Raw genomic sequence first — 115343 nt, 5'->3', positions numbered from 1 at the left:
ACCGGCGGACATGTATTCCCGGGACTGGCGGTTGCGCACCATTTAATGGATCAGGGCTGGCAGGTACGCTGGCTGGGAACCGCAGACCGCATGGAGGCCGACCTGGTACCGAAACACGGTATTGAGATCGACTTTATTCGTATTTCCGGCCTGCGCGGCAAAGGCCTCAAGGCAATGCTGCTGGCTCCGGTGCGCATTTTTAACGCCTGGCGTCAGGCGCGCACCATTATGAAGCGCTTTAAGCCCGATGTGGTGCTGGGCATGGGCGGCTATGTCTCGGGGCCGGGCGGGCTGGCAGCGTGGTCGTTAGGTATTCCCGTCGTGCTGCATGAGCAGAACGGTATTGCCGGTCTGACCAACAAATGGCTGGCGAAAATCGCCACCAAAGTTATGCAGGCGTTTCCCGGCGCGTTCCCGAAAGCGGACGTGGTAGGTAACCCGGTCCGTGTGGACGTGCTGGCGCTGCCGTTGCCGGACGCTCGCCTGGCGGGCCGTGAAGGGCCGGTTCGTGTGCTGGTCGTCGGTGGCTCTCAGGGGGCACGCATTTTAAACCAGACGATGCCGCAGGTTGCTGCAAAGCTGGGGGATGCCGTCACCATCTGGCACCAGAGCGGAAAAGGCGCTCAGCAGACCGTTGAGCAGGCTTACGCCGAGGCGGGGCAGCCGCAGCATAACGTGACGGAATTTATCGACGACATGGCGGCAGCGTATGCCTGGGCCGATGTCGTGGTCTGTCGTTCTGGCGCCTTAACGGTAAGCGAAATCGCTGCCGCGGGTCTGCCAGCCCTGTTTGTGCCTTTCCAGCACAAAGACAGACAGCAGTACTGGAATGCCCTGCCGCTTGAGAAAGCCGGTGCGGCGAAAATTTTTGAGCAGCCACAATTTACCGCCGACGCGGTCGCCACCACCCTGGCGGGCTGGAACAGAGACGTATTGCTTGAGATGGCTGAACGCGCGCGCGCGGCGGCTATCCCTGATGCGACGGAACGGGTGGCAAAAGAAGTGAGCCTGGCATCTCAGGCTTAACCCTCGCAGCGCGTGAAGCGCGGCACGAATTTTAAGTAGTCGATGGCGTTTAGAGAATGAATACACAACAACTGGCAAAACTGCGTTCAATCGTGCCCGAGATGCGTCGCGTCCGGCACATTCACTTTGTTGGCATCGGTGGTGCCGGCATGGGCGGTATTGCCGAAGTGTTAGCTAACGAAGGCTATCAGATCAGCGGGTCTGACCTGGCGCCAAACCCTGTAACGCAGCAGCTGGCGTCGCTTGGGGCGACTATCTATTTCAATCATCGCCCGGAAAACGTGCGCGATGCGAGCGTGGTAGTGGTATCGAGCGCTATCTCCTCTGACAACCCGGAAATCGTTGCCGCGCATGACGCGCGCATTCCGGTGATCCGCCGTGCAGAAATGCTGGCGGAACTGATGCGTTTTCGCCACGGCATCGCGATTGCCGGGACCCACGGTAAAACCACGACCACGGCGATGGTCTCCAGTATTTATGCAGAAGCGGGTCTCGACCCGACGTTCGTCAACGGCGGCCTGGTCAAAGCCGCGGGCGTACATGCGCGTCTGGGCCACAGTCGTTATCTGATTGCTGAAGCGGACGAGAGCGACGCGTCGTTCCTGCACCTGCAGCCGATGGTGGCGATTGTCACCAACATCGAAGCTGACCATATGGATACCTACCAGGGTGACTTCGAGAACTTAAAGCAGACCTTTATCAACTTCCTGCACAACCTGCCGTTCTACGGGCGCGCGGTGATGTGCGTGGACGATCCGGTGATCCGCGAGTTGCTGCCGCGCGTGGGTCGTCAAATCACCACCTACGGCTTCAGCGAAGACGCTGACGTCCGCGTGGAAGAGTACAAACAGATTGGCGCGCAGGGACACTTCACGCTGGCGCGTCAGGACAAAGAGCTGCTGCACGTGACGCTGAATGCGCCAGGGCGCCATAACGCGCTCAATGCCGCAGCGGCAGTGGCCGTCGCGACGGAAGAAGGCATTGATGATGATGCGATTCTGCGCGCACTGGAAAGCTTCCAGGGCACCGGGCGTCGTTTCGATTTCCTCGGTGAATTCCCGCTGGATGCCGTGAACGGTAAAGTCGGTACGGCGATGCTGGTGGACGACTATGGCCACCATCCGACCGAAGTGGACGCCACCATTAAAGCCGCTCGTGCAGGCTGGCCAGACAAAAATCTGGTGATGGTGTTCCAGCCGCACCGCTTCACGCGTACGCGCGATCTGTATGACGATTTCGCCAGCGTCCTGTCACAGGTAGACACCCTGTTAATGCTGGATGTGTACGCCGCAGGCGAGACGCCGATTCCTGGTGCAGACAGTCGTTCTCTGTGTCGCACCATTCGTGGACGCGGTAAAGTTGACCCTATTCTGGTTTCTGACTCTGCGCAGGTGGCGGAAATTCTGGCACCGGTCCTGACAGGTAACGATCTGATTCTGATTCAGGGCGCGGGAAATATCGGCAAAATCGCCCGTACCTTAGCTGAAATCAAACTGAAGCCGCAAAACCAGGAGGATGAGCATCATGGCTGATAAGATTGCTGTCCTGTCTGGCGGCACCTCCGCCGAGCGCGAGGTTTCCCTGAATTCAGGCGCCGCTGTACTGGCGGGCCTGCGTGAAGGTGGCGTCAATGCGCACCTGGTCGATCCAAAAGAGGTCGACGTGACGCAGTTAAAAGCCATGGGCTTCGATAAAGTCTTTATCGCTTTACACGGTCGTGGCGGCGAAGACGGCACCCTGCAGGGGCTTCTGGATCTGATCGGTCTGCCATACACCGGCAGCGGCGTGATGGCGTCTGCTATCTCTATGGATAAACTGCGCAGCAAGCTGCTGTGGCAGGGCGCAGGTTTACCTGTTGCGCCATGGGTGGCACTGACGCGTCGCGAATTTGAATTGGGCCTGCCGGATAGCGTTAATGCACGCATTGCTGAACTGGGCTTACCGGTTATTGTAAAGCCCAGCCGGGAAGGCTCCAGCGTGGGAATGTCCAAAGTCGACAAAGCTGACGATTTAGCGTCCGCTTTAGCGCTGGCATTTCAACATGATGATGAAGTTCTGATAGAAAAATGGCTTAGCGGGCCGGAATTTACCGTCGCGATGCTTGGCGAAGAAATTTTACCGTCAATCCGTATCCAACCCGCCGGAGTCTTCTATGATTATGAGGCGAAGTATCTCTCTGATGAGACGCAATATTTCTGCCCAAGTGGTCTTGAAGCTGAGCGTGAAGACGATTTACAGTCCCTGGTGCTTAAAGCCTGGCATGTTCTGGGTTGCCAGGGCTGGGGACGCATCGACGTGATGCAGGACCGGGATGGACAATTTTATCTGCTGGAAGCCAACACCTCTCCGGGTATGACGAGCCACAGCCTTGTGCCGATGGCTGCGCGTCAGGCGGGGATGAGCTTCTCGCAGTTAGTCGTACGCATTCTGGACCAGGCGGGCTGATATGTCTCAGGCTGCATTGAACACGCGCAACCGCGATGACGAGGAAGAATACACCTCTTCACGCCGCAGTAATGGAACGCGTCTTGCAGGCATCATTTTCCTGCTCGGGGTGCTGTGCACCGTGTTTATCAGCGGCTGGATGGTCCTGGGCTGGATGGAAGATGCGCAGCGGTTGCCGCTTTCTAAGCTGGTGGTCACCGGTGAGCGTCACTACACGCGTAACGACGATATTCGCCAGTCAATACTGGCGCTGGGCTCGCCTGGCACCTTTATGACGCAGGACGTCAATATTATCCAAAGCCAGATTGAACGTCTGCCATGGATAAAACAGGCGAGCGTAAGAAAGCAATGGCCTGATGAATTGAAGATTCATCTGGTTGAATATGTGCCCATTGCGCGTTGGAATGATCAGCACATGGTTGACGTCGACGGAAATTCCTTCAGCGTCCCGACCGATCGTGTCAACAAGCAGAATTTACCGATGTTGTATGGCCCTGAAGGCAGCGAAAACGAGGTGTTACAGGGTTTTCGTGAAATGGGCCAGGTGCTGGCGAAGGACAGGTTTACGTTAAAAGATGCTGCAATGACGGCGCGCCGCTCCTGGCAACTTACGTTAACGAACGGCATTAAGCTCAACCTGGGACGCGGGGACACCATGAAGCGTCTGGCGCGTTTTGTCGAACTTTACCCGGTTTTACAGCAGCAGGCACAGACTGACGGCAAACGGATAAGCTACGTTGATTTGCGCTATGACTCAGGCGCAGCAGTCGGTTGGGTACCGGCTCCGGTCGAGGAACCTAATCAGCAACAGAATCAGGCACAGGTACAGGCAGAACAACAATGATCAAGGCGACGGACAGAAAACTGGTAGTTGGACTGGAGATTGGCACCGCGAAGGTTGCCGCTTTAGTAGGGGAAGTTCTGCCCGACGGTATGGTCAATATCATTGGCGTGGGCAGTTGCCCGTCACGTGGTATGGATAAAGGTGGGGTAAACGATCTTGAATCGGTGGTGAAATGCGTCCAGCGCGCCATCGATCAGGCTGAATTGATGGCAGATTGCCAGATTTCTTCTGTCTATCTTGCCCTTTCTGGTAAGCACATTAGCTGCCAGAACGAAATCGGTATGGTGCCGATTTCCGAAGAGGAAGTGACGCAGGAAGACGTTGAAAACGTTGTGCATACGGCGAAGTCCGTGCGTGTTCGCGATGAGCATCGCGTATTGCACGTGATCCCGCAGGAATATGCGATTGACTACCAGGAAGGGATCAAAAACCCTGTTGGTCTGTCAGGCGTTCGTATGCAGGCAAAAGTGCACCTGATCACATGTCACAACGATATGGCGAAGAACATTGTAAAAGCCGTTGAACGTTGTGGCCTGAAAGTTGACCAACTTATTTTCGCCGGTCTGGCGGCAAGTTATTCCGTACTGACCGAAGATGAACGTGAACTGGGTGTCTGTGTGGTCGATATTGGTGGTGGTACAATGGACATGGCCGTGTATACCGGCGGTGCGCTGCGCCACACCAAAGTGATCCCGTACGCAGGGAACGTCGTGACCAGCGATATTGCTTACGCTTTTGGTACGCCACCGAGCGATGCAGAAGCGATTAAAGTGCGCCACGGCTGTGCGCTGGGTTCTATCGTTGGCAAAGATGAGAGCGTTGAAGTGCCAAGCGTCGGTGGTCGTCCACCGCGCAGCCTGCAGCGCCAAACGTTGGCAGAGGTGATCGAACCGCGCTATACCGAGCTGCTCAACCTGGTCAACGAAGAAATTTTACAGTTACAGGAACAGCTTCGTCAGCAGGGTGTTAAACATCATCTTGCGGCGGGGATTGTATTAACCGGCGGTGCAGCGCAAATTGAAGGTCTTGCGGCCTGTGCGCAGCGCGTCTTCCATACGCAGGTACGTATTGGGGCGCCGCTGAATATCACCGGTTTAACGGATTATGCTCAGGAGCCGTACTATTCAACGGCTGTGGGCCTGCTCCACTACGGGAAGGAATCTCATCTCAGTGGTGAAGCGGAAGTGGAAAAACGCGTCTCAGTGGGGTCGTGGGTCAAACGACTGAACAACTGGTTGCGAAAAGAGTTTTAATTTTTTTAAGAGACCGGAGAGAATTAGCGGTCTCGGGCGACAGGCACAACGGAGAGAGAAATTATGTTTGAACCTATGGAACTGACCAACGACGCGGTGATTAAAGTCATCGGCGTCGGTGGCGGCGGCGGTAACGCCGTAGAGCATATGGTGCGTGAACGCATTGAAGGTGTTGAATTCTTCGCGGTTAACACCGATGCGCAGGCACTGCGTAAGACGGCGGTAGGCCAGACTATCCAGATCGGCGGTGGTATCACCAAAGGGCTGGGAGCTGGGGCTAACCCGGAAGTGGGTCGCAATGCGGCTGAAGAAGATCGTGAAGCCCTGCGCGCTGCACTGGAAGGTGCGGACATGGTCTTCATCGCAGCAGGTATGGGGGGCGGTACCGGTACCGGCGCAGCACCTGTTGTCGCTGAAGTAGCTAAAGATTTAGGTATCCTGACCGTTGCTGTCGTGACCAAGCCTTTCAATTTTGAAGGCAAGAAGCGTATGGCCTTCGCGGAGCAGGGTATCACCGAGCTGTCCAAGCATGTGGACTCGCTGATCACCATCCCGAACGACAAACTGTTGAAAGTTCTGGGTCGTGGTATCTCCCTGCTTGACGCCTTCGGCGCAGCAAACGACGTGCTGAAAGGCGCGGTTCAGGGTATCGCTGAACTGATTACCCGTCCTGGCCTGATGAACGTTGACTTTGCAGACGTTCGCACCGTGATGTCTGAAATGGGCTACGCGATGATGGGCTCTGGCGTGGCGAGCGGCGAAGACCGTGCAGAAGAAGCGGCTGAAATGGCTATCTCTTCTCCACTGCTGGAAGATATCGACCTGTCTGGTGCGCGCGGCGTGCTGGTCAACATTACCGCTGGCTTTGACCTGCGTCTGGATGAGTTCGAAACCGTGGGTAACACCATCCGTGCGTTCGCCTCTGACAACGCTACCGTGGTAATCGGTACTTCACTTGACCCTGAAATGAACGACGAGCTGCGTGTTACCGTTGTGGCAACCGGTATCGGTATGGACAAGCGTCCTGAGATCACCTTAGTGACTAACAAGCAGACTCAGCAACCGGTAATGGATCGTTACCAGCAGCACGGTATGTCTCCGCTGACTCAGGAGCAGAAACCGGCCGCGAAAGTGGTGAACGACCCAACGCCGCAAACGGCGAAAGAGCCAGATTATCTGGATATCCCGGCGTTCCTGCGTAAGCAAGCTGATTAAGAATTGGCTGGAATTAGGGGATTTGCGCTCTTTGTGCTAAACTGGCCCACCGTTAGTGATATACACTCTCGGTTGGATAGTTAATTTGGCGAGATTATACGATGATCAAACAAAGGACACTTAAACGTATCGTTCAGGCGACGGGTGTCGGTTTACATACCGGCAAGAAAGTCACGCTGACGTTACGCCCTGCGCCGGCCAATACCGGGGTCATCTATCGTCGCACCGACTTGAATCCACCGGTAGATTTTCCGGCCGATGCCAAATCTGTGCGTGATACTATGCTCTGTACTTGTCTGGTGAACGAGCATGACGTGCGGATTTCTACCGTAGAGCACCTGAACGCCGCCCTGGCGGGTCTGGGTATCGACAACATTATTGTTGAAGTCGATGCGCCAGAAATCCCGATTATGGATGGCAGTGCTGCACCGTTCGTCTATCTGTTGCTGGATGCTGGCATCGAAGAACTGAACTGCGCGAAGAAATTTGTCCGCATCAAAGAGACCGTTCGCGTCGAAGATGGCGACAAGTGGGCTGAATTTAAACCGTACAATGGTTTCTCGCTGGACTTTACCATCGACTTTAACCATCCGGCGATTGATTCCAGCACCCAGCGCTATGCGATGAACTTCTCTGCCGATGCGTTTATGCGCCAGATCAGCCGAGCCCGTACGTTTGGCTTCATGCGTGATATCGAATATCTGCAGTCCCGCGGCTTGTGCCTGGGCGGCAGCTTCGATTGTGCCATCGTTGTTGACGATTATCGCGTACTGAACGAAGACGGCCTGCGTTTCGAAGATGAATTCGTTCGTCACAAAATGCTGGACGCTATCGGCGACCTGTTCATGTGTGGTCACAACATCATTGGTGCATTTACCGCGTTCAAATCCGGTCATGCGCTGAACAACAAACTGTTGCAGGCCGTCCTGGCAAAACAGGAAGCCTGGGAATATGTGACCTTCGAAGACGAAGCAGAACTGCCGTTGGCTTTCAAAGCGCCAAGCATGGTTCTGGCGTAACGGTTCACGCCGTTTCGTAAAAAATCGACTGGTTAACCTGGTACTCTCTCCGGCCAGGAAGACCAGTCGTTTTTATTTTTACCCTTCTTTGTTTGCCCCAGCGTTATTTCTAGTCTGTCTTGCGTAGAAAGTGTGTGCGTTAGCTGCATTCTTGACCGTTTTTCCCCGCGGCGGCACCTCATTCCTGCTGATGTGTATTGGCTTTAGTGGTAATATCTGGGCGCTTAAAAAAATAACTGAAGATAGCCTGTAACAGGCTGGCTTATGTGGTGGAGCAAGTGAGCGGAATACTGACGCGCTGGCGACAATTTGGCAGACGTTACTTCTGGCCGCATCTCTTATTAGGGATGGTCGCGGCGAGTTTCGGCTTGCCTGCGCTCAGCAACAGTGCCGAAGCGGCGACGCCGACGAAGACCTCTACCAGCAAACACGATCTCAATACGCGGGTTAACTTTACAAATCTCGCCTGGCTCGAAGCCAGTCGCCGCCCGAATTTCTCCGTTGATTACTGGCACCAGCACGCTATCCGCACGGTTATCCGTCATCTCTCCTTCGCGATGGCGCCGCAGGCAATGCCTGTTGCGGAAGAGGCGCTGCCGGTGCAGGCGCAGCATCTTGCCCTGCTGGACACGCTCAACGCGCTGCTCACGCAGGACAGCCAGCCGCCGGTCATGGTTCGCCAGACGGCGCATCGCGCGCTCGTTCCTCCTGTTTCATTCTCTGTTTCAACCTGGATTAGCCAGGTTCACGGCATTCGCGCCGGGCCTCAACGCCTCAGCTAAATTAACTTTTTCAATACCTTAATTTATCTGCCCATGATGGGGCGTTTGAGAATTTATTATGCTAATCAAATTATTAACTAAAGTTTTTGGTAGTCGTAACGATCGTACCCTGCGCCGTATGCGCAAAGCTGTTGCCGTCATCAACGGTATGGAACCGGCGATGGAGAAGCTCTCTGATGATGAGCTGAAAGCGAAAACGGCGGAATTCCGTGCGCGTCTGGAAAAAGGTGAAACCTTAGAAAGCCTGATCCCGGAAGCATTTGCTGTCGTGCGTGAAGCAAGTAAGCGCGTGTTCGGCATGCGTCACTTCGACGTTCAGCTGCTGGGCGGGATGGTGCTTAACGAACGCTGCATCGCGGAAATGCGTACCGGTGAAGGTAAAACCCTGACCGCAACGCTGCCGGCTTACCTGAATGCGTTGACCGGTAAAGGCGTTCACGTCGTTACCGTCAACGACTATCTGGCGCAGCGTGACGCCGAAAACAACCGTCCACTGTTCGAATTCCTCGGCATGACCGTCGGCATCAACATGTCTGGCCTGCCTGCACCAGCCAAGCGTGAAGCGTATAACGCGGACATTACCTACGGTACCAACAACGAATACGGCTTCGACTACCTGCGTGACAACATGGCGTTCAGCCCTGAAGAGCGCGTCCAGCGTAAGCTGCACTACGCGCTGGTGGATGAGGTGGACTCCATCCTGATCGATGAAGCGCGTACTCCGCTTATCATCTCCGGCCCGGCTGAAGACAGCTCCGAGATGTACCGTAAGGTCGACAAAATCATTCCACACCTGCTGCGCCAGGAGAAAGAAGACTCGGATACCTTCCAGGGTGAAGGTCACTTCTCCGTGGATGAAAAAGCGCGCCAGGTGAACCTGACCGAGCGTGGTCTGGTGAAAATCGAAGAGCTGCTGGTGGCTGAAGGCATTATGGAAGAGGGCGAGTCTCTGTACTCCCCAAGCAACATCATGCTGATGCACCATGTGACCGCCGCGCTGCGTGCCCACGCGCTGTTCACCCGCGACGTCGACTACATCGTAAAAGACGGCGAAGTGATCATTGTCGATGAGCACACCGGTCGTACCATGCAGGGACGTCGCTGGTCAGACGGTCTGCACCAGGCTGTAGAAGCCAAAGAAGGCGTGGATATTCAAAACGAAAACCAGACGCTGGCCTCTATCACCTTCCAGAACTACTTCCGTCTGTACGAGAAGCTGGCGGGCATGACCGGTACAGCCGATACCGAAGCGTTTGAATTCAGCTCTATCTACAAGCTGGATACCGTGGTCGTTCCAACCAACCGTCCGATGATCCGTAAGGATATGCCGGACCTGGTGTACATGACTGAAGCGGAAAAAATTCAGGCGATCATCGAAGATATTCGCGAACGTACCGCGAAAGGCCAGCCGGTACTGGTGGGGACCATCTCCATCGAGAAGTCCGAAGTGGTGTCTAACGAGCTGACTAAAGCAGGCATCAAGCACAACGTTCTGAACGCCAAGTTCCACGCTAAAGAAGCAGATATCGTTGCGCAGGCAGGTTATCCGGCTGCGGTAACCATCGCCACCAACATGGCGGGTCGTGGTACCGATATTATGCTGGGCGGTAGCTGGCAGGCCGAGGTGGCTGAGCTGGAAAACCCAACGCCTGAACAGATTGCGCAGATTAAGGCCGACTGGCAGGTGCGTCACGACGCGGTGCTGGCATCCGGCGGTCTGCACATTATCGGTACCGAGCGTCACGAATCGCGTCGTATTGATAACCAGCTGCGTGGTCGTGCAGGTCGTCAGGGTGATGCCGGTTCTTCCCGCTTCTACCTGTCGATGGAAGATGCGCTGATGCGTATTTTCGCCTCCGACCGCGTGTCCGGCATGATGCGTAAGCTGGGCATGAAGCCGGGTGAAGCCATTGAGCACCCGTGGGTTACCAAAGCGATCGCGAACGCACAGCGTAAAGTGGAAAGCCGCAACTTCGATATTCGTAAGCAGCTGCTGGAATACGATGACGTGGCTAACGATCAGCGCCGTGCGATCTACACCCAGCGTAACGAACTGCTGGACGTGTCCGACGTGAGCGAAACCATCAACAGCATTCGCGAAGATGTGTTTAAAGCCACGATTGATGCGCACATTCCGCCGCAGTCTCTGGAAGAGATGTGGGACATCGAAGGCCTGCAGGAACGCCTGAAAAACGACTTCGACCTCGACCTGCCAATCAAAGAGTGGCTGGATAAAGAGCCTGAGCTGCACGAAGAGACCCTGCGCGAGCGTATCTACGAAACCGCGCTGGACGTCTACAAGCGCAAGGAAGAGGTCGTTGGCGCTGAGATGATGCGTCACTTCGAAAAAGGCGTGATGCTGCAGACGCTGGACTCCCTGTGGAAAGAGCACCTGGCGGCGATGGACTACCTGCGTCAGGGTATCCACCTGCGTGGCTATGCGCAGAAAGATCCGAAGCAGGAATACAAGCGTGAGTCCTTCTCCATGTTTGCCTCTATGCTTGAGTCGCTGAAGTATGAAGTCATCAGCACCCTGAGCAAGGTTCAGGTGCGCATGCCGGAAGAGGTGGAAGCGATGGAACAGCAGCGTCGTGAAGAAGCCGAGCGTCTGGCACAAATGCAACAGCTGAGCCATCAGACCGACGACAGCGAAGCCGCAGCGGCGATCGCCGCGCAAACCGGCGATCGTAAAGTGGGTCGTAACGATCCATGCCCGTGCGGTTCTGGTAAAAAGTACAAGGCGTGCCACGGCCGTCTGAGCTAAGTTCATAAAAAAACAAAAAGGCGCAGATTTCTGCGCCTTTTTTATGGAAGTGACAATATGAAAATACTGCAAATTGCCGTCGGGATTATTCGCAACCCGCAAAATCAAATCTTCATCACCCAGCGCGCTGCCGACGCCCATATGGCGAACAAGTGGGAGTTTCCAGGCGGTAAAATCGAGTCAGGTGAAACGCCGGAAGCGGCGCTGGTTCGCGAGCTTCAGGAGGAGGTGGGGATCACCCCGCTTGGCGCAACGCTGTTTGATAAGCTTGAATACCAGTTTCCGGACAGACACATCACGCTGTGGTTCTGGCTGGTGGAAAACTGGGAAGGTGAACCCTGGGGGAAAGAGGGGCAGCCGGGTAACTGGGTGGAGCTTCAGGCAAGTGATGCCGAAAAATTCCCGCCAGCTAATGAGCCTGTGATCCTGCGGTTAGTCGAACAACCGAAGGCCTGCTAAGCGACGCGCCAGCAGGCTTTACAGATTACTACTGGCTTTCACTCCAGTCATCGCTGTCCGAAAGATCGCCTTTACTCGGAATGCGTTTTTCTTCCGCCGCCCATTCGCCCAGGTCAATAAGCTGGCAGCGTTTGCAGCAGAATGGGCGGAATGGACTCACTTCGCCCCAGACAACGGTTTTGCCACAGGTCGGGCAGTTTACGGTGGTGACATCAGACATCGGCACTCCTTAACAACAGGCCAGTTCAAAATCGAGGCGTTCCGGCACGGTGCCATTTTCGCTGTCCAGCGGCATAAAGCGAATCGCAAAGCGGCTCTTATGCCCGGAAATTTGCGGATAAAGCTGTTCGCCAAGCGATAAATTCAGGCGCAGAAGATCGGCATCATCACCGTTGTCCTGGTAGAAACCGTTCAGGCTGGTTTGCTTGCGGAACGGCGCTGAGTTACGGATCAGATCGAGGATCAGCGACAGCGTCTGGTGCATCGGCTCCAGGCTTGCCAGCCAGCTGTTCACCTGCGCGTCACGCTGGGCTTGTGGCATATGGAGCCACATATGCAGCGTCGGCAGGTCGAAGCTGCAGCAACCGCCAGGGATGCTCAGGCGCTGGCGCACCAGGCCAATCAGGCGGTCCTCACGCAAAAACTGCCCGACGCGCGGTGCGGCCATCAGGATGCTGCTGCTGGTTTTAAGCTGCTGACGAAGGGAATCGATACGGCTTACGTCCACCCCCGGAACCTCAGCCCATGCCTGCAATTTACGCTGCTGGCGCTCCAGCTCTTTAAGCAATTCTGTGCGGACATCGCCGCGTTCAATCACATCCAGCAGATCGCCTACATTGCGGAAGAAGTGCAACGCCGTAGCGTGATCGTTAACCGGCAGATGTTGTGAAAGCTGCTGAATGAGGAATTCGATGCGTAGCCAGGTACGCATTTTTTCGTTGAGCGGATGCTCAAAAAGGATGTGAGTCGACATTATGGTTTTTCCTGTGCAACGGCCTGCCCGGCTAACGTCAGATACTGCGCGTGCAGACGGGCAACATCCGATGCAATAGCATCTGGTGCGCCGTTATTATCAATAACATCATCCGCCACGGCAAGGCGCTGAGCGCGCGTGGCCTGAGCGGCGAGAATATGTTCAGCATGCTCGCGCGAGACATGGTCTCGCATCATGGTTCTCTGGATTTGCGTCTCGGGTGCGACATCAATCACCAGTACCCGATCGGCTTTCTGATGCAGCTGATTTTCCACCAGCAGCGGAACCACCCACAAGACATAGGGCGAGCGGGCTTCGGCTATCTGACGCTGTGTTTCCTGGTGGATAATGGGATGGAGCAGGGCATTAAGCCAGGCTTTTTCCGCTGAATCGGAAAAAATGCATTCGCGAAGCTGACGGCGATTTAGCGTGCCATCGGCATTGATGATTGCCTGGCCAAAATGTTCTGCGATGGCCTTAAGCGCGGGTGTATTGGGCTCTACCACCTGGCGGGCAATAATATCGGCATCGATAATCGTGATACCCAAACGAGAAAACGCGTCTGCAACGGTACTTTTGCCACTACCGATGCCACCGGTTAATGCAACGATATACCCCATTAAATCAAATCCTGGGAATTATTCATTATTAAAATCAGTTGATTAAAACTCTCAGGTGCGCCAGCAACTGTTTAGCCCTGTTTACCGGCTTTTTACCAGGTAAATTTATAGGATTGTAGCGTAAAAAAAGAGAATTTCGCAGTCTTGCGGAGCAGGTATTAGTGCGTATGATAGCGTCACTGGAGTTGTGCTTTTAACATATTTGCCTCTAACCCCAGGAATCCGCACATGCGTATCGAAGAAGATCTGAAGTTAGGTTTCAAAGACGTTCTTATCCGCCCTAAACGCTCTACACTGAAAAGTCGCTCAGACGTTGAACTCGAACGTCAATTCACCTTTAAGCATTCCGGTCAGACCTGGTCTGGCGTGCCGATCATCGCTGCCAACATGGATACTGTGGGAACCTTTGAGATGGCAACCGCGCTGGCACAGTTCGACATCCTCACCGCCGTACACAAACATTACAGCCCTGAAGAGTGGAATGCGTTTGTGGCGTCCGCCTCTGCTGATGTGGTGAAGCACGTGATGGTCTCCACCGGTACCTCCGATGCGGATTTCGAGAAGACCAAACAGATCCTGAAGGCTAACCCGGCGCTGAACTTCGTTTGTATTGATGTGGCGAACGGTTACTCCGAGCACTTCGTACAGTTCGTCAGCAAGGCGCGTGAGGCCTGGCCGACGAAAACCATCATCGCGGGCAACGTGGTGACCGGTGAAATGTGTGAAGAGTTGATCCTCTCCGGTGCCGATATCGTGAAAGTGGGCATCGGTCCGGGCTCCGTATGCACCACGCGCGTCAAAACCGGCGTCGGTTATCCGCAGCTCTCTGCCGTCATTGAATGTGCCGATGCGGCGCACGGGCTGGGCGGCCAGATCATCAGCGACGGTGGTTGCACCATGCCGGGTGATGTCGCAAAGGCCTTCGGTGGCGGCGCGGACTTCGTGATGCTCGGCGGTATGCTGGCAGGCCATGAAGAGAGCGGCGGTACCGTAGTAGAAGAGAACGGCGAGAAATTTATGCTGTTCTACGGTATGAGCTCTGAGTCTGCGATGACCCGTCACGTCGGCGGCGTGGCAAAATACCGTGCGGCAGAAGGTAAAACCGTCAAGCTGCCTCTGCGCGGTCCGGTTGAAAACACCGCACGCGATATCCTCGGCGGCCTGCGCTCTGCCTGCACCTACGTTGGCGCCTCCCGCCTGAAAGAGCTGACAAAGCGTACGACGTTTATTCGCGTTCAGGAACAAGAAAACCGCGTATTCAACAGCCTGTAATGGCTATCGCTGGCGCATGCCCGTGCGCCAGCCCTGTTGTACTATCCCGCGCTCATCGCATCTCCCAGGTGGAATATCGGCAGGTACATTGCCACCACCAGCGTACCGATAATGACCCCCGTCACTATCAGAAGCACTGGCTCCAGAAGCGCCGCCAGATTCTCTGCACGTTGAAAGGTCTGTTCCGTATGATGGCGGGCAAGGTTTGCCAGCATGATATCCAGCGCACCTGACATTTCACCGGTTCGTAAAAGCTGAACACACAGCGGGGTAAAGATTGCCGCTCTTTGAAAGGATGACCAGACGGGAAGGCCTTTTTCAATGTCCTCCCGCACGCCGCGCAGCATTCCCTGCCAGTACTGACTTTCAACGGTCTCCTCGGCACTCTCCAGGCCCTGTAAAAAGGGGATACCCGCCTGTTGCGTGAGTGACAGCACGGTAAAGACGTGTCCCAGCTTTTGACCTTTTGCCAGTGCGCCCATCACGGGCGTATGCAGCAGGATGCACTGCCAGCGAGGATTCTGCCGCAGAGCCCAGGCGACGGCTAAAGGGGCTAATAGCAGGACGAAAAACGCAAGGGCATATGACTGCATAAAGGCGGCCATCCCCATAACCATCTGTGTCAGCACGGGAAGCGGGGTACTAAACGTTTTGTAGATCGCGGCAAACTCGGGCAGGACCAGAGTGACCATCGCCAGCACGACGAGCACAGCCAGCGTCAGGACGATCGCCGGGTAGCGCAGCGCCTTTTTCACTTTTGCACTGAGCTGCTGCTGCGCTTTTTGTTGTTGCGCGAGCTGACGACAGCACACCTCCAGCTTCCCCGTCAGCTCTCCGGTTTTCACCATCGAGACATGCAGCGGGCTAAAAACGGCTGGCCACTTTTTTAGCGACTCAGAAAACGGGCATCCTTCACTGAGCTCATCGGCAATGCTTTGCAGCAGCGCCTGCCACGGTTTTAACGGATGTTGCTCTGCCAGCATTTGCAGGCTGTGGGACAGCGTCAGCCCAGCCTGCAGCAGCGAGGCGAGCTGATGAAACATCTCGCCGCAGTGGTGTGGACGCCAGCGGTGTCGCTGCGCGCATCGGGTCAGCGTCAGAGGATGGAGGTCGTTACGCATCAGCCGGGTGAAGGCCGCATTGCGGTCTGTGGCCCAGAGTGTCCCGCTTCGGGGTTCTCCATCTTTGGTGAGCGCACGCCAGCGCCAGAGCTGATTAGCCGCCATTGGGCATTCCCAGGACGCGCAGCAACTCTTCAATCGTGGTTAGCCCTTGTTCGACGGCCCTGCAGCCGTGTTCAAAAAGAGAAACCATCCCCGCCTGCCGGGCGCTCGCCTCTATGACGTCAGTTCCCGCCCCGCTGGCAATGGCCTGCCGGAGGGCATTGTCGATGGCGAGTACTTCAAAAATGGCCACGCGGCCATAAAAGCCGTGATAACAGCGATCGCAGCCGGTGGGCTGCCAGCGTGGAAGCGGCCTGGGCCATACTGAGCAAGGTAGTTGAGCCTGATCGCGGGTTTCCCGGCGACAATGTGGGCACAAACGCCGGACCAGTCGCTGGGCAATCACCATCGTCAGCGCGGAAGAAATCATCCAGCGCGCGACGCCCATCTGCTCCAGGCGAATGAGCGTTTCCGTCGTCGAGTTGGTGTGAAGGGTCGACAGCACCAGATGCCCGGTCTGGGCAGCATTAATGGCAATCCCGGCCGTTTCTCCGTCACGGATTTCGCCGACCATAATGATGTCGGGATCCTGACGTAGCAGTGCGCGCAGCACGTTCTGGAAGGTTAAACCCGCCCGGGGATTAACCTGCGTCTGGTTTAATCCGGCAAGGGGGATCTCAATAGGATCTTCCACGCTGCAGATGTTGACGTCAGGGGTGTTACGCGACTGCAAAGCGCTGTACAGCGTCACGGTTTTGCCGCTGCCGGTAGGGCCGGTGACCAGAATCAGCCCCTGCGGCTGGTGGAGAACCGCATTAAAACAGGCCAACTGTTCAGCATTCATGCCAAGCGCTTTCGGCTCAAGGGCCTGCGGAACCTGATGCAGGAGGCGTAGCACAATTTTTTCGCCGCCGCTGCAGGGAAGCGTCGCGATCCGAAACGAGACCGGCTCATTGGCCAGTTCAATCGTAAACTGGCCGTCCTGAGGCAGTCGGCGTTCTGCAATATCCAGGTTACCCAGCACTTTTAAACGTGCGCTTAACAGGTTAGCCAGTTCAGCGGCAAGCGGAGGCTGCGGACAAAGTACGCCGTCGATACGTAAACGAATCTGGCACGCGTGCTCCATCGGTTCGATATGAATATCAGAGGCGCGCTGGTTGATTGCCTGCTGCAGCGTGTGGTTAAGGACATCTACCGTAGAGTGTGTTTGCGAAACGCCGGGCAGATGCGATTGAGACGTTAGCTGCCGGTGTTTTTCCATGCGCTCCGCGCTCCAGCACTCAATATCAATCCGTTTCTGGGTCGCGAAACGCAGCGCCTCCATGAGTTCGGTCGCGGGCTTTCCCACGACGGCAATGTTGATCCTCTCACTGTCGCTGGATAGCAGCAGTGCGTGATGGCGAAGACAAAGCGCCACGAGTTGATCGGTATTCATTCTCCGCTCCTCAGTTATTGCTGAAGCGGAAAACGTCTTCGCAGGCCTGCTTCAGAGCGCTATCAGCACTGATGTTGCAGACGCGCGTCCAGCCCGTCATCCCGTTGCCGTTGTTCCACTGCGGCGTCATGACCACTTCCAGCCCGTTAAGACTTTCCTGTCCTGTTAAGGTCACGATCCCTTTCGCTACGCTCATTCCGGAAACGTAGCGTGTCGTGGTGGGGGAAGGGATGCCGTTGCTGTTGGCATCGCAGCTCTCCACACCACCGTGATCCAGCGCGCAAAGTTCAATGGCGGTGCGGTAGGGTACGAAGGTTTGCAGCATATCGGTCAGCGCCGCTTTGCGCAGGTAGTTCTGATAGGCAGGTATGCCGATGGCGCTCAGAATCGCAATAATGCCGATGACCACCATCAGCTCAATAAGAGTGAATCCGTGTTGTCTGTTCATGTCTGCTCCTTACGTTAAGTGGCGCTACTCTGTCAGCGCAAAAGGGCAGAAACGAGGGGCAAAAAAGGGAACGGGAAAGCGCGTTCAGAGAATTAATGCGGTGTTGCAGGAAAGAACAGCGGATTTGCGAGCGGGGCTGAAATTCCCCTCTCCAGGCGGAGAGGGGAGGAATCACTATTTAAAACGCATCGAGAGGTCGAGGGCGCGAACGTGCTTGGTCAGCGCGCCGACGGAGATGTAATCCACGCCGGTTTCGGCGAATTCACGGATCGTTTCGAAGGTGACGTTCCCGGAGACTTCGAGCTGGGCCCGGCCATTGGTCAGTTTTACCGCCTCACGCATCTGCTCGGTTTCGAAGTTATCGAGCATGATGATATCGGCCCCGGCCTTAATCGCCTGCTCCAGCTCGTCCAGGTTTTCCACTTCTACTTCAACCGGCACATCCGGATGCAGCCAGAAGGCCTTCTCCACCGCCTGACGTACGGAACCCGATGCAATAATGTGGTTCTCTTTAATCAGAAAAGCGTCGGACAGGCCCAGACGATGGTTTGCGCCGCCGCCGCAGAGCACCGCGTACTTCAGCGCCGTGCGCAGGCCCGGCAGCGTTTTGCGGGTATCCAGCAGCTGGGTTCGGGTGCCGGCCAGCAGGTCAACGTAACGACGCACTTCGCTGGCGACGCCAGAGAGCGTTTGTACAAAATTGAGCGCGGTACGTTCGCCGGTCAGCAAGACGCGGGAAGGGCCGTCCAGCTCGAACAGCGGCTGATTTGGCGTGACGCTATCGCCGTCCGCCACGTGCCATGTGACCTGCACATCATCGCCCGCCAGCTGGGTAAAGACCTCTTCAACCCAGCGCTTGCCGCAAAACACACCCTCTTCACGGGTGATAATGACCGCGTGGGAGCGCGTCTCTTTCGGCAACAATTGTGCGGTAATATCTTTATCGGCATTGACGTCACCGCCCAGATCTTCTTTCAAAGCATGGGCAACGCTTGCCGGAATATCCATATTAATACGTTCCAGAAGCGCTTCACGTCGGTGGTCGGGGTTGTAGCGGCGAGGCGGCATGATAAAACTCCAAATTGGTAACGAATCATAATATTGAAACATGCTACTCTGAACCGAGTAACAGCACCATACATAAGGAGTTCCAGCATGTTGTTAGAAAACGGATGGCTGGTGGATGCGCGGCATGTGCCCTCGCCGCACCACGACTGCCGCCCGGAGGATGAAAAGCCCACACTGCTGGTGGTTCATAATATTAGTCTCCCGCCGGGGGAATTTGGCGGCCCGTGGATCGATGCGTTATTCACGGGAACGATAGATCCCGATGCCCATCCTTTCTTTGCTGAGATTGCGCATCTGCGCGTGTCGGCTCATTGCCTGATTCGTCGCGATGGTGAAGTGGTTCAGTATGTTCCCTTTGATAAGCGCGCCTGGCATGCCGGGGTGTCGATGTATCACGGGCGCGAACGGTGCAACGATTTTTCTATCGGGATCGAACTGGAAGGCACGGATACCACGCCCTACACCGATTCACAGTATCAACAGCTAGCGGCTGTGACCCGCACGCTTATCGGACTTTACCCGGCCATCGCCGACAATATTACCGGGCACAGCGATATCGCTCCGGCGAGAAAAACCGATCCCGGCCCGGCATTTGACTGGCCGCGGTTCCGCGCCATGCTCACCGCGTCGTCAGAATAAGGAGATACCATGACGTTGTTTACCATGCTGCTGGTTATCATCGCTGAACGCCTGTTCAAGCTCGGTGAGCACTGGCATCTGGATCACCGGCTGGAGGTGTTATTCCGCCGTATTAAGCACTTTTCCATGCTGCGCACGCTGCTGATGATGGCGGGTGTGATGGTGATTACGTTCCTGCTGCTGCGCGCGCTGTATGGACTCTTTTTCAACGTGCCGCTGCTGGTGGTGTGGATCCTGCTCGGCGTGCTGTGCATTGGTGCGGGCAAGGTGCGTTTGCACTATCACGCGTACCTGAAAGCCGCCTCCCGTGACGATGCCCATGCGCGCAATGCCATGGCGAGCGAGCTGACGATGATCCACGGCGTGCCGCCGGACTGCGACGAGCGCGAGTTCCTGCGCGAACTGCAGAACGCGCTGCTGTGGATTAACTTCCGTTACTACCTGGCGCCGCTGTTCTGGTTTGTGGTGGGCGGCCCGTGGGGGCCGGTACTGCTGATGGGGTATGCGTTCCTGCGCGCCTGGCAGACCTGGCTTGCTCGCTATCTGACGCCGCACGAGCGTTTGCTGTCCGGCATTGATGCCATCCTGCACGTGGTTGACTGGCTTCCGGTGCGTCTGGTGGGCGTGGTGTACGCGTTAATTGGCCACGGTGAAAAAGCGCTGCCCGCGTGGTTCGCCTCGCTTGCCGACCGCCATACGTCGCAGTACCAGGTGTTAACGCGTCTGGCGCAGTTCTCGCTGGCGCGTGAGCCGCATACCGATAAGATTGAAACGCCGAAAGCCGCTGTCTCCATGGCGAAGAAAACGTCGTTTGTGGTTGTGGTTATCGTGGCGCTGCTGACGATCTACGGCACGCTGGTGTAAGCCAGCGCGCCGTAACGATTAAAGCGTGTCCGCAGGCGGGATGCCGAAATCAGGCATCCCGTTTTCGTCCCAGCGGACGCGCTTCAGGCGGGTATGGCGGTTTGGATCGTACAGCGGATCGCCCTCAATTTCGGTGTAGTTCCGCGCGTGATACACCAGCACATCTTCCCCTTCCGGCGTTTGCGTAAAGCTGTTGTGTCCCGGGCCGTACTGGCGATTTTCGTAGCTGGTGGCGAATACGGGGCGCGGGGATTTGTGCCAGTTCAATGGGTTTTGCGGATCGGCATTCAGGTCTATCCACAGCAGCCCCATGCAGTAGTTCTCGTCGGTGGCGCTGGCGGAATAGCTGATAAACAGTTTGTTGCCATGGAACAGCACCGCCGGGCCTTCGTTGACCCAAAACCCGCGACACTCCCAGTCATACTCCGGCTTGCTGAGCATCACAGGCTCGCCTTTCAGCGTCCACGGATTCGCCATTTCACACAGATAAAGGTTGGAGTTCCCGGAGATGTCCGGCGCTTTTTGCGCCCACAGATACCAGCGTTTTCCCTGATGCACAAAGGTGGTGGCGTCCAGGGCGAAGGTGTCGAACGGGGTTTCGATCTGGCCTTTTTCTACCCACCTGCCGGTGAGCGGATCGTCGTCGGTACATTCAATGGCAAACATGCGGTGCTGAAACATCCCGAGCGCGTCGAGCGCCTGGGTGTGCGTCGCGGCAAAATAGATGTACCACTTTCCGTCAATGTGGTGCAGTTCCGGTGCCCAAATCAGCTGGCTCATTGGGCCGGCGTCGGGTTTACGCCAGACCACCACCTCTGCGGCATGACGTAAGCCTTCCAGCGAGTCTGCACGGCGGATCGCCAGCCTGTCGTACTGCGGCACGGAGGCGATAAAGTAATATTGCCCATCGTGGCGCAGGATATACGGGTCGGCGCGTTGTTCAATAAACGGGTTTGGCCAGGTTTGCATTCGGCTTTCCTTATTTAGTCTCAGCGGCTTTCAGTTCCTGATAATCGTTCAGCTCGTGGTAGTTGTTGCGGCGTTTTTCCAGATCGAGCTGGATCTGCTTCATGGTTTCACGATCCACCTTCAGCAGGCGCACCACGCCCGCGGTAATCAAATAACCCACCCCCGGGATAACGGTAAACAGCAGCACAATCCCGTTCAGGGCGTCTGCGCTTTGCGCTTTCGCCCCCGCGTCGTAGCCGTACCAGGAGAGCAGAAAACCGACCATCGCCCCGGCAATCGCCAGCCCCAGCTTGAGGAAGAAGATGTTGCCCGAGAAGCTGATGCCGGTGATGCGTTTCCCGGTTTTCCACTCGCCGTAGTCATCCACGTCGGCCATCAGCGACCAGTGCAGCGGAGACGGGATCTGGTGCAGGATGTTCAGCAGGACGTAGAGCACCACGATGGTGACGGTCGCTTTCGGGTCGAAGAAATAAAAGGCGCAGGAGAAAATCGCCAGCACGATGTTGGTCCAGAAGAAGACCTTCAGCTTGCACCAGCGGTCGGTCAGCACTTTTGCCAGCACGCTGCCGAGCATCATGCCGACAACGCCCAGGCTGATAAACAGCGTGGCGAAGTGGGTGCTCTGGCCCATGACCCAGGTGACGTAATACATGGTGGCCGCCATGCGGATAAAGCCGGGGCAGACGTTGCAGAGCGTCAGGAGCAGAATGCGCACCCACTGGTCGTTCTTCCACACGTCTTTCAGATCGTTTTTCAGCTCATCGTTGGTCTGCACCGCCGGGCGCACGCGCTCGCGCACGGTGGCGAAGCAGAACAGGAACATACAGGTGCCAATCAGCGCCAGCACGGTCATGGCCATCTGGTAGCCTTTGGCTTTGTTGTCCCCGCCAAACCAGTCTGCCATCGGCAGCAGCGTTAATGAGAGCAGCAGCGTGGCGATGCCGACCAGCACGAAGCGATACGACTGGCAGGCCACACGTTCTTTTGGATCGTTAGTGATCACTCCGCCCAGCGAGCAGTAGGGGATGTTGATGGCGGTGTAGGTGAGCGACAGCAGGAAATAGGTGACAAAGGCATAGATAACTTTGCTGTTATAGCTCCACTCTGGCGTGGTGAACATCAGGATGCTGAACAGCGCGTACGGGAAAGCGATCCACAGCAGCCATGGACGAAAGCGGCCATATTTGCTGCGGGTGCGGTCGGCAATCGCGCCCATGATCGGGTCCGTTACGGCGTCAATCACGCGGACGGACAGCAGCAGCACGCCGACCAGCGCAGGGGCCAGACCAAAAATATCCGTATAAAAATAGTTAACAAACAGCATGATGGCGCCGAAGATGATGTTACATCCGGCGTCGCCCATCCCATAGCCGATCTTTTCTTTTACTGACAGCTTTGCGTTATCCATAGACTGCTCTCCGGGTTACGGTATGGAGAGAATTATTTGCTGGCGAAGGGATATATGCGTTGCAGTATCAGGGCGGTGATATGGATAAATGCGCTGTGGGCGTGAAAGTGTGAAGGAGGTAACAACGCGCGGCACCCGCAAAAGCAGGCACCGCGGTGGGAGGCTTAGTGCGCCTTCATGGCATTACGGCTTTTCTGACTGAAGAGATAGCCAACGCCGAGTACTGCAATCCAGACCGGGATCAGGTAGACGGAAATCGCCATACCTGGGGTGATCAGCATGATCACCAGCACGGCCGCCATGAACAGCAGGCAGATCCAGTTACCCAGCGGATAGAGCAGGGCAGGGAAGCGCGTGGTGACGCCCTGCTGCTGTTTCGCGCGGCGGAACTTCATGTGCGCAAGGCTGATCATCGCCCAGTTGATGACCAGCGCAGAGACCACCAGCGCCATCAGCAGGCCAAACGCCGATTCCGGTGCCATGTAGTTAATGAGCACGCACAGGGCGGTCACGATGGCGGAAACGATGATGGTATTCACCGGCACGCCGCGTTTATCAACGTTAAGCAGCATCTTCGGCGCGTTACCCTGCTGGGCGAGGCCGAACAGCATGCGGCTGTTGCAGTATACGCAGCTGTTGTAAACGGAGAGCGCAGCGGTCAGCACCACGATGTTCAGCGCGTTGGCGACAAAGGTATCGCCCAGCTCGTGGAAGATCAGCACAAACGGGCTGGTGTCAGCAGTCACGCGCGTCCACGGCAGCAGGGAGAGCAGCACCGCCAGTGAGCCCACATAGAAGATCAGGATGCGGTAGATAACCTGATTTGTGGCTTTCGGGATGCTCTGCTCCGGGTTGTCGGCTTCAGCAGCGGTGATGCCCACCAGTTCCAGGCCGCCGAAGGAGAACATAATGATCGCCATCATCATCACCAGGCCGGTCATGCCGTGAGGCAGGAAGCCACCCTGCTCCCAGAGGTTGCGCACCGTGGCCTGCGGGCCGCCGTTGCCGCTGAACAGCAGCCAGCCGCCGAAGATAATCATCGCCACCACCGCAATGACCTTGATGATGGCAAACCAGAACTCCATCTCCCCGAACACTTTAACGTTGGTTAGGTTAATGGCGTTGATAATGACGAAGAAGGCCGCAGCGGAAGCCCAGGTTGGGATTTCGGGATACCAGAACTGAATGTATTTCCCGACGGCGGTCAGTTCGGCCATGGCAACCAGAACGTACAGCACCCAGTAGTTCCAGCCCGAGGCGAAACCGGCAAAGCTGCCCCAGTACTTATAGGCAAAGTGGCTGAAGGAGCCTGCGACCGGCTCTTCCACGACCATTTCGCCCAGCTGGCGCATGATCAGAAAAGCAATGAAACCCGCAATCGCGTAACCCAAAATAATGCCCGGACCGGCAGACTGGATAACGGATGCGCTGCCCAGAAACAGGCCGGTACCAATCGCACCGCCCAGTGCGATGAGCTGAATATGGCGGTTTTTAAGCCCGCGCTTTAGCTGATCGCCGTGCTGTTGAGCTTCCATTTGAAACCTCGTGTGTGGTTGTTATGTTCACGCTGAGCGTGTGTAATTATGAAAATCCATATTCTGTATTTATTTCTTTACGGTTAACGAGACCGAAAAAAGCGGAGATGACTTCCGTAAGCGCCAGAATAGTGGTAAGTGCCTGCGAATGCACCTGCTTTATGAAGGGGTGATGACGACTTGAATAAAAAGAAAGCATTTGTAAATCGGCCCGCTCGTTGTTCCTCACCCAACCTATAGAATAGAAATGCGCCTTAAGTGGGCGAATTTTCATTATTTGCCTTGTTGAATCGCTTCAGATTGCAAAAACCCTCGTTTCATTATGGTTAAAACTCCCTCTTTGGGGGTAATCAACTCATTTGTGCAAAGTTACATTTCTGAAACGTTATTTCTGTAAGGTTGTTAAAATGTGCAGGGTTTACTGATTTCAATCAAAACCAATATGGACAGAAGGTGAATACTTTGTTACTTTAGCGATACGAAATAGAAATTGGTAAGACCAATTGACTCCGGGCAAAAAGGCGTAAGACAGGGAATATGGCCTACAGCAAAATTCGCCAACCAAAACTATCTGATGTGATTGAGCAGCAGCTGGAGTTTTTAATCCTCGAAGGGACTCTGCGCCCGGGTGAGAAACTTCCGCCAGAACGCGAACTGGCAAAACAGTTCGACGTTTCACGTCCCTCTCTGCGTGAGGCGATTCAACGTCTCGAAGCAAAGGGCTTGCTGCTTCGTCGCCAGGGCGGCGGAACCTTTGTGCAAAACAGCCTGTGGCAGAGCTTCAGCGATCCGCTGGTAGAACTTCTCTCTGACCACCCAGAATCCCAGTTTGACCTGCTTGAGACCCGTCACGCGCTGGAAGGTATTGCGGCCTATTACGCCGCCCTTCGCAGCACTGATGAAGATCGCGTGCGTATCCGCGAGCTGCATCAGGCCATTGAACGGGCACAGCAGTCCGGCGATTTAGACGCCGAGTCCAGCGCCGTCGTCCAGTATCAAATTGCCGTCACCGAAGCGGCCCACAACGTGGTGCTCCTCCATCTGCTACGCTGCATGGAGCCGATGCTGGCCCAGAACGTTCGTCAAAATTTTGAATTGTTGTATGCCCGTCGGGACATGCTCCCACTGGTAAGCAACCATCGCACCCGAGTATTCGAGGCGATAATGGCCGGGGAACCGGAGCAGGCGCGCGAAGCGTCGCACCGCCATCTGGCTTTCATTGAGGAAATCTTGCTGGACCGCAGCCGTGAACAATCGCGTCGCGAACGTTCATTACGCCGCATACAGCAACGAAAGGATTAAGCGCCAGGTACTTTTAGAGCGCGGCAACTAAACGCAGAACCTGTCTTATTGTGTTCTTGCCCAAGAGCACAATGGGACAGGTTCCAGACAAATCAACGTATTAGATAGATAAGGAATACCCCCATGTCAGAACGTCTCCAAAATGACGTGGATCCGATCGAAACTCGCGACTGGCTACAGGCGATCGAATCGGTCATCCGTGAAGAAGGTGTTGAGCGCGCTCAGTATCTGATTGATCAGCTGCTTTCTGAAGCCCGCAAAGGCGGCGTGAAGGTTGCTTCAGGTGCAGGGGCTAGCAACTACGTAAACACGATTGCCGTTGAAGACGAACCGGAATACCCGGGCAATCTGGATCTGGAACGTCGTATCCGTTCTGCAATCCGCTGGAACGCCATCATGACCGTTCTGCGCGCATCCAAGAAAGACCTGGAACTGGGTGGCCACATGGCGTCCTTCCAGTCTTCTGCGACCGTTTACGAAGTGTGCTTCAACCACTTCTTCCGTGCAGCGAACGAGAAAGACGGCGGCGATCTGGTGTACTTCCAGGGCCACATCTCTCCGGGCATCTATGCACGTGCATTCCTGGAAGGTCGTCTGACTGAAGAGCAGATGAACAACTTCCGTCAGGAAGTTCACGGTAAAGGTCTGTCTTCTTACCCGCATCCTAAACTGATGCCTGAATTCTGGCAGTTCCCGACCGTATCCATGGGTCTGGGCCCAATCGGTGCGATCTACCAGGCGAAATTCCTGAAGTATCTGGAACACCGTGGTCTGAAAGACACCTCTGAGCAGACCGTATACGCCTTCCTGGGCGACGGCGAAATGGATGAGCCAGAATCTAAAGGCGCGATCACCATCGCGACCCGTGAGAAGCTGGACAACCTGTGCTTCATCATCAACTGTAACCTGCAGCGTCTGGATGGTCCGGTAACCGGTAACGGCAAGATCATCAACGAACTGGAAGGCATCTTCGCAGGTGCTGGCTGGAACGTGATCAAAGTCATGTGGGGTTCCCGTTGGGACGAACTGCTGCGTAAAGACACCAGCGGTAAACTGATCCAGCTGATGAACGAAACCGTTGACGGTGACTACCAGACCTTCAAATCCAAAGACGGTGCCTACGTGCGTGAGCACTTCTTCGGCAAATATCCAGAAACCGCAGCCCTGGTTGCAGACTGGACTGATGAGCAGATCTGGGCCCTGAACCGCGGTGGTCACGATCCGAAGAAAATTTACGCTGCACTGAAAAAAGCGCGTGAAACCAAAGGTAAAGCGACTGTAATCCTGGCCCACACCATCAAAGGTTACGGCATGGGTGATACCGCAGAAGGTAAAAACATCGCTCACCAGGTTAAGAAAATGAACATGGACGGCGTGCGCTATATCCGCGACCGTTTCAACGTTCCAGTGACCGATGAGCAGGTCGAAAACCTGTCTTACATCACCTTCCCGGAAGGCTCCGAAGAGCACAAGTACCTGCACGAACGTCGTCAGGCGCTGAAAGGCTACCTGCCAGCTCGTCAGCCTAACTTCACCGAGAAGCTGGAACTGCCAGCGCTGGAAGACTTCTCTCAGCTGCTGGAAGAGCAGAACAAAGAGATCTCTACCACTATCGCTTTCGTTCGTGCCCTGAACGTGATGCTGAAGAACAAGTCGATCAAAGATCGCCTGGTGCCAATCATCGCCGACGAAGCGCGTACTTTCGGTATGGAAGGTCTGTTCCGTCAGATCGGTATCTACAGCCCGAACGGCCAGCAGTACACCCCGCAGGACCGTGAGCAGGTTGCATACTACAAAGAAGACGAGAAAGGTCAGATCCTGCAGGAAGGTATCAACGAGCTGGGCGCAGGCGCATCCTGGCTGGCTGCTGCGACCTCTTACAGCACCAACAACCTGCCGATGATCCCGTTCTACATTTACTACTCCATGTTCGGGTTCCAGCGTATCGGTGACCTGTGCTGGCAGGCAGGCGACCAGCAGGCTCGCGGCTTCCTGATCGGTGGTACTTCCGGTCGTACGACCCTGAACGGTGAAGGTCTGCAGCACGAAGATGGTCACAGCCACATTCAGTCTCTGACTATCCCTAACTGTATCTCTTACGACCCGTCTTACGCGTATGAAGTGGCAGTCATCATGCATGACGGTCTGCAGCGCATGTACGGTGAAGCGCAGGAGAACATTTACTACTACATCACCACCCTGAACGAAAACTACCACATGCCGGCAATGCCAGCAGGTGCCGAGGAAGGTATCCGTAAAGGTATCTACAAACTCGAAACCATCGAAGGTAGCAAAGGTAAAGTTCAGCTGCTGGGCTCCGGTTCTATCCTGCGTCACGTTCGTGAAGCAGCGCAGATCCTGGCGAAAGACTACGGTGTCGGTTCCGACGTGTACTCTGTGACCTCCTTCACTGAACTGGCGCGTGATGGCCAGGATTGTGAGCGCTGGAACATGCTGCACCCACTGGAAACCCCACGCGTACCGTACATCGCTCAGGTGATGAACGACGCGCCAGCGGTGGCGTCTACTGACTATATGAAACTGTTCGCTGAGCAGGTTCGTACTTACGTTCCAGCTGATGATTATCGCGTTCTGGGTACTGACGGCTTCGGTCGTTCTGACAGCCGCGAAAACCTGCGTCACCACTTCGAAGTTGATGCTTCTTACGTGGTTGTAGCAGCACTGGGCGAACTGGCTAAACGTGGCGAAATCGATAAGAAAGTGGTTGCAGACGCAATTACCAAATTCAACATCGATGCAGAAAAAGTTAACCCGCGTCTGGCGTAAGAGGTAAAAGAATAATGGCTATCGAAATCAATGTACCGGACATCGGGGCTGATGAAGTTGAAATCACCGAGATCCTGGTCAAAGTAGGCGACAAAGTTGAAGCTGAACAGTCGCTGATCACCGTAGAAGGCGACAAAGCCTCTATGGAAGTCCCGTCTCCTCAGGCTGGCATCGTTAAAGAGATCAAAGTCTCTGTTGGCGATAAAACCGAGACTGGCAAACTGATCATGATTTTCGATTCCGCCGACGGTGCAGCAGCTGCTGCACCTGCGCAGGAAGAGAAGAAAGCCGCTCCGGCCGCCGCTGCTCCAGCCGCTGCCGCGAGCGCGAAAGACGTGAACGTGCCTGACATCGGCGGTGACGAAGTTGAAGTCACTGAGATCCTGGTGAAAGTGGGCGATACCGTTGCGGCCGAGCAGTCACTGATCACCGTAGAAGGCGATAAAGCCTCTATGGAAGTGCCAGCGCCGTTCGCAGGTACCGTTAAAGAGATCAAGATTAACACCGGCGACAAAGTGTCTACCGGCTCTCTGATCATGATCTTCGAAGTGGCAGGTGCTGCACCTGCTGCCGCGCCTGCACAGGCCGCTGCTCCGGCTCCGGCCGCTGCACCAGCCGCTGCTGGCGGCGCGAAAGACGTTAACGTACCGGACATCGGCGGTGACGAAGTTGAAGTCACCGAAGTGATGGTAAAAGTGGGCGACAAAGTTGCCGCTGAACAGTCACTGATCACCGTTGAAGGCGACAAGGCTTCCATGGAAGTGCCTGCGCCGTTCGCGGGTACCGTTAAAGAGATCAAAATCAGCACCGGCGACAAAGTGTCTACCGGCTCTCTGATCATGGTCTTCGAAGTGGAAGGCGCTGCGCCTGCCGCAGCTCCGGCTGCCGCGGCTGCTCCAGCACCGGCTGCTGCACCGGCTCAGGCTGCTAAACCAGCCGCTGCCCCTGCTGCAAAAGCAGAAAAATCAGAGTTCGCTGAAAACGACGCTTACGTCCACGCGACGCCGCTGATTCGTCGCCTGGCGCGCGAATTCGGCGTGAACCTGGCGAAAGTGAAAGGGACTGGCCGTAAAGGTCGTATCCTGCGCGAAGACGTTCAGGCTTATGTGAAAGACGCGGTGAAACGCGCTGAAGCTGCACCAGCTGCAGCCGCAGGCGGCGGTATCCCGGGCATGCTGCCATGGCCGAAAGTGGACTTCAGCAAGTTCGGTGAAATTGAAGAAGTGGAACTGGGCCGCATCCAGAAAATCTCTGGTGCGAACCTGAGCCGTAACTGGGTCATGATCCCGCACGTTACGCACTTCGACAAAACCGATATCACCGATCTGGAAGCGTTCCGTAAACAGCAGAACGCCGAAGCTGAGAAGCGTAAACTGGACGTGAAATTCACCCCAGTGGTCTTCATCATGAAAGCCGTTGCCGCTGCCCTGGAGCAGATGCCACGCTTCAACAGCTCCCTTTCCGAAGATGGCCAGAAGCTGACGCTGAAGAAATACATCAACATCGGTGTTGCGGTTGATACGCCAAATGGTCTGGTTGTTCCGGTCTTCAAAGACGTGAACAAGAAGAGCATCACTGAGCTGTCCCGTGAACTGACCACCATCTCCAAGAAAGCGCGTGATGGTAAGCTGACTGCCGGCGAAATGCAGGGCGGCTGCTTCACCATTTCCAGCATCGGCGGCCTGGGTACCACCCACTTCGCGCCGATTGTGAACGCGCCGGAAGTGGCTATCCTCGGTGTGTCCAAGTCCGCGATGGAGCCGGTGTGGAATGGCAAAGAGTTCGTGCCGCGTCTGATGATGCCAATCTCTCTGTCCTTCGACCACCGCGTGATCGACGGTGCTGATGGTGCGCGTTTCATCACCATCATCAACAACATGCTGAGCGACATTCGCCGCCTGGTGATGTAATCGAAAAGCCGGCCAGTCGGCCGGCTTTTTTCTGATAATCTCATGGCGTTTGTGAGGTTATTGGCGAAAGCGACAATTCGTGAGCCGTTTGTTGTTTCAAAATTGTTAACAATTTTGTAAACTGCGGGCGGATAGAACGACCCGGTGGACGACGGGTATAAACTAAGAGGTCATGATGAGCACAGAAATCAAAACTCAGGTCGTAGTACTTGGGGCAGGCCCGGCAGGTTACTCCGCAGCATTTCGCGCAGCGGATTTAGGTCTGGAAACCGTCATCGTAGAACGTTACAGCACCCTCGGCGGTGTTTGTCTGAACGTCGGCTGTATCCCTTCTAAAGCGCTGCTGCACGTAGCGAAAGTTATCGAAGAAGCCAAAGCGCTGGCTGAACACGGTATCGTCTTCGGCGAGCCGAAGACCGACATCGACAAAATTCGTACCTGGAAAGAGAAAGTTATCACTCAGCTGACCGGCGGTCTGGCGGGCATGGCCAAAGGCCGTAAAGTGAAAGTGGTAAACGGTCTGGGTAAATTCACCGGTGCGAACACCCTGGAAGTGGAAGGCGAAAACGGCAAAACCGTGATCAACTTCGACAACGCGATCATCGCGGCAGGCTCTCGCCCAATCGAACTGCCATTCATTCCACATGAAGATCCACGCGTGTGGGATTCCACCGATGCGCTGGAGCTGAAAACCGTTCCTAAGCGTCTGCTGGTGATGGGCGGCGGTATCATCGGTCTGGAAATGGGTACCGTGTACCACGCGCTGGGTTCAGAGATCGACGTGGTTGAAATGTTCGACCAGGTTATCCCGGCTGCTGACAAAGACATCGTTAAAGTCTTCACCAAGCGCATCAGCAAGAAATTCAACCTGATGCTGGAAACCAAAGTGACTGCCGTTGAAGCGAAAGAAGACGGTATTTACGTTTCCATGGAAGGCAAAAAAGCCCCATCCGAACCACAGCGTTACGACGCCGTGCTGGTGGCGATCGGCCGTGTGCCGAACGGTAAGAACCTCGACGCGGGCAAAGCTGGCGTGGAAGTGGACGACCGTGGCTTCATCCGCGTTGACAAACAGCTGCGCACCAACGTGCCGCACATCTTTGCTATCGGCGATATCGTCGGTCAGCCAATGCTGGCGCACAAAGGTGTTCACGAAGGTCACGTTGCCGCTGAAGTTATCGCCGGCATGAAGCACTACTTCGATCCGAAAGTGATCCCATCTATCGCGTATACCGAGCCAGAAGTGGCATGGGTGGGTCTGACTGAGAAAGAAGCGAAAGAGAAAGGCATCAGCTACGAAACCGCCACCTTCCCGTGGGCTGCTTCTGGCCGTGCTATCGCGTCCGACTGCGCAGACGGTATGACCAAACTGATCTTCGACAAAGAGACTCACCGCGTGATCGGTGGTGCGATTGTCGGTACCAACGGCGGCGAGCTGCTGGGTGAAATCGGTCTGGCTATCGAAATGGGCTGCGACGCGGAAGACATCGCGCTGACCATCCACGCTCACCCAACTCTGCACGAGTCCGTGGGCCTGGCGGCAGAAGTGTTTGAAGGCAGCATCACCGACCTGCCAAACGCGAAAGCGAAGAAGAAATAAGTTTCTTCAGATGAAAAAAAGCGGCCAATGGCCGCTTTTTTTATGCGCTGCGTTCAGGGAGCCACGGGTTGCCAGGTTTTATCCGGTTTATAGGCGGTTAACGCCCGGGCTTTCTGCTCAGAATCCTTGCCGAGATCGGACTGATACACCTTGTCGTCCTGATTTATCACAAAGCTCATCACGCCCGTTTGACCGTAGCTGACCGGCCACGCCACCATCGCGAAACCGTTATTATCCGGCAGGATCCGGAAGCGATAGCCGTGATAGCCGGTACCCGGCTCTTTCGGGCTAAATGCCGGTCCGAGCGGACTGGGCGTTTCGCCGGGTGAGACGGGCCAGTACAAACCGTCTTTCTTCCCTTCCGAGCTGACAATCTTCTGCGCGTATTTCTGGTTCATCGCAAAGTAGCTTTGCTGCGCATCAACATAGGCATGCAGGGCTTCAATGGCGGCAAGTTCGTTACGCCCGATTTCACGGGTCAGGATCTCTTCAGCCCCTTCTTTGATATCGAATTGCCAGCCGGCGGCGGTTTTGATCACCGGGATGGGAAGCTGCCAGTCGTTGTCTCCAACAACAAGATGCGCCGTATCTCCTTCGACAACGGTGTTATGACGAACTTTCCAGTCGCGCAGGAAACGATCGACGGCATCCGGATCAACGCCTTCGGGGGGGAGAAAATCGCGCCAGTTCTCTCCAAGCAGATTGCTCATCGCGCGCTCATTATGCTCACTAATGGCGCTGGCCAGCGCATCGGTCGCCTGGTCGGGCGTGCTAAAGGACTGCTGCGCCATCGCCGAGGCCGAAAGCATGAACAACACCATTCCACTGAGTAGTTTACTTTTCATGTCGGTTCCCTTAGCGATGTCTAAATTCACGGCGTTCAGCGCGTCCACCAGATACCTGACGGGGCTGCTGCTGGCGAGCCGCAAGCTGCCTGCTTTGCGCACCGCGCTGCTGCTGCGCCTGCCAGTTCGCGGAACGGCTGTCGTTGCCGCTCAGCGCATTGGCCCGGGGCTGACCGTTTCGCTGCTGCAGAGCGCGTTGCTGCGCGGGCTGTGAAACGCGTTTCTCCTGTCTTTGGGTTACAGCCTGACGATTTTCTCGCTGCTGCGTGGTGGTCCGCTTCGCCGTCTGCGGTTTGGTGTCGTAGCCACGGTAGTTGTTGCGCTGCGAAATTTGCTTCAGCTGTTCACTCGAGGCCTGACGCTGCGCATCTTTCGTGCCGGGACGTGCCGTTTGCGGGAAGGTTTTCCCCGTGGATTTCTCTATCTGGCTCAGGGCCGCCTGGCGCTGGCTGTCGCGATTAACCGGCTTTTGCTGCGTTGCGCTTAGCCCGGTCGCCGTGCTGGTGGAGTGGAAGCGACTGTTGAGCTGGTTAGTCGGATAGGGCACGCCTTCCCGATAGGCCGGGTTATGCTGCCAGGTACGGTTGGCGTCCGTCAGACGCTGTCCACTGATTTTATTGAAGTTCTCAACGTTGATATTGATGTTGTTATCACCGTTGCGGTTATAGCCGCCGTGATTATCCCAGTCACCGTCATGGTGGTGGTCCCAGTCATCGTCGTCATCCCAGTCGATATTGCTGAAAATGGCATAGGTTGTGGCAACGCCCAGGCTGAAGCCTAAGCCGTTGACGAAGCTGTTGCCAAACTGCTCTCCGGGCGTGGGCGGGAGATAGGTGGGAGGATAGGCGGTGTTGGGCCAGGTCCCATAAACCGTATTGGGGTTATAGGTGGGAACATAAACGACCTGCGGATCGGCAGATTCAATTTTGATCACCGTTGGGGCGGGCGCAGACGCGGTTGTTGTCGTTGCCTCGGTGGCGCGGGTTTTCGCTGGTGCTGGCTTTGTCACGGTGGTGACCGTCTGCTGAGGCGTAGATTGTAAAGCACCGGTCTTCTGTGCCAGCGCGCGCAGGCGTTGAACGGAATCCATCACGTCTTTCGGCTGCGCGAGAAACGCATCGCCCAGATTTTGTACCCACGGCGGGTTTTCACCCATCAGCGACATGAGCTGAGGAAACGCGACCAGCGATTTTACGCTCGGATCCCAGGGCTGGCTGGCAACGGCCTGAATGGCGGCGTCCCCTTCCATTTTAGGGTTGTCTTTTGACCACTGAGCCGCCTGAATCACGTTGGCCGGGTAAGTCGAGGCCATCAGAATTTGTGAAAGCAGGGCGTCAGGGTAGAGCGCAATGGGGGCAACCCACTGATCGATTTGCGCGGCAGTGTAGGTCGGCGCGACCACAGGGGCGGGCTGGGCTACGGCAGGTGCCGCCGGTTGTTGAGCGACGGGGGCTGGCGCAACGGGTTCCGTTGCACGACTTTTGACAAACAAGACGCCTGAGGCGGCAAGCAGCCCGGCACTGCACAGAAGGATGAGCAGATGTGGCTTAAAGGGCAACTTCATAAAATGACTCCAACGAGACCAGCGCTGTGCCGTGAGGCGTTACGGTTGGCGTGAGTATTATTCACCCGTCTTTTACTGTTTTGACTTTTATTGGGAAGCGTCCGGTACGTCCGGATAAAGAGTGTGAGTATTTATTACACAATTATATCTGATGAAGAAAAAACTGAAGCGTCACGGTGCAGAAGAACCGCTAAATGATGCCCTAAATCCCCGCTACACCATGCTTAACGATTCAGCAAACTTTTTAATGTTGCTTTTTTGTAAACGGATTAACACTGTGCAGAAATCCTGCTATGCTGCCCGACGCGGTATCGGGCATTTACCCTACAAACTGCTGTCTCACAGGAGCGTGAAGAGAACGCCCGCCGCATATGACAATGAGAGCGAGGAGAACCGTCGTGCTAGAAGAATACCGTAAGCACGTAGCAGAACGTGCCGCCGAGGGAATTGTACCCAAACCTTTAGATGCAACCCAAATGGCCGCGCTCGTCGAGCTGCTGAAGAACCCGCCTAAGGGCGAAGAAGAATTCCTGTTAGATCTGCTGATCAACCGCGTACCGCCTGGCGTAGATGAAGCTGCCTACGTAAAAGCCGGATTCCTTGCTGCTATCGCCAAAGGCGAAGCCACCTCCCCACTGGTTACTCCTGAAAAAGCCATTGAACTGCTCGGCACCATGCAGGGTGGTTACAACATTCATCCGCTGATTGACGCGCTGGATAATGACAAGCTGGCACCGATTGCCGCTAAAGCGCTCTCGTCTACGCTGCTGATGTTCGATAACTTCTACGATGTGGAAGAAAAAGCCAAAGCAGGCAACGTCTATGCGAAGCAGGTGATGCAGTCCTGGGCCGATGCCGAATGGTTCCTGAATCGTCCAGCGCTGGCTGAAAAAATTACCGTTACTGTTTTCAAAGTGACCGGTGAAACCAACACCGATGACCTCTCTCCGGCACCGGACGCGTGGTCTCGCCCGGATATCCCGCTGCACGCCCTGGCGATGCTGAAAAACGCCCGTGAAGGCATTGAGCCGGATCAGCCGGGCGTTGTCGGCCCGATCAAACAGATCGAAGCCCTGCAGAAGAAAGGTTTCCCGCTGGCTTACGTGGGTGACGTTGTGGGTACCGGCTCTTCCCGTAAGTCCGCCACCAACTCCGTCCTCTGGTTTATGGGTGACGATATTCCGCACGTGCCGAACAAGCGCGGCGGCGGCCTGTGCCTGGGCGGTAAGATTGCGCCAATCTTCTTTAACACCATGGAAGATGCGGGCGCACTACCAATTGAAGTGGATGTTTCTAACCTGAACATGGGCGACGTGATTGACGTCTACCCGTATAAAGGTGAAGTGCGTAACCACGAAACCAACGAGCTGCTGGCGAGCTTTGAGCTGAAAACCGACGTGCTGATCGACGAAGTGCGCGCCGGTGGCCGTATTCCGCTGATCATCGGCCGTGGCCTGACCACCAAAGCGCGTGAAGCGCTGGGCCTGCCGCACTCAGACGTGTTCCGTCATGCGAAAGACGTGGCGGAAAGCAACCGCGGCTTCTCGCTGGCACAGAAAATGGTCGGTCGCGCCTGCGGCGTGGCCGGTATCCGTCCTGGCGCCTACTGCGAGCCGAAGATGACCTCCGTAGGCTCTCAGGACACCACTGGCCCAATGACCCGTGACGAACTGAAAGACCTGGCGTGCCTGGGCTTCTCGTCTGACCTGGTAATGCAGTCCTTCTGCCACACCGCGGCGTATCCGAAGCCGGTTGACGTGACCACGCACCACACGCTGCCAGACTTCATTATGAACCGTGGCGGTGTCTCCCTGCGTCCGGGCGACGGCGTTATCCACTCCTGGCTGAACCGCATGCTGCTGCCGGATACCGTGGGTACCGGCGGTGACTCCCATACCCGTTTCCCAATCGGTATCTCCTTCCCGGCGGGCTCCGGTCTGGTGGCGTTTGCTGCCGCGACCGGCGTGATGCCGCTGGATATGCCGGAATCGGTGCTGGTTCGCTTCAAAGGTAAAATGCAGCCGGGTATTACCCTGCGCGACCTGGTTCACGCGATCCCGCTGTATGCGATTAAACAGGGTCTGCTGACCGTTGAGAAGAAAGGGAAGAAAAACATCTTCTCTGGCCGCATTCTGGAAATTGAAGGTCTGCCGGATCTGAAAGTGGAGCAGGCGTTCGAGCTGACCGATGCCTCCGCCGAGCGTTCGGCTGCGGGCTGTACCATCAAGCTGAACAAAGAGCCGATCGTTGAGTACCTGAACTCTAACATCGTGCTGCTGAAGTGGATGATTGCAGAAGGCTACGGCGACCGTCGTACGCTGGAGCGTCGTATCCAGGGCATGGAAAAATGGCTGGCCGATCCGCAGCTGCTGGAAGCCGATGCTGACGCAGAGTACGCGGCGGTGATCGACATCGATCTGGCGGATATCAAAGAGCCAATCCTGTGTGCACCGAACGATCCGGACGACGCGCGTCCGCTGTCTGAGGTCCAGGGCGAGAAGATCGACGAAGTGTTCATTGGTTCGTGCATGACCAACATCGGTCACTTCCGCGCGGCCGGTAAGCTGCTGGATACCCACAAAGGCCAGCTGCCAACCCGTCTGTGGGTGGCGCCGCCAACCCGTATGGACGCGGCTCAGCTGACCGAAGAGGGCTACTACAGCGTGTTTGGTAAGAGCGGCGCGCGTATCGAAATTCCTGGCTGTTCCCTGTGTATGGGCAACCAGGCGCGCGTAGCCGACGGCGCGACGGTGGTCTCCACTTCGACCCGTAACTTCCCGAACCGTTTAGGTACCGGTGCGAACGTCTTCCTGGCCTCTGCGGAGCTGGCGGCGGTTGCGGCGCTGATTGGCAAACTGCCAACGCCGGAAGAGTACCAGACCTTTGTGGCTCAGGTAGATAAGACCGCGGTGGATACCTATCGCTACCTGAACTTCGACCAGCTCTCTCAGTACACCGAGAAGGCCGACGGGGTTATCTTCCAGACGGCAGTATAAATGCTACCCTCTCCCGTGGGAGATGGGCTGGGGGTGAGGGCACCAGACCGCACCTGACCCATTGCCCGGTGGCGCTACGCTAACCGGGCCTACAAAACCCATCGCAACTACGGTGGGTTTTTTATTTTCATTCCTCCCACCTCCCACGCTTTTTTTCTTCCTCGCTGCTGCGATAATTACCTTAATGGCTTTGCAGAGGAAAACACTATGGATTACGAATTTCTGCGCGACATCACCGGAGTGGTGAAAGTGCGTATGTCGATGGGCCACGAAGCCGTTGGACACTGGTTTAACGAAGAGGTGAAAGAAAATCTCTCCCTTCTTGATGAGGTTGAACAGGCGGCAAAGACGGTGAAAGGCAGTGAGCGCTCCTGGCAACGCGCCGGGCACGAATACACGCTGTGGATGGACGGTGAAGAGGTCATGGTGCGTGCCAACCAGCTCGAGTTTTCAGGCGACGAGATGGAAGAGGGGATGAGCTACTATGACGAAGAAAGCCTGTCGCTGTGCGGCGTAGAAGACTTCCTTCAGGTGGTGAATGCCTACCGCGAGTTCATGAAACAGCGGTAATTTCCCGAAGCATCCCTGCTCCGGGCAACACTTACACGGCCGGAATGTTGCGGCCGTAGTAGATCTCGCGCATCTCTTTCCAGAGCAGGTCAGTAATCGCCTTACGCTCTTCTTCGCTTAAATCTTCCGGCTTCGTGTGGAACATATAGTGCTTAAGGTCGAACTCCTTAAGTAACATCTTGGTATGGAAGATGTTTTCCTGATACACGTTCACGTCCATCATGTCGTACAGCGACTTCATGTCCTCGGACATAAAGTTCTGAATAGAGTTGATCTCGTGGTCGATGAAGTGCTTCATGCCGTTGACGTCACGGGTAAAACCGCGCACGCGGTAATCAATCGTGACGATATCCGATTCCAGCTGGTGGATGAGATAGTTCAGTGCGTTCAGTGGGGAAATCACGCCGCAGGTCGACACTTCAATATCGGCGCGGAACGTACACAGCCCGCCTTCCGGGTGACTCTCCGGGTAGGTATGGACGCAGATATGGCTTTTATCCAGGTGAGCAACCACTACTTCCGGCAGCGGGCCCGGATGTTCCGTTTTGTCGATAAGCTTCGGATCGACCGGCTCTTCGCTGACCAGTATGGTCACGCTGGCGCCCTGGGGTTCATAATCCTGTCGGGCAATATTCAGAATGTTGGCGCCGATAATGGAACAGGTTTCTGACAGGATCTCGGTCAGACGGTTGGCGTTGTAGAGTTCGTCGATATAGGCGATGTAACCATCGCGTTCTTCCGCTGTTTTGGCATAGCAGATATCGTAAATACAAAAACTCAGGCTTTTGGTCAGATTGTTAAAGCCATGCAGTTTAAGCTTTTTCAATTAGCTCACCCCCTTAGTGGATAATGCGTCTTGCAGGTACTGCGGCAGAGCAAACGCTGCGGTATGAATAGCCGGATTGTAGTATCGGCACTGTAGACCTGCCTGATGGAAGCGGGCCTGAATAATTTCGGTGGAAAGATGACGTAATACGTCGTTATCCGTCGCCCAGGCAAAGGTCATGATCCCGCCGTAGTACGTCGGAATGGCCGCCTGATAGAAGCTGACATCCTCGAAATAGGTGCTGAGCTTGCGATGGCTATCCAGCGCTTCATCCTGTTGCAGGAAGCAGACGCCGTTTTGGGCGACGAAGATCCCGCCCGGGTTCAGGCAACGCTTGCAGCCTTCGTAGAACGAGGAGGTAAACAGCGACGCGCCAGGGCCGATAGGATCGGTGCAGTCGGAGATAATGACGTCAAAGGTCTGGGTTGTCTGGTTAACAAAGTTAACCCCGTCATCAATCACCAGATTAAAACGCGGATCGTCATAGCTACCGGCATTGTGGTTGGGCAGGTACTGGCGGCAGAACGAGACGACGCCCGCATCGATTTCCACCATGGTGATGGTTTCAATCGAGCGATGGCGGGAAACTTCACGCAGCATTGCACCGTCGCCACCGCCGATAATCAGGACATGCTTTGCATGGCCGTGCGCCAGCAGCGGGACGTGGGTCATCATCTCATGATAGATAAACTCATCTCGCTCGGTCGTTTGCACGACGCCGTCCAGCGCCATCACGCGGCCAAAGGCAGCATTCTCGAAGATGATGAGATCCTGGTGATCGGTTTTTTCATGATAGAGCACGTTATCAACGGCAAAGTACTGACCAAACTGGTCATGCAGTGTTTCATGCCACAACGTGTGGTCGGCCATACGCGGACTCCTCCTTTGTTAACATCCGTTACGCTCACAAAAAATGAGCGAAACATGATAGCTAACTATAACCGTGGTTGCACGGCTATAGGTTTAACAGGAGGCGTCGGGAAGGTTATTTGACGTAGGCGAGCAGGCTGAGCGAATCGCGAGCCAGCGCTTTGCATTTTTTAGCCGTGGGAATGCCAATACCGCTTAGGTCACGGTAGCTGTCTTCGCCGAGCGCCTTCATGTCAAAGCTGTCGTAGTTGCTGAGATCCCACTGGTTCTGCTGGGCAAAAAAGACCAGCGCGCGGCGAATTTGCCCGTTGGGTAAATTCTGGTAGCCACAATCATTTTTCAGGAATACAAAAACCGCCGTTAAATCGGCCATATCTTCCGCTTCATTTTCACTGAGCGCATAGCTGTTCGCACACATTGCCATCAGGCTACCGAACAAAATTGTCCTGAAAAACGTCTTCATTGCTTCTACCACTTCTTCACGGAAAATTAACGTTAGCATACTTGGTGCCAGTGCGACGATCTTTATTATTGCCGCTTTACTTGACCTTCCGGTAAGGGGAGGGTTTATGCTCAAAAGATCGCCTGCTGGAAATAAGGAAATGAACATGCAACGTCGTGATTTTTTAAAATATTCCGTGGCGCTGGGGGCTGCCAGCGCCTTACCCCTCTGGAGCCGTGCGGTTTTCGCGGCTGACAGGCCTGCCTTACCCATCCCTGATTTGCTGACCGCTGACGCCCGCAGCCGTATCCAGCTTGTCGTTCAGTCCGGTAACAGGCTGTTCGGTGCGCACAACGCGACAACCTGGGGCTATAACGGCAATCTTCTCGGTCCTGCGCTACAGCTGCGCAAAGGTAAAGCGGTGACGGTGGATATCCACAATACGCTTGCTGAAGAGACGACGGTGCACTGGCACGGACTGGAAGTGCCGGGCGAGGTAGACGGCGGGCCGCAGGGCATCATCAAAGCGGGCGGCACGCGCAGCGTCACCTTTACGCCCAACCAGCGCGCCGCGACCTGCTGGTTCCATCCGCATCAGCATGGCAAAACGGGCCATCAGGTAGCGATGGGGCTGGCGGGGCTGGTGCTGATTGAAGACGACGAAAGCCGCCTGCTGCGCCTGCCGAAGCAGTGGGGCATCGACGATGTGCCGGTGATTGTGCAGGACAAGAAATTCACCGCTGACGGGCAAATCGACTACCAGCTGGATGTGATGAGCGCGGCGGTCGGCTGGTTTGGCGACACGCTGCTGACCAACGGCGCCATTTATCCTCAGCACGCCGCGCCGAAAGGCTGGCTGCGCCTGCGTCTGCTTAACGGCTGTAACGCGCGTTCCCTCAACTTCGCCACCAGCGATAAGCGTCCGCTGTACGTGGTCGCCAGCGACGGCGGGCTGCTGCCTGAGCCGGTGAAGGTCAACGAACTGCCGATGCTGATGGGGGAGCGCTTTGAGGTGCTGGTGGATATCAGCGACGGCAAGCCGTTCGATCTTGTGACCCTGCCGGTTAGCCAGATGGGGATGGCGGTCGCGCCGTTTGACAAGCCGCATCCGGTGCTGCGTATCCAGCCGTTACGGGTGACCGCTTCCGGCACGCTCCCTGATACGTTAACCACGCTGCCGGCACTTCCGTCGCTGGATGGGCTTACGCAACGCAAACTGCAGCTCTCCATGAACCCGATGCTCGATATGATGGGCATGCAGGCGCTGATGGCGAAATATGGCGATAAGGCGATGGCGGGGATGCATCACGGGCAGATGATGGGTCACATGAACATGGACCACGGCAACATGGGCGGCATGGGGAACATGAATCACGGCGACCATGGCTTTGATTTCCACAACGCCAACATGATCAACGGCAAAGCGTTCGACATGAACACGCCGATGTTTGCTGCGACAAAAGGGCAGTTTGAGCGCTGGGTGATTTCAGGTGAAGGGGACATGATGCTGCACCCGTTCCATATCCACGGCACGCAGTTCCGCATTCTCTCTGAGAACGGCAAAGCCCCGGACGCGCATCGCGCGGGCTGGAAGGATACGGTGAAGGTGGAAGGCGGCGTCAGCGAGGTGCTGGTGAAGTTTGACCACGATGCGCCGAAGGAGTTTGCCTATATGGCGCACTGCCATCTGCTGGAGCATGAAGATACGGGGATGATGCTGGGCTTTACCGTATAAAAAAAGCCGGGTGGCGGCTTCGCCTTACCCGGCCTACATAGCGTATCCATAGGCCCGGTAAGCGTAAGCGCCACCGGGCTTTTCAGTTACTTGTTTTCGTCAGGCAACGCATACGCGACAATATAGTCGCCCATCTTCGTGCCAAACGAGCCGTGACCACCCGCGGAGATGACAACGTACTGCTTGCCATTCACTTCATAGGTCATCGGCGTGGCTTGTCCACCCGCTGGCAGACGGCCTTGCCACAGTTTTTCACCGTTGGTCATGTTGTACGCGCGCAGGTAGTTATCTGCGGTTGCCGCGATGAACAGCACGTTACCGGCGGTGGAGATTGGGCCACCCAGCATTGGCATACCCATATTGAACGGCACCGGAACCGGCATTGGGAACGGCATGCTGTCCTGTGGCGTACCAATACGTTTTTTCCACACGATCTGGTTAGTTTTCAGATCCAGACCGGAGATATAACCCCAGGCAGGCTGTTTACACGGCAGACCGAACGGCGACAGGAACGGGTTCAGCGTCACGCCGAACGGTACGCCATACTGCGGCTGAATGCCGGCTTCGGTACCGCTGCCTTTCGCGTCTTTTGGCTGCTCCATTGGGTTGCCCGGACCGCGTGGGATCAGACGGGAAACGAACGGCAGCGCCATTGGGTTGGCAATCGCGACCTGACGGTTAGGGTCAACGGAGATCCCACCCCACTCGAACATCCCCAGGTTACCCGGGAAGACCAGCGTGCCCTGCTCAGAAGGCGGCGTGAAGATGCCTTCGTAGCGCAGCTGATGGAACATCACGCGGCACACCAGCTGGTCAAACATCGTGGCACCCCACATGTCTGCCCCGCTGAGGTCTTTCTTCGGACGGAAGCTCAGATCGGAGAACGGCTGGGTTTTGCTGACGTAATCGCCTTTCGCCGCACCCTGCGGAACCGGTTTTTCCGGTGCAGGCACAACCAGCTTGCCGTTGCTGCGATCCAGCACGAAGATGTTGCCGGTTTTCGCTGGAGCGTAAATCACCGGTACGGTTTTGCCATCAACGGTGATGTCCGCCAGCGTCGGCTGGGACGGCATATCCATATCCCACAGATCGTGGTGAACGGTCTGGTAGCTCCAGGCCAGCTTACCGGTGGTCGCGTTCAATGCCACGATAGCGCTGGCATAACGTTCCTGCTCCGGCGTGCGGTTACCGCCCCAGATATCTGGCGTAGTAACGCCCATCGGCAGGTAGACCAGGTCCAGCTTCGCGTCATACGCCGCTGGCGCCCAGGAGTTTGGCGAGTTAAAGGTAAAGGTGTGTTCGTCCGACGGGATCGCGTTCGGATCTTTCGCGCCCGGGTCGAAGGCCCACAGCAGTTTACCGGTGTTCACGTCGAAACCACGGATAACGCCGGAGGTTTCACGTGTGGAGAAGTTATCCGTTACCGAACCGGCAATCACGATGGTTTTATCGGTGATGATGGGCGGGGAGGTCGGCTCATACAGACCCGGCGTGGTGTCCGGCATATTGGTCTGCAGATTCAGGATACCTTTGTTGGCAAAGGTTTCGCACAGCTTGCCCGTTTCGGCATTGATGGCGAACAGACGACCATCGTTCACCGGCAGCATGATGCGGCGAGGACAGTCGGCAATGACTTCCGGGCTCGCATTATCCGGGCGCGCTTCGTGATAAGAGACGCCACGGCAGGTCACGTGCTGGAAGGACGGGTTGGAGTTCAGCTGCGGATCGAAGTGCCATTTCTCTTTACCGGTGGCCGCGTCGAGCGCGAACAGACGCTGGTGCGCTGTACACAGATAAAGCATATCGCCGACTTTAATTGGCGTCACTTCGTTGGTCAGTTCACCCGGATCGTTCGGCATCTTCAGATCGCCGGTACGGAATACCCAGGCTTCTTTCAGGTTTTTAACGTTGTCCGCGTTGATCTGCTTCAGCGGAGAGTAGCGCTGACCTTCCTGGTTACGGCCATAGGCAGGCCAGTCGCCGTCAGCAACCTGAGAGATCGCCGCCGCAGGCGTCGATTCTGCGCTCAGCGTACCGTTGATCTCCTGCGGATCGTTGAAGCCAGCCCAGGTCAGGATACCGCCGCTGATTAACAGCGCTACCACCAGCGCCGCGACCGCACCGCTGGACGGCACGATCAGGCGACGCCAGACGAACGGCAGGATCAGCCAGATGCCGAAGAAGACCAGGATGTCACTGCGCGGCGTCAGCGCCCAGAAGTCAAAGCCGACTTCCCAGACGCCCCAGATCATGGTGGCAAGAAGGAGTGCGGCATACAGCCACAGTGCAGATTGTTTTCTACGCCAGAGCAGGACGGTTACGCCAAGCATAACCAGGCCCGCAATCGGGTAGTACCAGGAGCCGCCGATCGCGACCAGCCAGACGCCACCGATTAACAGGTACAGGCCGCAGAAGGCGGCGAATAGCGCTGTTAATGTCACCAGTAGACGCGGCTGTTTAGAGTTTGTTTCAGCCATAGAAAGTGTACTCGTCAGTTTTTGTTAATAATTTGCTAGCAACTAATTATAGGTATTAACAAGTGTGATCGGAATCACAATATTTGCTTTTTATAACTCATACGCCAGGGTTATCCATTTGCTGATATAATGGCTGGCTTGCGTATCAGTGCTGGATATTAACTCATCCGTATTGAGAGATTTTCATTAAAATCATTTGGTTAGTAATATGAAACATACTGTTGAAGTGATGATCCCGGAAGCCGAGATCAAAGCGCGTATCGCCGAACTGGGTCGTCAAATCACCGAACATTACAAGGACAGCGGCAGCGAAATGGTGCTGGTCGGTCTGTTGCGCGGCTCTTTCATGTTCATGGCAGACCTGTGCCGTGAGGTGCATGTGCCCCATGAGGTCGATTTTATGACCGCCTCCAGCTACGGCAGCGGCATGTCCACCACCCGTGATGTGAAAATCCTGAAAGATCTGGATGAAGATATTCGTGGCAAAGATGTGTTGATCGTTGAGGACATCATCGACTCCGGCAACACGCTGTCAAAAGTGCGCGAGATCCTGAGCCTGCGTGAGCCAAAATCGCTGGCGATTTGCACCCTGCTGGATAAGCCTGACCGCCGTGAAGTGCAGGTGCCGGTGGAGTTCGTCGGTTTCTCTATCCCGGACGAGTTCGTCGTCGGTTACGGTATTGACTACGCACAGCGTTATCGTCATCTGCCGTATGTTGGGAAAGTGGTATTGCTGGACGAGTAATTGCGGTTTGTTGCCCGGTGGCGCTGCGCTTACCGGGCCTACGAATGGGCACATGTAGGCCGGGTAAGGCGCAGCCGCCACCCGGCTTTGTTTATTTATGGTTTACGTGCTTAAGCTGAAGGTTGGCAATTCCCGAACGGTAACGCTGCTCCAGCGTTTCGCGGTTGGTGGCGGTCACTTCCAGGTTGCGCAGCAGACCATCGTGAATACCGTACGCCCAGCCGTGGATCGAGACCTTCTGCCCGCGCTTCCACGCCGATTGCATGATCGTTGAGTGGCCCAGGTTATACACCTGCTCCATCACGTTGAGTTCGCACAGGGTATCCATGCGGCGCTCCTGCGGCATTTCGCCCAGCAGTGAGCTATGTTTGAACCAGATATCGCGGATGTGGAGCAGCCAGTTATCAATGAGCCCCAGCTCCGTATTTTCAACCGCCGCCTGCACGCCGCCGCAGCCGTAGTGGCCGCAGATGATGATGTGCTCGACTTGCAGAACGTCAACGGCATACTGAACAACAGAAAGACAGTTGAGATCGGTGTGAATCACCAGGTTGGCAACGTTGCGGTGAACAAACAGTTCGCCGGGCTCGAGGCCGGTCAGGCGCTCCGCCGGTACGCGGCTGTCGGAGCATCCAATCCAGAGAAAGCGTGGGTTTTGCGCCTGCGCGAGTTTTCCAAAAAATCCGGGGTCTTCCTCCACCAGCATTTTTGACCATAGTGCATTGTTGCTGATGAGTGTATCTATGTTGTTCATGGAGGTTAGCGACCTGTAACCGAGTAATTACGTTGCGCTACTATAGGGTAACCCGACTTTTAATGAAACCACACAACGTGTGTCAGAACTGAAGGTAAGTTAATTTCATGGCAATTGCACTGGAGCTTGAGCAGCTTAAAAAAACCTATCCGGGCGGCGTTCAGGCGCTGCGCGGAATAGATCTTAAAGTAGAGGCCGGTGATTTTTACGCGCTTCTGGGGCCGAACGGGGCGGGGAAATCGACTACCATCGGCATCATTAGCTCGCTGGTGAACAAAACCTCCGGCCGCGTCAGCGTGTTCGGATACGACCTGCAAAAAGATGTGGTCAACGCCAAGCGCCAGCTGGGTCTGGTCCCGCAGGAATTCAACTTCAACCCGTTTGAGACGGTGCAGCAGATCGTCGTTAACCAGGCGGGTTATTACGGCGTTGAGCGTAAAGAGGCCCTGGAGCGGAGCGAAAAATACCTCAAGCAGCTCGATCTGTGGGAAAAGCGTAACGAACGCGCCCGGATGTTATCCGGCGGGATGAAGCGCCGCCTGATGATTGCCCGTGCGCTGATGCACGAGCCAAAGCTGCTGATCCTCGATGAGCCGACGGCGGGCGTAGACATTGAGCTGCGCCGCTCCATGTGGGGCTTCCTGAAAGACCTCAATGACAAAGGCACCACCATCATTCTGACTACCCACTACCTGGAAGAGGCGGAAATGCTGTGCCGCAACATCGGCATCATTCAGCACGGCGAGCTGGTGGAAAACACCTCGATGAAGAACCTGCTCTCCAAGCTGAAATCAGAAACCTTTATTCTCGATCTGGCGGCAAAGAGCCCGTTACCGAAGCTTGAAGGGTACCAGTATCGTCTGGTGGATACCTCGACGCTGGAAGTGGAAGTGCTGCGCGAGCAGGGGATTAACAGCGTGTTCTCCCAGCTGAGCGCGCAGGGTATTCAGGTTTTAAGTATGCGTAACAAAGCGAACCGACTGGAAGAGCTGTTTGTCTCTCTGGTGCAGGATAAACAAGGAGACAAGGCATGACGCATCTTTACTGGGTCGCGCTGAAAAGTATCTGGGCGAAAGAGATTAACCGTTTTATGCGCATCTGGGTGCAAACCCTGGTGCCGCCAGTCATCACGATGACGCTCTATTTCATCATCTTCGGTAACCTGATTGGTTCCCGGATTGGTGAGATGCACGGCTTTACCTATATGCAGTTTATCGTGCCTGGCCTGATCATGATGGCGGTGATCACCAACGCCTATGCCAACGTGGCGTCGTCCTTTTTCAGCGCCAAGTTCCAGCGCAATATTGAGGAGCTGCTGGTGGCACCGGTGCCAACGCATGTGATCATTGCCGGTTACGTCGGTGGCGGCGTGGCGCGCGGTCTGTGTGTTGGGATCCTGGTGACGGCCATCTCGCTGTTCTTCGTGCCGTTCCAGGTGCACTCCTGGCTTTTCGTGGCCCTGACCCTGCTCCTGACGGCGATCCTCTTCTCGCTGGCCGGTCTGCTGAACGCCGTGTTTGCCAAAACGTTTGACGACATCAGCCTGATCCCGACCTTCGTGCTGACGCCGCTGACCTATCTCGGCGGGGTGTTCTACTCCCTGACGCTGCTGCCGCCGTTCTGGCAGGCGCTGTCGCACCTGAACCCGATCGTCTACATGATCAGCGGTTTCCGCTTTGGCTTCCTCGGCATCACCGATGTGCCGCTGTTTACCACGGTGGCGGTGCTGGTGGTGTTCATCATCGTCTTCTACCTGCTGTGCTGGTATCTGATCCAGCGCGGACGCGGTCTGCGCAGCTAGCCCTCAGCCCGGCGACATTCTGTCTGCCGGGCACTTTCTTTGACAGTTATCACCGAAAGCTAACCTTCACTCCGCTAAACTACTTGCCTGCTAAGGAGAGAGTTATGCTGGGATGGGTTATCACCTGCCACGATGAACGGGCGCAGGACATGCTGCTGAAGCTGGAAGCCAGGTTTGGTCCGCTGCCACAGTGTCGCGCGGTTAACTACTGGCGCGGTTTGAGTACCAACATGCTTGGCCGGATGATGTGCGATGCCCTTCATGAAACCGACACCGGAGACGGCGTGATTTTTCTTACCGATAAATCCGGCGCGGCGCCGTACCGTGCTGCGGCCCTGATGAGCCATAAGCACGACTGCTGCGAGGTGATCTCCGGTATTAGCTTTCCACTGCTTGAAATGATGTATCCCCATCGCGAGACCTTAACCAGCGCAGCGTTCCGTAACGCTATTGTTTCGCTGGGTACCCCGGGCGTCAGCAGCTTGTGGCATCAACAGCAAAAAAATCCTCCCTTTGTCCTGCTGCATGACCTGTATAAGAATTAAACATTGGTATTGATGTCGCTTTTGCTACAATGGCGTAAGTATTTCCGCTTCGAATAAGACCCTCATGTTCACGCGTATTGTTTTCCTGCTATTGATGTTCGTGTCCGGCACTGTTTCTGCCAGTTTATTAAGTCAGCAAAGACTGCCTGCTCAATATATGCAAACCACCGAAGATGCGGCGATTTGGGCGCAGATCGGCAACAGCGTCATTAACGTTGGCAACGTGCGGGCAGGGCAGATCCTCGCGGTGGTGCCTGCGGCGGCGGACTACTATGAATTTCGCTTCGGATTTGGCACGGGCTTTATCGACAAGGGGCATCTGGAGCCGGTTCAGGGCAAACAGCGCGTCGAGGATGGCCTGGGGGATTTGAACAAACCGCTGAGCAATCAAAACCTGATAACGTGGAAAGACACGCCCGTTTATAACGCCCCGAACAACGGCAGCGCACCCTTCGGCACCTTAAGCGCCAATCTTCGCTATCCGATCCTGAACAAACTTAAAGACCGTTTAAACCAGACCTGGTTTCAGATCCGCATCGGTAATCGTCTGGCGTGGATCAGCAGCCTGGATGCGCAGGAAGATAACGGCCTTCCTGTTCTGACCTACCATCATATTTTGCGTGATGAAGAAAACACGCGCTTTCGACATACGTCCACGACGACCAGCGTACGTGCGTTCAATAACCAGATGGCATGGCTTCGCGATCAGGGCTATACCACCCTGACGATGTACCAGCTGGAAGGGTACGTGCGTAACAAAATGAACCTGCCTGCGAAATCGGTGGTGATAACCTTTGACGATGGCCTGAAATCTGTCAGCCGCTATGCTTATCCTGTGCTGAAAGAGTACGGCTTCAAGGCTACCGCGTTTATTATCTCTTCCCGCATAAAAGGCCATCCGCAGAAGTGGGATCCTAAATCCCTGCAGTTTATGAGCGTGCAGGAGATTAAGGGGATTCAGGATGTGTTCGATATTCAGTCTCATACCCACTTCCTGCACCGCGTGGATGCCAATAAGCATCCGATTTTACTGAGCCGCAGCTATCACGTGATTTTGTTTGATTTTGAACGCTCGCGTCGCGCGCTGGCGCAGTTTAACCCGCGCGTGCTGTATGTCTCTTACCCCTTCGGCGGCTACGACAATAAAGCGATAAAGGCGGCGAATGATGCCGGTTTCCATCTGGCGGTGACGACGGTGAAAGGAAAGGTGAAGCCGGGGGATAATCCGTTCTTACTGAAACGCCTGTACATCTTAAGAACGGATTCGCTGGAGACGATGTCGCGGCTGATCAGCAATCAGCCGCAGGGGTAGTGCTTATGCAACCTGAACCGGAATCGCCTTTGCGGTGCGCTTCATTTCATTGTCGCCTTCGAAGTAGGCGACTTTAGGCTGCCAGCGGCGCGCTTCTTCGTCAGACATCATCACGAAGCTGGCGATGATCACGATATCACCCACGTCTGCGCAGTGCGCGGCTGCGCCGTTAACGGAGATGATTTTGGACCCGCGCTCGGCGGCAATCGCGTAGGTAGAGAAGCGTTTGCCGTTGTTCACGTTCCAGATATCAATCGCTTCGTTTTCGAGGATACCTGCTGCATCAAGGAAATCCTGGTCAATGGCGCAGGAGCCTTCATAGTGCAGGTCGGCCTGCGTGACTTTCACACGGTGAAGCTTACCTTGCAGCATTTTGCGAATCATTACGTTTACCTATCATTATCAGGGGTGAAGGGAACTACGCCAGCTCAACCACTTTATTGTCGATCAGACGCGCCTGACCTAGCCAGGCCGCCACCAGGATGACTGCGCGCTTGCTGTTCTGGGTTAATTCCAGCAGCGTATCAGCATCACGAATTTGTACGTCGTCAGCACGAAGGCCTTTATCGTTAAGCGCCTGCTCGGCAAGGGCGATAATTTCTTCTGCTGTTAACTCTTTTGCCAGCATCTGCTCTGCCATGGTGTTCATGACCTTGCTTAAGCCCGGCGCGATTTTACGCTGTTCGGCAGTCAGGTAGCCATTTCGCGAGCTGAGTGCCAGACCGTCTTTGGCGCGTACAATCGGTACGCCGACAATCTCGATATCGTAACCCATATCCGCAACCATCTTGCGGATCAGCGCCAGCTGCTGGAAATCTTTCTCGCCAAAGCAGGCTACGTCCGGCTGTACCAGGTTGAACAGCTTGCTGACGATGGTGGAAACGCCGCGGAAATGGCCAGGGCGGCTGGCGCCTTCGAGCATGGTGGAAATGCCCGGGACGTCAACGTAGGTTGCCTCTTCGGTACCCTGCGGGTAAACGTCCGCCGGTGCAGGTGAGAAAACGATATCCGCGTGGCGTTTTTTGAGCTTCTCGCAATCTTCCTGCAGGGTACGCGGGTAGCGTGCCAGATCGTCTGCGCGGTCAAACTGCATGGGGTTCACGAAGATACTGACCACCACGATATCTGCTCGTGCACGGGCTTCGTCGACGAGCTTCATGTGGCCGTCATGCAGATTGCCCATGGTCGGGACCAGTGCGATACGTTTACCTTCCTGTCGCGCGCGGCGGATATGCTGGCGAAGCAGCGGCAGGGTTTCAATGATTAGCACAACGAGACTCCTTAATGGAAACTGTGTTCTTCACCCGGGTAAACACCGGATTCAACGTCGGCAATATACTGCCTGACCGCAGCGCGCATGTCGCCCGCTTCGGCGAGGAAATTTTTGGCAAATTTCGGGATGTGTCCGCCGGTGATACCGAAGGCGTCGTGCATCACCAGAATCTGACCGTCGGTGACGTTGCCTGCACCAATACCAATCACCGGAATGGACAGCGCGTCGGTGATGCGTTTCGCCAGTTCAACCGGCACGCACTCCAGCACCAGCAGCTGGGCACCTGCGGCTTCCAGCGCCAGGGCATCATCCAGCAGCGTCTGGGCGGCATCGCCACGGCCCTGCACCTTATAGCCGCCAAAGATATTGACGGACTGCGGCGTCAGGCCTAAATGCCCGCACACCGGCACGGCGCGCTCGGTGAGCATCTTCACCGTATCCACAAGCCAGGCGCCGCCTTCAATTTTGACCATATTGGCACCGGCACGCATCACTGCCGCCGCATTTTCGAATGCCTGTTCCGGCGTGGCATAGGCCATAAACGGCAGATCGGAAAGCAGCAGGCAGGCTGGGGCGCCACGGCGCACGGCGCGGGTATGGTAAGCGATATCCTCAACCGTTACCGGCAGGGTGGAATCATGTCCTTGTACCGTCATCCCTAACGAGTCCCCGACCAGCATGACGTTGATCCCCTCTTCGGCAAACAGTTTGGCGAAGCTGTAGTCATACGCGGTGATGGTGGCGAAGCGTTTTTTTTCCTGTTTGCATTTCTGCAGTAAGGAGATGGTGGTTGGTTTCATACTGTTTCCTGATAGCCCAAAAGCGAATCTTTGCGCATTCTAACAGTAACATTCGAGGGAACAATGATTTTAGGTAAACGATTAACCATAAATATTTTATGGTTAATCGCTAAAAAAACAGCCTTACCAGCGGGCGGGTTTCTCCGCACCGAGACTGTTGAGAACGGCCTCTAGCGAGAGCCCGTCAGGGAAGGTAAGGGAAGGGGCAACTTCATACAGCGGCCAGAGCATAAACCCGCGATTTTTCATGTCGTAATGCGGTACGGTGAGGCGTTCAGTGTTAATCACCTCATGGCCGAACAGCATAATATCGAGATCAAGCGTGCGCGGCCCCCAGCGTTCGGCTTTGCGTACGCGGCCCTGCTGAAGCTCAATACGCTGGGTATTGTCCAGCAGCGCTTCGGGACCCAGCTCAGTCTCAAGAACCACGGCGGCGTTGAGGTAGTCTGGCTGATCCTGCGGCCCCAGCGGCGGGGTGCGATAGAACGAGGAGACCGCCACGATGCGGCTTTGCGGGATCTCACCCAGCGCCTCTACGGCAGCATTCACCTGCTCCAGCGGTGAGGCTAAATTGCTGCCGATGGCGATATACGCGAGGGTCATGCTGTCCCTTCACGACGCGGCGCGCGTTTGCGCGGACGACGATGACGGCGACGCGGTTCCGGCTCTTCATCCAGCCCGGTCAACATATCTTTCTGCTCTGGCGGGGCGGAGACCTGGAATTCAGCCCACCACTGCGCCAGACGCTGCAGCTCCTGGTTGCGTTCAATTTCCGCGCGCAGCGACAGGAGATCGAAGGCCGCGCGGAATTTAGGATGCTCCATCAGCTTCCAGGCGCGTTTGCCCTGACGACGTGACATGCGCAGCTGAAGCTGCCAGATGTCGCGCACCAGAGTGGTAATACGTTTCGGAATGGCGAGCGTGCGGCAGCCTTCGTCCAGCACGTCGTTGGCGGCCAGCGCGAACGCATCGTAATAGGCGAGCCCGCTCTCCTGGGTAATGCGCTGGGCCGTTTCCAGCAGCGGATACCAGAACATCGCGGCAAACAGGAACGCCGGGTTCACGCGCATGTCGTTGCGAATGCGGGTATCGGTATTCTTCAGCACCTGCGCAATCATGCGCTCCATTGGGCTGTCACCGTTTTCGGTGAAGTAGCGGGTAATGGTCGGGAACAGCGGCTGGAACAGGTTGTATTCGCGCAGAAGATTATAGGTTTCAAAACCGTGGCCGGCCTGCAGCAGCTTCAGCGCTTCTTCGAACAGGCGAGCAGGCGGCACGTCGTTAATCAGCGTCGCCAGACGCGGGATCGGCTCGGCCGTTTCCGGGCTGATGCGCATATTGAGCTTGGCGGCAAAACGCACGGCGCGCAGCATACGTACGGGATCTTCACGGTAGCGCGTTTCCGGCGTGCCGATCAGGCGGATCAGACCTTCTTTCAGGTCCTGCATGCCGCCGACGTAATCGCGCACGGTGAAATCCGCCACGCTGTAATAGAGGCTGTTGATGGTGAAGTCGCGACGCTGGGCATCTTCTTCGATAGAGCCGAAGATGTTGTCGCGCAGCAGCATACCGTTCTGGCCGCGCTGCGACGTGGTGCGATCGGATGCGCCCGCTTCGTGGTGGCCGCGGAAGGTCGCCACTTCGATAATTTCCGGCCCAAACATCACGTGAGCCAGACGGAAGCGGCGGCCAACGAGACGACAGTTGCGGAATAATTTGCGCACCTGCTCAGGCGTGGCGCTGGTCGTCACGTCGAAATCTTTCGGTTTTTTGCCCAGCAGTAAATCACGCACCCCACCGCCGACGAGATAGGCCTCGTAGCCCGCTTTATTCAGACGATAGAGTACCTTGAGGGCATTTTCACTGATATCTTTGCGGGAAATAGAGTGCTGCTCACGCGGAATAACCGACATGTGTGGCTGTGCAATAGCATCATTCGCCATGCTCTCTTCGCGGCTTAGCACTTTACGGCAAAAATTAGCGACTCGGGTAAAAATGGTACACCTCGTAGTGTGTTTTGTTATGAAAAAAGCGGCTAATCATAGCTCAGCGCAACGCATTTGAGAATGCTGGATTTTTGGCACAGCCCTGAGCGTCCAGTTGGCGATGGCCATTTTCAGCAGTTCGTCAATACGCAGATCCTGCCATTCGTTGGTTACATTCTGGTTGAGAAAACGCAGCGCGTCGATCAAAACAGGACGCGGATCGCCGTCTGGCAGGGCCGGGGCGTGGTTCTGCTTTGATAATTTTAAGCCCTGCGCATTAACCGCCAGCGGCAGATGAATATAGTCCGGTGCCGTCCAGCCAAACTGGTGATACAGCGAGATTTGCCGTACGGTCGGCTCGACCAGATCCGCCCCGCGCACAATTTCCGTCACGCCCTGAAAATGATCGTCCACCACCACGGCCAGGTTGTAGGCGAACAGGCCATCGCGACGGTGAATAATAAAATCCTCACGCGCCAGACGTTCATCGGCATGAATCTCACCGGAGAGTAAATCGTGAAAGCGCGTCACCGGTGAGCGCTGCAGTATTCGCACGGCGGCATTTTCAGGACCGTTGTTCAACGTGCGGCAGTGGCCGTCATAGACGCCGCCTGCGCTCTGGATACGCGCGCGGGTGCAGGTGCAGTTATAGGAAAGCCCCTGAGCGCGAAGCCAGGCCAGACGTTCCCGATACGCCTCGTGACGTGTTGACTGCCACAGAACCTCGTCATCCCAGTGAAGACCGTAATGTTCCAGCTGACGCAGAATCGTCTCTGCTGCACCGGGAACTTCACGCGGAGGGTCAATATCTTCAATGCGGACGAGCCATTTTCCCTGACGGGCGCGAGCCTGCAGGTAGCTGCCAAGCGCGGCAATTAATGAGCCGAAGTGTAATTCACCGGAAGGAGATGGCGCGAAGCGCCCAATATAGTGAGATTCAGACATATCAACAGTAACAAGGCGGGAGAAACTCCCGCCTTTGGAGTGTGTAAACAGCGCTGGTGTTAACCGGCCATCTGTTTTTCGCGGATTTCGGCCAGCGTTTTGCAGTCGATGCACAGATCGGCGGTTGGACGCGCTTCCAGGCGACGAATGCCAATTTCAACACCGCAGGATTCGCAGTAGCCAAAATCTTCGTCTTCGACTTTTTTCAGCGTTTTCTCGATCTTTTTGATCAGTTTGCGTTCGCGGTCACGGTTACGCAGTTCGAGGCTGAACTCTTCTTCCTGAGCGGCACGGTCTACCGGATCCGGGAAGTTAGCAGCTTCATCCTGCATATGAGTAACGGTGCGATCGACTTCATCCCTGAGTTGATTACGCCATGCTTCAAGAATACGCTTGAAGTGCGACAGCTGGGCTTCGTTCATATACTCTTCGCCCGGTTTCTCTTGATACGGCTCCACCCCAGCGATGGCGAGAATACTCAGGGACGATGTTTTACGGTTTTGCCCTTCTTGCATGTTGCTTCTCCTTAACACGCACTATCGATCCCCGTGTTGGGGGAAAAATCAGGTCGCTATAAATAGCAGATGCTTTTCCGTATGGCAATTATCTAAACGTAACACTTGACAAGCCTGTGAGGAAAAGCGTATTTGCGCACGCGGCCAGAACACTTAATAGTCAATCGTCTAATCCCTTATAAGACAATGGGAAGAGAGTATCTCAGAGTCATATTATCGGCAGAAAGTTCCGCTTTATAAGCGAAAACCTCTACCCCCTGCTTTTGTGCCTCATTCAACAATTGCGCGTATTTAGGATCAATATGGCGGGCAGGGGAGAAACGTTCAATGGCTGAATGCAATACCGCAAACAGCAATACGGCGCGTTTGCCCGCCGCCGCAACACTCATTAGCTCTCGCAGATGCTTCTGACCACGTAGCGTTACCGCATCCGGGAAGTAGCCATTTTCCTGTTCCGCTAACGTCACTGATTTTACTTCAATATAGCACTCCGGCCTGTCTTCCGCCTGTAACATGAAGTCAATTCTGCTGCCTTCATCGCCATATTTCACTTCGCTTTTATGCGTGCCATAACCAACCAGTTCGGGAATAACACCATGGGTCAGCGCTTCCTTAACTAACTGATTGGCGCGCAGGGTATTAACGCAAATAAATGCCCCGTTTTGGGTTTCGGTCATTTCCCAGGTATGAGCATATTTGCGTTTAGTATTTTCTGATGTGGAATACCAGACCCTGTCGCCCGGCGTCGCACAGCCCGTCATGGCACCGGTATTGGGGCAGTGCAGGGTGAGCTGTTCGCCTTCTGGCGTGATCACATCGGCGAGGAAGCGTTTGTAGCGTTGGACAAGCGTAGCGTGCTGCAGGGGAGGACTAAACTTCATCAGAATTCCTTTCGGTGTCGCCCAGCGTCCAGCGCTGTAGCGGCGTATAGCGGGTGCGTCCCTGAATAAAGACGGATTCATAAAGCGCGAATGTGTTGACCTGAAAGGCCCAGTGAAAACCCGGCGGCGGGATGGCAACGGCCTGACCGGCATCGCGCAGCAGGGTGATGTGCGGATGAAACGGCTGTGGGCTTTGATAACAGCCGCTGCGCGCCGCCTGCGCGCGCAGCATGTTCGCCAGCTGTAATAATCCGCGCGGAGGCTGTCGCGTACCCAGCCAGACCACGCGCGAACGCAGCCACTGGCCCGCGTCGTCGAGGTGCAGCGTAAATTCCGGCTGGGCAATACGCCCTGCCATGGCGGCTAGCGCCCGCTGTTTTTCGGCACTGACGTCGCCCAAAAAGGCCAGCGTCAGGTGCAGGTTGGCCGCCGCGACAGGGCGACCGGCCTCCGGCGGGAAGTGGTCAGCGCGCCAGCGAACAATTTGACGCTGTAAGGGGGGGGGCAATTCAATGGCAAAAAACAGCCGTTTCGACTCAGGCATACGGAGGACTCGGTAATGATATGCGCCGATGCTACAATGTACGCCGACGAATGTTAACCCTCTGGAGCTGTTAGTGTCCTCATTGCCGGTCGCCGTTGTTCTTCCTGACCTTCTCGCTGCCTTACGCCATTCCCCGCAGGTTTTGCTGAATGCCCCGACGGGGGCGGGTAAGTCCACCTGGCTGCCGCTGCAGATTCTGAAAGAGGGGAACATCAGCGGGAAAATTATCCTGCTGGAGCCGCGCAGGCTGGCCGCACGCAACGTGGCGCAGCGCCTCGCGGAACTGCTGAAAGAAAAACCGGGCGAAACGGTAGGGTACAGGATGCGCGCCGAGACCTGCGTGGGTCCGACAACGCGCCTTGAGGTGGTCACCGAGGGCATTCTCACCCGCATGCTGCAAAACGATCCGGAGCTGACCGGCGTCGGGCTGGTGATCCTGGATGAATTTCACGAGCGCAGCCTGCAGGCGGATCTGGCCCTCGCGCTGTTGCTGGACGTTCAGCAGGGACTGCGTGACGATCTCCGGCTGCTGATAATGTCGGCCACGCTGGACAATGCGCGGCTACGGCAGGCGCTACCCGATGCGCCTGTCATCAGCTCTGAAGGGCGGGCTTTTCCTGTTGAACGCCGCTATCAACCGCTTCCCTCCCATCAGCGTTTTGACGAAGCGGTCGCCATTGCCACCGCAGAACTGCTGCGTCAGGAACCCGGCTCGCTGCTGCTGTTTTTGCCGGGCGTCGGGGAGATCCAGCGCGTGCAGGAGCAGCTTTCCTCTCGCGTAGGCGGTGATGTACTGCTCTGCCCGCTCTACGGCGCGCTGTCGCTGCAGGAGCAGCGTAAAGCTATCCTTCCTGCCCCGGTTGGACAGCGCAAGGTGGTACTGGCAACCAATATTGCTGAAACCAGTTTGACCATCGAAGGTATTCGCCTGGTGGTTGATAGCGCGCAGGAGAGGGTGGCAAGCTTTGACCCGCGCACCGGGTTGACTAAACTCCTGACGCAGCGCATCAGCCAGGCATCAATGGTGCAGCGCGCGGGCCGCGCGGGGCGACTTGAGCCGGGTATCTGCCTGCATTTGACCAGCGCAGAGCAGGCGGAACGCGCGACGCAGCAAAGCACACCGGAAATTTTACAAAGCGATTTGTCTGGCCTGGTGATGGATCTGCTGCAGTGGGGCTGCCCGGATCCTGGACAGCTTACCTGGCTTGATTCCCCGCCAGCCGTGAACCTCACCGCTGCGCGCAACCTGTTGACCCAGCTTGGTGCGCTGGAAGGCGAACGTCTGACGGTACGCGGCCAGAAAATGGCGGCACTGGGCAACGATCCGCGTCTGGCCGCGATGCTGGTGGCCGCGCAGGGGGAGGATGAGATTGCCACGGCGGCCAAACTGGCGGCTATCCTTGAGGAGCCGCCGCGCGGAGGCAGCAGCGATCTGGGGCAGGCGTTTTCGCGCAATCAGGGGAACTGGCAGCAGCGGGCCCAGCAGCTCTGTAAGCGGCTTAACAGCCGCGGCGGCGTGCCAGACAGTGAGAGCATCTCCCGGCTGTTAGCGCAGGCGTTTCCGGACCGGATTGCGCGTCGGCGCGGGCTGGACGGTCGCTACCAGCTGGCAAACGGTATGGGGGCGATGCTGGACAGCGATGATGCCCTGACGCGTCATGAGTGGCTGATTGCGCCGCTCCTGCTGCAGGGGAGCAACTCCCCGGATGCGCGTATCCTGCAGGCGATTGCCGTCGATATTGACGCCCTGACCCGTACCTGTCCGCATCTGCTCCAGCAATCGGACATCGTCGAGTGGGATGACGCCCAGGGCACGCTGAAGGCGTTTCGTCGCAGCCAGATTGGCAAACTGACACTCGGAACGAAGCCGCTGGCGAAGCCGTCGGAAGACGAGCTCCATCAGGCTATGCTGAACGGCATTCGGGAAAAAGGGCTGAGCGTGCTGAACTGGACACCGGAGGCTGAGCAGTACCGCATTCGCCTGCACTGCGCCGCTCGCTGGTTGCCGGAGTACGCCTGGCCAGCGGTGGATGACGAAACGTTACTCGCGTCGCTGGAGACCTGGCTACTGCCGCAGATGAGCGGCGTACACTCCCTGCGGGCGCTGAAAGCGCTTGATGTTAAGGTCGCGTTACAGAATTTACTGGACTGGTCATTGCGTCAACGTCTGGATAGTGAACTGCCAGGGCATTACACTGTGCCGACCGGAAGCCGGATTGCCATCCGTTATCATGAGGATAATCCGCCGGCGCTGGCGGTTCGAATGCAGGAGATGTTTGGTGAGGCAACCACGCCGTCTATCGCTGAAGGGCGCGTGCCGTTGGTGCTTGAACTGCTGTCGCCTGCGCATCGACCCTTGCAGATCACTCGCGATTTGGGGGCGTTCTGGGCGGGGAGCTACCGTGATGTGCAAAAAGAGATGAAAGGGCGGTACCCCAAACACGTCTGGCCGGACGATCCGGCGAATACGGCGCCGACGAAGCGGACGAAGAAGTATTCCTGATAGGGATGTGCGGCCTGATGTCCTCACCCCGGCCCTCTCCCACAGGGAGAGGGAGAACTAATTTTGAGAGATTTCTTCTTTCACAGACCGGTGGAAGAAAAGAGAATCGGGCCTTTGCGCCTGAAAGTTGCGGAGAAAAAGCATGGCGGGGAATGACCGCGAGCCAATAGGACGTAAGGGAAGACCAACGCGTCCGGCGAAAGAAAAGGTAAGCCGTCGTCGCCTCAGAGATGAGGACTATGACGATGACTATGAAGACGATGATGAGGATGAAGAACCGATGCCGCGTAAAGGGAAAGGCAAAGGGCGCAAGCCTCGGGGCAAACGCGGCTGGTTCTGGCTGCTGCTGAAGCTCTTTATTGTTTTTGTTGTGCTGATGGCAATTTACGGCGTGTATCTGGATCAGAAGATCCGCAGCCGTATCGACGGTAAAGTCTGGCAGTTACCTGCGGCAGTGTATGGCCGCATGGTGAACCTTGAGCCAGATATGTCCATCACGAAAAACGAAATGGTAAAACTGCTGGAAGCTACCCAGTATCGTCAGGTGTCAAAAATGACGCGCCCTGGCGAATTCACCGTGCAGGCCAACAGCATTGAGATGATCCGCCGTCCGTTTGATTTCCCGGACAGCAAAGAGGGTCAGGTGCGCGCGCGTCTGACCTTTGACGGCGATCGTCTGGATACCATCGAGAACATGGATAACAACCGTCAGTTCGGTTTCTTCCGTCTCGATCCCCGCCTGATCACCATGCTCTCGTCGGCGAACGGCGAACAGCGTCTGTTCGTGGCGCGTAACGGCTTCCCGGATCTGCTGGTTGATACCCTGCTGGCAACCGAAGACCGCCACTTCTACGAGCATGACGGCATCAGCCTCTACTCGATTGGCCGTGCGGTCCTGGCTAACCTGACCGCGGGCCGTACCGTGCAGGGGGCAAGTACGCTGACCCAGCAGCTGGTGAAGAACCTGTTCCTCTCCAGCGAGCGCTCTTACTGGCGTAAAGCGAACGAAGCGTATATGGCCGTGCTGATGGATGCGCGCTACAGCAAGGATCGTATCCTTGAGCTGTATATGAACGAGGTGTACCTCGGTCAGAGCGGCGATAACGAAATCCGCGGCTTCCCGCTGGCGAGCCTGTACTACTTTGGTCGTCCGGTTGAAGAGCTGAGTCTGGATCAGCAGGCGCTGCTGGTGGGCATGGTGAAAGGGGCGTCCATTTATAACCCGTGGCGTAACCCGAAACTGGCCCTTGAGCGTCGTAACCTGGTGCTGCGTCTGCTGCAACAGCAGCAGGTGATTGACCAGGAGCTGTACGACATGCTGAGCGCACGTCCGCTTGGCGTGCAGCCGCGCGGTGGGGTGATCTCGCCTCAGCCTGCGTTTATGCAGCTGGTGCGTCAGGAGCTGCAGAGCAAGCTGGGTGATAAAGTGAAAGATCTCTCCGGCGTGAAGATCTTTACGACCTTTGACTCCGTGGCGCAGGATGCGGCAGAAAAAGCGGCGGTGGAAGGCATTCCGGCGCTGAAGAAACAGCGTAAGCTCTCCGATCTTGAAACCGCGATGGTGGTGGTTGACCGTAACTCCGGCGAAGTTCGTGCGATGGTGGGCGGTGCCGAGCCGCAGTTTGCTGGCTATAACCGTGCCATGCAGGCGCGTCGCTCGATCGGCTCTCTGGCAAAACCGGCGACCTATCTCACTGCCCTGAGTCAGCCAAACCAGTATCGTCTGAATACCTGGATTGCGGATGCGCCGATCTCCCTGCGCCAGCCTAACGGCCAGGTGTGGTCACCGCAGAACGACGACAAGCAGTTTAGCGGTCAGGTGATGCTGGTGGATGCGTTGACGCGCTCCATGAACGTGCCGACGGTGAACCTGGGCATGTCGCTGGGTCTGCCAGCGATTGTCGATACCTGGCAGAAGCTGGGCGTGGCGAAAGATCAGCTGCACCCGGTACCGGCGATGATCCTGGGGGCGCTCAACCTGACGCCGATCGAAGTGGCGCAGGCGTTCCAGACGATCGCCAGCGGCGGTAACCGCGCGCCGCTGTCAGCCCTGCGTTCGGTGATTGCCGAAGATGGCTCCGTGCTGTATCAGAGCTTCCCGCAGGCGGAACGTGCCGTTCCTGCGCAGGCAGCCTATATGACGCTGTGGACGATGCAGCAGGTGGTGCAGCGCGGTACCGGCCGTCAGCTGGGGGCGAAGTATCCGGGCCTGCATCTGGCGGGTAAAACCGGTACCACCAACAACAACGTTGATACCTGGTTTGCCGGTATTGATGGCCGTGAAGTGGTGATCACCTGGGTAGGCCGCGACAACAACCAGCCGACGAAACTGTACGGCGCGAGCGGGGCGATGTCGATTTACCAGCGCTATCTGGCGAATCAGTCCCCGGTGCCGCTGAACCTGGTTGCGCCGGAAGATATCGTCGATATGGGCGTGGACAGTTCCGGTAACTTCGTCTGCGGCGGCGGAATGCGTACTCTGCCGGTCTGGACAACCAACCCGGATTCACTGTGCCAGCAAAGCCAGCCAGAACAGCCAACGGGTAACCCGTTTGAGCAATCTTCTCAGCCACAACAGCCGCAGCAGCAACAGCCGCAGCAGCAGAACGAGAAGAAAGACAGCGATGGTGTCGCAGGCTGGATTAAAGATATGTTCGGCGGTAACTAACCGCGTGAGGTCCCCCCGCAAGGGGGGATTTTTTTACCCATTCCCCCCCTTTTTTTAACCCTCTTTTTAATATTGATTAACCCTTCGTTCTCTCCTGGTTATTTCTTAAACCCTTAATTCTCGTAGGGCCGCTTACTGCTTGCTATGCAGTCAGCGTTTCGCCTATTATGCTGCGGTCATAATAATAATTCTCGTTTACGTTATCATTCACTTTTCCATCAGAGATACACCATGGCGCTTTCCAATACTGCTCAGCCAATCAATACGTCGCTGCGTAAAATCGCGGTCGTCGTCGCCACAGCGGTTGCCGGCATGTCGGCATATACACATGCTGCCGAAACCCCGAAAAAAGAAGAAACCATTACGGTAACCGCAGCACCTGCGGCACAGGAAAGTGCCTGGGGACCGGCACCCACGATTGCGGCTAAACGCACCGCCACCGCGACCAAGACCGATACCCCGATTGAGAAAACCCCGCAGTCTATTTCTGTCGTCACCCGTGAAGAGATGGACATGAAGCAGCCGGGCACGGTTAAACAGGCGCTGGCCTATACGCCGAGCGTGTTCGCAACACGCGGGGCGTCTACAACGTATGATGTTGTTTCTATTCGTGGGTTCACCACTTCCAGTACCGTGAATACTAACCAGTATCTGGACGGGATGAAGCTGCAGGGAGATAACTATTCTGAAGCGTCCATGGATCCGTATTTCCTTGAGCGCGTCGAGCTGCTGCGTGGCCCAACGTCCGTTCTTTACGGTAAAAGCCACCCGGGCGGCGTGGTCAGCATGGTCAGCAAGCGCCCAACCACCGAGCCACTGAAAGAAATTCAGTTCAAAATGGGTACCGATAACCTGTGGCAGACCGGGTTTGATTTCAGCGATGCGATTGATGATGACGGCGTGTGGTCATACCGTCTGACCGGTCTGGGGCGCAGCGAAAATGCGCAGCAGGAGATGGTGAAATCTTCCCGCTACGCCATTGCACCTGCTTTCAGCTGGCGTCCTGACGATAAAACCGATTTTACTTTCCTGAGCAACTTCCAGAGCGATCCGGATGCAGGCTATTACGGCTGGCTGCCGCGGGAAGGTACCGTTGTGCCTTACTACGATGCCAACGGCAAAGCACACAAGCTGCCGACCGATTTCAACGAAGGTGAAGAAGATAACAAGATCTCCCGTCGTCAGAAAATGGTGGGTTACAGCTTCTCGCATCAGTTTGATGACACCTTTACCGTGCGTCAAAACCTGCGCTACACCAAAATCAATACGCTTTACCGTTCCGTCTACGGTAACGGCTATATTGCACCGGCTCAGATCAGCCGCGCGTATGTGCGCTCCGATGAGGACCTCAACTCGTTTACCGTTGATACTCAGCTTCAGTCCAAATTCGCGACGGGTGCAGTGGATCATACCCTGTTGACGGGCGTTGATTACCTCCGCATGCGTAATGATATTGATGCTGACTACGGCACGGCCGATCCCATCAGTATGACGAAGCCTGCGTACGGCAATCCAAATGTCGACGTTTACTACCTTTACAAAGTGCTCAACCGTCAGGAACAAACCGGCCTTTATGCGCAGGATCAGGCTGAATGGGATAAGTGGGTACTCACAATGGGTGGCCGCTATGACTTTGCGAAAACCTCAGCACTGACGCGTACAACCGGTACTACCGCGGAAATCAACGATCAGGCATTCACGTGGCGCGGCGGGATTAACTACCTGTTCGACAACGGCATCACGCCTTATTTCAGCTATAGCGAATCGTTCGAACCGATTTCGGGTACCACTCAGGGCGGCAAACCGTTCGATCCTGCACGCGGCAAGCAGTATGAAGCGGGCGTGAAGTACGTACCGAAAGATCTGCCTGTTGTGGTCACGGCTGCTGTTTATCAGTTAACCAAAAACAACAACCTGACGGCCGATCCGGCGAACCCAACCAGCGGCTTTAGCGTGCAGGGCGGTGAAATTCGCTCTCGCGGTTTCGAACTGGAAGCGAAAGCTGCCGTCTCTGCCAACATGAACGTGACGGCTTCCTATAGCTTCACTGATGCCAAATACACGCACGATACCTGGTATGAAGGCCGTCGTCCGGCGGAAGTGCCGCGCAATATGGCGTCTCTGTGGGCAGATTACACCTTCCACGAGACGGCGTTGAGCGGTCTGACGGTAGGGGCTGGCACCCGTTACATCGGTAACACCGTGTCCTATTACTCTGCTTCGTCGCCAAAAGCCTACCAGTCGTTCAACGTCGCGGGCTATGCCCTGGCGGATGCCACCGTGAAATACGACCTGGCGCGCTTTGGACTTCCCGGCTCTTCTGTCGGCGTCAACGTGAACAACATCTTCGATCGCGAATACGTCTCCAGCTGCTACAGCGAATATGCCTGCTACTGGGGAGCAGGACGTCAGGTTGTTGCTACCGCGACCTTCCGCTTCTAATCTCTCTTCGGGCACGGTTCGCCGTGCCCTTTTTATTTAAGTTGGCTGATATGCAGGATAATCAAACGCAACCCGACACCACCTTTACGCTCAACCATCTCTCCTTTCGCGTACCCGGGCGCACCTTGCTGCATCCGCTCTCTTTGACGTTTCCCGCAGGTAAAGTCACTGGCCTGATTGGTCACAACGGTTCCGGTAAGTCCACGCTGCTCAAGATGCTGGGACGCCATCAGCCGCCGTCAGAAGGCGACATCCTGCTGGATGACCAACCGCTGGAGAGCTGGAGCAGTAAAGCCTTTGCCCGCAAAGTGGCGTATCTGCCGCAGCAGCTGCCGCAGGCGGAGGGGATGACGGTGCGAGAGCTGGTGGCGATTGGGCGTTATCCGTGGCATGGCGCGCTTGGACGATTTGGCGTGGCCGACAGAGAGAAAGTGGAAGAGGCGATTGCGCTGGTCGGGCTTAAGCCGCTGGCGCACCGTCTGGTGGATAGCCTGTCCGGCGGAGAACGCCAGCGCGCGTGGATTGCAATGCTGGTGGCCCAGGACAGCCGCTGCCTGCTCCTCGACGAACCCACCTCCGCACTTGATATCGCCCATCAGGTCGATGTTCTGGCGCTGGTGCACCGCTTAAGCCAGCAGCGCGGTCTGACGGTGATTGCGGTGCTGCATGATATCAACATGGCGGCACGCTACTGCGATTACCTTGTTGCGCTGCGCGGCGGCGAAATGATTGCGCAGGGAACGCCGTCCGAGCTGATGCGCAGCGAAACGCTGGAACAGATTTATGGTATTCCGATGGGTATTCTGCCTCACCCGGCCGGGGCTGCACCGGTGAGCTTCGTGTACTGATGCTGGACAACATGCGCATTAGCCGCCGTCGCCTGCTGACGGCGATGGCCCTCTCACCGCTGCTGTTAAAAATGAATACGGCGCGTGCCGCCGCCGTCGATCCGCACCGCATAGTGGCGCTGGAGTGGTTGCCGGTCGAGCTGATGATGGCGCTCGGCGTTACGCCCTACGGCGTCGCGGACATTCCCAACTATAACCTCTGGGTGAACGAGCCGAAGCTGCCGGACTCGGTGATCGACGTCGGCCTGCGTACGGAGCCAAACCTCGAGCTGCTCACCCAGATGAAACCCTCGTTCCTGTTCTGGTCCGCGGGCTACGGTCCGTCAGAAGAGGTGATGGCGCGCATTGCGCCCGGGCGCGGATTCGCTTTCAGCGACGGTAAAAAACCGCTGGCCGTAGCGAAAAATTCGATTGGCGAGATGGCGCATTTCCTTAACCGGGAAGCGGAGGCCAAACGGCATCTCGACGAATTTGATGCCCTGATCGCCTCCCTGAAGCCGCGTTTTGCTCACCGGGGCGATCGTCCGCTGCTGATGGTGACGCTGCTGGATGCCCGCCATATGCTGGTCTTTGGTAAAAACTGCCTGTTCCAGGAGGTGCTGGACAGCTTCGGCATTCGTAACGCCTGGGAAGGGGAGATGACGTTCTGGGGCAGTACCGCTGTGGGTATCGATCGCCTCGCGGCGTTTCGCGATGTGGATGTGCTGTGCTTCGATCACGGCAACGAGCGCGACATGCAAACCCTGATGGCGACCCCGCTCTGGCAGGCGATGCCGTTTGTGCGCGAGCGGCGCTTCCAGCGCGCTCCGGCGGTCTGGTTCTACGGCGCGACGCTGTCGGCGATGCATTTTGCCCGCGTGCTGGATAACGCCCTGGGAGGTAAAGCATGAATACGCGTATTGCCCGTTTCCCGGCGCTTCTGCTGATGCTGATTTTTCTTGCCGCGCTGGCGTTAACCGGGTTCAACCTCTCTGCCGCGTTACCGCGCGCGCAATGGGGAGCCGCGCTGGCCTCGCCGGATATCGACAATATTCAGCAGATGCTGTTCCACTACAGCCTGCTGCCGCGTCTGGCAATCTCCCTTTTAGTCGGTGCCGGCTTAGGGCTGGTGGGCGTGCTGTTCCAGCAGGTGTTACGTAACCCGCTGGCAGAGCCAACCACGCTCGGCGTCGCGACCGGCGCGCAGCTTGGGATCACTATCACCACGCTGTGGGCGCTGCCGGGAGCGTTAACCTCGCAGTTTGCGGCACTCGCGGGGGCGTGCGTAGTGGGCGCGCTGGTCTTTGGCGTGGCCTGGGGCAAGCGCCTTTCTCCGGTAACGCTTATCCTGGCCGGGCTGGTGGTGAGCCTCTACTGTGGCGCCATTAACCAGCTGCTGGTGCTGTTCCACCACGATAGGCTGCAAAGCATGTTCCTGTGGAGTACCGGCACGCTCACCCAAACCGACTGGAGCGTTGTGCTGCGCCTGTGGCCGCAGCTGGCTGGCGGTGTTGTGCTGACGCTGCTGCTCCTGCGTCCCCTGACGCTGATGGGACTGGATGATGGCGTGGCGCGTAACCTGGGGCTGGCGCTGTCGCTGGCTCGCCTGGCGGCGCTGACGCTGGCGATTGTATTAAGCGCCCTGCTGGTGAACGCGGTCGGCATCATCGGGTTTATCGGCCTGTTTGCGCCGCTGCTGGCGAAAATGCTTGGGGCGCGCCGTTTGCTGGCGCGTCTGCTGCTGGCCTCGCTGATTGGGGCGCTGATCCTCTGGCTTTCCGATCAGCTTATTCTCTGGCTGGCGCGGGTGTGGCGGGAAGTCTCTACCGGCTCGGTCACGGCGCTTATCGGTGCGCCGCTGCTGCTTTGGCTGCTGCCGCGTCTGCGCAGCATGAGCGCGCCGGCGATGGATGCGGGCGATAAAGTCCATGCTGAACGTCAGCCGGTACTGTGGTTTAGCCTTGCCGGGCTGGCGGTGCTGGTTATCGCCTCGTTCGCGGCGCTCTCATTCGGTCGCGATGCCGCGGGCTGGCACTGGGCAACGGGCGATTTACTCAACGACCTGCTGCAGTGGCGCTGGCCGCGTATCTTTGCTGCGCTGATTGCAGGGGTAATGCTGGCGGTGGCGGGGTGCATTATTCAGCGTCTGACCGGCAACCCGATGGCGAGCCCGGAAGTGCTTGGGATCAGCTCTGGCGCCGCCTTTGGCGTGGTGCTGATGCTGTTCTTTGTGCCGGGCAATGCGTTTGGCTGGCTGATGCCTGCCGGCAGTCTCGGGGCGGCGGTTACGCTGCTGATTATCCTGATTGCCGCCGGTCGCGGCGGGTTTTCACCGCACCGCATGCTGCTGGCGGGGATGGCGCTCAGCACCGCGTTCACCATGCTGCTGATGATGCTGCAGGCAAGCGGCGATCCGCGTATGGCGAAGATCCTGACCTGGATATCCGGCTCAACGTACGGCGCGACCGGCAGCCAGGCGATCGGGTCCGGGCTCGTGATGATCGTACTGCTGGCGATGGTGCCGCTGTGCCGACGCTGGCTGACTATTCTGCCGCTCGGCGGTGAAACCGCACGTGCGGTGGGAATGGCGCTGACGCCAGCACGTGTAGCGCTGCTGCTGCTCGCCGCGTGCCTGACGGCGACGGCCACCATGACGATTGGCCCGTTGAGTTTTGTGGGGTTAATGGCGCCGCATATCGCCAGAATGATGGGGTTCCGCCGGACGATGCCGCATATCGTCATGTCGGCCCTCACGGGTGGGGTGATGCTGGTGTTTGCAGACTGGTGCGGAAGAATGGTGCTGTTCCCGTATCAGATCCCGGCGGGGCTGCTGTCGACCTTTATTGGTGCGCCGTATTTTATCTATCTGTTGAGAAAGCAGAGTCGGTAATCAGGTGCGGCTTGATGCCCTCTCCCACGGGGAGAGGGAGAACACCGTAGGCCGGGTAAGCGTTAGCACCACCCGGCAATGCTCTTAGAGCTTCGCAAACACCTTACGCGCCGCGTCGATGGTGTTGTTGATATCTTCTTCGCTGTGCGCCACGGACATAAAGCCCGCCTCGAATGCGGACGGTGCCAGGTACACGCCTTCTTCCAGCATCAGGTGGAAGAAGCGCTTGAAGCGTTCAACGTCGCACTTCACCACGTCCTGATAGCGGGTCACGGTTTTCGCCTCGGTGAAGAAAATCCCGAACATCCCGCCTACGTGGTTAACCACCAGCGGAATACCGGCCTCTTCTGCCGCTTCCAGCAGGCCGTTTGCCAGCTGCGTGGTCCGGTCGGTCAGGGTTTCGTGAATACCTGGCTGCGCCACTTCGGTCAGGCAGGCAAAACCCGCCGCCATGGCGATAGGGTTGCCGGAGAGCGTGCCCGCCTGGTAAACCGGGCCGGTTGGTGCCAGCGCTTCCATGACGTCCTTACGACCACCGAACGCGCCGACCGGCATGCCGCCGCCGATGATTTTACCCAGGCAGGTGAGGTCCGGCTCCACGCCGTAATAAGACTGGGCGCCCGCCAGCGCCACGCGGAAGCCGGTCATCACTTCGTCGATGATCAGCAGCGCGCCGAACTCATCGCACAGGGCGCGCAGGCCCGGCAGGAAGTCAGGCTGCGGTGGGATACAGTTCATGTTGCCCGCAACCGGCTCAACGATGATGCAGGCGATCTCCTGCGGATACTGCTCGAACGCCGCGCGAACGGTGTTCAGATCGTTGTAGGTGCAGGTCAGGGTATGCTTCGCGAAATCCGCAGGCACGCCAGGCGAGTTTGGCTGGCCGAGCGTCAGCGCGCCGGAACCCGCTTTCACCAGCAGGCAGTCCGCGTGGCCGTGGTAGCAGCCTTCGAACTTGATGATTTTATCGCGGCCGGTAAAACCGCGCGCCAGGCGGATGGCGCTCATGGTGGCTTCGGTACCGGAGTTCACCATGCGCACCATGTCCATGGTCGGGACCAGCTCGGTGACCAGTTCCGCCATCTTCACTTCCATTTCGGTAGGCGCACCGAAGCTCAGGCCGCGCTGGGCGGCTTCAATTACCGCGTTACGAATGGCCGGGTGGTTGTGACCCAGCACCATCGGGCCCCAGGAGCCGACGTAATCGATATAGGCTTTGCCATCGACATCATACAGATACGCGCCGTCAGCACGTTCGATAAACAGCGGCGTGCCGCCCACGCCGGTAAAGGCGCGCACAGGTGAGTTCACGCCACCCGGAATAAGCTCGCGGGCTGCACTGTAGAGGTTTTCAGACTTGCTCATGGCGTCGTTCCTGGTTCGTATAAAATGATTAAGCCCACTATTCTAAGTGATTCGGGGAAGGTTATGAAATTTTTAGCCTGGTAATGCTTTAAGATTTGTTAAGTAATTTTCAGGAGACGGTGGGGCAGTCTCTGGTAAAATCCACGCGGCTTTTGTATGACGAATAAGTACAGGACATGAAATCAGATTCTCCGTCTTTTGAAGAACAACAGTTTACGCGCGCCCAGCATCGAATCAGTATTCGACGGCTGCTCAATCGCGATAAAACGCCGCTGGCGATCCTGCTGGCCGCTGCCGTGGTGGGAACGCTCGCCGGTCTGGTGGGCGTGGCGTTTGAAAAAGCGGTTAATGCCGTGCTCAACTGGCGAGTGGGAACCGTGGCCGGTTTCGCCGACAGCCGATGGCTGGTCTGGGTTGCGGCGTTCGGGCTGTCGGCGCTGTTTGCCATGGTGGGGTATTTCCTGGTGCGTAAATTCGCGCCGGAGGCGGGCGGGTCCGGCATCCCGGAAATTGAAGGGGCGCTGGAGGAGCTGCGTCCTGTGCGCTGGTGGCGAGTCATTCCGGTAAAATTTATCGGCGGCATGGGTACGCTGGGCGCGGGAATGGTGCTCGGCAGGGAAGGGCCCACGGTTCAGCTGGGCGGGAACGTCGGCCGCATGGTGGGCGATCTCTTTCGGATGCGCAGCGCCGAAGCGCGCCATACGCTGCTGGCTACCGGTGCGGCGGCGGGGCTATCGGCGGCCTTTAACGCGCCGCTGGCGGGCATTTTGTTTATCATCGAAGAGATGCGCGCGCAGTTTCGCTACAACCTGATCTCCATTAAAGCGGTTTTTACCGGCGTCATTATGTCGAGCATCGTGTTTCGCCTCTTTAATGGCGAAGGGGCGGTCATTGAGGTGGGTAAACTGACCAACGCGCCGGTTAACACCCTGTGGCTTTACCTGATCCTCGGCATGATTTTTGGCGTGGTGGGACCGCTGTTTAACACCTTTATCCTGCGCGCTCAGGATATGTTCCAGCGTATTCACGGTGGGAATACGACTAAATGGGTGCTGATGGGCGGCCTGCTTGGCGGAATCTGTGGCGTGCTCGGGTTTATCGAGCCAAATGCCGCGGGCGGCGGCTTCGGGCTGATCCCGATTGCGGCGGCGGGGAACTTCAGCGTGGGTCTGCTGTTGTTTATGTTTATCTCCCGCGTCATCACCACGGTATTGTGTTTTTCCTCCGGCGCGCCCGGCGGGATATTCGCCCCGATGCTGGCGCTGGGAACCTTGTTGGGCACCGCGTTTGGTATGGCGGCTCAAGCGGGCTTTCCCGCCTATCACCTTGATGCAGGGACCTTTGCGGTAGCCGGAATGGGGGCGCTGCTGGCCGCCTCCCTGCGCGCGCCGTTGACCGGGATCGTGCTGGTGCTGGAGATGACGGACAATTACCAGCTCATTTTGCCAATGATCATTACCTGTCTCGGGGCGACACTATTAGCCCAGTTCCTGGGTGGAAAACCGCTATACTCCACCATCCTCGCGCGTACCCTGGCAAAACAAGAGGCGGAGCGGGCCGCCGCGCAGAATACTTGAATGAATTACCAGGGTATTAGATAATGACGAAAAGAATTGGGTGAATTTTACCCAATAGCAGTATTCATGGGAGCATAAGATGAGTGATGACGTAGCTGTGCCGCTGGAATTTACCGAAGCAGCAGCCAACAAAGTGAAAACCCTGATTGCCGACGAAGACAATCCGGATCTGAAACTGCGTGTCTATATTACCGGTGGCGGCTGCAGCGGCTTCCAGTACGGTTTTACTTTTGACGATCAGGTTAACGATGGCGATATGACCATTGAGAAACAGGGCGTCGCGCTGGTGGTTGACCCGATGAGCCTGCAGTATCTGGTAGGTGGTTCGGTCGACTACACCGAAGGTCTGGAAGGTTCACGCTTTGTGGTGACCAACCCGAATGCAACAAGCACCTGCGGGTGTGGGTCTTCGTTCAGCATTTAAGCCTGAATGCGGATTGTAGGCCCGGTAAGCGAAGCGCCACCGGGCTTATAAACGACGCCTATCTTGAAGTTTCATCCAGCGCAAACGTCGGCAGCTTCAGGTGCCAGCGTATCGCCGCTAAACGTATCGCCAGCGTCACGATCATCCCGAGCATCGCGGCGTTTTCCAGCGGAATGGCAAAGGTGTAATACGCGGTCGCGTGGACAATGCCGCCCGCAATACAGGCCGTCGCGTAAATTTCAGTACGCAGGATCATCGGCACCTCACGTGCCAGAATGTCGCGAATGATCCCGCCGCCCACGCCGGTTAATACGCCCATGCAGATCGCCACCATCGGACCGGTGCCCGCATTAAACGCCTTATTGACACCAATACCGACAAACACGGCCAGACCGACGGCATCCAGTACCGGCAATATCCATTTTGGTAATCGACGGGGCTGGCGAACCAGCACAATGGTTAACAGACAGGTGACCATCGCGACCACCAGGTCGGTCGGATCTTTCACCCAAAACACCGGGCCATTGGCCAGCGCCATATCGCGGATAGTCCCGCCGCCCACGGCGGTCACCACGCCCAGCACCAGCACGCCAAACGGATCCATGCGTAGTTTTCCGGCGAGCAGGACGCCGGAGATAGCAAAAACGGCTGTGCCAAGAATATCCAGCCAATAAACGAGCATCGTTAAATCCTCGAAAAGGGTCTTATGTTAGTGACTCTCTGCCAGCGCGGCACAGAGCTGTTTTGCGGCGAGGATAATACGCGGGCTGGCGCGTTCAAACCAGTCGCTATTGAGGGGTATTACCGGTATTTTTAGCTGCTTTTGCCAGAATTGCTCGATTTTGGGAATTTCGCTCGCATTTCCGACCACCACGATGGCCTGTGGCTGGCGCGCCAGAACCTGCTCACGGCTTACCTGAGGCCACGGTACCCGGCTGGCTGCAAAGATGTTTTCACCGCCACAGACTTCCAGTACCTGATTCTGAATCGACCCTTTACCGGTGGTGAACAGCGGCTGGCTGCCAAACTGCAGGAAGATGCGCTTTTTAACAGGGGTATCGTATCGGGATTTCAGCGCGGCATAGTCGCTGAGCATCTGTTTCGCTGCAGCCTCGGCTTTTTTGGGCGTAGGGCTATAGGGTGCCAGGGCCTGTAGCGCCTGAGCGACCTGCTCAATGCTGACGGCATCAATCCACATGACCTTGATGCCAAGGGAGGTAAGCTGGTTGACCTGCCGCTCGGCGTTGCCGCCGCGCCAGGCCAGCACGAGATCCGGTTTCAGCGCCACGATGCGCTCAAGGTTCATCCCTTGCCAGGTTGCCACCTGTTCAATGCCCGCAGCCTGTGGGGGATAATCCGAAAAGCTGCTCACGCCAACGGGCGTGATCCCGGCGGCAAACGCCAGTTCGGTATTGGCGGGAGAGAGGGTAATCACACGCGGCGCGGCAAAAAGCCACGCCGGTGCGAGCAGAAGCAGGGCGGCCAGCGCCCTGAGGGGATGTTTAGCCACGTGCCAGGTTCTGCACCAGGCGTTCCACCATCACGGTGGACTGTTTTGCCGCAACGGTCAGGAACTCGTCGAAGCTGATGTGGGACTGCTGATCTGCCACGTCAGAGATGGCGCGAACCACTACAAACGGTACGTTGAAATTATGGCAAACGTGCGCGATCGCGGTCGCTTCCATCTCAACGGCCACCGCCTGAGGGAAGTTATGACGGATTTTCGCCAGGCCAACGGAGCCGTTGATGAACGCATCACCGCTGACAATCAGACCGCGTACCGCGTTGAGGTTGAGCTCCGCAATGCAGGTCTCTGCCGCCGCAATCAGTTTGTCGTCCGCTTTAAACCCTGCCGGGCAGCCCGGAAGCTGGCCGTACTCGTAGCCGAACGCGGTGACGTCCGCATCGTGATAGCGCGCTTCGTCGGAAACAACGATGTCACCCACTTTCAGCGTCGGCGCCAGGCCCCCCGCAGAGCCGGTATTCACGATCACGTCCGGCTTGCAGCGCTCAAGCAGCAGGGTGGCACCCAGCGCCGCAGCGACTTTACCGATGCCTGATTTCAGCAGAGCCACGTCAACACCGTTTAGCTGACCGGTATAGATCTCACAACCCCCCAGAGAGAGGGTCTGACGGTTCTCAATTTTGTCACGCAGAAGCGTAACTTCTTCTTCCATTGCACCAATAATGCCGATTTTCATAGATTTACTCGCGATGTGCCTTGTTAAGATGCATAGTCTATCATGCGGTTAAGGGGAAACGCATTCTCACGCGGGGGAGCACATGTCACCAATCGATTTTCGCACCAAAATTAACTGGCACCGACGTTTCCGTTCGCCGCAGGGCGACAAGAGCGAACATGAGATCCTGCGTATCTTCGAAAGCGATCGCGGGCGGATCATTAACTCGCCCGCCATCCGCCGTCTGCAGCAAAAGACCCAGGTCTTTCCGCTGGAGCGTAACGCCGCGGTGCGCACGCGCTTAACCCACTCCATGGAGGTGCAGCAGGTCGGGCGCTACATCGCCAAAGAGATTTTAAGCCGTCTCAAAGAGCAGCGCTTACTGGAAACCTATGGTCTGGACGAGCTGACGGGGCCTTTTGAGAGCATCGTTGAGATGGCCTGCCTGATGCATGACATCGGCAACCCGCCTTTCGGCCACTTTGGTGAGGCGGCTATCAATGACTGGTTTAAGCAACGGCTTTACCCTTCGGATGCGGTAAGCCAGCCGCTGAGCGACGACCGCTGCATCGTACGCGATTTACGCCTGCGTGAAGGTGAAGAGGGGCTGAACGATCTGCGCCGCAAGGTGCGCCAGGACCTCTGTCACTTTGAGGGTAACGCGCAGGGGATCCGGCTGGTGCATTCCCTGATGCGTATGAACCTGACCTGGGCGCAGGTCGGCTGCATTCTTAAATATACGCGCCCCGCGTGGTGGATGGGGGAGACGCCCGCGTCCCACAGTTATTTAATGAAAAAACCGGGCTATTACCTTTCCGAAGAGGCTTATATTGAACGGTTACGTAAAGAACTTTCATTGACGCCAAACGGCCGTTTTCCATTGACCTGGATTATGGAAGCCGCCGATGATATTTCCTATTGCGTGGCCGATCTGGAAGACGCCGTTGAGAAAAGAATTTTCAGCGTCGAGGAGCTTTATCAGCATCTTTATACGGCCTGGGGCACCCATGAAAAAGGCTCGCTGTTTGCGCAGGTTGTCGAAAATGCCTGGGAAAAATCGCGCTCAAATACATTAAGCCGCAGTACGGAAGACCAGTTCTTTATGTATTTGCGGGTCAATACATTAAATAAGCTGGTGCCGTACGCGGCGTCACGCTTTATTGATAATTTGCCGCTGATTTTCAGCGGGGAATTCAACCACGCCCTGCTGGAAGATGACAGCAGTTTCAGCCAGCTCCTCGAGCTTTATAAACATGTGGCGATGCGGCATGTATTCAGCCATCCGGATGTCGAACAGTTAGAGCTGCAGGGATATAGGGTGATCAGTGGGTTACTGGAAATTTATGCTCCGCTGCTCCAGCTGTCGGTCGACGAATTCAGCGAGCTGGTAGAACACGAGCGCGTGCGCCGTATTCCCATTGAATCACGACTTTATCAAAAACTTTCTACCCGACACCGTCTGGCGTATGTCGAAGCGATTGGCAAGCTGGATCGCCAGTCACCGCAGTGGCCAGTGATGGAATATTATTACCGCTGCCGTCTTATCCAGGACTATATCAGCGGCATGACGGATTTGTATGCCTGGGATGAATATCGCAAGCTGATGGCGGTGGAATAACCCGGAGTTTTGTAAAGACGGCCAATAAATTTTTACCTTTTCCATAAACTTATCGCCGGAACTAAGCGGTATAAAACGAATCTGAGTTACACAGCAATTTTGCGTTACCTGTAAATCGAGATTGAGAAACATGAAAAAAACCACATTAGCAATGAGTGCACTGGCTCTGAGTTTAGGTTTAGCGCTGTCTCCTCTGACTGCTACTGCAGCCGAGACCGCGTCGTCGGCAGCAACCGCGCAGCAGATGCCAAGCCTGGCACCGATGCTCGAAAAAGTGATGCCATCGGTGGTGAGTATTAACGTTGAGGGTAGCACGACCGTCAATACGCCGCGCATGCCGCGTAACTTCCAGCAGTTCTTCGGCGACAACTCGCCGTTCTGCCAGGACGGTTCGCCATTCCAGAGCTCTCCGTTCTGTCAGGGCGGTGGCGCAGGGGATGACAGCCAGGGCGGCGGCCAGCAGCAGAAATTCATGGCGCTTGGCTCGGGGGTAATCATTGATGCAGCGAAAGGCTATGTCGTCACTAACAACCACGTTGTTGATAACGCGAGCAGCATTAAGGTTCAGCTGAGCGATGGCCGTAAGTTTGACGCCAAAGTGGTCGGCAAAGATCCACGCTCCGACATCGCGCTGATCCAGATTCAGGATCCGAAAAACCTGACGGCGATTAAAATTGCCGACTCCGACGCGCTGCGCGTGGGTGACTATACCGTGGCGATCGGTAACCCGTTCGGTCTGGGTGAAACCGTGACCTCGGGTATCGTCTCTGCACTGGGCCGCAGCGGCCTCAATGCCGAAAACTATGAAAACTTCATCCAGACGGATGCGGCGATCAACCGCGGTAACTCCGGCGGCGCGCTGGTGAACCTGAACGGCGAGCTGATCGGTATCAACACCGCGATCCTGGCACCGGACGGCGGCAACATCGGGATCGGCTTTGCTATCCCAAGTAACATGGTGAAAAACCTGACCGCGCAGATGGTGCAGTATGGCCAGGTGAAACGCGGTGAGCTGGGTATCCTGGGTACGGAACTGAACTCCGAACTGGCTAAGGCAATGAAGGTTGACGCCCAGCGCGGGGCATTCGTCAGCCAGGTGATGCCGAACTCCTCTGCCGCTAAAGCGGGCATTAAAGCGGGGGATGTGATCACCTCCCTGAACGGTAAACCGATCAGCAGCTTTGCCGCCCTGCGTGCGGAAGTCGGCTCTATGCCTATCGGCAGCAAAGTGACCCTTGGTCTGCTGCGCGACGGCAAGGCGGTTAACGTCAGCCTGGAGCTGCAGCAGAGCAGCCAGAATCAGGTGGACTCCAGCACCATCTTCAGCGGGATTGAAGGCGCCGAGATGAGCAACAAAGGCGCAGATAAAGGCGTAGTGGTGAATAACGTGAAGGCGAATTCACCGGCAGCCCGTATCGGCCTGAAAAAAGGCGATGTGATCATGGGCGCTAACCAGCAGCCGGTGAAAAACATCGCTGAACTGCGTAAGATCCTCGACAGCAAACCTTCCGTGCTGGCGCTGAATATCCAGCGTGGGGACACCTCTATTTACCTTCTGATGCAGTAATCCTCTGAAGCCCCTGTTCGCAGGGGCTTTCCTCGTTTCTGTGACCTTTCACACAAGTCCACACTTCTTCCTCTCTCTTTGTGCATCTGCACAATGCAGGCGTCGCTGAACTTCCCTATGCTTGAGCTCTGCTCACGGGAGGGTTCTATGGCTGGCTGGCATCTTGATACCAAAATGGCGCAGGATATTGTGGCGCGCACCATGCGCATCATTGATACCAATATCAACGTAATGGATGCCCGCGGGCGCATTATTGGCAGTGGCGATCGCGAGCGTATTGGGGAATTGCACGAAGGCGCGCTGCTGGTGCTCTCCCAGGGGCGCGTGGTTGATATCGACGATGCGGTAGCGAAACACCTGCACGGCGTCCGTCAGGGGATCAATTTACCGCTGCGCCTTGAAGGCGAGATTGTGGGGGTCATCGGCCTCACCGGCGAGCCCGAGTCATTGCGAAAATACGGTGAGCTGGTCTGCATGACGGCGGAGATGATGCTCGAGCAGTCGCGGCTGATGCACCTGCTGGCTCAGGACAGCCGCCTGCGCGAAGAGCTGGTGATGAACCTTATTCAGGCAGAGGAGCATACGCCTGCGCTCAGTGAATGGGCCCAGCGTCTGGGGATCGATCTGAATCAGCCGCGCGTGGTGGCGGTCATTGAGGTCGACAGCGGCCAGCTGGGCGTAGACAGCGCGATGGCCGAGCTGCAGCAGTTGCAAAATGCACTGGCAACGCCGGAGCGCGACAACCTGGTGGCGATCGTCTCTCTGACGGAGATGGTGGTGCTCAAACCGGCGCTCAATGCGTTTGGCCGCTGGGATGCGGACGATCATCGCCGTCGCGTGGAGCAGTTAATTTCCCGTATGAAAGAGAATGGTCAGCTGCGTTTTCGCGTTGCGCTGGGCAACTACTTTACCGGTCCGGGCAGTATCGCCCGCTCCTGGCGAACCGCGCGCACCACCATGATGGTGGGCAAGCAGCGAATGCCGGAAAGCCGCAGCTATTTCTATCAGGACCTGATGCTGCCGGTGCTGCTCGACAGCCTGCGCGGTGGCTGGCAGGCCAATGAGCTGGCGCGGCCACTGGCGCGCCTGAAAGCCATGGACAATAACGGCCTGCTGCGCCGGACGCTGCAGGCGTGGTTCCGTCATAACGTGCAGCCGCTGGCGACGTCAAAAGCGCTGTTTATCCACCGCAATACCCTGGAGTATCGGTTAAATCGAATTTCAGAGCTGACGGGGTTAGATCTGGGAAATTTCGACGACAGGCTGCTGCTGTATGTGGCGCTGCAGTTGGATGAACAGAGATGATGCTGTTTGCCGGGTGGCGGCTTCGCCTTACCCGGCCTACATGCGTTCGTAGGCCCGGTAAGCGAAGCGCCACCGGGCAATAAAACGGCTTATTTGTTGCGGGTTAACTTCTCAAGATCCGCTTCAATCTCGCTGATCTTATTGGTAACAACGCTTTCAAGGTGACGCAGATCGTCAAGGATCTTGCGCTTGAGATCGACTTCGGTGCGGTCGCGCTGGCAGATCTGATCGAGTTCATCGATCACATAGCGCAGGTTAGGGCTGATTTCCTGTACTTCTTTGTAACCCTGTCCTACGCCGTCAGCAACGACGGTCTTACGCTGGCGTGGATATTTAAACTTCACGCTTTTGGCGAAAAACTCGCCTTTATCCTTGTGAAAATAGATTTTCAAAATATCGTTATTGGCTTCCTGACGGAGGCTGTAACGATCAATTTCATCAGGATTGGTAATGCCCAGACTTTTCAGATTATCGTACATAGCGGTACCCTTGATCTCAACATAACCTTTGAATAATTAACGAAAAAATCTATTTTCGCCACCCTCAGATATAAAAAAAGCGGGGTTGCCCCCGCTTTTTGTTATACCCGATTAATCGATGGTGCGCAGCAATTCGTTGATGCCCACTTTACCGCGCGTTTTCGCATCCACTTTCTTCACGATAACCGCACAGTACAGGCTGTATTTGCCATCTTTTGACGGCAGGTTGCCGGAAACCACCACGGAGCCCGCCGGAACGCGACCGTAATGCACTTCACCGGTTTCACGGTCGTAAATACGGGTGCTCTGGCCGATGTAAACGCCCATGGAGATCACGGAACCTTCTTCCACGATCACGCCTTCCACCACTTCAGAGCGCGCGCCGATGAAGCAGTTATCTTCGATGATGGTTGGGTTAGCCTGCAGTGGCTCCAGAACACCGCCGATGCCCACGCCGCCGGACAGGTGAACGTTTTTACCGATCTGCGCACAGGAACCAACCGTTGCCCAGGTATCCACCATGGTGCCTTCATCAACGTAGGCACCGATGTTCACGTAGGATGGCATCAGCACGGTGTTGCGTGCGATGAAGGCACCCTGACGCACCGCCGCAGGCGGCACCACGCGGAAACCTTCTTTCTGGAAACGCGCTTCGTCGTAGTCAGCGAACTTCATTGGCACTTTATCGAAGTAGCGGCTTTCTGCTCCGTCGATAACCTGGTTATCGTTGATGCGGAAAGAGAGCAGCACCGCTTTCTTCAGCCATTGATGAGTGACCCACTGACCGTCGATTTTTTCTGCCACGCGCAGTGCGCCGGAATCCAGCAGGGAAATCACCTGGTTTACCGCTTCACGGGTCACGGTATCCACATTTGCCGGGGTAATCTCGGCGCGACGCTCAAAAGCGGACTCAATAACGTTCTGTAACTGCTGCATTGTTTACTCTTTCCATTTCACTAAAAAACATATCACCCTTTATCGTTTGGATTGAGGGCTGCTGTCAACCGTTGTTGCACTTCAAGCTGCAGGTCATTATTAAGGGCACGCCGGTCGGCGGTGGCGATTATAAATAAATCTTCTACTCGTTCGCCAATCGTTGTAATTCGGGCCCCATGAAGCGAAATTCCCAGATCGGCAAAAACCTGGCCGACGCGGGCGAGCAGCCCTGGCTGGTCGAGCGCGATCAGCTCCAGGAACGATTTACGATCGGTGTGGGTCGGCAGGAAATTGACCTCGGTATCCACGGTAAAGTGGCGCAATTTTGCCGGCTGGCGACGCGGCTGCGGGGGCTGCCAGCTGCGCTGGGTAATCGCCTGCTCCAGACCAAAACGTATCCCTTCATGCCTGTCCGACGACAGCGGGCTGCCGTCCGGCTCCAGCACGATAAACGTGTCCATGGCCATGCCGTCGCGGGTGGTGAAAATCTGCGCGTCATGCACGCTCAGGTTACGCCTGTCCAGCTCGGCGCAGACGGCAGCAAACAGATAAGGCCGGTCCGGGCTCCAGATGAAAATCTCCGTTCCGCCGCGCGTGGCCTGCGGGCTTAGCAGGATCATCGGCTGGGACAGATCGTGCTTGAGCAGATGCCGCGCGTGCCACGCCAGCTGGTTTGGGCTGTGGCGGACAAAATAGTTGGCGCGGCAGCGGGCCCAAATCTGATGTAGCGCCTCTTCATCAATGTTATCCATCCGCAGCAGCGCCAGCGCCTGAAGCTGGTGGTGACGCACGCGCTCGCGCATGTCCGGCGTGTTCTGCATCCCGCGACGCAGCTGTTTTTCGGTGGCGAAGTACAGCTCGCGCAGCAGGCTCTGCTTCCAGCTGTTCCACAGGGTTTCGTTGGTGGCGCAAATATCCGCCACCGTCAGGCAGACCAGATAGCGCAGGCGGTTTTCCGTCTGAACTTCTTCCGCGAACTGCTTAATGACTTCCGGGTCCTGAATGTCCCGACGCTGCGCGGTGACCGACATCAGCAGGTGATGGCGCACCAGCCAGGCCACCAGCTGCGTTTCACGTGAGTTGAGGCCGTGCAGCTCGGCAAATTTCAGCACGTCCTGCGCGCCCAGTACCGAGTGGTCACCGCCGCGGCCTTTGGCGATGTCGTGGAACAGGGCGGCAATCAGGATCAGTTCCGGATGGGTCAGGCGCGGCCACAACTCGACGCACAGCGGGTGGCGGGAGCGCGTCTCTTCTTTGGCAAAGCTCTCCAGCTTGAGCATCACGCGGATGGTGTGTTCATCCACCGTGTAGGCGTGGAACAGGTCGAACTGCATTTGGCCGACAATGTGCGACCACTGCGGCATATAGGCCCACAGCACGCTGTGGCGGTGCATCGGCAGCAGCCCGCGGCTGACGGCGCCCGGGTGGCGGAGCATGCTCAGGAACAGCGAGCGCGCTTCCGGGATGTAACACAAAGGCTGCGTCAGATGGCGGCGCGCGTGGCGCAGATGGCGCAGGGTGGTGGAGTAGATCCCGGTGATGGTGCTGTTGCGCACCATGGTGTAGAACATCCGCAGGATCGCTTCCGGCTCGCGGATAAACAGCGTTTCGTCGCGCAGATCGATAAGTGTGCCGCGCAGCTGGAATTCATCGTCAATCGGGCGAGGCTTTTCGTCGGCAGTCAGGGCCAGAATGGCCTCGTCGAACAGCTGCAACAGCATCTGGTTCAGCTCGGTCACCCGGCGGGTGACGCGGAAGAAATCCTTCATCATCTGCTCAACCGGCTCGTTGCCTTCGCCCTGATAGTTCAGCCGCTGCGCTACGCTGAGCTGACGGTCAAACAGCAGGCGGTTATCGTAGCGGGTGACCTCCAGATGCAGGGCAAAGCGGATGCGCCACAGCAGGTGCAGACACTCGTTGAGCTCGTTACGCTCGGCCTCGGTCAGGAAGCCAAAGCCGACCATCTCGTCCATCGAGGTGGCGCCAAAGTGACGACGGGCGACCCACTGTAACGTGTGGATGTCGCGCAGGCCGCCGGGGCTGCTTTTAATGTCCGGCTCAAGATTATAGCTGGTGCCGTGGTAGCGCTGGTGGCGCTGGTTTTGCTCCTCGACCTTCGCGGCGAAGAACTTTTCTGACGGCCAGAAGCCGTCGCTGAAGATGTGTTTTTGCAGCTCCAGGAACAGCGCGACGTCGCCAATCAGCAGACGGGTTTCAATCAGGTTGGTGGCAACGGTCAGGTCCGATAGCCCTTCCAGCAGACACTCTTCCAGGGTGCGAACGCTGTGGCCGACTTCCAGCTTCACGTCCCAGAGCAGGGTCAGAAGCTCGCCGATTTTTTGCGCCTGTTCGTCCGGCAGCTTTTTGCGGCTTAGGATCAGGAGATCGATATCGGAAAGCGGATGCAGCTCACCGCGGCCATAGCCCCCGACGGCAACCAGCGCGACGTCGCTAACCTGCCCGAAACCGTAGTCGATCCACAGACGCTGCAGGAGCTGGTCGATAAACTCGGTGCGCGCCTCAATGAGCTGCTCGGCAGATACGCCTGCATCGAACGCGCTACCCAGCCAGCGATGGAAAACATCCATATGGGCTTTAATATGCGCGCAGGTCAGCTCGTGCGGCGGCCAGACGCCCGGGTTATCGGGCTGGTCGGGGAGGGTGGGAAGGGCTGTGTTAGCATACTGTTCGGGTAAAAGATTACTCATCGTGCGCCACCCATAAGAAAAAGCTATCGCCATTAAAAAAGCCGGCATTTGCCGGCTTCTTATCACTCAATGTTCGTCAGTATCGCCGGGATGGTGTCATCCTTGCGCAACGTCATAATTTCGCAGCCGTTGTCTGTTACCACAATAGTATGCTCGTACTGGGCAGACAAGCTTCTGTCTTTGGTTTTCACGGTCCAGCCGTCTTTCATGGTGCGGATGCGGTAGTCACCGGCGTTGACCATCGGTTCAATGGTGAAGGTCATGCCCTTTTGCAGCACAACGCCGCCGTCGTCTGCATCGTAGTGCAGAACCTGCGGCTCTTCATGGAAGACGCGGCCAATACCGTGACCGCAGTATTCGCGCACCACGGAGAACCCTTCCGCTTCCACAAATTTCTGAATTGCGGCGCCGATAGTACGCAGGCGAATACCCGGCTTCACCATTTTCAGCGCCAGGTAGAGGCTGTCCTGGGTGACTTTGCACAGGCGCTCGCCCAGGATGGTCGGCTTGCCAACGATGAACATTTTTGAGGTGTCACCGTGGTACTCGTCTTTAATGACGGTCACGTCGATGTTGACGATATCGCCGTCTTTCAGCAGTTTTTCATCGTCAGGAATGCCGTGGCACACCACTTCATTAATAGAGATGCAGACGGATTTTGGGAAACCGTGGTAGCCGAGGCAGGCGGAAACCGCGTGCTGCTCGTTCACGATATAGTCGTTACAGATGCGGTCCAGTTCACCCGTGCTGACGCCCGGCTTCACGAACGGCTCGATCATTTCCAGCACTTCCGCGGCCAGACGACCGGCGACGCGCATCTTTTCAATTTCTTCAGGTGTCTTAATAGAGATAGCCATGTAATCTGTCCATCGGTGTCGATTTTTTCGACAATACTAGTCTAAGTGTCGTCAATGGTATCAGTCAGGCACGCTCCGTGCCAAATTGAGAATCATTAACAGCACACTCCGCCAACAACTGTTGGTTTCTGGTCGTGTTTTGTGGTATAAAGCGCGCCGGACTTCCGATCCATCTCAGATACACAGGCTGGACGGAAGCGACAAATCTCACTTTGTGTAACAACACACACGTATCGGCACATATTCCGGGGTGCCCTTCGGGGTCGGTAATATGGGATACGTGGAGGCATAACCCCAACTTTCAATATAGAGGTTTTAAACATGGCAACTGTTTCCATGCGCGACATGCTCAAGGCTGGTGTTCACTTTGGTCACCAGACCCGTTACTGGAACCCGAAAATGAAGCCTTTCATCTTCGGCGCACGTAACAAAGTTCACATCATCAACCTTGAGAAAACTGTACCAATGTTCAACGAAGCCCTGGCTGAGCTGAACAAGATCTCTTCCCGTAAAGGTAAGATTCTGTTCGTTGGTACTAAGCGCGCTGCAAGCGAAGCTGTGAAAGATGCTGCTAACAGCTGCGACCAGTTCTTCGTGAACCATCGCTGGTTGGGCGGCATGCTGACCAACTGGAAAACTGTTCGTCAGTCCATCAAGCGCCTGAAAGATCTGGAAACCCAGTCTCAGGACGGTACTTTCGACAAGCTGACTAAGAAAGAAGCGCTGATGCGCACTCGTGAACTGGACAAGCTGGAAAACAGCCTGGGCGGTATCAAAGATATGGGCGGCCTGCCAGACGCGCTGTTCGTAATCGATGCAGACCACGAGCACATCGCTATCAAAGAAGCTAACAACCTGGGTATCCCGGTATTCGCTATCGTTGATACCAACTCCGATCCGGACGGTGTTGACTTCGTTATCCCGGGTAACGACGACGCAATCCGTGCTGTTAGCCTGTACCTGAGCGCTGTAGCTGCTACCGTTCGTGAAGGCCGTTCCCAGGATCTGGCTTCTCAGGCGGAAGAAAGCTTCGTAGAAGCTGAATAATAAGGTTTTACCCCTTATTAGTACCGTGTATGAATAGGGGCCCATTACCGGCCCCTTTTTTCAATTTACACTGTTTGGCCCCCGGCCGGGCAGTTCACATCTCCCGAGGATTTAAGAATGGCTGAAATTACCGCATCCCTGGTAAAAGAGCTGCGCGAGCGTACTGGCGCAGGCATGATGGATTGCAAAAAAGCGCTGACTGAAGCGAACGGCGACATCGAGCTGGCAATCGAAAACATGCGTAAATCCGGTGCGATCAAAGCAGCTAAAAAAGCAGGCAACGTTGCTGCTGACGGCGTGATCATCACTAAGATCGACGGCAACTACGGCATCATTCTGGAAGTTAACTGCCAGACTGACTTCGTTGCTAAAGATGGTGGTTTCCAGGCATTTGCTAACAAAGTTCTGGACGCAGCGGTTGCTGGCAAAATCACTGACGTTGAAGTTCTGAAAGCACAGTTCGAAGAAGAGCGTGTTGCGCTGGTTGCTAAAATCGGTGAGAACATCAACATCCGTCGCGTTGCTTCTCTGGAAGGCGACGTTCTGGGCTCTTACCAGCACGGTGCTCGTATCGGTGTTCTGGTTGCGGCTAAAGGCGCTGATGAAGAGCTGGTTAAACAGCTGGCAATGCACATCGCTGCAAGCAAGCCAGAATTCGTTAAGCCAGAAGACGTGTCTGCTGAAGTGGTAGAGAAAGAGTACCAGGTTCAGCTGGACATCGCGATGCAGTCTGGTAAACCAAAAGAAATCGCAGAGAAAATGGTTGAAGGCCGCATGAAGAAATTCACCGGCGAAGTTTCTCTGACTGGCCAGCCATTCGTAATGGACCCAAGCAAATCTGTTGCTCAGCTGCTGAAAGAGCACAACGCTGACGTAACTGGCTTCATCCGCTTCGAAGTGGGCGAAGGCATCGAGAAAGTTGAGACTGACTTCGCAGCAGAAGTTGCTGCAATGTCCAAGCAGTCTTAATGATTGAAAAGGAGCCGCCTGAGGGCGGCTTCTTTTTGTCACCCGTCACATGAAATCAGACAGGCTCCAGTATCGCTGTACTGATTTGCGGCATATCATGTCGCCAGAATTAACCCCCATCTTAATCGTTGACAGTCTCAGGAAAGAAACATGGCTACCAATGCAAAACCCGTGTACAAACGCATTCTGCTTAAGCTGAGTGGCGAAGCGCTGCAGGGATCGGAAGGCTTCGGTATTGACGCAAGCATCCTTGATCGCATGGCACAGGAAATCAAAGAACTGGTCGAACTGGGCATCCAGGTTGGCGTGGTCATTGGCGGTGGCAACCTTTTCCGTGGTGCTGGTCTGGCGAAAGCGGGGATGAACCGCGTTGTGGGCGACCACATGGGTATGCTGGCAACCGTGATGAATGGCCTGGCGATGCGTGATGCGCTCCATCGCGCCTATGTGAACGCCCGCCTGATGTCCGCGATCCCCCTGAATGGCGTATGCGATAATTACAGCTGGGCAGAAGCTATCAGCCTGCTGCGCAACAACCGCGTGGTGATCCTCTCCGCCGGTACGGGTAACCCGTTCTTTACGACCGATTCCGCTGCCTGCCTGCGCGGTATCGAGATCGAAGCTGATGTGGTACTGAAAGCGACCAAAGTCGATGGCGTGTTTACTGCCGACCCGGCAAAAGATCCTTCTGCCACCATGTACGATCAGCTGAGCTACAGCGAAGTGCTGGATAAAGAGCTGAAAGTGATGGATCTTGCCGCCTTCACGCTGGCTCGCGACCACAAATTGCCAATTCGTGTCTTCAACATGAACAAACCTGGCGCACTGCGTCGCGTGGTCATGGGCGAAAAAGAAGGCACTTTGATCACGGAATAATTTCCGTTGACGATAAATACAGGTAAGATTCCGCTTTATTTTGTAGTGGTATCTTACCCGGGCGCGCCTTTGGCGTTGTCATGAATTAAACGCGACTATACTTAGCACACCTGTAGCGCTGTGCTGGCGGATAGTCTGCCTGAGACAAGTTTTCAAGGATTCGTAACGTGATTAACGACATCAGAAAAGATGCTGAAGTACGCATGGAAAAATGCGTAGAAGCGTTCAAAACCCAAATCAGCAAAATCCGTACTGGCCGTGCTTCCCCAAGCCTGCTGGATGGCATCATCGTCGAGTACTACGGTACGCCAACCCCTCTGCGTCAGCTGGCGAGCGTGACGGTAGAAGATACCCGTACGCTGAAAATCAACGTATTCGATCGTTCTATGGGCCCGGCGGTTGAGAAAGCGATCATGGCGTCTGACCTCGGTCTGAACCCAAGCTCTGCGGGTGCTGACATCCGCGTTCCACTGCCACCGCTGACCGAAGAGCGTCGTAAAGACCTGATCAAAGTGGTACGTGGCGAAGCTGAGCAGGGTCGTGTATCCGTGCGTAACGTCCGTCGCGACGCGAATGATAAAGTCAAAGCGCTGCTGAAAGAAAAAGAGATCAGTGAAGATGACGATCGTCGTTCTCAGGACGACATTCAGAAAATGACTGACGCTGCCATCAAGAAAATTGATGCGGCGCTGGCAGATAAAGAAGCGGAACTGATGCAGTTCTGATTTCTGTCGTACACTGATAAACGCCGTTCAGAGGGACTTTGGGTCTTGCTGGCGGCGTTTTGCTTTTATCTGGTCTAACTTTTCGGGCATCTCATGAAGCATTTAACACTCCTTGGCTCAACCGGCTCTATTGGTTGCAGCACTCTCGACGTTGTTCGCCATAATCCTGAACTTTACACCGTGACAGCGCTGGTGGCCGGTAAGAATGTGCAGCGAATGGTTGAGCAGTGCCTGGAGTTTACGCCCCGCTATGCGGTGATGGATGACGAAGAGAGCGCGCGCCTGCTGAAAGCACAGCTGCTTGAGAAGGGCAGTCGAACCGAGGTGCTGAGTGGCCAACAGGCGGCCTGCGAGATGGCGGCGCTGGATGAGGTGGATCAGGTGATGGCGGCCATTGTCGGGGCGGCAGGATTATTGCCGACGCTTGCCGCGATTGATGCCGGTAAGGACGTTCTGCTGGCCAATAAAGAGTCGCTGGTCACCTGCGGACGCCTGTTCATGGAGGCGGTGAAGCAGCGCGGGGCGCGTCTTTTGCCCGTCGACAGCGAGCACAACGCGATTTTTCAGAGTTTACCGCAACCTTTTCAACAGAACCTGGGGTACGCTGACCTGGAGCAGAATGGCGTCGTGTCGATTCTGCTTACCGGGTCTGGTGGCCCGTTCCGTGAAACGCCACTGTCTGAACTGCGTGCGATGACGCCGGATCAGGCGTGCCGTCATCCGAACTGGTCGATGGGGCGTAAAATCTCCGTTGACTCTGCCACCATGATGAACAAAGGTCTGGAATACATTGAAGCGCGCTGGCTGTTTAATGCGTCAGCGAAACAGATGGAAGTACTGATTCACCCGCAATCGGTGATTCATTCGATGGTGCGTTATCAGGATGGCAGCGTGCTGGCGCAGCTGGGCGAGCCGGACATGCGTACGCCGATTGCCCATTCCATGGCGTGGCCGAATCGAGTGAAGTCCGGCGTGAAGCCGCTTGATTTCTGCAAGCTAAGTTCCCTGACGTTCAGTGAACCAGACTATGACCGTTACCCTTGTCTGAAGCTTGCAATGACGGCCTTTGACCAGGGGCAGGCGGCGACAACGGCACTGAACGCAGCCAATGAAATTACCGTTGAAGCATTTCTGAATCAGCAAATTCGTTTTACCGATATTGCGGCGTTAAATTTATCGGTACTGGAGATGATGGATTTGCGCGAACCACAGAGCGTGGAAGAGGTGCTGACGGTGGATGCAGCTGCGCGTAATATTGCGCGCCAACAGGTGACACGTCTCGCAAGCTGGTGATAAAGCAACCACTAGTCGTCGTGCTATTTGTTAGCGTTGGGCTTCAGTGATATAGTCTGCGCCACCTGATCGCAGGTATTTGACTTTACGTGGTCAGGTGAGCCGTGGTTTGACACGGCTTTTTTATGTATCGGCTTCAGTATTCCTGAGTACCGTTAAATCCTTTTCAGGGACAAAAAACGCGTTATGTTGTCTGCGAATCAACCAATAAGCGAAAACTTGCCAGCTCATGGCTGCCGTCATGTAGCAATCATTATGGATGGCAATGGCCGCTGGGCGAAAAGACAAGGGAAGATACGAGCCTTTGGGCATAAAGCTGGGGCGAAATCCGTTCGCCGCGCCGTTTCTTTTGCCGCCAATAACGGCATTGATGCGTTAACGCTCTATGCTTTTAGCAGTGAAAACTGGAATCGACCGCTGCAGGAAGTGACTGCGTTGATGGAATTGTTTGTGTGGGCGCTAGACAGCGAAGTAAAAAGCCTGCACCGCCACAACGTCCGCCTGCGTATCATTGGCGATACCAGTCGTTTTAACTCACGTTTGCAGGAACGGATTCGTAAAGCAGAGGCGCTGACTGAAAATAATACCGGTCTGACGCTGAATATTGCGGCGAATTACGGCGGACGCTGGGATATTATCCAGGGCGTTCGGCATCTCGCCGAACAGGTTCAGGAAGGGCTGTTGAGACCCGACCAAATTGATGAAGAAGCGCTGAGCAAGCAAATCTGCATGAATGAACTGGCACCTGTGGATTTAGTAATTAGGACAGGGGGAGAACATCGCATAAGTAACTTTTTGATATGGCAAATTGCCTATGCCGAACTTTACTTTACAGATGTTCTTTGGCCCGATTTTGATGAACAAGACTTTGAAGGTGCGCTGCATGCCTTTGCCAATCGAGAGCGTCGTTTCGGCGGCACCGAGCCTGGTGGCGACAACGCCTGATGGGGGTAGCTTTTGCTGAAGTATCGCCTGATTTCCGCTTTTGTATTAATACCCATTGTCATTGCGGCGCTGTTTTTACTGCCCCCGGTGGGATTCGCTATTGTTACGCTGGTGGTGTGCATGCTCGCCGCGTGGGAATGGGGACAGTTTAGCGGCTTTACCTCGCGTACGCAGCGAGTATGGCTTGCGGTACTTTGTGGCTTTATCCTGGCCGTAATGCTGTTCACGTTGCCTGAATATCATCATGATATTCATCAGCCTCTGGTGGCTGGTTCCTTGTGGATATCGTTGGCCTGGTGGGTTGCCGCGCTGTTGTTGGTGCTGTTTTATCCCGGCTCCGCGGCGTTGTGGCGTCATTCAAAAGTGCTGCGACTGATTTTTGGTTTGCTCACCATTATTCCTTTTTTCTGGGGTATGGTTGCGCTGCGCGCTTGGCACTACGACGAAAACCACTACAGCGGTGCGATCTGGCTGCTTTATGTGATGATTCTCGTCTGGGGGGCTGACTCCGGGGCCTATATGTTTGGTAAACTGTTTGGCAAACATAAGCTGGCACCGAAGGTTTCTCCGGGCAAAACCTGGCAAGGATTTATCGGCGGTTTGTTTACGGCCGCGATCATCTCCTGGGGCTACGGCGTCTGGGCGAATCTTGAAGTGGCACCATCAATACTGCTGGTGTGCTCGATTTTTGCTGCGCTTGCCTCCGTGCTCGGTGATTTAACCGAAAGTATGTTCAAGCGTGAAGCAGGGATTAAGGACAGTGGACACCTGATTCCAGGGCATGGCGGTATACTGGATCGCATTGATAGCCTGACAGCGGCTGTTCCAGTGTTTGCGTGTTTGCTTTTACTGGTATTCGGGACGATTTAACGGAAGGTTTTATGCTGAGCATTCTCTGGAATCTGGCGGCGTTCATAGTTGCACTGGGTGTACTGATTACCGTGCATGAATTTGGCCATTTCTGGGTTGCTCGCCGCTGTGGCGTGCGCGTAGAGCGGTTTTCCATCGGTTTTGGTAAATCACTCTGGACGCGCACCGACCGCCACGGTACGCAATTTGTCATCGCCCTTATCCCGCTGGGCGGCTACGTCAAAATGCTCGACGAACGCGTCGAGCCTGTCGCGCCTGAACTGCGACACAGCGCATTCAACAATAAAACCGTTGGACAACGCGCCGCCATCATCGCTGCCGGACCGGTAGCCAACTTCATCTTTGCGATTTTCGCTTACTGGCTGGTGTTTATCATCGGCGTCCCTGGCGTGCGTCCGGTAGTAGGTGACATTGCCCCCAACTCCATCGCGGCGAGTGCGCAAATTACATCCGGGATGGAACTTAAAGCGATTGATGGCATCGAAACCCCTGATTGGGATGCCGTGCGACTGCAGCTGGTTGCTAAAATTGGCGATCCGCAGACCACCATCAGCGTATCGCCATTTGGGTCAGACGCCCGTCAGGACAAAGTGCTCGATTTACGTCAATGGCGTTTCGAGCCAGACAAAGAGGATCCCGTCGCTGCGCTGGGCATTCGTCCGCGCGGCGCGCAGATCGAGCCGGTATTAGCCGAAGTACAGGCAAACTCGGCGGCGAGCAAAGCGGGTTTGCAAGCAGGCGACAGGATCGTTAAAGTCGATGGTCAACCATTAACAGAGTGGATGACCTTTGTTACTCTGGTGCGCGATAATCCGGGTACGTCTCTCGCGCTGGAAGTTGAAAGGCAAGGCAGTCCGCTTTCGCTGACGCTGATCCCGGATACGAAGTCGGTCGGCAAGAAGGCAGAAGGGTTTGCAGGCGTTGTGCCAAAAGTGATCCCGCTGCCAGATGAGTACAAGACAATACGCCAGTATGGGCCGTTCAGCGCCATCCTTGAAGCCACGGATAAAACATGGCAACTGATGAAGCTGACGGTCAACATGTTGGGGAAATTGATAACCGGTGATGTGAAACTGAACAACCTCAGTGGGCCAATTTCGATTGCCCAGGGGGCTGGGATGTCAGCGGAATTCGGGGTGATTTACTATCTCATGTTCCTCGCGCTCATTAGCGTGAACCTTGGGATAATCAACCTGTTCCCGCTTCCCGTTTTAGACGGGGGTCATCTGCTGTTTTTAGCGATTGAAAAGCTAAAAGGCGGGCCGGTATCCGAGCGAGTTCAAGACTTTAGTTATCGCATTGGCTCGATTTTGCTGGTGCTGTTAATGGGGCTTGCACTTTTCAATGATTTCTCTCGGTTGTAAGAGAGTTAGTTAGGAAGAACGCATAATAACGATGGCGATGAAAAAGTTGCTCATAGCGTCGCTGCTGTTTAGCAGCGCCACCGTATACGGTGCTGACGGGTTCGTAGTGAAAGACATTCATTTCGAAGGCCTTCAGCGTGTCGCCGTTGGTGCGGCCCTCCTCAGTATGCCTGTGCGCCCCGGCGATACGGTTAATGATGATGATATCAGTAATACCATCCGTGCTCTGTTTGCCACCGGCAACTTCGAGGATGTCCGCGTCCTGCGTGATGGTGATACCCTGCTGGTACAGGTAAAAGAACGTCCAACGATCGCCAGTATCACTTTCTCCGGTAACAAGTCGGTGAAAGATGACATGCTCAAGCAAAACCTTGAAGCATCCGGTGTTCGTGTGGGTGAGTCTCTGGACCGCACAACCCTTTCAGACATTGAAAAAGGTCTGGAAGACTTCTACTACAGCGTCGGTAAATACAGCGCCAGCGTGAAAGCGGTTGTGACTCCGCTGCCGCGTAACCGTGTTGACCTGAAGCTGGTCTTCCAGGAAGGTGTCTCTGCGAAGATTCAGCAGATCAACATTGTGGGTAACCACGCGTTCAGCACTGACGAACTGATCTCCACCTTCCAGCTTCGCGATGAAGTGCCATGGTGGAACGTGGTGGGCGATCGCAAATACCAGAAACAGAAACTGGCGGGCGACCTTGAAACCCTGCGCAGCTACTATCTGGATCGTGGTTACGCGCGTTTCAACATCGACTCGACGCAGGTGAGCCTGACGCCGGACAAGAAAGGCATCTACATTACGATCAACATCACGGAAGGCGATCAGTACAAGCTTTCGGGTGTTGAGGTGAGCGGTAACCTGGCGGGGCATTCTGCTGAAATCGAATCGCTGACCAAAATTCAGCCAGGCGATCTCTATAGCGGATCCAAAGTCACCAAAATGGAAGACAGCATTAAGAAGCTGCTCGGCCGCTATGGTTATGCCTATCCGCGCGTACAGACTCAGCCGGAAATCAATGACGCGGATAAAACCGTTAAGCTGCACGTGAATGTTGACGCGGGTAACCGTTTCTACGTGCGTAAGATCCGCTTCGTCGGTAACGACACCTCCAAAGACTCCGTTCTGCGTCGCGAAATGCGTCAGATGGAAGGCGCATGGTTAGGTAGCGATCTCGTTGATCAGGGTAAAGAGCGTCTGAACCGTCTGGGCTATTTTGAAACGGTTGATACTGATACCCAGCGCGTACCGGGCAGCCCGGATCAGGTTGATGTCGTTTATAAAGTGAAAGAGCGTAACACCGGTAGCTTTAACTTTGGTGTGGGCTACGGTACTGAAAGCGGCGTCAGCTTCCAGGTTGGCGTGCAGCAGGATAACTGGCTGGGTACGGGTTACTCTGTCGGAATTAACGGTACCAAAAACGACTATCAGACCTACTCTGAGTTCTCTGTAACGAACCCATACTTCACCGTTGACGGTGTGAGCCTGGGCGGTCGTATCTTCTATAACGACTTTAAAGCCGACGATGCGGATCTGTCCTCTTACACCAACAAGAGTTACGGTGTGGACGGAACGCTTGGCTTCCCGATTAACGAATACAACACCCTGCGAGCGGGCTTAGGTTACGTGCATAACGACCTGTCCAATATGCAACCGCAGGTGGCCATGTGGCGTTACCTGGACTCTATTGGCCAGTCGGCGAGCAAAAACAGCGATAACAACGGTTTCGCTGCAGATGACTTCACCTTCAACTACGGCTGGACCTATAACCGTCTCGACCGTGGTTACTTCCCAACGGAAGGTTCTCGCGTCAACCTGAACGGTAAAGTTACCGTCCCGGGTTCCGATAACGAGTTCTATAAGGTGACGCTCGATACTGCGTCCTACTTCCCGATCGATGACGATCACAAGTGGGTGGTTCTGGGTCGTACCCGTTGGGGTTATGGTGATGGTTTAGGCGGCAAAGAGATGCCGTTCTATGAAAACTTCTATGCCGGTGGTTCCAGTACCGTTCGTGGCTTCCAGTCCAACAACATTGGTCCGAAAGCGGTTTACTACGGCGGGAACGACAAAGATAACTGCGATAAGTCTTCCTCATCAGAAGTCTGTAGTTCTGATGACGCAGTCGGCGGTAACGCTATGGCCGTGGCGAGCCTGGAGTTCATCACGCCAACGCCGTTTATTAGTGATAAATATGCGAACTCCGTCCGTACATCCTTCTTCTGGGATGCGGGTACGGTGTGGGATACCAACTGGGAGAACACTGCCCAGATGCGTGCAGCTGGCGTTCCTGACTACAGCGATCCGAGCAATATTCGCATGTCTGCCGGTATCGCATTACAATGGATGTCACCGCTGGGGCCGTTGGTCTTCTCTTACGCCCAGCCGTTTAAGAAATATGATGGAGACAAAGCGGAGCAATTCCAGTTTAACATTGGTAAAACCTGGTAATAATCCGCTGCAAAGGAATGCGTTGGCAGTGTAGCGCTGACAACTGGCGATCGGTAATACGGTCGCCTTGCCACGCAAAGAACGGTACCTTCTGGTGCCAATGGGATGGTAAGGAGTTAATTGTGAAAAAGTGGTTATTAGCTGCAGGTCTCGGTTTAGCGATGGCAACTTCTGCTCAGGCAGCAGACAAAATTGCAATCGTCAACATGGGTAATTTGTTCCAGCAGGTTGCACAGAAAACAGGTGTTTCTGCGACGCTGGAAAACGAATTCAAAGGCCGTGCAAGCGAACTGCAGGGTATGGAAAACGATCTTCAGTCCAAAATGCAGCGTCTGCAGCGTGATGGTTCTACCATGAAGGCAAGCGACCGCAGCAAGCTGGAAAAAGACGTAATGGCTCAGCGCCAGGCGTTCTCCCAGAAAGCGCAGGCTTTCGAGCAGGATCGTCAGCGTCGTTCTAACGAAGAACGCGGCAAGCTGGTGACTCGCATTCAGACCGCTGTTAAAGCAGTGGCTGCCGATCAGAGCATCGATCTGGTTGTTGATGCGAACGCCGTTGCTTTCAACAGCAAAGATGTTAAAGACATCACTGCTGACGTTCTGAAACAGGTTAAATAAGTAATGCCTTCAATTCGACTGGCTGATTTAGCTCAGCAGTTGGATGCAGAATTACACGGTGATGGCGATATCGTCATCACCGCTGTTGCGTCCATGCAATCTGCTAAAGCTGGCACGATTACCTTCATGGTAAGCCCTAAGTACCGTGAGCAACTGGCTCAATGCCAGGCGTCAGCTGTTGTTCTGACGCAGGACGATCTTCCATTTGCCACTGTAAGCGCGCTGGTAGTGAAAAACCCCTACCTGACGTATGCCCGCATGGCTCAAATTCTTGATACCACGCCGCAACCGGCCCAGAACATTGCTGCCAGCGCAGCGATTGATGAGACGGCCAGGCTGGGTAACAACGTCGCCGTTGGTGCGAATGCGGTTATCGAATCCGGCGTCGAGCTGGGCGATAACGTCGTCATTGGCCCGGGCTGCTTCGTTGGGAAAAATACGAAAATCGGCGCCGGGACCCGTTTATGGGCGAATGTGTCCGTATACCATGACGTTGAAATTGGCGAAAACTGCCTCGTCCAGTCCAGTACCGTGATTGGTTCTGATGGCTTTGGTTACGCTAACGATCGCGGTAACTGGGTTAAGATCCCGCAGCTTGGTCGCGTTATTATTGGCGATCGCGTGGAGATCGGCGCCTGTACCACCATTGACCGTGGCGCGCTTGACGACACGATCATTGGCAATGGTGTTATCATCGATAACCAGTGCCAGATTGCGCATAACGTTGTGATTGGCGACAATACCGCGGTTGCGGGTGGCGTCATCATGGCGGGCAGCCTGAAAATTGGCCGTTATTGCATGATTGGCGGTGCGAGCGTGATTAATGGCCATATGGAAATCTGCGACAAGGTGACCGTGACGGGAATGGGCATGGTAATGCGTCCTATCACTGAACCTGGCGTCTATTCCTCCGGCATTCCGCTCCAGCCCAACAAGGTATGGCGTAAAACAGCAGCTCTGGTGATGAACATTGATGATATGAGCAAGCGCCTCAAGTCCCTTGAGCGCAAGATCGATCAACAAGACTAAGCGTCATCCGTTTAACGCTATTTTTCCCGGCCTGTCGGCTTTCTAATAAACCGGCAGGCCGTGTTATTATTGTTATCAGTACATTTTGACAGGAAGAGTATTTTGACTACTGACACTCATACTCTGCATATTGAAGAGATTTTAGAACTTCTGCCGCACCGCTACCCGTTTCTGCTGGTAGACCGTGTGCTGGATTTTGAACAAGGTCGTTTTCTGCGCGCAGTGAAAAATGTTTCCGTGAATGAGCCGTTCTTCCAGGGGCACTTCCCTGGTAAACCTATCTTCCCGGGTGTGTTGATTCTGGAAGCGATGGCTCAGGCTACCGGTATTCTGGCGTTTAAAAGCGTCGGTAAACTGGAACCCGGTGAGCTGTATTACTTCGCGGGTATTGACGAAGCGCGCTTTAAGCGCCCTGTCGTACCTGGTGATCAGATGATCATGGAAGTCACTTTTGAAAAAACGCGTCGTGGCCTGACTCGCTTCAAAGGCGTAGCGCTGGTTGACGGTAAAGTTGTTTGCGAAGCGACGATGATGTGTGCTCGTAGCCGGGAGTCCTGATACGTGATTGATAAATCCGCCTTTATTCATCCTACCGCCATTGTGGAAACGGGTGCCATCGTTGGTGCTAACGCCCACATTGGCCCGTTTTGTATTGTTGGACCCCATGTCGAAATTGGTGAGGGTACAGTGCTGAAATCTCACGTTGTGGTGAATGGTCACACGACCATTGGCTGCAATAACGAGATCTATCAGTTCGCCTCCATCGGCGAAGTCAACCAGGATCTGAAATATGCTGGTGAGTCGACCCGTGTGGAAATCGGCGATCGTAACCGTATTCGCGAAAGCGTCACCATTCATCGTGGAACAGTACAGGGTGGTGGGTTGACGAAGGTGGGCAGCGATAACCTGTTTATGGTGAATGCGCATATCGCGCACGACTGTACCGTGGGTGACCGCTGTATCCTTGCCAACAATGCCACGCTGGCAGGACACGTATCAGTTGATGACTTCGCAATTATTGGCGGCATGACCGCAGTCCATCAGTTCTGCATCATTGGTGCGCACGTGATGGTCGGCGGATGCTCCGGTGTGGCGCAGGACGTCCCACCGTATGTGATTGCGCAGGGCAACCATGCCACGCCGTTTGGCGTGAACATCGAAGGCCTCAAGCGTCGTGGTTTTAGTCGCGAAGCGATTACTGCCATCCGCAACGCGTACAAACTGCTGTACCGTAGCGGTAAAACGCTGGAAGAGGCGAAGCCGGAAATTGCCGAACTGGCGAAAAAGCACCCGGAAGTGGACGCGTTCATGGAGTTCTTTGACCGTTCAACAAGGGGTCTGATTCGTTAATGGTCGACAGTCGTCCGCTTACGATAGCCCTGGTCGCCGGAGAAACCTCCGGCGATATTCTTGGTGCCGGTCTCATCCGTGCGCTTAAGGCACGCGTACCCAATGCTCGCTTTGTCGGTGTTGCTGGCCCGCTGATGCAGGCCGAAGGCTGTGAAGCCTGGTATGAAATGGAAGAGCTGGCCGTGATGGGGATCGTTGAGGTGCTGGGACGGTTACGCCGTTTGCTGCACATCCGTGCCGATCTCACCCGCCGCTTTACCGAACTCAAACCCGATGTGTTTGTCGGTATCGATGCACCTGATTTCAACATTACCCTCGAAGGGAATCTGAAAAAGCAGGGCATTAAGACGATTCACTACGTCAGTCCATCCGTCTGGGCGTGGCGACAGAAACGCGTTTTCAAAATCGGACGGTCCACCCACCTGGTGCTGGCTTTCCTGCCTTTCGAAAAAGCGTTTTACGACAGATTTAATGTTCCGTGCCGTTTTATCGGTCATACCATGGCGGATGCGATGCCACTGGATCCGGATAAAAACGCGGCGCGCGACGCGCTGGGCATCCCGCATGATGTGCACTGTCTGGCCTTACTGCCAGGCAGCCGTGGCGCAGAAGTTGAGATGCTGAGCGCCGATTTTCTTAAGACAGCGCAACTTCTTCGCCAGACCTATCCCGATCTTGAAGTGGTCGTGCCGCTGGTGAATGCCAAACGCCGCGAGCAGTTTGAGCGCATCAAAGCTGACGTTGCCCCGGATCTTCACGTCCGTCTTCTGGACGGGCAGGGGCGGGAAGCGATGTATGCGAGCGATGCCGCACTGCTGGCCTCCGGCACGGCGGCGCTGGAGTGTATGCTGGCGAAATGCCCGATGGTGGTCGGTTACCGCATGAAGCCGTTTACCTTCTGGCTGGCAAAACGTCTGGTAAAAACAGATTACGTCTCCCTGCCAAACCTGCTTGCGGGTCGCGAGCTGGTGAAAGAGCTGCTGCAGGATGAATGCCAGCCGCAGGCGCTGGCGGAGGCCCTGCTGCCGCTGCTCGCCAACGGTAAAACCAGCCACCAGATGCACGATACCTTCCGCGAACTGCATCAACTGATCCGCTGTAATGCTGATGAGCAAGCGGCCGATGCGGTGCTGGAGTTAGCAAAATGATGGAATTTGTTTATCCTCACACCCACCTTGTGGCGGGTGTGGACGAAGTGGGTCGTGGTCCGTTAGTGGGAGCCGTGGTGACCGCTGCGGTGATCCTCGATCCGGCTCGGCCGATCGTCGGGCTGAATGACTCAAAAAAATTGTCTGAAAAGCGCCGGCTGGCGCTGTTTAGTGAGATTCAGGAGAAAGCGCTGGCCTGGAGCCTCGGGCGTGCTGAACCGCATGAGATAGACGAGCTGAATATTTTGCATGCCACGATGCTGGCGATGCAGCGTGCGGTGGCGGGGCTGAAAATTTCCCCTGAATATGTCCTGATTGACGGCAACCGCTGTCCGGCATTGCCCATGCCTTCAATGGCAGTGGTCAAAGGCGATAGCCGGGTCGCAGAAATTAGCGCAGCTTCTATTATTGCCAAAGTGACACGCGACGCCGAAATGGCCGCGCTGGACCTCACTTACCCTCAGTATGGTTTCGCCCAGCATAAGGGATATCCCACACCTTTCCACCTGGAGAGGCTGGCTGAACATGGCGCAACCGAACACCATCGGCGCAGTTTTGGCCCGGTAAAACGCGCCCTGGGACGGGTGTCCTGAATCATTACGCAAGCAATTAAGTAACGCGGAATCTGAAGATGGCTGAACCACGTTTCGTACACCTGCGGGTGCATAGCGACTACTCCATGATCGATGGGCTGGCGAAGACCGGGCCGCTGGTAAAAAAGGCGGCCTCGCTTGGCATGCCTGCGCTGGCGATCACCGATTTTACCAACCTGTGTGGTCTGGTGAAGTTCTACGGAACGGCGCACGGCGCGGGGATGAAGCCGATCGTCGGCGCAGACTTCCACGTGCAGAGCGACCTCATCGGGGATGAACTGACGCAAATCTCCGTGCTGGCGATGAACAACACGGGTTACCAAAACCTCACGCTGCTTATCTCAAAAGCCTATCAGCGCGGATATGGTGCGCTGGGGCCGTGGATAGATCGTGACTGGCTGGCCGAGCTCAACGAAGGGCTGCTGCTGATCTCCGGCGGCCGCATGGGTGACGTCGGAAAATCCCTGCTGCGCGGTAACAGCGCGCTGGTGGATCAATGCGTCTCGTTCTATGAAGAATATTTCCCGAATCGTTATTACCTGGAGTTGATCCGTACCGGCCGTCAGGATGAAGAGAGCTATCTTCATGCCGCGGTGGCGCTCGCAGAGGAGCGCGGGTTGCCCGTAGTGGCCACCAACGACGTTCGGTTCCTTGAGGCGGGCGATTTTGACGCTCACGAAATTCGCGTGGCGATCCACGATGGCTTTACCCTCGACGATCCGAAGCGGCCGCGCAATTACTCCGCACAACAGTACATGCGCAGCGAGGAGGAGATGTGTGAGCTCTTCTCCGATATCCCCGAAGCGCTGGAAAACAGCGTAGAGATTGCCAAGCGCTGCAACGTCACCGTCCGCCTTGGCGAATACTTCCTGCCGCAGTTCCCGACGGGTGACATGACCACGGAAGATTTCCTGGTCATGAAATCGAAAGAAGGTCTGGAAGAGCGTCTGGAATTCCTGTTCCCGGATGAAGAAGAGCGTAAAAAGCGTCGTCCGGAGTATGACGAACGCCTGGACATTGAACTCCAGGTGATCAACCAGATGGGCTTCCCGGGCTACTTCCTGATCGTTATGGAGTTCATCCAGTGGTCGAAGGATAACGGCGTGCCGGTTGGACCGGGCCGTGGTTCCGGCGCAGGCTCGCTGGTGGCGTACGCGCTGAAAATTACCGACCTCGATCCGCTGGAATTCGACCTGCTGTTCGAACGTTTCCTCAACCCGGAACGTGTCTCGATGCCCGACTTCGACGTTGACTTCTGCATGGAGAAACGTGACCAGGTGATCGAGCACGTGGCCGATATGTACGGCCGTGATGCGGTATCGCAGATCATTACCTTCGGTACGATGGCGGCGAAAGCGGTTATCCGCGACGTGGGCCGCGTGCTGGGCCACCCGTACGGGTTTGTCGATCGCATCTCTAAACTGGTGCCGCCCGATCCGGGCATGACGCTGGCAAAAGCCTTTGAGGCTGAACCGCAGCTGCCGGAAATCTATGAAGCGGACGAAGAGGTCAAAGCGCTGATCGACATGGCGCGCAAGCTGGAAGGCGTCACGCGTAACGCCGGTAAGCATGCGGGGGGCGTGGTTATCGCCCCGACCAAAATCACCGACTTCGCGCCGCTGTATTGCGATGAAGCGGGCCAGCATCCGGTCACCCAGTTCGACAAGAACGACGTAGAATACGCCGGGCTGGTGAAGTTCGACTTCCTTGGCCTGCGTACGCTGACCATCATCAACTGGGCGCTGGAGATGATCAACGCCCGCCGCGAGAAGAACGGCGAGCCGCCGCTGGATATCGCGGCCATCCCGCTGGACGACAAGAAAAGTTTCGACATGCTGCAGCGCTCGGAGACCACCGCCGTCTTCCAGCTTGAATCCCGCGGCATGAAAGATCTGATTAAGCGCCTGCAGCCCGACTGCTTCGAAGATATGATCGCACTGGTGGCCCTGTTCCGTCCGGGCCCTTTGCAGTCAGGGATGGTAGATAACTTTATCGACCGTAAGCACGGGCGCGAAGAGATTTCCTACCCGGACGTTCAGTGGCAGCACGAAAGCCTGAAGCCGGTACTGGAGCCAACCTATGGCATCATCCTGTATCAGGAACAGGTGATGCAGATCGCCCAGGTGCTTTCCGGCTATACGCTTGGCGGCGCGGACATGCTGCGTCGTGCGATGGGTAAGAAAAAGCCGGAAGAGATGGCCAAGCAGCGTTCCATCTTTGAAGACGGGGCGAAGAAAAACGGCGTCGACGGCGAGCTGGCGATGAAAATCTTCGACCTGGTGGAGAAATTCGCCGGGTACGGATTTAACAAATCTCACTCAGCCGCCTATGCTTTGGTGTCGTATCAAACGCTGTGGCTGAAGGCACACTATCCTGCGGAGTTTATGGCTGCGGTAATGACCGCCGATATGGACAACACCGAGAAGGTGGTGGGCCTGGTGGATGAGTGCTGGCGCATGGGGCTGAAGATCCTGCCGCCGGATATTAACTCAGGTCTCTACCATTTCCACGTCAATGACGATGGGGAGATCGTTTACGGGATCGGCGCGATCAAGGGCGTGGGCGAGGGGCCGATCGAGGCGATCATCGAAGCGCGCAACAACGGCGGGTATTTCCGGGAGCTGTTCGATCTTTGCGCCCGTACCGATACCAAAAAGCTGAATCGCCGCGTGCTGGAAAAACTGATCATGTCCGGCGCGTTCGACAGGCTGGGGCCGCACCGCGCCGCGCTGATGAACTCGCTGGGCGACGCCCTGAAAGCGGCGGATCAGCACGCGAAAGCGGAAGCCATTGGTCAGGCGGACATGTTCGGCGTGCTGGCGGAAGAGCCAGAGCAGATCGAGCAATCTTATTCCAACTGCCAGCCGTGGCCAGAACAGGTGGTGCTGGACGGCGAGCGTGAAACGTTAGGTTTGTACCTGACGGGTCACCCGATCAACCAGTACATTAAAGAAATTGAGCGCTATGTCGGCGGCCACAGGCTAAAAGACATGCATCCGACAGAACGTGGTAAAATCACCACGGCTGCGGGGCTCGTGATTGCTGCAAGGGTTATGGTCACCAAGCGCGGCAATCGTATCGGCATCTGTACGTTGGATGACCGTTCCGGGCGTCTGGAGGTGATGTTGTTCACCGACGCGCTGGATAAATACCAGCAATTGCTGGAAAAAGACCGCATACTTATCGTCAGCGGACAGGTCAGCTTTGATGACTTCAGTGGGGGGCTTAAAATGACCGCCCGCGAAGTGATGGACATTGACGAAGCCCGTGAAAAATATGCTCGCGGGCTTGCTATCTCGCTGACGGACAGGCAAATTGATGACCAGCTTTTAAACCGACTCCGTCAGTCTCTGGAACCCCACCGCTCGGGGACAATTCCAGTACATCTCTACTATCAGAGGGCGGATGCACGTGCGCGGTTGCGCTTTGGTGCAACGTGGCGTGTCTCTCCGAGCGATCGTTTACTGAACGATCTCCGTGGCCTCATTGGTTCGGAGCAGGTGGAACTGGAGTTTGACTAATACAGGAATACTATGAGTCTGAATTTCCTTGATTTCGAACAGCCGATTGCTGAGCTGGAAGCGAAAATCGATTCTCTGACAGCGGTAAGCCGTCAGGATGAAAAACTGGATATTAACATCGACGAAGAAGTGCATCGTCTGCGCGAGAAAAGCGTAGAGCTGACGCGCAAAATCTTTGCCGATCTCGGCGCATGGCAGGTGGCCCAGCTGGCACGCCATCCACAGCGTCCGTACACCCTGGATTATGTCCGCCTGGCGTTTGACGAATTTGACGAACTGGCAGGCGATCGCGCATACGCTGACGACAAAGCTATCGTAGGCGGTATCGCGCGTCTGGACGGACGCCCGGTGATGATCATTGGTCATCAGAAAGGTCGTGAGACCAAAGAGAAAATCCGTCGTAACTTCGGTATGCCAGCCCCAGAAGGCTACCGTAAAGCCCTGCGTCTGATGGAGATGGCTGAGCGTTTCAACATGCCAATCATCACCTTCATCGACACCCCGGGTGCCTACCCTGGCGTGGGCGCGGAAGAGCGCGGTCAGTCTGAAGCCATCGCACGCAACCTGCGCGAGATGTCTCGTCTGAAGGTGCCGGTCATTTGTACCGTTATCGGTGAAGGGGGTTCCGGTGGCGCGCTGGCGATTGGCGTGGGCGATAAAGTGAATATGCTGCAGTACAGCACCTATTCCGTTATCTCCCCGGAAGGCTGTGCGTCCATTCTGTGGAAAAGTGCTGACAAAGCGCCTCTGGCTGCCGAAGCGATGGGCATCATTGCGCCGCGTCTGAAAGAGCTTAAGCTGATCGATTCCATCATCCCTGAACCGCTGGGTGGGGCACATCGTAAGCCGGAAGTGATGGCGGCGTCCCTGAAAGCGCAGCTGCTGGCCGATCTGGCAGACCTGGACGTGCTGAGCAAAGAAGATCTGCTCAACCGCCGTTACCAGCGTCTGATGACCTACGGCTACGCGTAAGCCTCACAATTATCTGAAAAGCCGCACACTGTTGCGGCTTTTTTTATACCTGCGGTTTAGCCGGACTATGCTTAGCTAATGTTTTTCAAGGAGGTAGACCGTGAACATCATTGCCATTATGGGGCCGCACGGCGTCTTCTATAAAGACGAGCCGATTAAGGAGCTGGAGCAAGCCCTGCAGTCGCGCGGGTATCAGCTAATCTGGCCGCACAACAGCGCCGATCTGCTGAAGTTCATCGAGCATAACCCGCGTATCTGCGGCGTGATCTTCGACTGGGATGAATATGACCTCGAACTGTGCAGCGATATCAACAAGCTGAACGAATATCTCCCGCTGTACGCGTTTATTAATACCCACTCAACCATGGACGTCAGCGCCAATGATATGCGTATGGCACTGTGGTTCTTTGAATATTCCCTCGGCGTGGCGGAAGACATTGCGACCCGCATTCAGCAATACACGAATGAATATCTCGATAACATTACTCCGCCCTTTACCCGGGCGCTCTTCACCTACGTGAAAGAGGGGAAATATACCTTCTGTACGCCTGGGCATATGGCGGGAACGGCCTACCAAAAAAGCCCGGTGGGCTGCCTGTTCTATGATTTCTTTGGTGGCAACACGCTGAAAGCAGACGTGTCCATTTCAGTCACCGAATTAGGCTCTCTGCTGGATCATACCGGACCGCATCTGGAAGCTGAAGAGTATATCGCCCGCACCTTTGGGGCCGAGCAGAGCTATATGGTGACCAACGGCACCTCGACCTCGAACAAAATCGTCGGAATGTATGCCGCGCCTGCGGGGAGCACCCTGCTGATTGACCGTAACTGCCATAAATCGCTGGCGCACCTGCTGATGATGAGCGACGTTGTACCGCTCTGGCTGTCGCCCACGCGCAACGCGCTCGGTATTCTTGGCGGTATTCCGCGGCGGGAGTTCACGCATGAAGCCATTGAACGCAAGGTCGCGGCAGTGCCCGGCGCAGGCTGGCCTGTCCATGCGGTGATCACCAACTCGACCTATGACGGTCTGCTGTACAACACGGACTGGATCAAAAAGACTTTGGACGTGCCGTCGATCCACTTCGATTCCGCGTGGGTACCGTACACCAATTTCCATCCGATTTACGCGGGTAAAAGCGGCATGAGCGGTGAACGCGTGCCGGGTAAAGTGTTCTTCGAAACGCAGTCGACGCACAAAATGCTGGCCGCGTTTTCCCAGGCTTCGCTGATTCACATCAAAGGCGAATACGACGAAGAGACCTTTAACGAAGCCTTTATGATGCATACCACCACCTCACCAAGCTATCCGCTGGTGGCGTCTATCGAAACGGCTGCGGCGATGCTGCGCGGCAATCCCGGTAAACGTCTTATCAATCGCTCTGTGGAGCGCGCACTGCATTTCCGTAAAGAGGTTCAGCGGCTGAAAGAGGAAGCCGACGGCTGGTTCTTTGATATCTGGCAGCCGGAAGAGATTGATGAAGCAGAATGCTGGCCGGTTTCGCCCGCCGAAGACTGGCATGGCTTCCGGGATGCCGATAGTGACCATATGTTCCTCGACCCGGTTAAGGTGACGATCCTGACGCCGGGTATGGATGAGCAGGGCAAGATGAGCGAGGAAGGGATCCCGGCTGCGCTGGTGGCGAAATTCCTTGATGAACGCGGCGTGGTGGTGGAGAAAACAGGCCCCTATAATTTGCTGTTTCTGTTCAGTATCGGGATCGATAAAACCCGGGCGATGGGGCTGCTCCGCGGTCTGATGGAATTTAAGCGCGCCTACGATCTCAACCTGCGGGTGAAGAACATGCTGCCGGATCTCTACGCGGAAGATCCTGACTTCTACCGCAATATGCGTATTCAGGATCTGGCCCAGGGGATCCACAGGCTGATCCGTCAGCACGATCTGCCGCGTCTGATGCTACAGGCGTTCGATGTGTTGCCGGAGATGAAGTTTACCCCGCACAAGGCATGGCAGCGCCAGGTGAGGGGGGAGGTCGAAACCGTCGAACTGGAAAATCTGGTTGGGCGCGTATCGGCCAACATGATCCTGCCGTATCCGCCGGGCGTACCGCTCCTGATGCCGGGAGAGATGATTACCGAAGAGAGTCGGGCCGTGCTCGATTTCCTGCTGATGCTCTGTTCGGTAGGGCGTCACTATCCCGGTTTTGAGACGGATATCCACGGTGCGAAGCGCGACGAAAACGGCGTGTACTGGGTGCGAGTCCTAAAATAAGGGTGACCGCTTGCCAGGTGCGGGTTTTCGGTTGTAACGTTCAGGCATCATAAAAAGGAGAAGCTATGCTGGGTTTAAAAGCTGTTCATCATATTGCGATCATTGCGACTGATTACGCAAAGAGTAAGGCCTTCTACTGCGACATTCTCGGCTTTACGCTGTTGAGCGAGGCCTACCGTGAGGAGCGCGACTCCTGGAAGGGCGACCTGGCGTTAAACGGGCAGTATGTGATTGAACTGTTCTCTTTTCCTTTTCCGCCTGCGCGTCCGTCCCGTCCGGAAGCCTGCGGTCTGCGCCATCTTGCCTTCAGCGTCGATGACCTGGATAGCGCAGTAAAACATCTGGAAGCGCACGGCGTGACGTGTGAAGCAATCCGCGTCGATCCGTTCACCGACAAGCGCTTTACCTTTTTCAACGACCCGGACGGCCTGCCGCTGGAGCTTTATCAGCAGTAATCTTCGTCCTGTGTGATAATGCCCGCTCAGTTCGGGCATTTTTTATGTGTAATTCCCTATGACCTTACCCGCTATCGCACACGCCGTTTCACCGTACCGCCAGCTGCTGGTGGGGTTTAGCGGTGGCCTGGATTCCACCGTTCTGCTTCATCGCCTTAAGTGCTGGCGCGATCGGGAGCCTGACGTCCAGCTGCGGGCGATACATATTCATCACGGATTAAGTCCTCACGCAGAGGAGTGGGTGGCGCACTGCGAAGCCTTGTGTGCGGCGTGGGCGATCCCGCTTCTCGTCGAGCGCGTCACGCTTGCGGAGGAAGGGCTGGGCATTGAGGCGCAGGCGCGTAAAGCCCGCTATGCCGCCTTTGCCGGGGCATTGCGTACAGGAGAAGCCCTGGTCACAGCCCAGCACCGGGACGATCAGTGTGAAACCTTTCTGCTGGCGCTTAAGCGGGGCAGCGGACCGGCAGGGCTTTCAGCCATGCCTGAGCGTTCTGAGTTTGCCGGTACAACGTTACTGCGTCCGCTGCTTGGCGAGACGCGCGCCTCGCTTGAGGCCTGGGCGCGAGAACATCAGCTCAGCTGGATTGAAGATGAGAGCAACCAGGATGACGGCTATGACCGTAACTTTCTGCGTCTGCGCGTCCTCCCGCTATTGAGCGAGCGCTGGCCGCATTTCGCCGACGCGACGGCAAGAAGCGCTATGCTGTGCGCCGAACAGGAATCGCTGCTGGACGAGCTGTTGAGTGACGAGCTGGCTGAACTGATTTCTGAAGACGGAGCGCTGGCGATTGCACCGCTGAAAGCGATGAGCCCGGTGCGCCGCGCTGCGCTGCTACGGCGCTGGCTGGCCTCTCATCACGCCGCGATGCCGTCGCGGGCGATGCTAAACCGTATCTGGGACGAAGTTGCCCTGGCGCGGGAGGATGCTTCCCCGTGCGTCCATCTGAACGGTTTTGACGTAAGGCGCTACAAAGGGGAACTCTGGTGGGTAAAATCAACGCCCTCACTGACCAGTGTGGTGCTCGACTGGCTTTCTCCTGCGCTTCCGCTGATATTGCCCAGTGAGGCAGGACGTGTCTCTCTTATACCGTCTGGTCATGTGAGGCTGCCAGAGGCAGGAGAACCGGTAACGGTACGCTTTAAGGCTGGCGGCATGCTGCATATTGTCGGGCGCAACGGGGGACGCAAGCTGAAGAAAATCTGGCAGGAGTGCAACGTGCCGCCGTGGCTGCGCGACACCACGCCGCTGCTGTTCTATGGTGAAACATTGATTGCTGCTGCGGGCATTTTCATCACGGAAGCGGGATGGGCGGAAGAGGGGGTCAGGTTTGAGTGGCAGAAAGCGTAACGGGCAGCCAGGCTGCCCGTTAATGTCATCAGGATTCGCTCACCACGACGGTGCCGATTTGCGGGTGGCTGAAGCTGGCTATTTTATCCAGGCGCAGCTCACGCGTCGCACCGGCATCTTCCACTATCAGGTATTCCACATTCTTACGTGAAACCAGATCGCTGGCCTTCGCCTTCAACACTTCGCCATCTTTTAGCTCCAGCGTCAGTAATAAATGATGCTGGCAGGCGAGTTCGAGGTTGTCATAGTCATCACAATTGATGGGTTGATAAGTATCATTCATCGACATAATCGCTCACCAGTAAATTCGCCGCAGCATACGCTGCTTTTTCCCTGACCGACTCTGAAAGGCTCTCATCAGAGGCCACTTCATTAAGCACTTTCAATACACAGCCCAACGCGTCCGGGACATACCCCAGATCTCCGCTGGCGATTTCCGCATACCGTTTGCGAATTAACTCACAATAATTATTCACATCCCCTCCCGCCAGCGCACTGACTTACTGTGAGATATCATTAAGCCTACGAAGATAAACTCGGTTTAGCAAGGTGACTATACCATACTCATTTAAGCAATATCAGCGCCTTGATAGCGGTGTATTTATCACCCTACAACAGCCTTTTGCCGCGGTTTTCGCTACAATGAGCGCCTGATTCGAATGGAGTTCTCTCATGGCGCTGAAAGCGACAATTTATAAAGCAGTGGTCAATGTGGCCGATCTCGATCGCAACCAGTTCCTGGACGCCTCGCTGACGCTGGCTCGCCACCCCTCCGAAACCCAGGAGCGCATGATGCTGCGCCTGCTGGCGTGGATTAAGTACGCTGACGAGCGTCTGCAGTTTACCCGTGGGTTAAGCGCAGAAGACGAGCCAGAAGCCTGGCTGCGCAACGATCATCTGGGTATCGATTTGTGGATCGAACTTGGACTGCCGGACGAGCGCAGAATTAAGAAGGCCTGCACTCAGTCCGCTGAAGTGGCCTTATTCGCGTATAATCAGCGCGCTGCGGAGATTTGGTGGCAGCAAAACAAAAGCAAGTGCGGACAGTTTAAAAATCTCACGGTCTGGTATCTGGATGATGAGCAACTGGCGCAGCTGAGCGACTTTGCCAGCCGGACCATGGTGTTGCAGGCGACGATTCAGGACGGTGCCATCTGGCTCTCTGGTTCTCAGAATAATCTGGAAATTCATTTGACGGCGTGGCAACCGGCCTCATGATCGTCTTGTCCCGAAACGTCAGCATTCCGGACAACGAGCTGGAGATCACCGCCATCCGTGCTCAGGGGGCAGGTGGGCAGCACGTCAACAAGGCCTCAACGGCAATCCATTTGCGTTTTGACATTCGGGCCTCAAGCCTGCCAGAGTATTATAAAGAAAGTCTGCTTGCTGCCAGCCATCACCTGATCACCAGCGATGGCGTGATGGTGATCAAAGCCCAGGAATACCGCAGCCAGGAGCTCAACCGGGAAGCGGCGATAGCCAGGCTGGTGGCGGTCATCAAAGAATTAACGGCAGTACAAAAAAGCCGCCGGGCAACGCGGCCAACCCGCGCATCGAAAGAGCGTCGGCTGGCCTCGAAGGCCCAAAAATCCACAGTGAAAGCACTACGCGGTAAAGTTCGTCGCCCCACAGAGTGACGAAAGGGAACACACTTTTCATAAGGAATTCATTGTGAAAAAAGCATTATGGTCAGCGCTGGCAGTGAGTACGCTGTTTGCGCTTTTCGGGTGTAACAACCGCTCCGAAACGCAGGTTTTACAACCCACGCAGACGGAAGAATTAAAACCGATGCAGCAGAGCTGGCGCGGCGTATTGCCTTGCGCGGACTGTGAAGGCATTGAAACGTCACTGTTCCTGCAAAAAGACGGCACTTGGGTGATGAACCAGCGCTATCAGGGCGCAAAAGAGCCTTCTTCTTTTGCAACTTATGGAACATGGGCGCGAACGGCGGAGAAGCTGGTTCTGACGGATACCGCTGGCGAGAAAACTTATTTCCGCGCCAAAGGCGAGGGGATGGAGATGCTGGATCGTGAAGGCAATCCAATTGAATCCCAGTTCAACTACACGCTGGCGCCGGTAAAAGCGGCTCTGCCCGCGACGCCGATGGCGATGCGGGGGATGTACTTCTACATGGCGGATGCGGCGATCTTTACCGACTGCGCAACCGGTAAGAAGGTCAGCGTGGCAAACAATGCGCAGCTTGAACGTGATTACGCGGTGGCGCGCGGCAATTACAGCAAGCCGGTATTGCTGACGGTGGACGGTCACTTTACGCTGGAGCCAAACCCGGATAGTGGAGAGATGGTGAAAACGCTGGTGGCAGATAAAGACGCGAAGTTTGTTGCGGGTAAAGACTGTAACAGTAAATAAGCTGACGCTGAGCCATTAAAAAACCCCGCCTGAGCGGGGTTTTTTGTTTAGCCTTTGATGGCTTTCACCAGGTAATCAAGAATCTCGCCTGTCTTGATCATCTGTTTTTCGCCGCTGCGACGGTATTTGTATTCAATCTCGTCGCTGTCGAGGTTACGGTCACCGATCACGACGGTGTGTGGGATACCGATCAGTTCCATATCGGCAAACATCACGCCCGGACGCTCTTTACGGTCATCCATCAGCACTTCGATACCCTGCGCACGCAGCTCGGCGTACAGCTTCTCGGCCAGCTCCTGCACGCGGTAAGACTTGTGCATGTTCATTGGCAGAATCGCAACCTGGAACGGCGCGATGTTGTCTGGCCAGACGATGCCGCGCTCGTCATAGTTCTGCTCAATGGCAGCAGCTACTACGCGCGTCACCCCGATACCGTAGCAACCCATGGTCAGGATCTGGTTACGGCCATCTTCACCCTGAACAGCGGCGTTCAGCGCGCGAGAGTATTTATCACCCAGCTGGAAGATGTGACCGACTTCAATGCCGCGCTTGATCATCAGGGTACCCTGACCGTCCGGGCTTGGATCGCCTGCGACCACGTTACGGATGTCTGCTACTTCCGGCGTCGCCACGTCGCGATCCCAGTTGATGCCGAAGTAGTGTTTACCGTCGATGTTCGCACCGGCGGAGAAGTCGCTCATCGCGGCTACCGTGCGGTCAATAACAACAGGAACCGGCATATTCACCGGACCGAGAGAACCTGGGCCAGCATTGACCACGGCGCGGATTTCCGCTTCCGTCGCGAACGTCAGCGGGCTGGCGACCTGCGGCAGCTTCTCTGCTTTCACTTCGTTCAGCTCGTGATCGCCACGTACCAGCAGGGCTACCAGCGGGTAAGCGCTTCCTTCGGTGGATTTCACCAGCAGCGTTTTCACGGTTTTTTCGACAGGCAGGTTGAACTGCTCAACCAGCTCGGCAATGGTTTTCGCGTTTGGCGTATCTACCAGCGTCATTTCCTGCGTTGCGGCAGCACGAGGTTCTTTTGGTGCCAGTGCTTCTGCAAACTCGATATTCGCCGCGTAATCAGAAGAGTCAGAGAAGATCACATCGTCTTCACCGCTCTGTGCCAGCACCTGGAATTCATGGGATGCGCTACCGCCGATGGAGCCGGTATCGGCCTGCACAGCACGGAAATCCAGCCCCATGCGGGAGAAGATTTTGCTGTATGCCGCGTACATTTTGTCGTAGGTCTCTTGCAGGGATTCCTGAGAGGTATGGAAAGAGTAGGCGTCTTTCATCAGGAATTCGCGAGAGCGCATGACGCCGAAGCGTGGGCGAACTTCGTCACGGAATTTGGTCTGGATCTGGAAGAAGTTCAGCGGCAGCTGTTTGTAAGAGCTCAGCTCATTACGAATCAGGTCGGTGATGACTTCTTCATGCGTTGGGCCGAGAACGAACGGACGCTCGCCACGATCGACAAAGCGCAGCAGCTCAGGACCATACTGTTCCCAACGACCGCTCTCCTGCCACAGGTCAGCGGGCTGAACCACAGGCATGGACACCTCGATAGCACCGGCGTTGTTCATCTCTTCACGCACGATGTTTTCGACTTTTTTCAGGACGCGCACGCCGGTCGGCAGCCAGGTGTATAACCCGGAGGCCAGCTTGCGGATCATCCCGGCGCGCAGCATCAGCTGATGGCTGATCACTTCGGCGTCGGCAGGCGTCTCCTTCAGAGTGGAGAGCAGATATTGGCTAGTACGCATGTTGTTACGGTTCCATTTCGACGATTGGAACAGGCTGAAACACCAGCCTGACACAAAAAAAGTGGTTTAGTTTACCAGTGTGGCAAAGATGCCAAAAGAGAGGAGAACAAAATTACCTGGGTTCAAGAGCAAACACTTCAAAACCTGCCCCGGTGACGCGCCAGCGAACGTTAAAATCGAGCAGCCAGACGGCGTACGTTTTTCCTGCTTCCTCTTCTTTACGGTAGGCCGGACGGGGGTCCTGCGCCAGCACTTCGGTGATGAAATTCCGCAAACGAGGATAGCGTTTCTCCAGCTGACTGAGCTGCGAGTCTATCTCAGGGGTAAAACAGACTGGCATGTCCGCCTGGGGGGCATCCTGAGCATAACTTGCACGCGCGTTCGGGAGAGCTTCGACAAAAGGCAAATAGGGTTTGATGTCGATAACCGGCGTGCCGTCGACCAGATCCAGGCTACCCAGCTCGAGTACCACCTGATCTTTCTGGCAACGTATGCCTTTCAGCTCAACCAGAGACATGCCAACCGGGTTTGGACGGAAAGTCGAGCGAGTCGCAAACACGCCCATTCTCGCATTTCCGCCAAGACGAGGAGGACGCACGGTAGGACGCCAGCCGCCTTCCATCGTCTGGTGAAACACGAACACCACCCAGAGATGGCTAAAGGCATCGAGCCCGCGCACCGCATCAGCCTGATTGTAAGGGGCTATCAGGTGAAGCTCGCCGCTGCCGCTGGTAACAAGACCGGGCTGGCGGGGCACGGCGAACTTCTCTTTATAAGGAGAGTGGATGATGCCTATCTGCTCGAACTGAAATGCACTCATTTCGCCGTAATGTTCAGCGCAGATCCGATGCAGACTGCCTGACGGTAGCAGCCCGGCGTGCCGCTGGTGACTTCACAGCTGTGCAGCAGGACCGCGTTGGCTTTCATTTTTGCGGCATTAATCTGCATGCGTTTACGCGCAGTCGGGATATTCGGTGGTGAGTCCTGATTGGTCGCCTGACAGGATTCGCCGCTCACTTCGCCCAGTTCACGGAACGGTTTACCGACGAGTTCATCCGCTTTCGTGATAATGCGAACCGGCGCAGGGCGAACCACTTTCGGTTTCGCAGGCTCGGTCTTTGGCGGGGTTGCCGTGCTTTGAACAGGTTCAACGGGAGATCTGCTTAGCATAGAACAGCCGCTCAGCATGAGTGCTAAAAGACAGATCGGTAAAGCACGCATAATATTTCCTCAATGGATAATCAAAACGTCAGATATTGAATCAGTTGACTGCACAAATGACAAGACGGGCATAAGCCCGTCCTGATGATATTACACTGAGGTGAGATTACCAGCCTTTAACAGCGCCGCCGTTAAACACTTTGTTGGCTTCCTGGTAAACTTCGTCAGACTGATAGGCCTGTACGAATTTCTTCACGTTTTCCGCGTCTTTGTTGTCTTCGCGAGTCACGATCAGGTTTACGTATGGAGAGTCTTTATCTTCAACGAAGATACCGTCTTTATCTGGGGTCAGGCCAATCTGACTGGCGTACGTGGTGTTGATAACGGCCAGGGCAATCTGCGCATCGTCCAGAGAACGTGGCAGCTGCGGAGCTTCCAGCTCAACAATTTTCAGATTTTTCGGGTTCTCGGTGACGTCCAGAACGGTTGGCAGCAGGCCAACACCGTCTTTCAGTTTGATCAGGCCCACTTTCTGCAGCAGCAGCAGGGAACGACCAAGGTTAGTTGGGTCGTTAGGCACGGCAACCTGAGAGCCCGGCTGCAGTTCGTCCAGGGATTTAATTTTCTTAGAGTAACCGGCAATTGGATAAACGAAGGTATTACCCACGCCCACCAGTTTATAGCCGCGATCTTTGATCTGCTGGTCCAGGTATGGTTTATGCTGGAAGGCGTTCGCGTCGATATCACCTTTGCTCAGCGCTTCGTTCGGCAGAACGTAATCGTTGAAGGTCACCAACTCCACGTCCAGGCCATATTTCTCTTTCGCTACTTTCTGAGCAACTTCTGCAACCTGCTGTTCTGCACCTACGATAACGCCCACTTTAATGTGGTTCGGATCTTTTTCATCCTGACCGCAACCCACCAGTGCCAGAGAGCCTATCAGCGCGCCTACTGCTGCGAAGGTCTTTAATTTAAACGCCATGTTTTATCCTTAACTCGTAGAGTTTATGTTGTGTGTAACGTTATTTGTGCGTAACAGCCCGGACGATGCGATCGCCAGAGAACTGGATTAAGTAAACCAGAACAACCAGCAATACCAGAACGGTATTCATCACGGTCGCGTTATATCCAATATAGCCGTACTGGTAACCAATCTGACCTAAACCGCCCGCGCCTACGGCACCGCCCATCGCGGAATAACCGACCAGGGTGATAAGCGTAATGGTTGCCGCATTCACCAGCCCTGGCAGTGCCTCAGGCAGCAGAACCTTGCGAACGATCTGCATCGGCGTGGCGCCCATCGCGCGGGACGCTTCGATCAAACCGGTTGGGATCTCCAGCAGGGCGTTTTCCACCATACGGGCGATAAACGGCGCAGCGCCAACGGTCAGCGGAACGATCGCCGCCTGCAGACCGATAGACGTTCCGACGATCACGCGGGTAAACGGAATCATCCACACCAGCAGAATAATGAACGGGATAGAACGGAAGATGTTCACCAGCGCAGAGAGCGTACGGTACAGCTTCGCGTTCTCAATGATTTGACCCGGACGCGTCACGTACAGCAACACGCCGACCGGCAGGCCAATCACAAAACCAAAGAAACCAGAGACGAAGGTCATTGCCAGCGTTTCCCAAACGCCGCGAACCAGCAGCCATATCATCGGCTCAGACATAACCCAGTACCTCTACTTTTACGTGATGTTCTTGCAGCCAGGCAATGGCTGCCTGGGTTTCTTCTTGTGTGCCGTGCATTTCTGTCAGCATGATGCCGAACTTGACGCCACCGGCGTAATCCATCTGCGCGCTGATGATGTTGTTATTCACGTTAAAGCGACGTGCGGTTTCGGAAAGCAGGGGAGCATCAACGGACTGACCGGTGAACTCCATGCGCAGCATCGGGACGCTGTCAGCTGTTGCTTCTGTTTTCAGACGTTCCAGATAGTCTTCCGGAATATCCAGATGCAGCGTGGACTGGATGAACTGCTGCGCCAGCGGGGTTTTCGGATGCGAGAACACTTCGCTTACCGTGTCCTGCTCGATCAGTTCACCGTTACTGATGACCGCCACGCAGTCGCAGATGCGTTTCACCACATCCATCTCGTGCGTAATAAGGAGGATCGTCAGGCCCAGACGACGGTTAATGTCTTTCAGCAGTTCAAGAATAGAACGCGTGGTTGCCGGATCCAGTGCGCTGGTGGCTTCATCACACAGCAGCACCTTAGGATTGCTTGCCAGCGCGCGGGCAATGGCCACACGCTGTTTTTGCCCACCGGAGAGATTTGCCGGGTAGCTATCCTGTTTGTCGCCCAGACCCACGAGGTCGAGCAGCTCGGTGACGCGGCGCTTCACTTCTTCTTTCGGCGTGTTATCCAGCTCAAGCGGTAAGGCAACGTTGCCGAACACGGTGCGGGAAGCCAGCAGGTTAAAGTGCTGGAAGATCATGCCAATCTGACGACGCGCTTTGGTGAGTTCTTTTTCTGAAAGGGCGGTAAGTTCCTGGCCGCCAACTTCTACGCTGCCCTGGGTTGGGCGCTCAAGCAGGTTAACACAACGGATCAGCGTACTTTTACCTGCACCCGATGCGCCAATGACGCCATAAATTTGACCAGCAGGAACATGCAGGCTGACGTTGTTCAGCGCCTGAATGGTTCGGTTCCCCTGCTGGAACACTTTGGTGATATTGGAAAGTTTAATCATTAGATTATTTTTATCGTATGTAAGTTAGCCGTGGCATTTTCTTCTGCCAGATACGGGTGATGACCGTAAACAAAACGGATGTTAAGGCATCCAGACGTCTAAATCAATCCAACTCTGTACGATGAGCACTTTATTGCGCTGCGATTCATGAGATACTAGCTGAACATGCCTTTTTCAGGAGCAAACCGGTGGCAAAATCAGTACCCGCAATTTTTCTCGATCGTGACGGCACTATTAATGTGGATCACGGTTATGTCCATGAGATTGATGAGTTCGAGTTTATCGAGGGCGTAATAGATGCCATGCGCCAGCTGAAAGAGATGGGCTATGCGCTGGTGGTGGTGACGAACCAGTCTGGTATTGCACGCGGTAAATTCACCGAAGCGCAGTTCGAGACGCTGACCGAATGGATGGACTGGTCACTTGCCGACCGCGGTGTGGATCTCGATGGTATCTACTATTGTCCGCATCATCCGCAGGGAACCGTAGAAGCGTATCGTCAGACCTGTGATTGCCGTAAGCCGCATCCGGGGATGTTTATCTCTGCGCAGGAGTTCCTGCACATTGATATGGCGGCTTCTTATATGGTGGGCGATAAACTGGAAGATATGCAGGCAGCCGCAGCCGCGGGTGTAGGGACTAAAATATTAGTGCGTACCGGCAAGCCAGTGACGCCAGAGGCTGAGAATGCGGCGGATTGGGTGATTAATAGTCTGGCCGATCTGCCAAAAGAGATTAAAAAGCACCAAAAATAGCCTTTTTGGTGAAAAGGTGAGCGGTTGAAATAAAAATGCATTTTTCCGCTTGTCATTCCTCGGCGGCTCCCTATAATGCGCCTCCATCGACACGGCGGATGTGAATCACTTCACAGACAATGTGGTCGGTTGAAGAGAAAAAATCCTGAAATAACGGGTTGACTCTGAAAGAGGAAAGCGTAATATACGCCACCTTGCAACGGTGAGCGAAAGCCG

General features: G+C 55.8%; 103 protein-coding genes (1 of these 103 running past the window's edge). 60 read left to right on the top strand and 43 right to left on the bottom strand.

Annotation, left to right across the window (positions count from 1 at the left end; genetic code table 11):
* The 10 genes from murG to mutT all read left to right on the top strand — a co-directional run.
* A protein-coding gene (murG, locus tag B498_RS07980) for an undecaprenyldiphospho-muramoylpentapeptide beta-N-acetylglucosaminyltransferase (RefSeq protein ID WP_008501982.1) crosses the window boundary here: on the top strand, positions 1-1026 show its 3' portion. Its footprint begins 39 nt before the window's first position; the window shows 1026 of its 1065 coding nt (coding positions 40-1065); its start codon lies off the left edge, out of view; it ends in the stop codon at positions 1024-1026.
* 56 nt (positions 1027-1082) lie between these two features.
* Positions 1083-2558: a UDP-N-acetylmuramate--L-alanine ligase gene (gene murC / locus B498_RS07985; protein ID WP_008501981.1), complete on the top strand. Its 1476-nt coding sequence runs from the start codon at positions 1083-1085 to the stop codon at positions 2556-2558.
* The gene (locus B498_RS07990) at positions 2551-3471 is read left to right on the top strand and encodes a D-alanine--D-alanine ligase (RefSeq protein ID WP_008501980.1); all 921 of its coding nucleotides are present in this window, start codon (positions 2551-2553) and stop codon (positions 3469-3471) included. The genes murC and B498_RS07990 overlap by 8 nt, the downstream gene beginning before the upstream one ends.
* A gap of 1 nt (position 3472) precedes the next feature.
* Entirely contained in the window at positions 3473-4315 is an 843-nt protein-coding gene (ftsQ, locus tag B498_RS07995) for a cell division protein FtsQ (RefSeq protein WP_008501979.1), read from the top strand.
* Positions 4312-5568: a cell division protein FtsA gene (ftsA, locus tag B498_RS08000; protein WP_006173845.1), complete on the top strand. Its 1257-nt coding sequence runs from the start codon at positions 4312-4314 to the stop codon at positions 5566-5568. The genes ftsQ and ftsA overlap by 4 nt, the downstream gene beginning before the upstream one ends.
* 63 nt (positions 5569-5631) lie before the next feature.
* Complete coding sequence (gene ftsZ, locus B498_RS08005) at positions 5632-6783, top strand: cell division protein FtsZ (protein WP_008501978.1); 1152 nt, start codon at positions 5632-5634, stop codon at positions 6781-6783.
* 101 nt (positions 6784-6884) lie between these two features.
* On the top strand, positions 6885-7802 hold the full coding sequence (gene lpxC / locus B498_RS08010; protein ID WP_008501977.1) for a UDP-3-O-acyl-N-acetylglucosamine deacetylase: 918 nt from the start codon (positions 6885-6887) through the stop codon (positions 7800-7802).
* 278 nt (positions 7803-8080) lie between these two features.
* The gene (gene secM / locus B498_RS08015) at positions 8081-8584 is read left to right on the top strand and encodes a secA translation cis-regulator SecM (RefSeq protein WP_072205873.1); all 504 of its coding nucleotides are present in this window, start codon (positions 8081-8083) and stop codon (positions 8582-8584) included.
* Between the two features lie 58 nt (positions 8585-8642).
* The gene (gene secA / locus B498_RS08020) at positions 8643-11348 is read left to right on the top strand and encodes a preprotein translocase subunit SecA (RefSeq protein ID WP_008501975.1); all 2706 of its coding nucleotides are present in this window, start codon (positions 8643-8645) and stop codon (positions 11346-11348) included.
* Between the two features lie 57 nt (positions 11349-11405).
* Positions 11406-11807 (top strand): 8-oxo-dGTP diphosphatase MutT, encoded by a 402-nt coding sequence (mutT, locus tag B498_RS08025; protein ID WP_008501974.1) that lies wholly within the window; start codon positions 11406-11408, stop codon positions 11805-11807.
* A gap of 28 nt (positions 11808-11835) precedes the next feature.
* On the opposite strand, the gene yacG is transcribed toward mutT, so the two are convergent.
* From yacG to coaE, 3 genes are read right to left on the bottom strand one after another with little or no spacing between them, the layout of a single operon-like run.
* Entirely contained in the window at positions 11836-12027 is a 192-nt protein-coding gene (gene yacG / locus B498_RS08030) for a DNA gyrase inhibitor YacG (RefSeq protein WP_008501973.1), read from the bottom strand.
* A 9-nt stretch (positions 12028-12036) separates the two neighbouring features.
* Complete coding sequence (gene zapD, locus B498_RS08035) at positions 12037-12780, bottom strand: cell division protein ZapD (RefSeq protein WP_008501972.1); 744 nt, start codon at positions 12778-12780, stop codon at positions 12037-12039.
* The gene (gene coaE / locus B498_RS08040; protein ID WP_008501971.1) at positions 12780-13400 is read right to left on the bottom strand and encodes a dephospho-CoA kinase; all 621 of its coding nucleotides are present in this window, start codon (positions 13398-13400) and stop codon (positions 12780-12782) included. The genes zapD and coaE overlap by 1 nt, the downstream gene beginning before the upstream one ends.
* A 228-nt stretch (positions 13401-13628) precedes the next feature.
* On the opposite strand from coaE, the gene B498_RS08045 reads away from it, so the two are divergent.
* Positions 13629-14672: a GMP reductase gene (locus tag B498_RS08045; RefSeq protein ID WP_008501970.1), complete on the top strand. Its 1044-nt coding sequence runs from the start codon at positions 13629-13631 to the stop codon at positions 14670-14672.
* 41 nt (positions 14673-14713) lie between these two features.
* On the opposite strand, the gene hofC is transcribed toward B498_RS08045, so the two are convergent.
* The 4 genes from hofC to nadC form a co-directional block, all read right to left on the bottom strand.
* Entirely contained in the window at positions 14714-15898 is a 1185-nt protein-coding gene (hofC, locus tag B498_RS08050) for a protein transport protein HofC (RefSeq protein ID WP_008501969.1), read from the bottom strand.
* Entirely contained in the window at positions 15888-17270 is a 1383-nt protein-coding gene (gene gspE / locus B498_RS08055) for a type II secretion system protein GspE (protein ID WP_008501968.1), read from the bottom strand. The genes hofC and gspE overlap by 11 nt, the downstream gene beginning before the upstream one ends.
* A 10-nt stretch (positions 17271-17280) precedes the next feature.
* The gene (gene ppdD / locus B498_RS08060) at positions 17281-17718 is read right to left on the bottom strand and encodes a prepilin peptidase-dependent pilin (protein ID WP_008501967.1); all 438 of its coding nucleotides are present in this window, start codon (positions 17716-17718) and stop codon (positions 17281-17283) included.
* 174 nt (positions 17719-17892) lie between these two features.
* Positions 17893-18786 carry a carboxylating nicotinate-nucleotide diphosphorylase gene (gene nadC / locus B498_RS08065; protein ID WP_008501966.1) on the bottom strand — a complete coding sequence of 298 codons (894 nt, stop codon included), beginning with the start codon at positions 18784-18786 and terminating at the stop codon, positions 17893-17895.
* Between the two features lie 87 nt (positions 18787-18873).
* Between nadC and ampD the strand changes: the two genes are divergently transcribed.
* Positions 18874-19425 (top strand): 1,6-anhydro-N-acetylmuramyl-L-alanine amidase AmpD, encoded by a 552-nt coding sequence (ampD, locus tag B498_RS08070; RefSeq protein WP_008501965.1) that lies wholly within the window; start codon positions 18874-18876, stop codon positions 19423-19425.
* 9 nt (positions 19426-19434) lie between these two features.
* A complete protein-coding gene (ampE, locus tag B498_RS08075) occupies positions 19435-20289 on the top strand; it encodes a beta-lactamase regulator AmpE (RefSeq protein ID WP_008501964.1) in 855 nt (284 codons plus the stop codon).
* Between the two features lie 18 nt (positions 20290-20307).
* Here the strand turns inward: ampE and B498_RS08080 are convergent, their stop codons facing one another.
* The 4 genes from B498_RS08080 to B498_RS0121515 form a co-directional block, all read right to left on the bottom strand.
* A complete protein-coding gene (locus B498_RS08080; protein WP_008501963.1) occupies positions 20308-21258 on the bottom strand; it encodes a family 43 glycosylhydrolase in 951 nt (316 codons plus the stop codon).
* Between the two features lie 10 nt (positions 21259-21268).
* Complete coding sequence (locus B498_RS08085) at positions 21269-22666, bottom strand: glycoside-pentoside-hexuronide (GPH):cation symporter (RefSeq protein WP_008501962.1); 1398 nt, start codon at positions 22664-22666, stop codon at positions 21269-21271.
* Between the two features lie 164 nt (positions 22667-22830).
* Positions 22831-24201 carry an aromatic amino acid transporter AroP gene (gene aroP / locus B498_RS08090; RefSeq protein ID WP_008501961.1) on the bottom strand — a complete coding sequence of 457 codons (1371 nt, stop codon included), beginning with the start codon at positions 24199-24201 and terminating at the stop codon, positions 22831-22833.
* Positions 24202-24247: 46 nt separating this feature from the next.
* Entirely contained in the window at positions 24248-24475 is a 228-nt protein-coding gene (locus B498_RS0121515) for a hypothetical protein (RefSeq protein ID WP_021240510.1), read from the bottom strand.
* 263 nt (positions 24476-24738) lie between these two features.
* Between B498_RS0121515 and pdhR the strand changes: the two genes are divergently transcribed.
* The 4 genes from pdhR (at position 24739) to lpdA (ending at position 31800) form a co-directional block, all read left to right on the top strand.
* Positions 24739-25503, top strand: a complete 765-nt coding sequence (gene pdhR / locus B498_RS08095; RefSeq protein ID WP_008501960.1) for a pyruvate dehydrogenase complex transcriptional repressor PdhR — start codon at positions 24739-24741, stop codon at positions 25501-25503.
* Positions 25504-25626: 123 nt separating this feature from the next.
* On the top strand, positions 25627-28290 hold the full coding sequence (aceE, locus tag B498_RS08100) for a pyruvate dehydrogenase (acetyl-transferring), homodimeric type (RefSeq protein ID WP_008501959.1): 2664 nt from the start codon (positions 25627-25629) through the stop codon (positions 28288-28290).
* A gap of 14 nt (positions 28291-28304) precedes the next feature.
* Entirely contained in the window at positions 28305-30200 is a 1896-nt protein-coding gene (gene aceF, locus B498_RS08105) for a pyruvate dehydrogenase complex dihydrolipoyllysine-residue acetyltransferase (RefSeq protein ID WP_008501958.1), read from the top strand.
* Positions 30201-30375: 175 nt separating this feature from the next.
* Entirely contained in the window at positions 30376-31800 is a 1425-nt protein-coding gene (gene lpdA / locus B498_RS08110) for a dihydrolipoyl dehydrogenase (protein WP_003856313.1), read from the top strand.
* A gap of 53 nt (positions 31801-31853) precedes the next feature.
* On the opposite strand, the gene B498_RS08115 is transcribed toward lpdA, so the two are convergent.
* The gene (locus B498_RS08115; RefSeq protein ID WP_032622965.1) at positions 31854-32645 is read right to left on the bottom strand and encodes a DUF2950 family protein; all 792 of its coding nucleotides are present in this window, start codon (positions 32643-32645) and stop codon (positions 31854-31856) included.
* Between the two features lie 10 nt (positions 32646-32655).
* Positions 32656-34209, bottom strand: a complete 1554-nt coding sequence (locus B498_RS08120) for a DUF3300 domain-containing protein (RefSeq protein ID WP_008501956.1) — start codon at positions 34207-34209, stop codon at positions 32656-32658.
* A gap of 398 nt (positions 34210-34607) precedes the next feature.
* Between B498_RS08120 and acnB the strand changes: the two genes are divergently transcribed.
* Both acnB and yacL read left to right on the top strand, forming a co-directional pair.
* The gene (gene acnB, locus B498_RS08125) at positions 34608-37205 is read left to right on the top strand and encodes a bifunctional aconitate hydratase 2/2-methylisocitrate dehydratase (protein WP_008501955.1); all 2598 of its coding nucleotides are present in this window, start codon (positions 34608-34610) and stop codon (positions 37203-37205) included.
* 207 nt (positions 37206-37412) lie between these two features.
* Positions 37413-37775, top strand: coding sequence for a protein YacL (gene yacL / locus B498_RS08130; RefSeq protein ID WP_008501954.1), 363 nt, complete (start codon positions 37413-37415; stop codon positions 37773-37775).
* A gap of 31 nt (positions 37776-37806) precedes the next feature.
* On the opposite strand, the gene speD is transcribed toward yacL, so the two are convergent.
* From speD to B498_RS08145, 3 genes are all read right to left on the bottom strand, one after another.
* Complete coding sequence (gene speD, locus B498_RS08135; RefSeq protein WP_008501953.1) at positions 37807-38601, bottom strand: adenosylmethionine decarboxylase; 795 nt, start codon at positions 38599-38601, stop codon at positions 37807-37809.
* The gene (gene speE, locus B498_RS08140) at positions 38602-39471 is read right to left on the bottom strand and encodes a polyamine aminopropyltransferase (protein ID WP_008501952.1); all 870 of its coding nucleotides are present in this window, start codon (positions 39469-39471) and stop codon (positions 38602-38604) included.
* Between the two features lie 115 nt (positions 39472-39586).
* On the bottom strand, positions 39587-39934 hold the full coding sequence (locus tag B498_RS08145; RefSeq protein ID WP_014882582.1) for a YacC family pilotin-like protein: 348 nt from the start codon (positions 39932-39934) through the stop codon (positions 39587-39589).
* A gap of 145 nt (positions 39935-40079) precedes the next feature.
* On the opposite strand from B498_RS08145, the gene cueO reads away from it, so the two are divergent.
* Positions 40080-41648, top strand: coding sequence for a multicopper oxidase CueO (gene cueO / locus B498_RS08150; RefSeq protein ID WP_032622963.1), 1569 nt, complete (start codon positions 40080-40082; stop codon positions 41646-41648).
* An 86-nt stretch (positions 41649-41734) separates the two neighbouring features.
* Here the strand turns inward: cueO and B498_RS08155 are convergent, their stop codons facing one another.
* Positions 41735-44125, bottom strand: a complete 2391-nt coding sequence (locus B498_RS08155; protein WP_008501949.1) for a glucose/quinate/shikimate family membrane-bound PQQ-dependent dehydrogenase — start codon at positions 44123-44125, stop codon at positions 41735-41737.
* Positions 44126-44333: 208 nt separating this feature from the next.
* On the opposite strand from B498_RS08155, the gene hpt reads away from it, so the two are divergent.
* Positions 44334-44870 (top strand): hypoxanthine phosphoribosyltransferase, encoded by a 537-nt coding sequence (gene hpt, locus B498_RS08160; RefSeq protein WP_008501948.1) that lies wholly within the window; start codon positions 44334-44336, stop codon positions 44868-44870.
* Between the two features lie 91 nt (positions 44871-44961).
* On the opposite strand, the gene can is transcribed toward hpt, so the two are convergent.
* Complete coding sequence (gene can / locus B498_RS08165) at positions 44962-45624, bottom strand: carbonate dehydratase (protein ID WP_008501947.1); 663 nt, start codon at positions 45622-45624, stop codon at positions 44962-44964.
* A gap of 107 nt (positions 45625-45731) precedes the next feature.
* Here can and B498_RS08170 point away from each other — a divergent pair, with 107 nt between their 5' ends.
* The 4 genes from B498_RS08170 to B498_RS08185 all read left to right on the top strand — a co-directional run bounded on the left by B498_RS08170 (position 45732) and on the right by B498_RS08185 (position 49282).
* On the top strand, positions 45732-46658 hold the full coding sequence (locus B498_RS08170; protein WP_008501946.1) for an ABC transporter ATP-binding protein: 927 nt from the start codon (positions 45732-45734) through the stop codon (positions 46656-46658).
* Positions 46655-47425 carry an ABC transporter permease gene (locus B498_RS08175; RefSeq protein WP_008501945.1) on the top strand — a complete coding sequence of 257 codons (771 nt, stop codon included), beginning with the start codon at positions 46655-46657 and terminating at the stop codon, positions 47423-47425. Before B498_RS08170 ends, B498_RS08175 begins: the two co-directional genes overlap by 4 nt.
* Positions 47426-47529: 104 nt before the next feature.
* The gene (locus tag B498_RS08180; protein ID WP_008501944.1) at positions 47530-47970 is read left to right on the top strand and encodes a PTS sugar transporter subunit IIA; all 441 of its coding nucleotides are present in this window, start codon (positions 47530-47532) and stop codon (positions 47968-47970) included.
* Positions 47971-48034: 64 nt separating this feature from the next.
* Positions 48035-49282, top strand: a complete 1248-nt coding sequence (locus B498_RS08185; RefSeq protein WP_008501943.1) for a polysaccharide deacetylase family protein — start codon at positions 48035-48037, stop codon at positions 49280-49282.
* A gap of 3 nt (positions 49283-49285) precedes the next feature.
* Here B498_RS08185 and panD read toward each other — a convergent pair whose 3' ends face one another.
* From panD to thpR, 9 genes are all read right to left on the bottom strand, one after another.
* Complete coding sequence (panD, locus tag B498_RS08190; RefSeq protein WP_003856284.1) at positions 49286-49666, bottom strand: aspartate 1-decarboxylase; 381 nt, start codon at positions 49664-49666, stop codon at positions 49286-49288.
* Between the two features lie 34 nt (positions 49667-49700).
* The gene (gene panC, locus B498_RS08195) at positions 49701-50552 is read right to left on the bottom strand and encodes a pantoate--beta-alanine ligase (protein ID WP_008501942.1); all 852 of its coding nucleotides are present in this window, start codon (positions 50550-50552) and stop codon (positions 49701-49703) included.
* Positions 50553-50563: 11 nt separating this feature from the next.
* A complete protein-coding gene (panB, locus tag B498_RS08200; RefSeq protein ID WP_008501941.1) occupies positions 50564-51355 on the bottom strand; it encodes a 3-methyl-2-oxobutanoate hydroxymethyltransferase in 792 nt (263 codons plus the stop codon).
* A gap of 123 nt (positions 51356-51478) precedes the next feature.
* On the bottom strand, positions 51479-51958 hold the full coding sequence (gene folK / locus B498_RS08205; protein WP_008501940.1) for a 2-amino-4-hydroxy-6-hydroxymethyldihydropteridine diphosphokinase: 480 nt from the start codon (positions 51956-51958) through the stop codon (positions 51479-51481).
* A complete protein-coding gene (gene pcnB / locus B498_RS08210) occupies positions 51955-53352 on the bottom strand; it encodes a polynucleotide adenylyltransferase PcnB (protein WP_072203850.1) in 1398 nt (465 codons plus the stop codon). Before pcnB ends, folK begins: the two co-directional genes overlap by 4 nt.
* Before the next feature lie 42 nt (positions 53353-53394).
* On the bottom strand, positions 53395-54285 hold the full coding sequence (gene gluQRS, locus B498_RS08215) for a tRNA glutamyl-Q(34) synthetase GluQRS (protein ID WP_008501938.1): 891 nt from the start codon (positions 54283-54285) through the stop codon (positions 53395-53397).
* Positions 54286-54344: 59 nt separating this feature from the next.
* Positions 54345-54800: an RNA polymerase-binding protein DksA gene (gene dksA, locus B498_RS08220; protein WP_001155232.1), complete on the bottom strand. Its 456-nt coding sequence runs from the start codon at positions 54798-54800 to the stop codon at positions 54345-54347.
* 176 nt (positions 54801-54976) lie between these two features.
* A complete protein-coding gene (gene sfsA / locus B498_RS08225; protein WP_008501933.1) occupies positions 54977-55681 on the bottom strand; it encodes a DNA/RNA nuclease SfsA in 705 nt (234 codons plus the stop codon).
* Positions 55671-56225, bottom strand: coding sequence for an RNA 2',3'-cyclic phosphodiesterase (gene thpR / locus B498_RS08230; protein ID WP_008501932.1), 555 nt, complete (start codon positions 56223-56225; stop codon positions 55671-55673). Before thpR ends, sfsA begins: the two co-directional genes overlap by 11 nt.
* Before the next feature lie 73 nt (positions 56226-56298).
* Here thpR and hrpB point away from each other — a divergent pair, with 73 nt between their 5' ends.
* From hrpB to fhuB, 6 genes are all read left to right on the top strand, one after another.
* Complete coding sequence (hrpB, locus tag B498_RS08235) at positions 56299-58728, top strand: ATP-dependent helicase HrpB (protein WP_008501931.1); 2430 nt, start codon at positions 56299-56301, stop codon at positions 58726-58728.
* Between the two features lie 142 nt (positions 58729-58870).
* Positions 58871-61396, top strand: a complete 2526-nt coding sequence (gene mrcB / locus B498_RS08240) for a bifunctional glycosyl transferase/transpeptidase (protein WP_008501930.1) — start codon at positions 58871-58873, stop codon at positions 61394-61396.
* Between the two features lie 231 nt (positions 61397-61627).
* Positions 61628-63838 carry a ferrichrome porin FhuA gene (fhuA, locus tag B498_RS08245; RefSeq protein ID WP_008501929.1) on the top strand — a complete coding sequence of 737 codons (2211 nt, stop codon included), beginning with the start codon at positions 61628-61630 and terminating at the stop codon, positions 63836-63838.
* 50 nt (positions 63839-63888) lie between these two features.
* Positions 63889-64686 (top strand): Fe3+-hydroxamate ABC transporter ATP-binding protein FhuC, encoded by a 798-nt coding sequence (gene fhuC, locus B498_RS08250; protein WP_008501928.1) that lies wholly within the window; start codon positions 63889-63891, stop codon positions 64684-64686.
* On the top strand, positions 64686-65576 hold the full coding sequence (gene fhuD, locus B498_RS08255; RefSeq protein ID WP_008501927.1) for a Fe(3+)-hydroxamate ABC transporter substrate-binding protein FhuD: 891 nt from the start codon (positions 64686-64688) through the stop codon (positions 65574-65576). The genes fhuC and fhuD overlap by 1 nt, the downstream gene beginning before the upstream one ends.
* Positions 65573-67555 (top strand): Fe(3+)-hydroxamate ABC transporter permease FhuB, encoded by a 1983-nt coding sequence (gene fhuB / locus B498_RS08260; protein ID WP_008501926.1) that lies wholly within the window; start codon positions 65573-65575, stop codon positions 67553-67555. The genes fhuD and fhuB overlap by 4 nt, the downstream gene beginning before the upstream one ends.
* Positions 67556-67639: 84 nt before the next feature.
* On the opposite strand, the gene hemL is transcribed toward fhuB, so the two are convergent.
* Positions 67640-68920: a glutamate-1-semialdehyde 2,1-aminomutase gene (gene hemL / locus B498_RS08265; RefSeq protein ID WP_008501925.1), complete on the bottom strand. Its 1281-nt coding sequence runs from the start codon at positions 68918-68920 to the stop codon at positions 67640-67642.
* A 176-nt stretch (positions 68921-69096) separates the two neighbouring features.
* Between hemL and clcA the strand changes: the two genes are divergently transcribed.
* Complete coding sequence (gene clcA / locus B498_RS08270) at positions 69097-70497, top strand: H(+)/Cl(-) exchange transporter ClcA (RefSeq protein ID WP_008501924.1); 1401 nt, start codon at positions 69097-69099, stop codon at positions 70495-70497.
* A 79-nt stretch (positions 70498-70576) separates the two neighbouring features.
* Entirely contained in the window at positions 70577-70921 is a 345-nt protein-coding gene (gene erpA, locus B498_RS08275; protein ID WP_008501923.1) for an iron-sulfur cluster insertion protein ErpA, read from the top strand.
* 58 nt (positions 70922-70979) lie between these two features.
* On the opposite strand, the gene B498_RS08280 is transcribed toward erpA, so the two are convergent.
* The 3 genes from B498_RS08280 to mtnN are packed head-to-tail and all read right to left on the bottom strand — an operon-like array spanning position 70980 to position 73122.
* Positions 70980-71603, bottom strand: coding sequence for a TRIC cation channel family protein (locus tag B498_RS08280; protein WP_008501922.1), 624 nt, complete (start codon positions 71601-71603; stop codon positions 70980-70982).
* Positions 71604-71630: 27 nt separating this feature from the next.
* Positions 71631-72431, bottom strand: coding sequence for a vitamin B12 ABC transporter substrate-binding protein BtuF (btuF, locus tag B498_RS08285; protein WP_008501921.1), 801 nt, complete (start codon positions 72429-72431; stop codon positions 71631-71633).
* Positions 72424-73122, bottom strand: coding sequence for a 5'-methylthioadenosine/S-adenosylhomocysteine nucleosidase (mtnN, locus tag B498_RS08290; protein ID WP_008501920.1), 699 nt, complete (start codon positions 73120-73122; stop codon positions 72424-72426). Before mtnN ends, btuF begins: the two co-directional genes overlap by 8 nt.
* Before the next feature lie 82 nt (positions 73123-73204).
* On the opposite strand from mtnN, the gene dgt reads away from it, so the two are divergent.
* From dgt to cdaR, 3 genes are all read left to right on the top strand, one after another.
* Positions 73205-74719 (top strand): dGTPase, encoded by a 1515-nt coding sequence (dgt, locus tag B498_RS08295; protein ID WP_008501919.1) that lies wholly within the window; start codon positions 73205-73207, stop codon positions 74717-74719.
* A gap of 130 nt (positions 74720-74849) precedes the next feature.
* Positions 74850-76286: a serine endoprotease DegP gene (degP, locus tag B498_RS08300; RefSeq protein WP_008501918.1), complete on the top strand. Its 1437-nt coding sequence runs from the start codon at positions 74850-74852 to the stop codon at positions 76284-76286.
* 147 nt (positions 76287-76433) lie between these two features.
* The gene (gene cdaR, locus B498_RS08305) at positions 76434-77591 is read left to right on the top strand and encodes a DNA-binding transcriptional regulator CdaR (protein ID WP_008501917.1); all 1158 of its coding nucleotides are present in this window, start codon (positions 76434-76436) and stop codon (positions 77589-77591) included.
* Positions 77592-77680: 89 nt separating this feature from the next.
* Here the strand turns inward: cdaR and B498_RS08310 are convergent, their stop codons facing one another.
* From B498_RS08310 to map, 4 genes are all read right to left on the bottom strand, one after another.
* Positions 77681-78070, bottom strand: coding sequence for a DUF3461 family protein (locus B498_RS08310; RefSeq protein WP_008501916.1), 390 nt, complete (start codon positions 78068-78070; stop codon positions 77681-77683).
* A 111-nt stretch (positions 78071-78181) separates the two neighbouring features.
* Positions 78182-79006: a 2,3,4,5-tetrahydropyridine-2,6-dicarboxylate N-succinyltransferase gene (dapD, locus tag B498_RS08315; RefSeq protein ID WP_008501915.1), complete on the bottom strand. Its 825-nt coding sequence runs from the start codon at positions 79004-79006 to the stop codon at positions 78182-78184.
* A gap of 32 nt (positions 79007-79038) precedes the next feature.
* Entirely contained in the window at positions 79039-81714 is a 2676-nt protein-coding gene (gene glnD / locus B498_RS08320; RefSeq protein ID WP_008501914.1) for a bifunctional uridylyltransferase/uridylyl-removing protein GlnD, read from the bottom strand.
* A 62-nt stretch (positions 81715-81776) separates the two neighbouring features.
* Positions 81777-82571 (bottom strand): type I methionyl aminopeptidase, encoded by a 795-nt coding sequence (gene map, locus B498_RS08325; RefSeq protein WP_008501913.1) that lies wholly within the window; start codon positions 82569-82571, stop codon positions 81777-81779.
* Between the two features lie 321 nt (positions 82572-82892).
* On the opposite strand from map, the gene rpsB reads away from it, so the two are divergent.
* The 20 genes from rpsB to tilS all read left to right on the top strand — a co-directional run bounded on the left by rpsB (position 82893) and on the right by tilS (position 106375).
* Positions 82893-83618, top strand: coding sequence for a 30S ribosomal protein S2 (rpsB, locus tag B498_RS08330; protein WP_003856207.1), 726 nt, complete (start codon positions 82893-82895; stop codon positions 83616-83618).
* Between the two features lie 117 nt (positions 83619-83735).
* The gene (tsf, locus tag B498_RS08335; RefSeq protein ID WP_008501911.1) at positions 83736-84587 is read left to right on the top strand and encodes a translation elongation factor Ts; all 852 of its coding nucleotides are present in this window, start codon (positions 83736-83738) and stop codon (positions 84585-84587) included.
* Between the two features lie 150 nt (positions 84588-84737).
* Entirely contained in the window at positions 84738-85463 is a 726-nt protein-coding gene (gene pyrH / locus B498_RS08340; protein WP_008501910.1) for a UMP kinase, read from the top strand.
* 167 nt (positions 85464-85630) lie between these two features.
* Complete coding sequence (frr, locus tag B498_RS08345; protein WP_008501909.1) at positions 85631-86188, top strand: ribosome recycling factor; 558 nt, start codon at positions 85631-85633, stop codon at positions 86186-86188.
* A gap of 93 nt (positions 86189-86281) precedes the next feature.
* Positions 86282-87481, top strand: coding sequence for a 1-deoxy-D-xylulose-5-phosphate reductoisomerase (ispC, locus tag B498_RS08350; protein WP_008501908.1), 1200 nt, complete (start codon positions 86282-86284; stop codon positions 87479-87481).
* Between the two features lie 186 nt (positions 87482-87667).
* The gene (gene ispU / locus B498_RS08355; protein WP_021240487.1) at positions 87668-88426 is read left to right on the top strand and encodes a (2E,6E)-farnesyl-diphosphate-specific ditrans,polycis-undecaprenyl-diphosphate synthase; all 759 of its coding nucleotides are present in this window, start codon (positions 87668-87670) and stop codon (positions 88424-88426) included.
* Between the two features lie 12 nt (positions 88427-88438).
* Positions 88439-89296 (top strand): phosphatidate cytidylyltransferase, encoded by an 858-nt coding sequence (cdsA, locus tag B498_RS08360; RefSeq protein ID WP_008501906.1) that lies wholly within the window; start codon positions 88439-88441, stop codon positions 89294-89296.
* 11 nt (positions 89297-89307) lie between these two features.
* Positions 89308-90660, top strand: coding sequence for a sigma E protease regulator RseP (gene rseP / locus B498_RS08365; RefSeq protein WP_008501905.1), 1353 nt, complete (start codon positions 89308-89310; stop codon positions 90658-90660).
* 31 nt (positions 90661-90691) lie between these two features.
* Positions 90692-93109, top strand: coding sequence for an outer membrane protein assembly factor BamA (gene bamA / locus B498_RS08370; RefSeq protein WP_008501904.1), 2418 nt, complete (start codon positions 90692-90694; stop codon positions 93107-93109).
* 122 nt (positions 93110-93231) lie between these two features.
* Positions 93232-93726, top strand: coding sequence for a molecular chaperone Skp (skp, locus tag B498_RS08375; RefSeq protein ID WP_008501902.1), 495 nt, complete (start codon positions 93232-93234; stop codon positions 93724-93726).
* A 3-nt stretch (positions 93727-93729) separates the two neighbouring features.
* Positions 93730-94755 carry a UDP-3-O-(3-hydroxymyristoyl)glucosamine N-acyltransferase gene (lpxD, locus tag B498_RS08380; protein ID WP_008501901.1) on the top strand — a complete coding sequence of 342 codons (1026 nt, stop codon included), beginning with the start codon at positions 93730-93732 and terminating at the stop codon, positions 94753-94755.
* A 102-nt stretch (positions 94756-94857) separates the two neighbouring features.
* Positions 94858-95313, top strand: a complete 456-nt coding sequence (gene fabZ, locus B498_RS08385) for a 3-hydroxyacyl-ACP dehydratase FabZ (RefSeq protein ID WP_008501900.1) — start codon at positions 94858-94860, stop codon at positions 95311-95313.
* 3 nt (positions 95314-95316) lie between these two features.
* On the top strand, positions 95317-96105 hold the full coding sequence (gene lpxA, locus B498_RS08390; RefSeq protein ID WP_008501899.1) for an acyl-ACP--UDP-N-acetylglucosamine O-acyltransferase: 789 nt from the start codon (positions 95317-95319) through the stop codon (positions 96103-96105).
* Complete coding sequence (gene lpxB / locus B498_RS08395) at positions 96105-97253, top strand: lipid-A-disaccharide synthase (protein ID WP_008501898.1); 1149 nt, start codon at positions 96105-96107, stop codon at positions 97251-97253. The genes lpxA and lpxB overlap by 1 nt, the downstream gene beginning before the upstream one ends.
* Positions 97250-97846 (top strand): ribonuclease HII, encoded by a 597-nt coding sequence (gene rnhB, locus B498_RS08400; RefSeq protein ID WP_008501897.1) that lies wholly within the window; start codon positions 97250-97252, stop codon positions 97844-97846. The genes lpxB and rnhB overlap by 4 nt, the downstream gene beginning before the upstream one ends.
* A 38-nt stretch (positions 97847-97884) precedes the next feature.
* On the top strand, positions 97885-101367 hold the full coding sequence (gene dnaE, locus B498_RS08405) for a DNA polymerase III subunit alpha (protein ID WP_008501896.1): 3483 nt from the start codon (positions 97885-97887) through the stop codon (positions 101365-101367).
* Positions 101368-101379: 12 nt separating this feature from the next.
* Entirely contained in the window at positions 101380-102339 is a 960-nt protein-coding gene (gene accA, locus B498_RS08410; RefSeq protein WP_008501895.1) for an acetyl-CoA carboxylase carboxyl transferase subunit alpha, read from the top strand.
* 100 nt (positions 102340-102439) lie between these two features.
* Positions 102440-104572 carry a lysine decarboxylase LdcC gene (locus tag B498_RS08415; protein WP_008501894.1) on the top strand — a complete coding sequence of 711 codons (2133 nt, stop codon included), beginning with the start codon at positions 102440-102442 and terminating at the stop codon, positions 104570-104572.
* Between the two features lie 65 nt (positions 104573-104637).
* Positions 104638-105027, top strand: a complete 390-nt coding sequence (locus B498_RS08420; RefSeq protein WP_008501893.1) for a VOC family protein — start codon at positions 104638-104640, stop codon at positions 105025-105027.
* Between the two features lie 58 nt (positions 105028-105085).
* Positions 105086-106375: a tRNA lysidine(34) synthetase TilS gene (gene tilS / locus B498_RS08425; protein WP_008501891.1), complete on the top strand. Its 1290-nt coding sequence runs from the start codon at positions 105086-105088 to the stop codon at positions 106373-106375.
* 28 nt (positions 106376-106403) lie between these two features.
* On the opposite strand, the gene rof is transcribed toward tilS, so the two are convergent.
* Both rof and B498_RS08435 read right to left on the bottom strand, forming a co-directional pair.
* Entirely contained in the window at positions 106404-106664 is a 261-nt protein-coding gene (gene rof / locus B498_RS08430) for a Rho-binding antiterminator (protein ID WP_008501890.1), read from the bottom strand.
* Positions 106651-106851 carry a YaeP family protein gene (locus tag B498_RS08435; protein WP_008501889.1) on the bottom strand — a complete coding sequence of 67 codons (201 nt, stop codon included), beginning with the start codon at positions 106849-106851 and terminating at the stop codon, positions 106651-106653. The genes rof and B498_RS08435 overlap by 14 nt, the downstream gene beginning before the upstream one ends.
* A gap of 196 nt (positions 106852-107047) precedes the next feature.
* Between B498_RS08435 and B498_RS08440 the strand changes: the two genes are divergently transcribed.
* Genes B498_RS08440 through nlpE form a run of 3 tightly spaced genes read left to right on the top strand, consistent with a single transcriptional unit; the run spans position 107048 to position 108745 of the window.
* The gene (locus tag B498_RS08440) at positions 107048-107593 is read left to right on the top strand and encodes a YaeQ family protein (RefSeq protein WP_008501888.1); all 546 of its coding nucleotides are present in this window, start codon (positions 107048-107050) and stop codon (positions 107591-107593) included.
* The gene (gene arfB / locus B498_RS08445; RefSeq protein WP_008501887.1) at positions 107590-108012 is read left to right on the top strand and encodes an alternative ribosome rescue aminoacyl-tRNA hydrolase ArfB; all 423 of its coding nucleotides are present in this window, start codon (positions 107590-107592) and stop codon (positions 108010-108012) included. Before B498_RS08440 ends, arfB begins: the two co-directional genes overlap by 4 nt.
* Before the next feature lie 34 nt (positions 108013-108046).
* Positions 108047-108745 carry an envelope stress response activation lipoprotein NlpE gene (gene nlpE, locus B498_RS08450; protein WP_008501886.1) on the top strand — a complete coding sequence of 233 codons (699 nt, stop codon included), beginning with the start codon at positions 108047-108049 and terminating at the stop codon, positions 108743-108745.
* A gap of 47 nt (positions 108746-108792) precedes the next feature.
* Here the strand turns inward: nlpE and proS are convergent, their stop codons facing one another.
* From proS to metN, 6 genes are all read right to left on the bottom strand, one after another.
* Entirely contained in the window at positions 108793-110511 is a 1719-nt protein-coding gene (proS, locus tag B498_RS08455) for a proline--tRNA ligase (RefSeq protein ID WP_008501885.1), read from the bottom strand.
* A gap of 112 nt (positions 110512-110623) precedes the next feature.
* On the bottom strand, positions 110624-111331 hold the full coding sequence (tsaA, locus tag B498_RS08460; protein WP_008501884.1) for a tRNA (N6-threonylcarbamoyladenosine(37)-N6)-methyltransferase TrmO: 708 nt from the start codon (positions 111329-111331) through the stop codon (positions 110624-110626).
* Positions 111328-111732, bottom strand: a complete 405-nt coding sequence (gene rcsF / locus B498_RS08465; protein ID WP_008501883.1) for an Rcs stress response system protein RcsF — start codon at positions 111730-111732, stop codon at positions 111328-111330. Before rcsF ends, tsaA begins: the two co-directional genes overlap by 4 nt.
* Positions 111733-111838: 106 nt before the next feature.
* Entirely contained in the window at positions 111839-112654 is an 816-nt protein-coding gene (gene metQ / locus B498_RS08470) for a methionine ABC transporter substrate-binding lipoprotein MetQ (protein ID WP_008501882.1), read from the bottom strand.
* Positions 112655-112694: 40 nt separating this feature from the next.
* Positions 112695-113348 (bottom strand): methionine ABC transporter permease MetI, encoded by a 654-nt coding sequence (locus B498_RS08475; RefSeq protein WP_008501881.1) that lies wholly within the window; start codon positions 113346-113348, stop codon positions 112695-112697.
* Positions 113341-114372 carry a methionine ABC transporter ATP-binding protein MetN gene (metN, locus tag B498_RS08480; protein ID WP_008501880.1) on the bottom strand — a complete coding sequence of 344 codons (1032 nt, stop codon included), beginning with the start codon at positions 114370-114372 and terminating at the stop codon, positions 113341-113343. Before metN ends, B498_RS08475 begins: the two co-directional genes overlap by 8 nt.
* Positions 114373-114560: 188 nt before the next feature.
* Between metN and gmhB the strand changes: the two genes are divergently transcribed.
* Positions 114561-115127, top strand: a complete 567-nt coding sequence (gene gmhB / locus B498_RS08485) for a D-glycero-beta-D-manno-heptose 1,7-bisphosphate 7-phosphatase (protein ID WP_008501879.1) — start codon at positions 114561-114563, stop codon at positions 115125-115127.
* Positions 115128-115343: the final 216 nt, after the last annotated feature.

The sequence above is a fragment of the Enterobacter sp. SST3 genome, assembly GCF_000286655.1.
Taxonomy (GTDB): Bacteria; Pseudomonadota; Gammaproteobacteria; order Enterobacterales; family Enterobacteriaceae; genus Enterobacter; species Enterobacter roggenkampii.
The sequence above is the reverse complement of the archived record's forward strand: the minus strand, read 5'-3'. Positions and strand labels throughout refer to the sequence as shown.

Excerpts from the sequence above, each read along its gene's own strand:
- murC (WP_008501981.1), top strand. The coding sequence starts at position 1,083 with ATGAATACACAACAACTGGCAAAACTGCGTTCAATCGTGCCCGAGATG.
- B498_RS07990 (WP_008501980.1), top strand. The coding sequence starts at position 2,551 with ATGGCTGATAAGATTGCTGTCCTGTCTGGCGGCACCTCCGCCGAGCGC.
- ftsQ (WP_008501979.1), top strand. The coding sequence starts at position 3,473 with ATGTCTCAGGCTGCATTGAACACGCGCAACCGCGATGACGAGGAAGAA.
- ftsA (WP_006173845.1), top strand. The coding sequence starts at position 4,312 with ATGATCAAGGCGACGGACAGAAAACTGGTAGTTGGACTGGAGATTGGC.
- ftsZ (WP_008501978.1), top strand. The coding sequence starts at position 5,632 with ATGTTTGAACCTATGGAACTGACCAACGACGCGGTGATTAAAGTCATC.
- lpxC (WP_008501977.1), top strand. The coding sequence starts at position 6,885 with ATGATCAAACAAAGGACACTTAAACGTATCGTTCAGGCGACGGGTGTC.
- secA (WP_008501975.1), top strand. The coding sequence starts at position 8,643 with ATGCTAATCAAATTATTAACTAAAGTTTTTGGTAGTCGTAACGATCGT.
- mutT (WP_008501974.1), top strand. The coding sequence starts at position 11,406 with ATGAAAATACTGCAAATTGCCGTCGGGATTATTCGCAACCCGCAAAAT.
- yacG (WP_008501973.1), bottom strand. The coding sequence starts at position 12,027 with ATGTCTGATGTCACCACCGTAAACTGCCCGACCTGTGGCAAAACCGTT.
- zapD (WP_008501972.1), bottom strand. The coding sequence starts at position 12,780 with ATGTCGACTCACATCCTTTTTGAGCATCCGCTCAACGAAAAAATGCGT.
- coaE (WP_008501971.1), bottom strand. The coding sequence starts at position 13,400 with ATGGGGTATATCGTTGCATTAACCGGTGGCATCGGTAGTGGCAAAAGT.
- B498_RS08045 (WP_008501970.1), top strand. The coding sequence starts at position 13,629 with ATGCGTATCGAAGAAGATCTGAAGTTAGGTTTCAAAGACGTTCTTATC.
- hofC (WP_008501969.1), bottom strand. The coding sequence starts at position 15,898 with ATGGCGGCTAATCAGCTCTGGCGCTGGCGTGCGCTCACCAAAGATGGA.
- gspE (WP_008501968.1), bottom strand. The coding sequence starts at position 17,270 with ATGAATACCGATCAACTCGTGGCGCTTTGTCTTCGCCATCACGCACTG.
- ppdD (WP_008501967.1), bottom strand. The coding sequence starts at position 17,718 with ATGAACAGACAACACGGATTCACTCTTATTGAGCTGATGGTGGTCATC.
- nadC (WP_008501966.1), bottom strand. The coding sequence starts at position 18,786 with ATGCCGCCTCGCCGCTACAACCCCGACCACCGACGTGAAGCGCTTCTG.
- ampD (WP_008501965.1), top strand. The coding sequence starts at position 18,874 with ATGTTGTTAGAAAACGGATGGCTGGTGGATGCGCGGCATGTGCCCTCG.
- ampE (WP_008501964.1), top strand. The coding sequence starts at position 19,435 with ATGACGTTGTTTACCATGCTGCTGGTTATCATCGCTGAACGCCTGTTC.
- B498_RS08080 (WP_008501963.1), bottom strand. The coding sequence starts at position 21,258 with ATGCAAACCTGGCCAAACCCGTTTATTGAACAACGCGCCGACCCGTAT.
- B498_RS08085 (WP_008501962.1), bottom strand. The coding sequence starts at position 22,666 with ATGGATAACGCAAAGCTGTCAGTAAAAGAAAAGATCGGCTATGGGATG.
- aroP (WP_008501961.1), bottom strand. The coding sequence starts at position 24,201 with ATGGAAGCTCAACAGCACGGCGATCAGCTAAAGCGCGGGCTTAAAAAC.
- B498_RS0121515 (WP_021240510.1), bottom strand. The coding sequence starts at position 24,475 with ATGAAAATTCGCCCACTTAAGGCGCATTTCTATTCTATAGGTTGGGTG.
- pdhR (WP_008501960.1), top strand. The coding sequence starts at position 24,739 with ATGGCCTACAGCAAAATTCGCCAACCAAAACTATCTGATGTGATTGAG.
- aceE (WP_008501959.1), top strand. The coding sequence starts at position 25,627 with ATGTCAGAACGTCTCCAAAATGACGTGGATCCGATCGAAACTCGCGAC.
- aceF (WP_008501958.1), top strand. The coding sequence starts at position 28,305 with ATGGCTATCGAAATCAATGTACCGGACATCGGGGCTGATGAAGTTGAA.
- lpdA (WP_003856313.1), top strand. The coding sequence starts at position 30,376 with ATGAGCACAGAAATCAAAACTCAGGTCGTAGTACTTGGGGCAGGCCCG.
- B498_RS08115 (WP_032622965.1), bottom strand. The coding sequence starts at position 32,645 with ATGAAAAGTAAACTACTCAGTGGAATGGTGTTGTTCATGCTTTCGGCC.
- B498_RS08120 (WP_008501956.1), bottom strand. The coding sequence starts at position 34,209 with ATGAAGTTGCCCTTTAAGCCACATCTGCTCATCCTTCTGTGCAGTGCC.
- yacL (WP_008501954.1), top strand. The coding sequence starts at position 37,413 with ATGGATTACGAATTTCTGCGCGACATCACCGGAGTGGTGAAAGTGCGT.
- speE (WP_008501952.1), bottom strand. The coding sequence starts at position 39,471 with ATGGCCGACCACACGTTGTGGCATGAAACACTGCATGACCAGTTTGGT.
- B498_RS08145 (WP_014882582.1), bottom strand. The coding sequence starts at position 39,934 with ATGAAGACGTTTTTCAGGACAATTTTGTTCGGTAGCCTGATGGCAATG.
- cueO (WP_032622963.1), top strand. The coding sequence starts at position 40,080 with ATGCAACGTCGTGATTTTTTAAAATATTCCGTGGCGCTGGGGGCTGCC.
- B498_RS08155 (WP_008501949.1), bottom strand. The coding sequence starts at position 44,125 with ATGGCTGAAACAAACTCTAAACAGCCGCGTCTACTGGTGACATTAACA.
- hpt (WP_008501948.1), top strand. The coding sequence starts at position 44,334 with ATGAAACATACTGTTGAAGTGATGATCCCGGAAGCCGAGATCAAAGCG.
- can (WP_008501947.1), bottom strand. The coding sequence starts at position 45,624 with ATGAACAACATAGATACACTCATCAGCAACAATGCACTATGGTCAAAA.
- B498_RS08170 (WP_008501946.1), top strand. The coding sequence starts at position 45,732 with ATGGCAATTGCACTGGAGCTTGAGCAGCTTAAAAAAACCTATCCGGGC.
- B498_RS08175 (WP_008501945.1), top strand. The coding sequence starts at position 46,655 with ATGACGCATCTTTACTGGGTCGCGCTGAAAAGTATCTGGGCGAAAGAG.
- B498_RS08180 (WP_008501944.1), top strand. The coding sequence starts at position 47,530 with ATGCTGGGATGGGTTATCACCTGCCACGATGAACGGGCGCAGGACATG.
- B498_RS08185 (WP_008501943.1), top strand. The coding sequence starts at position 48,035 with ATGTTCACGCGTATTGTTTTCCTGCTATTGATGTTCGTGTCCGGCACT.
- panD (WP_003856284.1), bottom strand. The coding sequence starts at position 49,666 with ATGATTCGCAAAATGCTGCAAGGTAAGCTTCACCGTGTGAAAGTCACG.
- panB (WP_008501941.1), bottom strand. The coding sequence starts at position 51,355 with ATGAAACCAACCACCATCTCCTTACTGCAGAAATGCAAACAGGAAAAA.
- folK (WP_008501940.1), bottom strand. The coding sequence starts at position 51,958 with ATGACCCTCGCGTATATCGCCATCGGCAGCAATTTAGCCTCACCGCTG.
- gluQRS (WP_008501938.1), bottom strand. The coding sequence starts at position 54,285 with ATGTCTGAATCTCACTATATTGGGCGCTTCGCGCCATCTCCTTCCGGT.
- dksA (WP_001155232.1), bottom strand. The coding sequence starts at position 54,800 with ATGCAAGAAGGGCAAAACCGTAAAACATCGTCCCTGAGTATTCTCGCC.
- sfsA (WP_008501933.1), bottom strand. The coding sequence starts at position 55,681 with ATGAAGTTTAGTCCTCCCCTGCAGCACGCTACGCTTGTCCAACGCTAC.
- thpR (WP_008501932.1), bottom strand. The coding sequence starts at position 56,225 with ATGCCTGAGTCGAAACGGCTGTTTTTTGCCATTGAATTGCCCCCCCCC.
- mrcB (WP_008501930.1), top strand. The coding sequence starts at position 58,871 with ATGGCGGGGAATGACCGCGAGCCAATAGGACGTAAGGGAAGACCAACG.
- fhuA (WP_008501929.1), top strand. The coding sequence starts at position 61,628 with ATGGCGCTTTCCAATACTGCTCAGCCAATCAATACGTCGCTGCGTAAA.
- fhuC (WP_008501928.1), top strand. The coding sequence starts at position 63,889 with ATGCAGGATAATCAAACGCAACCCGACACCACCTTTACGCTCAACCAT.
- fhuD (WP_008501927.1), top strand. The coding sequence starts at position 64,686 with ATGCTGGACAACATGCGCATTAGCCGCCGTCGCCTGCTGACGGCGATG.
- fhuB (WP_008501926.1), top strand. The coding sequence starts at position 65,573 with ATGAATACGCGTATTGCCCGTTTCCCGGCGCTTCTGCTGATGCTGATT.
- hemL (WP_008501925.1), bottom strand. The coding sequence starts at position 68,920 with ATGAGCAAGTCTGAAAACCTCTACAGTGCAGCCCGCGAGCTTATTCCG.
- clcA (WP_008501924.1), top strand. The coding sequence starts at position 69,097 with ATGAAATCAGATTCTCCGTCTTTTGAAGAACAACAGTTTACGCGCGCC.
- erpA (WP_008501923.1), top strand. The coding sequence starts at position 70,577 with ATGAGTGATGACGTAGCTGTGCCGCTGGAATTTACCGAAGCAGCAGCC.
- B498_RS08280 (WP_008501922.1), bottom strand. The coding sequence starts at position 71,603 with ATGCTCGTTTATTGGCTGGATATTCTTGGCACAGCCGTTTTTGCTATC.
- mtnN (WP_008501920.1), bottom strand. The coding sequence starts at position 73,122 with ATGAAAATCGGCATTATTGGTGCAATGGAAGAAGAAGTTACGCTTCTG.
- dgt (WP_008501919.1), top strand. The coding sequence starts at position 73,205 with ATGTCACCAATCGATTTTCGCACCAAAATTAACTGGCACCGACGTTTC.
- degP (WP_008501918.1), top strand. The coding sequence starts at position 74,850 with ATGAAAAAAACCACATTAGCAATGAGTGCACTGGCTCTGAGTTTAGGT.
- cdaR (WP_008501917.1), top strand. The coding sequence starts at position 76,434 with ATGGCTGGCTGGCATCTTGATACCAAAATGGCGCAGGATATTGTGGCG.
- B498_RS08310 (WP_008501916.1), bottom strand. The coding sequence starts at position 78,070 with ATGTACGATAATCTGAAAAGTCTGGGCATTACCAATCCTGATGAAATT.
- dapD (WP_008501915.1), bottom strand. The coding sequence starts at position 79,006 with ATGCAGCAGTTACAGAACGTTATTGAGTCCGCTTTTGAGCGTCGCGCC.
- glnD (WP_008501914.1), bottom strand. The coding sequence starts at position 81,714 with ATGAGTAATCTTTTACCCGAACAGTATGCTAACACAGCCCTTCCCACC.
- map (WP_008501913.1), bottom strand. The coding sequence starts at position 82,571 with ATGGCTATCTCTATTAAGACACCTGAAGAAATTGAAAAGATGCGCGTC.
- rpsB (WP_003856207.1), top strand. The coding sequence starts at position 82,893 with ATGGCAACTGTTTCCATGCGCGACATGCTCAAGGCTGGTGTTCACTTT.
- tsf (WP_008501911.1), top strand. The coding sequence starts at position 83,736 with ATGGCTGAAATTACCGCATCCCTGGTAAAAGAGCTGCGCGAGCGTACT.
- pyrH (WP_008501910.1), top strand. The coding sequence starts at position 84,738 with ATGGCTACCAATGCAAAACCCGTGTACAAACGCATTCTGCTTAAGCTG.
- ispC (WP_008501908.1), top strand. The coding sequence starts at position 86,282 with ATGAAGCATTTAACACTCCTTGGCTCAACCGGCTCTATTGGTTGCAGC.
- ispU (WP_021240487.1), top strand. The coding sequence starts at position 87,668 with ATGTTGTCTGCGAATCAACCAATAAGCGAAAACTTGCCAGCTCATGGC.
- rseP (WP_008501905.1), top strand. The coding sequence starts at position 89,308 with ATGCTGAGCATTCTCTGGAATCTGGCGGCGTTCATAGTTGCACTGGGT.
- bamA (WP_008501904.1), top strand. The coding sequence starts at position 90,692 with ATGGCGATGAAAAAGTTGCTCATAGCGTCGCTGCTGTTTAGCAGCGCC.
- lpxD (WP_008501901.1), top strand. The coding sequence starts at position 93,730 with ATGCCTTCAATTCGACTGGCTGATTTAGCTCAGCAGTTGGATGCAGAA.
- lpxB (WP_008501898.1), top strand. The coding sequence starts at position 96,105 with ATGGTCGACAGTCGTCCGCTTACGATAGCCCTGGTCGCCGGAGAAACC.
- rnhB (WP_008501897.1), top strand. The coding sequence starts at position 97,250 with ATGATGGAATTTGTTTATCCTCACACCCACCTTGTGGCGGGTGTGGAC.
- dnaE (WP_008501896.1), top strand. The coding sequence starts at position 97,885 with ATGGCTGAACCACGTTTCGTACACCTGCGGGTGCATAGCGACTACTCC.
- accA (WP_008501895.1), top strand. The coding sequence starts at position 101,380 with ATGAGTCTGAATTTCCTTGATTTCGAACAGCCGATTGCTGAGCTGGAA.
- B498_RS08420 (WP_008501893.1), top strand. The coding sequence starts at position 104,638 with ATGCTGGGTTTAAAAGCTGTTCATCATATTGCGATCATTGCGACTGAT.
- tilS (WP_008501891.1), top strand. The coding sequence starts at position 105,086 with ATGACCTTACCCGCTATCGCACACGCCGTTTCACCGTACCGCCAGCTG.
- rof (WP_008501890.1), bottom strand. The coding sequence starts at position 106,664 with ATGTCGATGAATGATACTTATCAACCCATCAATTGTGATGACTATGAC.
- B498_RS08440 (WP_008501888.1), top strand. The coding sequence starts at position 107,048 with ATGGCGCTGAAAGCGACAATTTATAAAGCAGTGGTCAATGTGGCCGAT.
- arfB (WP_008501887.1), top strand. The coding sequence starts at position 107,590 with ATGATCGTCTTGTCCCGAAACGTCAGCATTCCGGACAACGAGCTGGAG.
- proS (WP_008501885.1), bottom strand. The coding sequence starts at position 110,511 with ATGCGTACTAGCCAATATCTGCTCTCCACTCTGAAGGAGACGCCTGCC.
- tsaA (WP_008501884.1), bottom strand. The coding sequence starts at position 111,331 with ATGAGTGCATTTCAGTTCGAGCAGATAGGCATCATCCACTCTCCTTAT.
- rcsF (WP_008501883.1), bottom strand. The coding sequence starts at position 111,732 with ATGCGTGCTTTACCGATCTGTCTTTTAGCACTCATGCTGAGCGGCTGT.
- metQ (WP_008501882.1), bottom strand. The coding sequence starts at position 112,654 with ATGGCGTTTAAATTAAAGACCTTCGCAGCAGTAGGCGCGCTGATAGGC.
- B498_RS08475 (WP_008501881.1), bottom strand. The coding sequence starts at position 113,348 with ATGTCTGAGCCGATGATATGGCTGCTGGTTCGCGGCGTTTGGGAAACG.
- metN (WP_008501880.1), bottom strand. The coding sequence starts at position 114,372 with ATGATTAAACTTTCCAATATCACCAAAGTGTTCCAGCAGGGGAACCGA.